Source organism: Humidesulfovibrio idahonensis, assembly GCF_054657715.1.
In genome coordinates this window covers 842,845-956,973 of sequence record NZ_BAAHYE010000002.1, presented here as the reverse complement: position 1 = coordinate 956,973, position 114,129 = coordinate 842,845, and the positions used below count along the sequence as shown (strand labels likewise).

Annotated in this window: 101 protein-coding genes, 4 tRNA genes and 1 other RNA gene (2 of these 106 cut by a window edge); 62 read left to right on the top strand and 44 right to left on the bottom strand. The window is 63.6% G+C overall.

Annotated elements, in window-relative coordinates; translation table 11 throughout:
* Positions 1-293 carry the end of an efflux transporter outer membrane subunit gene (locus tag ACYQ4W_RS04740; RefSeq protein ID WP_459853439.1) on the top strand. It extends 1,186 nt beyond the left edge of the window, so 293 of the gene's 1,479 nt are visible here — the last part of the coding sequence; its start codon lies off the left edge, out of view; the stop codon is at positions 291-293.
* Positions 294-411: 118 nt separating this feature from the next.
* On the opposite strand, the gene ACYQ4W_RS04735 is transcribed toward ACYQ4W_RS04740, so the two are convergent.
* The 3 genes from ACYQ4W_RS04735 to ACYQ4W_RS04725 form a co-directional block, all read right to left on the bottom strand.
* Entirely contained in the window at positions 412-2,670 is a 2,259-nt protein-coding gene (locus ACYQ4W_RS04735; protein ID WP_459853437.1) for a DNA translocase FtsK, read from the bottom strand.
* Between the two features lie 120 nt (positions 2,671-2,790).
* A complete protein-coding gene (gene efp, locus ACYQ4W_RS04730) occupies positions 2,791-3,348 on the bottom strand; it encodes an elongation factor P (protein WP_459853435.1) in 558 nt (185 codons plus the stop codon).
* 45 nt (positions 3,349-3,393) lie between these two features.
* Positions 3,394-3,867 (bottom strand): type II 3-dehydroquinate dehydratase, encoded by a 474-nt coding sequence (locus ACYQ4W_RS04725; protein WP_459853433.1) that lies wholly within the window; start codon positions 3,865-3,867, stop codon positions 3,394-3,396.
* 112 nt (positions 3,868-3,979) lie between these two features.
* Here ACYQ4W_RS04725 and yihA point away from each other — a divergent pair, with 112 nt between their 5' ends.
* Complete coding sequence (yihA, locus tag ACYQ4W_RS04720; RefSeq protein ID WP_459853431.1) at positions 3,980-4,591, top strand: ribosome biogenesis GTP-binding protein YihA/YsxC; 612 nt, start codon at positions 3,980-3,982, stop codon at positions 4,589-4,591.
* Here the strand turns inward: yihA and ACYQ4W_RS04715 are convergent.
* The 3 genes from ACYQ4W_RS04715 to ACYQ4W_RS04705 are packed head-to-tail and all read right to left on the bottom strand — an operon-like array spanning position 4,575 to position 7,101.
* On the bottom strand, positions 4,575-5,726 hold the full coding sequence (locus ACYQ4W_RS04715; RefSeq protein WP_459853429.1) for an LptF/LptG family permease: 1,152 nt from the start codon (positions 5,724-5,726) through the stop codon (positions 4,575-4,577). The genes yihA and ACYQ4W_RS04715 overlap by 17 nt on opposite strands.
* Positions 5,723-6,904: an LPS export ABC transporter permease LptF gene (lptF, locus tag ACYQ4W_RS04710; RefSeq protein WP_459853427.1), complete on the bottom strand. Its 1,182-nt coding sequence runs from the start codon at positions 6,902-6,904 to the stop codon at positions 5,723-5,725. Before lptF ends, ACYQ4W_RS04715 begins: the two co-directional genes overlap by 4 nt.
* Positions 6,905-6,906: 2 nt before the next feature.
* Positions 6,907-7,101: a hypothetical protein gene (locus ACYQ4W_RS04705; protein ID WP_459853425.1), complete on the bottom strand. Its 195-nt coding sequence runs from the start codon at positions 7,099-7,101 to the stop codon at positions 6,907-6,909.
* A gap of 187 nt (positions 7,102-7,288) precedes the next feature.
* Between ACYQ4W_RS04705 and ACYQ4W_RS04700 the strand changes: the two genes are divergently transcribed.
* From ACYQ4W_RS04700 to ACYQ4W_RS04640, 13 genes are all read left to right on the top strand, one after another.
* Positions 7,289-7,365: transfer RNA gene (locus ACYQ4W_RS04700), tRNA-Met, on the top strand.
* Positions 7,366-7,605: 240 nt separating this feature from the next.
* Complete coding sequence (locus tag ACYQ4W_RS04695) at positions 7,606-8,865, top strand: branched-chain amino acid ABC transporter substrate-binding protein (protein WP_459853423.1); 1,260 nt, start codon at positions 7,606-7,608, stop codon at positions 8,863-8,865.
* On the top strand, positions 8,862-10,595 hold the full coding sequence (locus ACYQ4W_RS04690; protein ID WP_459853421.1) for a GGDEF domain-containing protein: 1,734 nt from the start codon (positions 8,862-8,864) through the stop codon (positions 10,593-10,595). The genes ACYQ4W_RS04695 and ACYQ4W_RS04690 overlap by 4 nt, the downstream gene beginning before the upstream one ends.
* 118 nt (positions 10,596-10,713) lie before the next feature.
* Positions 10,714-11,067: a transfer-messenger RNA gene (ssrA, locus tag ACYQ4W_RS04685) on the top strand.
* A 173-nt stretch (positions 11,068-11,240) separates the two neighbouring features.
* Positions 11,241-12,461 carry a tyrosine-type recombinase/integrase gene (locus ACYQ4W_RS04680; RefSeq protein WP_459853419.1) on the top strand — a complete coding sequence of 407 codons (1,221 nt, stop codon included), beginning with the start codon at positions 11,241-11,243 and terminating at the stop codon, positions 12,459-12,461.
* 107 nt (positions 12,462-12,568) lie between these two features.
* A complete protein-coding gene (locus ACYQ4W_RS04675) occupies positions 12,569-13,267 on the top strand; it encodes a hypothetical protein (protein WP_459853417.1) in 699 nt (232 codons plus the stop codon).
* A gap of 299 nt (positions 13,268-13,566) precedes the next feature.
* On the top strand, positions 13,567-15,435 hold the full coding sequence (locus ACYQ4W_RS04670) for a YfjI family protein (protein ID WP_459853415.1): 1,869 nt from the start codon (positions 13,567-13,569) through the stop codon (positions 15,433-15,435).
* 642 nt (positions 15,436-16,077) lie between these two features.
* Entirely contained in the window at positions 16,078-19,554 is a 3,477-nt protein-coding gene (locus tag ACYQ4W_RS04665; RefSeq protein WP_459853413.1) for a class I SAM-dependent DNA methyltransferase, read from the top strand.
* Positions 19,555-19,578: 24 nt separating this feature from the next.
* The gene (locus tag ACYQ4W_RS04660) at positions 19,579-20,988 is read left to right on the top strand and encodes an ROK family protein (RefSeq protein WP_459853411.1); all 1,410 of its coding nucleotides are present in this window, start codon (positions 19,579-19,581) and stop codon (positions 20,986-20,988) included.
* 307 nt (positions 20,989-21,295) lie between these two features.
* A complete protein-coding gene (locus ACYQ4W_RS04655) occupies positions 21,296-21,760 on the top strand; it encodes a response regulator (protein ID WP_459853409.1) in 465 nt (154 codons plus the stop codon).
* Positions 21,761-22,071: 311 nt separating this feature from the next.
* A complete protein-coding gene (locus ACYQ4W_RS04650) occupies positions 22,072-22,374 on the top strand; it encodes a BON domain-containing protein (protein WP_459853407.1) in 303 nt (100 codons plus the stop codon).
* A gap of 73 nt (positions 22,375-22,447) precedes the next feature.
* Entirely contained in the window at positions 22,448-22,906 is a 459-nt protein-coding gene (locus ACYQ4W_RS04645) for a YaiI/YqxD family protein (RefSeq protein ID WP_459853405.1), read from the top strand.
* A gap of 155 nt (positions 22,907-23,061) precedes the next feature.
* A complete protein-coding gene (locus ACYQ4W_RS04640; RefSeq protein WP_459853402.1) occupies positions 23,062-24,045 on the top strand; it encodes an alpha/beta hydrolase in 984 nt (327 codons plus the stop codon).
* Between the two features lie 85 nt (positions 24,046-24,130).
* On the opposite strand, the gene ACYQ4W_RS04635 is transcribed toward ACYQ4W_RS04640, so the two are convergent.
* Together ACYQ4W_RS04635 and motA are read right to left on the bottom strand one after the other, a co-directional pair.
* Positions 24,131-24,904, bottom strand: a complete 774-nt coding sequence (locus ACYQ4W_RS04635; RefSeq protein WP_459853400.1) for an OmpA/MotB family protein — start codon at positions 24,902-24,904, stop codon at positions 24,131-24,133.
* Complete coding sequence (gene motA, locus ACYQ4W_RS04630; protein ID WP_459853397.1) at positions 24,891-25,748, bottom strand: flagellar motor stator protein MotA; 858 nt, start codon at positions 25,746-25,748, stop codon at positions 24,891-24,893. Before motA ends, ACYQ4W_RS04635 begins: the two co-directional genes overlap by 14 nt.
* 277 nt (positions 25,749-26,025) lie before the next feature.
* On the opposite strand from motA, the gene ACYQ4W_RS04625 reads away from it, so the two are divergent.
* The 3 genes from ACYQ4W_RS04625 to ACYQ4W_RS04615 all read left to right on the top strand — a co-directional run bounded on the left by ACYQ4W_RS04625 (position 26,026) and on the right by ACYQ4W_RS04615 (position 28,832).
* Positions 26,026-27,438: a DUF4139 domain-containing protein gene (locus ACYQ4W_RS04625; RefSeq protein WP_459853395.1), complete on the top strand. Its 1,413-nt coding sequence runs from the start codon at positions 26,026-26,028 to the stop codon at positions 27,436-27,438.
* A 62-nt stretch (positions 27,439-27,500) separates the two neighbouring features.
* Positions 27,501-28,379, top strand: coding sequence for a DMT family transporter (locus tag ACYQ4W_RS04620; RefSeq protein ID WP_459853393.1), 879 nt, complete (start codon positions 27,501-27,503; stop codon positions 28,377-28,379).
* Between the two features lie 93 nt (positions 28,380-28,472).
* Entirely contained in the window at positions 28,473-28,832 is a 360-nt protein-coding gene (locus ACYQ4W_RS04615; RefSeq protein WP_459853391.1) for a PilZ domain-containing protein, read from the top strand.
* 21 nt (positions 28,833-28,853) lie between these two features.
* On the opposite strand, the gene ACYQ4W_RS04610 is transcribed toward ACYQ4W_RS04615, so the two are convergent.
* The 4 genes from ACYQ4W_RS04610 to ACYQ4W_RS04595 form a co-directional block, all read right to left on the bottom strand.
* Positions 28,854-29,618: a DsbA family protein gene (locus ACYQ4W_RS04610; RefSeq protein WP_459853388.1), complete on the bottom strand. Its 765-nt coding sequence runs from the start codon at positions 29,616-29,618 to the stop codon at positions 28,854-28,856.
* Between the two features lie 81 nt (positions 29,619-29,699).
* Positions 29,700-33,296 carry a PEP/pyruvate-binding domain-containing protein gene (locus ACYQ4W_RS04605; RefSeq protein ID WP_459853386.1) on the bottom strand — a complete coding sequence of 1,199 codons (3,597 nt, stop codon included), beginning with the start codon at positions 33,294-33,296 and terminating at the stop codon, positions 29,700-29,702.
* Between the two features lie 357 nt (positions 33,297-33,653).
* Positions 33,654-37,358, bottom strand: coding sequence for a pyruvate carboxylase (locus ACYQ4W_RS04600; protein WP_459853383.1), 3,705 nt, complete (start codon positions 37,356-37,358; stop codon positions 33,654-33,656).
* Positions 37,359-37,416: 58 nt separating this feature from the next.
* Positions 37,417-38,298, bottom strand: coding sequence for a biotin--[acetyl-CoA-carboxylase] ligase (locus ACYQ4W_RS04595; RefSeq protein WP_459853380.1), 882 nt, complete (start codon positions 38,296-38,298; stop codon positions 37,417-37,419).
* Between the two features lie 100 nt (positions 38,299-38,398).
* Here ACYQ4W_RS04595 and ACYQ4W_RS04590 point away from each other — a divergent pair, with 100 nt between their 5' ends.
* The 5 genes from ACYQ4W_RS04590 (at position 38,399) to ACYQ4W_RS04570 (ending at position 43,327) form a co-directional block, all read left to right on the top strand.
* The gene (locus ACYQ4W_RS04590; RefSeq protein WP_459853377.1) at positions 38,399-39,511 is read left to right on the top strand and encodes a tRNA nucleotidyltransferase; all 1,113 of its coding nucleotides are present in this window, start codon (positions 38,399-38,401) and stop codon (positions 39,509-39,511) included.
* A 125-nt stretch (positions 39,512-39,636) separates the two neighbouring features.
* Positions 39,637-40,668, top strand: a complete 1,032-nt coding sequence (locus ACYQ4W_RS04585) for an energy-coupling factor ABC transporter permease (protein WP_459853375.1) — start codon at positions 39,637-39,639, stop codon at positions 40,666-40,668.
* A gap of 71 nt (positions 40,669-40,739) precedes the next feature.
* Complete coding sequence (cbiQ, locus tag ACYQ4W_RS04580; RefSeq protein WP_459853372.1) at positions 40,740-41,549, top strand: cobalt ECF transporter T component CbiQ; 810 nt, start codon at positions 40,740-40,742, stop codon at positions 41,547-41,549.
* Entirely contained in the window at positions 41,550-42,302 is a 753-nt protein-coding gene (locus tag ACYQ4W_RS04575) for an energy-coupling factor ABC transporter ATP-binding protein (RefSeq protein WP_459853370.1), read from the top strand.
* A 107-nt stretch (positions 42,303-42,409) separates the two neighbouring features.
* Positions 42,410-43,327, top strand: a complete 918-nt coding sequence (locus ACYQ4W_RS04570) for an exopolyphosphatase (protein WP_459853368.1) — start codon at positions 42,410-42,412, stop codon at positions 43,325-43,327.
* A gap of 11 nt (positions 43,328-43,338) precedes the next feature.
* Here ACYQ4W_RS04570 and ACYQ4W_RS04565 read toward each other — a convergent pair whose 3' ends face one another.
* The gene (locus ACYQ4W_RS04565; protein WP_459853366.1) at positions 43,339-44,103 is read right to left on the bottom strand and encodes a hypothetical protein; all 765 of its coding nucleotides are present in this window, start codon (positions 44,101-44,103) and stop codon (positions 43,339-43,341) included.
* Between the two features lie 301 nt (positions 44,104-44,404).
* Between ACYQ4W_RS04565 and ACYQ4W_RS04560 the strand changes: the two genes are divergently transcribed.
* Both ACYQ4W_RS04560 and ACYQ4W_RS04555 read left to right on the top strand, forming a co-directional pair.
* On the top strand, positions 44,405-45,496 hold the full coding sequence (locus ACYQ4W_RS04560) for a glycosyltransferase (RefSeq protein ID WP_459853364.1): 1,092 nt from the start codon (positions 44,405-44,407) through the stop codon (positions 45,494-45,496).
* A 107-nt stretch (positions 45,497-45,603) separates the two neighbouring features.
* Positions 45,604-45,680, top strand: a tRNA-Pro gene (locus ACYQ4W_RS04555).
* 180 nt (positions 45,681-45,860) lie between these two features.
* Here the strand turns inward: ACYQ4W_RS04555 and ACYQ4W_RS04550 are convergent.
* Positions 45,861-46,370 carry a tetratricopeptide repeat protein gene (locus tag ACYQ4W_RS04550; RefSeq protein ID WP_459853362.1) on the bottom strand — a complete coding sequence of 170 codons (510 nt, stop codon included), beginning with the start codon at positions 46,368-46,370 and terminating at the stop codon, positions 45,861-45,863.
* Between the two features lie 370 nt (positions 46,371-46,740).
* Here ACYQ4W_RS04550 and ACYQ4W_RS04545 point away from each other — a divergent pair, with 370 nt between their 5' ends.
* A complete protein-coding gene (locus ACYQ4W_RS04545; protein WP_459853359.1) occupies positions 46,741-47,181 on the top strand; it encodes a hypothetical protein in 441 nt (146 codons plus the stop codon).
* Between the two features lie 79 nt (positions 47,182-47,260).
* Here the strand turns inward: ACYQ4W_RS04545 and ACYQ4W_RS04540 are convergent, their stop codons facing one another.
* Together ACYQ4W_RS04540 and ACYQ4W_RS04535 are read right to left on the bottom strand one after the other, a co-directional pair.
* Positions 47,261-47,635: a hypothetical protein gene (locus ACYQ4W_RS04540; RefSeq protein WP_459853357.1), complete on the bottom strand. Its 375-nt coding sequence runs from the start codon at positions 47,633-47,635 to the stop codon at positions 47,261-47,263.
* Between the two features lie 2 nt (positions 47,636-47,637).
* Positions 47,638-48,825, bottom strand: coding sequence for an MFS transporter (locus ACYQ4W_RS04535; protein WP_459853355.1), 1,188 nt, complete (start codon positions 48,823-48,825; stop codon positions 47,638-47,640).
* Between the two features lie 290 nt (positions 48,826-49,115).
* On the opposite strand from ACYQ4W_RS04535, the gene ACYQ4W_RS04530 reads away from it, so the two are divergent.
* Positions 49,116-49,988 (top strand): DUF3553 domain-containing protein, encoded by an 873-nt coding sequence (locus ACYQ4W_RS04530; RefSeq protein WP_459853352.1) that lies wholly within the window; start codon positions 49,116-49,118, stop codon positions 49,986-49,988.
* Between the two features lie 139 nt (positions 49,989-50,127).
* On the opposite strand, the gene ACYQ4W_RS04525 is transcribed toward ACYQ4W_RS04530, so the two are convergent.
* A complete protein-coding gene (locus ACYQ4W_RS04525) occupies positions 50,128-50,580 on the bottom strand; it encodes a nucleoside deaminase (RefSeq protein WP_459853350.1) in 453 nt (150 codons plus the stop codon).
* Positions 50,581-50,751: 171 nt separating this feature from the next.
* Between ACYQ4W_RS04525 and ACYQ4W_RS04520 the strand changes: the two genes are divergently transcribed.
* The 5 genes from ACYQ4W_RS04520 (at position 50,752) to ACYQ4W_RS04500 (ending at position 55,778) form a co-directional block, all read left to right on the top strand.
* Positions 50,752-51,924, top strand: a complete 1,173-nt coding sequence (locus ACYQ4W_RS04520; RefSeq protein WP_459853347.1) for an aminotransferase class I/II-fold pyridoxal phosphate-dependent enzyme — start codon at positions 50,752-50,754, stop codon at positions 51,922-51,924.
* Between the two features lie 9 nt (positions 51,925-51,933).
* A complete protein-coding gene (locus tag ACYQ4W_RS04515; RefSeq protein WP_459853345.1) occupies positions 51,934-53,229 on the top strand; it encodes a homoserine dehydrogenase in 1,296 nt (431 codons plus the stop codon).
* Between the two features lie 13 nt (positions 53,230-53,242).
* A complete protein-coding gene (locus ACYQ4W_RS04510) occupies positions 53,243-54,430 on the top strand; it encodes a cofactor-independent phosphoglycerate mutase (protein WP_459853342.1) in 1,188 nt (395 codons plus the stop codon).
* Positions 54,431-54,449: 19 nt separating this feature from the next.
* A complete protein-coding gene (locus tag ACYQ4W_RS04505; protein ID WP_459853340.1) occupies positions 54,450-54,902 on the top strand; it encodes an acyl-CoA thioesterase in 453 nt (150 codons plus the stop codon).
* Positions 54,903-54,983: 81 nt separating this feature from the next.
* Positions 54,984-55,778, top strand: a complete 795-nt coding sequence (locus tag ACYQ4W_RS04500; RefSeq protein WP_459853338.1) for an amidohydrolase family protein — start codon at positions 54,984-54,986, stop codon at positions 55,776-55,778.
* 171 nt (positions 55,779-55,949) lie between these two features.
* Here the strand turns inward: ACYQ4W_RS04500 and ACYQ4W_RS04495 are convergent, their stop codons facing one another.
* The 6 genes from ACYQ4W_RS04495 to surE form a co-directional block, all read right to left on the bottom strand.
* Complete coding sequence (locus ACYQ4W_RS04495) at positions 55,950-57,149, bottom strand: phosphoglycerate kinase (RefSeq protein WP_459853335.1); 1,200 nt, start codon at positions 57,147-57,149, stop codon at positions 55,950-55,952.
* Positions 57,150-57,158: 9 nt separating this feature from the next.
* Positions 57,159-58,172, bottom strand: coding sequence for a type I glyceraldehyde-3-phosphate dehydrogenase (gene gap, locus ACYQ4W_RS04490; protein WP_459853332.1), 1,014 nt, complete (start codon positions 58,170-58,172; stop codon positions 57,159-57,161).
* 10 nt (positions 58,173-58,182) lie between these two features.
* Positions 58,183-58,755, bottom strand: coding sequence for a GAF domain-containing protein (locus ACYQ4W_RS04485; RefSeq protein ID WP_459853329.1), 573 nt, complete (start codon positions 58,753-58,755; stop codon positions 58,183-58,185).
* Between the two features lie 170 nt (positions 58,756-58,925).
* Entirely contained in the window at positions 58,926-59,909 is a 984-nt protein-coding gene (gene gap / locus ACYQ4W_RS04480; protein WP_459853326.1) for a type I glyceraldehyde-3-phosphate dehydrogenase, read from the bottom strand.
* A gap of 33 nt (positions 59,910-59,942) precedes the next feature.
* On the bottom strand, positions 59,943-60,866 hold the full coding sequence (gene fba, locus ACYQ4W_RS04475; RefSeq protein ID WP_459853324.1) for a class II fructose-1,6-bisphosphate aldolase: 924 nt from the start codon (positions 60,864-60,866) through the stop codon (positions 59,943-59,945).
* A 93-nt stretch (positions 60,867-60,959) separates the two neighbouring features.
* Positions 60,960-61,712 carry a 5'/3'-nucleotidase SurE gene (surE, locus tag ACYQ4W_RS04470; RefSeq protein ID WP_459853322.1) on the bottom strand — a complete coding sequence of 251 codons (753 nt, stop codon included), beginning with the start codon at positions 61,710-61,712 and terminating at the stop codon, positions 60,960-60,962.
* A gap of 158 nt (positions 61,713-61,870) precedes the next feature.
* Here surE and ACYQ4W_RS04465 point away from each other — a divergent pair, with 158 nt between their 5' ends.
* The 8 genes from ACYQ4W_RS04465 (at position 61,871) to ACYQ4W_RS04430 (ending at position 67,923) form a co-directional block, all read left to right on the top strand.
* Positions 61,871-62,920, top strand: a complete 1,050-nt coding sequence (locus ACYQ4W_RS04465) for a 3'-5' exoribonuclease YhaM family protein (protein ID WP_459853320.1) — start codon at positions 61,871-61,873, stop codon at positions 62,918-62,920.
* A gap of 33 nt (positions 62,921-62,953) precedes the next feature.
* Complete coding sequence (gene tmk, locus ACYQ4W_RS04460; RefSeq protein WP_459853317.1) at positions 62,954-63,589, top strand: dTMP kinase; 636 nt, start codon at positions 62,954-62,956, stop codon at positions 63,587-63,589.
* On the top strand, positions 63,582-64,379 hold the full coding sequence (locus ACYQ4W_RS04455) for an amino acid ABC transporter permease (RefSeq protein WP_459853315.1): 798 nt from the start codon (positions 63,582-63,584) through the stop codon (positions 64,377-64,379). The genes tmk and ACYQ4W_RS04455 overlap by 8 nt, the downstream gene beginning before the upstream one ends.
* A gap of 38 nt (positions 64,380-64,417) precedes the next feature.
* Complete coding sequence (locus ACYQ4W_RS04450) at positions 64,418-65,254, top strand: transporter substrate-binding domain-containing protein (RefSeq protein ID WP_459853313.1); 837 nt, start codon at positions 64,418-64,420, stop codon at positions 65,252-65,254.
* A gap of 28 nt (positions 65,255-65,282) precedes the next feature.
* Positions 65,283-66,209 carry an amino acid ABC transporter permease gene (locus ACYQ4W_RS04445; protein ID WP_459853310.1) on the top strand — a complete coding sequence of 309 codons (927 nt, stop codon included), beginning with the start codon at positions 65,283-65,285 and terminating at the stop codon, positions 66,207-66,209.
* A 115-nt stretch (positions 66,210-66,324) separates the two neighbouring features.
* A complete protein-coding gene (locus ACYQ4W_RS04440) occupies positions 66,325-66,576 on the top strand; it encodes a glutaredoxin family protein (RefSeq protein ID WP_459853308.1) in 252 nt (83 codons plus the stop codon).
* Positions 66,573-66,905 (top strand): ferredoxin-thioredoxin reductase catalytic domain-containing protein, encoded by a 333-nt coding sequence (locus ACYQ4W_RS04435; RefSeq protein WP_459853306.1) that lies wholly within the window; start codon positions 66,573-66,575, stop codon positions 66,903-66,905. Before ACYQ4W_RS04440 ends, ACYQ4W_RS04435 begins: the two co-directional genes overlap by 4 nt.
* A 10-nt stretch (positions 66,906-66,915) precedes the next feature.
* Positions 66,916-67,923 carry a hypothetical protein gene (locus ACYQ4W_RS04430; protein ID WP_459853303.1) on the top strand — a complete coding sequence of 336 codons (1,008 nt, stop codon included), beginning with the start codon at positions 66,916-66,918 and terminating at the stop codon, positions 67,921-67,923.
* Positions 67,924-67,995: 72 nt separating this feature from the next.
* Here the strand turns inward: ACYQ4W_RS04430 and ACYQ4W_RS04425 are convergent, their stop codons facing one another.
* Entirely contained in the window at positions 67,996-68,262 is a 267-nt protein-coding gene (locus ACYQ4W_RS04425; protein ID WP_459853300.1) for an RNA-binding regulator, read from the bottom strand.
* Positions 68,263-68,709: 447 nt separating this feature from the next.
* Complete coding sequence (trmFO, locus tag ACYQ4W_RS04420; protein WP_459853298.1) at positions 68,710-70,146, bottom strand: methylenetetrahydrofolate--tRNA-(uracil(54)-C(5))-methyltransferase (FADH(2)-oxidizing) TrmFO; 1,437 nt, start codon at positions 70,144-70,146, stop codon at positions 68,710-68,712.
* 69 nt (positions 70,147-70,215) lie between these two features.
* On the opposite strand from trmFO, the gene ACYQ4W_RS04415 reads away from it, so the two are divergent.
* The 6 genes from ACYQ4W_RS04415 (at position 70,216) to ACYQ4W_RS04390 (ending at position 74,887) form a co-directional block, all read left to right on the top strand.
* Positions 70,216-71,250 (top strand): ABC transporter ATP-binding protein, encoded by a 1,035-nt coding sequence (locus ACYQ4W_RS04415; RefSeq protein WP_459853296.1) that lies wholly within the window; start codon positions 70,216-70,218, stop codon positions 71,248-71,250.
* Complete coding sequence (locus ACYQ4W_RS04410; RefSeq protein WP_459853293.1) at positions 71,247-72,248, top strand: ABC transporter ATP-binding protein; 1,002 nt, start codon at positions 71,247-71,249, stop codon at positions 72,246-72,248. Before ACYQ4W_RS04415 ends, ACYQ4W_RS04410 begins: the two co-directional genes overlap by 4 nt.
* Positions 72,249-72,253: 5 nt before the next feature.
* Positions 72,254-72,808: an HD domain-containing protein gene (locus ACYQ4W_RS04405; protein ID WP_459853290.1), complete on the top strand. Its 555-nt coding sequence runs from the start codon at positions 72,254-72,256 to the stop codon at positions 72,806-72,808.
* Between the two features lie 90 nt (positions 72,809-72,898).
* Positions 72,899-73,417, top strand: coding sequence for an SH3 domain-containing protein (locus tag ACYQ4W_RS04400; protein ID WP_459853288.1), 519 nt, complete (start codon positions 72,899-72,901; stop codon positions 73,415-73,417).
* Positions 73,418-73,426: 9 nt separating this feature from the next.
* Positions 73,427-74,293: a M48 family metalloprotease gene (locus ACYQ4W_RS04395; protein WP_459853284.1), complete on the top strand. Its 867-nt coding sequence runs from the start codon at positions 73,427-73,429 to the stop codon at positions 74,291-74,293.
* Between the two features lie 165 nt (positions 74,294-74,458).
* Positions 74,459-74,887: a hypothetical protein gene (locus tag ACYQ4W_RS04390; protein ID WP_459853281.1), complete on the top strand. Its 429-nt coding sequence runs from the start codon at positions 74,459-74,461 to the stop codon at positions 74,885-74,887.
* A 167-nt stretch (positions 74,888-75,054) separates the two neighbouring features.
* Here the strand turns inward: ACYQ4W_RS04390 and ACYQ4W_RS04385 are convergent, their stop codons facing one another.
* Genes ACYQ4W_RS04385 through ftsH form a run of 9 tightly spaced genes read right to left on the bottom strand, consistent with a single transcriptional unit; the run spans position 75,055 to position 85,963 of the window.
* Positions 75,055-76,164 carry an SH3 domain-containing protein gene (locus tag ACYQ4W_RS04385; protein WP_459853278.1) on the bottom strand — a complete coding sequence of 370 codons (1,110 nt, stop codon included), beginning with the start codon at positions 76,162-76,164 and terminating at the stop codon, positions 75,055-75,057.
* A 2-nt stretch (positions 76,165-76,166) separates the two neighbouring features.
* Positions 76,167-76,694 (bottom strand): OmpH/Skp family outer membrane protein, encoded by a 528-nt coding sequence (locus tag ACYQ4W_RS04380; protein ID WP_459853276.1) that lies wholly within the window; start codon positions 76,692-76,694, stop codon positions 76,167-76,169.
* A gap of 43 nt (positions 76,695-76,737) precedes the next feature.
* Positions 76,738-79,125, bottom strand: a complete 2,388-nt coding sequence (gene priA, locus ACYQ4W_RS04375) for a replication restart helicase PriA (RefSeq protein ID WP_459853273.1) — start codon at positions 79,123-79,125, stop codon at positions 76,738-76,740.
* A 16-nt stretch (positions 79,126-79,141) separates the two neighbouring features.
* Positions 79,142-80,017, bottom strand: coding sequence for a UTP--glucose-1-phosphate uridylyltransferase GalU (gene galU, locus ACYQ4W_RS04370; protein WP_459853270.1), 876 nt, complete (start codon positions 80,015-80,017; stop codon positions 79,142-79,144).
* Positions 80,018-80,037: 20 nt separating this feature from the next.
* Positions 80,038-81,393 (bottom strand): phosphoglucosamine mutase, encoded by a 1,356-nt coding sequence (gene glmM / locus ACYQ4W_RS04365; RefSeq protein ID WP_459853267.1) that lies wholly within the window; start codon positions 81,391-81,393, stop codon positions 80,038-80,040.
* 33 nt (positions 81,394-81,426) lie between these two features.
* Entirely contained in the window at positions 81,427-82,335 is a 909-nt protein-coding gene (locus tag ACYQ4W_RS04360) for a CdaR family protein (RefSeq protein WP_459853264.1), read from the bottom strand.
* A 2-nt stretch (positions 82,336-82,337) separates the two neighbouring features.
* Positions 82,338-83,087, bottom strand: a complete 750-nt coding sequence (cdaA, locus tag ACYQ4W_RS04355) for a diadenylate cyclase CdaA (protein WP_459853260.1) — start codon at positions 83,085-83,087, stop codon at positions 82,338-82,340.
* Positions 83,088-83,096: 9 nt separating this feature from the next.
* Complete coding sequence (gene folP / locus ACYQ4W_RS04350) at positions 83,097-83,969, bottom strand: dihydropteroate synthase (protein WP_459853258.1); 873 nt, start codon at positions 83,967-83,969, stop codon at positions 83,097-83,099.
* The gene (gene ftsH, locus ACYQ4W_RS04345) at positions 83,966-85,963 is read right to left on the bottom strand and encodes an ATP-dependent zinc metalloprotease FtsH (protein ID WP_459853255.1); all 1,998 of its coding nucleotides are present in this window, start codon (positions 85,961-85,963) and stop codon (positions 83,966-83,968) included. Before ftsH ends, folP begins: the two co-directional genes overlap by 4 nt.
* A gap of 341 nt (positions 85,964-86,304) precedes the next feature.
* Here ftsH and cooS point away from each other — a divergent pair, with 341 nt between their 5' ends.
* The 11 genes from cooS (at position 86,305) to ACYQ4W_RS04290 (ending at position 95,178) form a co-directional block, all read left to right on the top strand.
* Positions 86,305-88,200: an anaerobic carbon-monoxide dehydrogenase catalytic subunit gene (gene cooS / locus ACYQ4W_RS04340; RefSeq protein WP_459853252.1), complete on the top strand. Its 1,896-nt coding sequence runs from the start codon at positions 86,305-86,307 to the stop codon at positions 88,198-88,200.
* A gap of 86 nt (positions 88,201-88,286) precedes the next feature.
* Positions 88,287-89,078 carry an ATP-binding protein gene (locus ACYQ4W_RS04335; RefSeq protein ID WP_459853250.1) on the top strand — a complete coding sequence of 264 codons (792 nt, stop codon included), beginning with the start codon at positions 88,287-88,289 and terminating at the stop codon, positions 89,076-89,078.
* Between the two features lie 52 nt (positions 89,079-89,130).
* A complete protein-coding gene (locus tag ACYQ4W_RS04330; RefSeq protein WP_459853248.1) occupies positions 89,131-89,769 on the top strand; it encodes a Crp/Fnr family transcriptional regulator in 639 nt (212 codons plus the stop codon).
* Between the two features lie 81 nt (positions 89,770-89,850).
* Positions 89,851-89,944, top strand: a tRNA-Sec gene (locus ACYQ4W_RS04325).
* A 141-nt stretch (positions 89,945-90,085) separates the two neighbouring features.
* Positions 90,086-90,161: transfer RNA gene (locus ACYQ4W_RS04320), tRNA-Val, on the top strand.
* Between the two features lie 72 nt (positions 90,162-90,233).
* Positions 90,234-90,692, top strand: a complete 459-nt coding sequence (locus tag ACYQ4W_RS04315; RefSeq protein WP_459853246.1) for a tRNA (cytidine(34)-2'-O)-methyltransferase — start codon at positions 90,234-90,236, stop codon at positions 90,690-90,692.
* A 127-nt stretch (positions 90,693-90,819) separates the two neighbouring features.
* A complete protein-coding gene (gene rfbB / locus ACYQ4W_RS04310) occupies positions 90,820-91,839 on the top strand; it encodes a dTDP-glucose 4,6-dehydratase (RefSeq protein ID WP_459853244.1) in 1,020 nt (339 codons plus the stop codon).
* On the top strand, positions 91,836-92,735 hold the full coding sequence (gene rfbD / locus ACYQ4W_RS04305; RefSeq protein ID WP_459853241.1) for a dTDP-4-dehydrorhamnose reductase: 900 nt from the start codon (positions 91,836-91,838) through the stop codon (positions 92,733-92,735). Before rfbB ends, rfbD begins: the two co-directional genes overlap by 4 nt.
* A 41-nt stretch (positions 92,736-92,776) precedes the next feature.
* On the top strand, positions 92,777-93,838 hold the full coding sequence (locus tag ACYQ4W_RS04300; protein ID WP_459853238.1) for a glycosyltransferase family protein: 1,062 nt from the start codon (positions 92,777-92,779) through the stop codon (positions 93,836-93,838).
* 21 nt (positions 93,839-93,859) lie between these two features.
* Positions 93,860-94,693 (top strand): TatD family hydrolase, encoded by an 834-nt coding sequence (locus ACYQ4W_RS04295; protein ID WP_459853235.1) that lies wholly within the window; start codon positions 93,860-93,862, stop codon positions 94,691-94,693.
* The gene (locus tag ACYQ4W_RS04290; RefSeq protein ID WP_459853232.1) at positions 94,693-95,178 is read left to right on the top strand and encodes a PaaI family thioesterase; all 486 of its coding nucleotides are present in this window, start codon (positions 94,693-94,695) and stop codon (positions 95,176-95,178) included. Before ACYQ4W_RS04295 ends, ACYQ4W_RS04290 begins: the two co-directional genes overlap by 1 nt.
* A gap of 6 nt (positions 95,179-95,184) precedes the next feature.
* Here the strand turns inward: ACYQ4W_RS04290 and ACYQ4W_RS04285 are convergent, their stop codons facing one another.
* Both ACYQ4W_RS04285 and ACYQ4W_RS04280 read right to left on the bottom strand, forming a co-directional pair.
* The gene (locus ACYQ4W_RS04285; protein ID WP_459853230.1) at positions 95,185-97,764 is read right to left on the bottom strand and encodes a cyclic nucleotide-binding domain-containing protein; all 2,580 of its coding nucleotides are present in this window, start codon (positions 97,762-97,764) and stop codon (positions 95,185-95,187) included.
* Between the two features lie 130 nt (positions 97,765-97,894).
* Complete coding sequence (locus tag ACYQ4W_RS04280; RefSeq protein WP_459853226.1) at positions 97,895-99,583, bottom strand: CgeB family protein; 1,689 nt, start codon at positions 99,581-99,583, stop codon at positions 97,895-97,897.
* Between the two features lie 215 nt (positions 99,584-99,798).
* Here ACYQ4W_RS04280 and ACYQ4W_RS04275 point away from each other — a divergent pair, with 215 nt between their 5' ends.
* Entirely contained in the window at positions 99,799-100,647 is an 849-nt protein-coding gene (locus tag ACYQ4W_RS04275) for a glycosyltransferase family 2 protein (protein ID WP_459853224.1), read from the top strand.
* Between the two features lie 25 nt (positions 100,648-100,672).
* Here ACYQ4W_RS04275 and ACYQ4W_RS04270 read toward each other — a convergent pair whose 3' ends face one another.
* The 8 genes from ACYQ4W_RS04270 to ACYQ4W_RS04235 form a co-directional block, all read right to left on the bottom strand.
* Positions 100,673-101,251 carry a flavin reductase family protein gene (locus ACYQ4W_RS04270; protein ID WP_459853221.1) on the bottom strand — a complete coding sequence of 193 codons (579 nt, stop codon included), beginning with the start codon at positions 101,249-101,251 and terminating at the stop codon, positions 100,673-100,675.
* 62 nt (positions 101,252-101,313) lie between these two features.
* Positions 101,314-101,751 carry a MarR family winged helix-turn-helix transcriptional regulator gene (locus tag ACYQ4W_RS04265; RefSeq protein WP_459853219.1) on the bottom strand — a complete coding sequence of 146 codons (438 nt, stop codon included), beginning with the start codon at positions 101,749-101,751 and terminating at the stop codon, positions 101,314-101,316.
* Positions 101,752-101,906: 155 nt separating this feature from the next.
* Positions 101,907-103,613 (bottom strand): glutamine--tRNA ligase/YqeY domain fusion protein, encoded by a 1,707-nt coding sequence (locus ACYQ4W_RS04260; RefSeq protein ID WP_459853216.1) that lies wholly within the window; start codon positions 103,611-103,613, stop codon positions 101,907-101,909.
* Positions 103,614-104,000: 387 nt separating this feature from the next.
* Positions 104,001-104,438, bottom strand: coding sequence for a hypothetical protein (locus ACYQ4W_RS04255; RefSeq protein ID WP_459853214.1), 438 nt, complete (start codon positions 104,436-104,438; stop codon positions 104,001-104,003).
* A gap of 73 nt (positions 104,439-104,511) precedes the next feature.
* The gene (locus tag ACYQ4W_RS04250) at positions 104,512-105,003 is read right to left on the bottom strand and encodes a hypothetical protein (RefSeq protein ID WP_459853211.1); all 492 of its coding nucleotides are present in this window, start codon (positions 105,001-105,003) and stop codon (positions 104,512-104,514) included.
* A gap of 14 nt (positions 105,004-105,017) precedes the next feature.
* Positions 105,018-105,326, bottom strand: coding sequence for a hypothetical protein (locus ACYQ4W_RS04245; protein ID WP_459853209.1), 309 nt, complete (start codon positions 105,324-105,326; stop codon positions 105,018-105,020).
* Between the two features lie 17 nt (positions 105,327-105,343).
* Positions 105,344-105,910 (bottom strand): RNA polymerase sigma factor, encoded by a 567-nt coding sequence (locus tag ACYQ4W_RS04240; protein ID WP_459853206.1) that lies wholly within the window; start codon positions 105,908-105,910, stop codon positions 105,344-105,346.
* A 147-nt stretch (positions 105,911-106,057) separates the two neighbouring features.
* Positions 106,058-107,038 carry an EF-hand domain-containing protein gene (locus tag ACYQ4W_RS04235; protein ID WP_459854461.1) on the bottom strand — a complete coding sequence of 327 codons (981 nt, stop codon included), beginning with the start codon at positions 107,036-107,038 and terminating at the stop codon, positions 106,058-106,060.
* Between the two features lie 392 nt (positions 107,039-107,430).
* Here ACYQ4W_RS04235 and ACYQ4W_RS04230 point away from each other — a divergent pair, with 392 nt between their 5' ends.
* From ACYQ4W_RS04230 to amrB, 4 genes are all read left to right on the top strand, one after another.
* Positions 107,431-108,834, top strand: coding sequence for an NAD(P)/FAD-dependent oxidoreductase (locus ACYQ4W_RS04230; protein WP_459853204.1), 1,404 nt, complete (start codon positions 107,431-107,433; stop codon positions 108,832-108,834).
* 600 nt (positions 108,835-109,434) lie between these two features.
* On the top strand, positions 109,435-110,454 hold the full coding sequence (locus ACYQ4W_RS04225; RefSeq protein WP_459853202.1) for a sigma-54 interaction domain-containing protein: 1,020 nt from the start codon (positions 109,435-109,437) through the stop codon (positions 110,452-110,454).
* Between the two features lie 176 nt (positions 110,455-110,630).
* On the top strand, positions 110,631-113,999 hold the full coding sequence (locus tag ACYQ4W_RS04220; RefSeq protein ID WP_459853200.1) for a tetratricopeptide repeat protein: 3,369 nt from the start codon (positions 110,631-110,633) through the stop codon (positions 113,997-113,999).
* Between the two features lie 20 nt (positions 114,000-114,019).
* A protein-coding gene (gene amrB / locus ACYQ4W_RS04215; protein ID WP_459853197.1) for an AmmeMemoRadiSam system protein B crosses the window boundary here: on the top strand, positions 114,020-114,129 show its beginning. It continues 724 nt past the right edge of the window; the window shows 110 of its 834 coding nt (coding positions 1-110); the start codon lies at positions 114,020-114,022; the stop codon falls past the right edge of the window.

Genomic DNA, 114,129 nt, shown 5'->3' with positions numbered 1-114,129 from the left:
CGTCACTGACGACCCAGGTTGAGGCGCAGACCTCCATGGCCAAGGCCACGGCCAAAAGCTACGAGCTCTCGACCCTGCGGTACGAGAACGGCGTGGACAGCTACCTGAGCAAACTCGACTCGCAACGCTCCAATGTCTCCGCCCAGCAGAACCTCATCACCGCGCGGCTTTCGCGCCAGACGAGCTTGCTGACCCTCTACAAGGCCCTGGGCGGCGGCTGGTCCGGCGATGAAGCCCCGGAAGCGGCGAAGGTCAACAAGCCCGACGTGGACGCCACAGCCAAAGCCAAGTAGACCGCCCCGCACACCGGCACAGAAAAAAGCCCCCGCGTTTTCGCGGGGGCTTTTTGTTTGCGTGGAAATCAAGAGAGCGGAATCAAGAGAACGAAACGCGCACGGGGCGCAGTGCCGTCTAATCGCGGCCCTTCATGACCACGCGGGGCTTGCTGCCGTCTGCGGCGCCGAGAAGGCCGTCGGCCTCCATCTGCTCAATGTAGCGGGCCGCGCGGTTGAACCCGATGCGGAAGCGGCGCTGAATGAGCGAGATGGACGCCCTGCCCTGGCCGGTGACGAACTCCACGGCCTCGGAGTACATGGGGTCGTCGGCCACGCCGTTGCCGCCGCCCTCGCCGCCGGGAGCGCCGCCCGGGGCCTCGCCCTCCTTGCGCCACTCGGAGAAGTCCAAGTCGAACTGCTGGGGCTGGCGCGCCTTCCAATAGGCCACCACGGCCTCGATCTCCACCTCGTCCACATAGGCCCCGTGCAGGCGCCGCAGCTTGGATCCGCCGGACTTGTAAAGCATGTCGCCCTTGCCGAGCAGACGCTCCGCCCCGACGGTGTCGAGAATGGTGCGCGAGTCGTGGCGGCTGGTGACCTGGAACGAAATGCGCGTGGGGAAGTTGGCCTTGATGAGGCCCGTCACCACGTCGACGCTGGGCCGCTGGGTGGCCAAGATCATGTGGATGCCGGCCGCGCGGGCAAGCTGCGCCAAGCGGACGATGCAGGTCTCCACGTCCTTGGCCGCGGTCATCATCAGGTCGGCCAGTTCGTCGATGACGATGACGAGATACGGCATGGGCGAAAGATCGGCCAGGTCGTCGGGGCGCTTGTCGCCCATTTCCTTGAGCTTCTGGTTGAAGCCCTCGATGTTGCGCACGCCAAGGCGGGCCAGGGTCTCGTAGCGCGAATCCATTTCGCACATGGCCCACTCCAGCGCGCTCTTGGCCAGGTTCATGTCCGTCACCACCGGGTGCACCAGGTGCGGCAGGTCGGAATAGATGGCCAGCTCAATGCGCTTGGGGTCGATGAGCAGCAGCTTGACCTTGTCCGGCGAGGCCTTGAAGAGAATGGACACGAGAAAGCCGTTGAGGCACACGCTTTTGCCCGCGCCCGTAGCGCCCGCCACCAATATGTGCGGCATGGCGGCCAGATCGGCCACCTGCGGCGCGCCCTGGATATCCTTGCCCAGGGCCAGGGTCAGCGAGGACTTGGCCATGCTGAACACCGGATGCTCGATGATTTCGCGCAGGCTCACGGTCTGCCGCTTCTCGTTGGGAATCTCCACGCCGATGGAGTCCTTGCCGGGGATGGGCGCCTCGATGCGGACCGCAAGGGCCTTGAGGGAAAGGGCGATGTCGTCGTTGCGCGCGGCGATGGTGCTGATCTTGACGCCCGGCGCGGGCTTGAACTCGAACATGGTGACCACGGGGCCGGGCAGCACCTGCTGGATCTCGCCCTGGATGTTGAAGTCCGCGAGACAGGCGGTGAGCTGACGGGCCTTAGCCTGCAGCGTCTTGGGATCGCTGACGGCCTGCTGGGGCGGGGCCTCGTGCAGCAGTTCCGGGCTCGGCAGATCGGCGCTGGACGAAGACACGGCCGAGGCCGCCTTCTTGACCGGCGCAGGGGCTTCAAACGGCTTGAGCACCATGTCCGCTCCGGCGGGAGCGGCAACCGGAACAACGGCGCGTGACGGCTTGCCCTGAGCGCCGCCCTCGTGCTCATCGGAATCGTCCTGCGCGGCGCGTTTGCTCATGCGCTCGCCCAGGCGCTCCAAAAGACGCATGGCCGGTTTGCCGGCCGCGTTGGCCTGGGCGGGCTTGCCCGCCTCGACCGTGCGGTGGCGCAGGTTGCGCTCGCGGTACTTGCACCATTGATCGTAGGCAAAGGACTTGAGGCGCTTGAACACAGCTCCCCAGCTCACCTGCAGGCCTATCTGCATGGACACGGCGGTCCAGAACAGCCAGAAAAGTGCGGAGCCCCAAGGGTTCAGCAAGGTGCAGGTGGTGGTGACGGCCAGCTTGCCTATGGCGCCGCCGCCGGCCAGGGTCGGGGCCAGGCCATGCGCGGGCACGGCCCAGGGCTTGGCGGCCCAGGCCATGACGCACAGGACAAGCACGGCCACGCCGAACCAGCGGAACCAGCCCTGGCGGAAACGTTCGATGAACTGCGCCAGGCCGATCTGGGCCAGGAAAATGGGCCAGGCCAATGCGCCGATGCCGAAAATCTCCACCAGGAAGCCGGCCGTGTACGAGCCAACGGCCCCGGCGAGATTGCTCGTCTTGCGGGCCGCGCTGACCGCCTGGTTGAACGTGGGGTCCAGCGGATCAAAGGAAAAAACGCACAGGAAGAGGAAGACCGCCACAAACAGGTAGGCAAGTCCTCGAATCTCCATGCGGAATTTTACTGTGTCCGTGGATCTACCCTCCGCTTTCGCCTTGGCTTTGGCAATGTGCCCGCCCCGTTTCTTCGGGGCGGGCTTATGGGCATCGGACATATCCTGGCGGGAACCGGATTACTCGCGGCTCAGATACTCGCCGGTGCGGGTGTCGACCTTGATGCGCTCGCCCTGGGCGATGAACAGCGGCACGTTGACCATGATGCCGGTCTCGAGCTTGGCCGGTTTGCTGGCGCCGGTGACACGGTCGCCCTGGACGCCGGGCTCGGTCTCCACAACGGCCAAGACCACGGAGGCGGTGAGGTCCATGTCGAAGAGCTCGCCGTTGTACAGCAGCACCTTCACGGTCTCGCCTTCCTTCACGTAGCCGCCCTTGTCGCCCACCTGGGCGGCCGGGATGTTCTTCTGCTCGTAGCTCTCGAGGTCCATGAAAACGAAATCGGAGCCCTCGCGGTAGAGGAACTGCATTTCCTGCATGGCGATGTCGGGCTTGCCGACCTTCTCGCCGGAGCGGAAGGTCTCGTCCACAACGCGGCCGGTGAGGATGTGCTTCAGCTTGGTGCGCACGAAGGCGCCGCCCTTGCCGGGCTTCACATGCTGGAATTCGACGATTTCATAAGGCTTGCCGTCCATCTCGATCTTGAGACCGCGACGGAAATCAGACGTGGAATACATTCAACCTCCGGGTCATTTATGGCAGCAACATGCTGTCGCGCCTGACTAATTTTTATCCTGCCCCTCGGCCGAGCGGCGCTCCAGCGCCAGGACCGCCAACGCATACCCGAGAATGCCGAAACCGGCAACACATCCGATGCAGCTTTTCCCCATCAGACTTTTCTGACGCAGGGGTTCGTCGGTGCGGGCGAAGATGTTCGAAATGTGCACCTCGACGCAGGGCACGCCGATCCAGGCCAGGCAATCGGCCAGGGCAAGGCTCGTGTGGGTGAGGGCGCCGGCGTTGAAGGCCACGCCGTCGAGCCCCTCGCGCCGGGCCATCTCCAGCCGGTCGATGAGATTGCCCTCGAAATTGGACTGGTGGAACACAAGCTCCACTTCAGCGGCCTTGTCGCCCAGAAAGCCTTTGAGCATCCCCGGCAGGGCGTCCAGGCCTTGCGAGCCGTAGATTTCCGGCTGTCGGGTGCCGATGTGCCCCAGGTTCGGGCCATTCAAGATAAGGTATTTGCGGGTGCTCATGGCTGCCCTCTGGCGGGTTTGAGGTCGCGGACCGTGCTTGACGCGGAGGCCAAAAGCCAACATCTAAGACGCAAGCGCACACGCCGTGCGCGAGAAGCCTCTCTGGAGCAGTATGAATCGAACCTTCGACTTAGTCAAAACAGCGTACGAGATATCACAGCTCACCCCGTCTGACGAGCCGCAAGTTGCGCTGGCCGGACGCTCCAACGTGGGCAAAAGCTCGCTCATCAACTGCCTGGCGGGCCGCAAGGGCCTGGCCAAGGTCAGCTCCACGCCGGGCAAGACCCAAAGCGTGAACTTCTTCCGCATCGCCCCGGGCGACTACACCCTGGTGGACCTGCCGGGCTACGGCTATGCGCGCCGCTCCCAGGCCGAGCGGGCCAAATGGGGCAAGCTCATCGAAACGTTTCTGACCGACAACCCCGGGCTCAAGGGCGTGGCCGTGCTGCTTGATGTCCGCGTCACGCCGCAGCAGAGCGACCTTGAGCTTGTGGGCTGGCTGCGCCATGCGGGCATTCCCATTCTGCCCGTGCTCACCAAGTGCGACAAGGTGAACCAGCGCGAGGCCGCGGCGCGGCAGCGCGAATGGCGCGATCTTTTGGGCGGCGCCGCCACGCCCATCTGCTTCTCCAGCGTGACCAAGCAGGGACACGACGCCCTTTGGGCCGCGCTGGACGCCCGGGCCAGTGTCGCCGCCGCGCAGCCCGCTAGCCCTCAGGACTGAAGCGGCGGGCCACGCCGTCGCGCCAGCGGTGCACGCGAGCCGTGAAGCGCGGCGCGCAAAGCCAAGCCAGCCGCAGCATGGCCAGCGAGCCAAAGGCTCCGTTGGCCAGCCAGGCCCCGGCGATGGGCGGCAGCAAGCCCTTCTGTCCGGTGGTGATGCCAAGGACGTAAAGCCCGTAGTAGCTGAAGATGACGACCAGGCTCAAGACGAGATTGATGTAGAGGTTCTCGAAAAACGAGCACAGCGCCAGGGCCAGCAAGGCCATGGTGATGATGGAGAAGGCATACGACCACTTGCCGTGCCAAGCCGTGCGCAGGCGCTCCACGTTCGAGCCGGACTCCTTGAGTTCCTCAATGACCTGGCCCAGGTGCCACAGGGGCAGGTCGGAGCGGTCCGCCACGTCGGAGTTCAGGAAGCTGCGCATGTTCTGCCGCAGGGGGATGAAGTTCGTTAAAAGCCGCGTGGCCGTGAAGTCCGCGGTCTCTATCTCCCACACGTCGAGAAGCCCCCAGCCGTGCTCGTCCACAAGGCCTTTCTTGGCTGTCATGATGCGCGTCAGGCGCATGGTGTCGCGGTCAAACTCATACACCGTCACGTCGTTGACGCGGCTCGACGTGGGCTGGGCCTCGCCCGCGTGGACGATGTACGGCCCCTCGCGGAACCACAGATTCTTCACCGTGCGCTTGTCGAGCTGGCGCTTGCGCACTTCCTCGCGCCAAATGCGCGTGGCTTCCTGTTCGCCATAAGAGGCGACAAACTGCGAGAAGAGCAGCTGCCCAAAGCTCCAGATGATCGCATAGACGATGAAGAAGCGGATGAACCAGGCAATGGAGACGCCTCCGGCGCGCAGGGCCATCATCTCGCGGTTGCGCACCAAAAGCCCAATCTGCAGCACCACCGCCAGCAAGAACACGGCGGGCAGAATCTGCGAGAAGATGAGCGGCATCTTGACCATGAAATAGGTGATGATCTGGCGCCAGGAGAGCCCGGCGTCCAGAAAGTGCTCCAGACGGTCGGCCAGGTCGGCCAAGAGATAAATGAAGGTGCCCGCACCAAGGCAGGTCACCATGAGGAACAGGTTCTGGCGGACGAGGTAGCCGCTGAGCGCCCCGAGCCGGGGCATGGACCAGCTCATGCCGCCCCCTTCTGCTGCAGGCGCTGCAAGGCCCAAAGGACCCCGGACGGAACGCGCTCGCGCACGGCCTGGCGCAGGAACAAAATGCCCACGCCGCTGAAGAGGATATTGGGCACCCAGACACCGATGGCCGCAATCTCCGGCTGCGACTCGCCGAGACTTTCCGCAAAACTGAGCAGGGAATAATAGACGAGAAAGACGCCAAGGGCCATGACCAGGCCGTGCTGCTGCTTCAGCGCGCGGAAAACGCAGGCGATGGGCACGGAGAACAGCCCCAGCACAAGACACGCCAACGGCAAGGCCAGGCGCTTCTGAATCTCCGCCTTCACCGCGCGCAGCTTGTTCGAGTCAATGCGGTTATCCGCCAAGAGCTGCTTCTGGATGGCCTCGTCGCCGTCCACCTCGCGCAGCCGCTTGAAGGACATCTCCTTCAAGGACATGCGTCCATAGCCCATGCTCGTCAGCATGTTTCCAAGGGGCAAGCGCACGGCGTAGTTGCCGAAATGCAGCACCTCGAGGTTCTCATCCACGCGGCGGAAGATCCTGCCGTTGCGGAACACGACCTTGATCTGCTCCTTCTCCGGATCCGTGGTCACTGTGCCTTCCGGCGCGACCACGGTTGTGGTGAAGTTCTTGCTGGTCTTGTCCTGCACAAAGACAAAGCGGATGTCGCCGGAATCCAGATCGACCTGCTGGGCATAGATGGTGAGCCCGGGGAATTCCTGATTGAACACGCCGGCCTGCAAAGACAGCTTGGTCTTGGTCCGGGCGAATTCCACCAGGGAAATTTTGAATTGCTCCATGCCCCAGGAAACGCCCACAAGGGAAATATAGAGACTGAAAAGCGTGCACATGGTGCAAAAGATGATCGGCGCGGGCAAAAGCTGGTACAGGCTCACCCCGCTGGCCTTGAGCGCCGTCAGCTCCCTGTCCGCGGCCATGCGCAGAAAGGTGAGGAACACGCTGAGCATGCAGGCGATGGGCGTCAAAAGCAGCATGAAGAACGGGCTCAAATAGACGAACAGGCGCAGCACATCAAAGACGCCAAGGTTCTGGGAGAGCAGCATCTCGCGCAATTGCAGCATGCGCCCAACCAGGATGAGACCCAGCAGGCAGGAGCCGATGAGAAGGAACAACCCAATGTGTTCCTTGAGAATTTGACGGTGAACGATCTTCAAGGCTACTTCTCGCCTTTGTCGCCGACGGTGTAGAAGCGTTTCAGGAACTCAACTTCCAAGGGGCTCAAATTGAAGCGCTCGGCCGCGGCGTCAATATGGCGAAGCGGGTCGTCCGCGCAGGGCTGGCAGGCGCACTGCTCGCCGATCCAGTCCATGGCTCTGCGCGTCAATTCACTCTGGGGGACAACTGTGCTCATGTTCCGCTCCTTTTCAAGGTCCTCGCGTTTGCTTAGCAAATTCTACACCACAGAGCATATCCTGGCAACGCGGAGCCGCTCCCCTTTCCCGCGTATATTTTCCGCAAGAAAATGACCGCATGCCCCTTCCAGGGCTTGCCAAGCTTCTGGAGAATAGCTATAAGGCGCTTCCCGTTGAGGGAATCAAGGCGAGGTAGCTCAGTCGGTCAGAGCATGCGGCTCATATCCGCAGTGTCGGGGGTTCAATTCCCTCCCTCGCTACCAAAAAATTAAACCCCTGTTTAGGCAGGGGTTTTTTTGTGTCTTCGAACCGCCAACGCATGCGGGTGTAGAAATTGTGTGGTATTAAAGCGAGAATTTGATTACGCATGGATACCCACTCTGCAGCGAGTGGAATGCTCTGCTCCAGGACAACACTGAAGCCAACGGCCGGGCCGCTTCCCCTCCCCCCAGAGGTAAGGAGCAGGCATGGCAGAACGATAGCCACCATGCGCTCAGGAAATTATGCTCGCGATCCGCAGCCACGCCAGGCTTTTTCTCTTCATAACCATTGCTTTGCTTGCGGCCTGCTCCAGCGATGCCGACCGCAAGCCCTGTGTCGACCCGATCACCTGCGTGGAGATCGCCCCCGGGGCGCCGCTCAAAATAGGCGTCATCCAATCGTTGAGCGGCAAAGTGGCCCCCCTGGGCCAGGAGCAGATGCGCGGGTTTGAGCTCGCCCTGGCGCGCAGGCACGGCAAATTGCTGGGACGCGAGGTCTCGCTGCAAGTGGAAGACACCGGCTGCCAGCCCGAGGGCGGCGCCAACGCGGCACTCAAAATTGTGGCCGACCCGTCAGTCGTGGCCATCTTCGGCACCACCTGCTCCGGCGACGCGGCCACGGCCTCGGAAGTCATGTCCAAGGCCGGGCTTTCCATGATCTCCGGCAACAATTCCGCTTCGTTTCTCACCAGCATGGGGGGCCACAAGGCGCCCAAATGGCAGCCCGGCTTTTTCCGCACCGCCCCCAACGAGGAATCCTCCGGTCCGGCCGCGGCCACTTTCGCGTACGAGAAGTTGGGCATCCGCAAAGCCGCCACAATCAACGACGGCGATCTGTACACCCGTGGACTGACCGACGGGTTTGCCGCAAAATTCAAGGAGCTCGGCGGAGAAATCGTTCTTGCCGCCACGGTGAACAAGGCGGACACGAACATGGGCCCGGTGCTCACCGCCGTAACCAACGCCAAGGCCGAGCTGATCTTCTTTCCGCTGTTCCAGCCGGAAGGCAACTACCTGCTGCTGCAGGCCAGAAAAGATCCGGCCCTCAAGCGCACCGTGCTCATGAGCGACGGTTCGCTCATCGAACAGAGCTTCATCGATTCGGTCAAAAGCGCGGCCGTGGGCATGTATTTCGTCGGCCCCACCCCGCCCCGCAAGTCGCTGGAAATGGACGCCTTGCTGCGGGACTATCAGGAACGCTACAAGGCCGCTCCCTCAACCTTCTATTATGTCAGCGCATACGACGCCGCGGAGATCCTCTTCAGGGCCATAGAGAACGCCGCAAAGAAGGATGCGGCAGGAACTGTGCGCATCGGCCGCCAGGCCTTGCGCGACGCGCTCTACTCCACGCGCGACCACAAGGGCGTCGGCGCCAAGATGACCTGCGACGAATTCGGCGACTGCGCGCCGCCGCGTTTCAACGTGCTGCGCCTCAAGAATCCCGCGGATGGCGTTGAGGGGCTGAAGGCGAACGTCCTGTTTACCTACGAACCAACGCCATGAAGCTTCTGCGCCGCCTCGTGCTCACTTGGCAGAACCTGGGCATCACCGCCAAGTTTGCCCTCGTCTTCTTCCTCCTGCTGGGGATGATTCTGGTGGAGGCGGTCGTGAGCCTTGTGGCGCTGTACGACGTGCGCAAGGCCGAGACGGTCATTCTTTCCAGCGTGGAGATACGCCAGCGCGTTTTTGAAATGGACGGCGACCTGGAAAAGGCCCGGCGCCTGCACCGGGACTTCTTCCTGCAATATCCGAACATCGGCTTTCTGTCCGCGCAGGAACTCTACTTCAAGCCCTCCACGGAGATCATCGCCCACGTGGTGGCCACCAGCGAGGAGCTCAAGCGGCTCATCGAAGGTTCGCAAGTGAGCGACGCCCTGCGGGAACGCAACAACGACCTGACCCTGTACCTTTCCACCGCGCGCAGATTCGCAGACATCTTCCGCGAGCTTGTGGATCTCGTCACCGTTCTTGCCGCGCCCGGCACCGGGCTCGAAAGCCAGCTTTCAGACATCGAGGCCCAGCTAGAGAGCGCCGCAAACGGCTCGGCCGCGACCCTGATGCCTTTCCGGCAGCTCGTGGCCTATCAGCGCAAGTACATGGTCACGCGCCAGCGCCCGGACATGCAGTCCGCCTTGAACGCCTGCTTTGAGCTGCGCGAAGCGCTGCACGCCAGAACCGGCGGAACCGGGCAGGACTGGAAGGACGCAGAGCGCCTGCTCCGGGAATATGTCGAGATTGCGCACAAGATACCGGACGTCGACGTTGCGATCCGCAGCAAGCTCAACGACTTCACCCTGCAAGCCAAGGCTGTCGATCCCATTTCCGCCAACCTCAAGACCCTGGCCACGGCAGAGGTCGACCGCGCACGGCACCGAATTTCCACCGCCAGCCGCCTGTCCATGCTCATCATCGTCGGCACCGCCGTCACCGGCATCGTCTTCGTGCTGCTCATCGCCGCGATCATTCATGCCAGCATCACCCGCAAAATCGTCGCCCTGACGCGCAGCGCCGAGGAAATGCGCGCCGGCAATCTCCGGGCCTGCGTCACAAGCGACTCCAACGACGAGGTGGGCGTGCTGGCCGCCAGCTTCAACGACATGTCCGGACGCATGCAGCAGCTTGTGGGCAACCTGGAGGAGATGGTCCAGCAGCGCACTCAGGAACTCACCGAAGCACGGGACCGGCTTGAGGATCTTGTCAAGGAGCTGGACGACAAGAACCAGACGCTGGAGGTGCTCTCCGTCACGGATAAGCTCACCGGCTTGGCCAATCGCCGCAAGCTTGAGACAACCCTGCAATCCGAAATTCTGCGCGCGCGGCGCTACGGTAAGATATTCGCCGTCATCATTCTGGATGTGGACCACTTCAAAACCGTCAACGACACGTACGGGCATCAGGTTGGCGATTCCGTGCTCATCGAGCTTTCCACCCTGCTGACGAAAAACGCCCGCGAAACCGACATCGTGGGCCGCTGGGGAGGCGAGGAGTTCCTCATCATCTGCCCGGAGACCAATCTGACCGTCGTTTCAACGTTGGCGGAACGCTATCGCTCCGAGTTGGAGCGCAACGACTTCAGGCAGGTGGGCCAGGTGACCTCCAGCTTCGGCGTCACGGCCTGGCAGGAGGGGGACGATGTCCTGAGCCTCATCCAACGGGCGGATGAAGCGCTGTACCGCGCCAAGGAATCTGGCCGCAACCGCGTGGGGGGCAAATCCTCCTTTGCGCTGCACTAGGCCATATTCCTTGACAGAAAACCTCTGCCCAGGCATTCTGAACAGCTTGGGCCTGTCCGGCCCTTGCCACGGGGTTTTTCAGACTTATACTCTGTGGAGTCTCAAGCGATCTTTGAAAGGGGGCGCACCGGTTTCGACGGGGACTGTCGATGCCGTGGCAGCAGGTCGAGGCGCCGCTGGCCTCGTAAAAAGCGGCAAGCACTCAAGTGCCAACGACTACGATTACGCTCTGGCTGCTTAATAACCAGTCACGATTCCTCTAACTGACGTCCGATACGTTTTAGGGATCGACAAAACCCATCGGGACGGCGTGCAAATGGCGTCCGCCGTATGCACGCGGCACAAGGCGGACATGTCGCATTATGCCTGAGCAAGGGCGAATGATGCGACGAGAATTGTACTTGCTCTAAACCTGTAGACGCCGCGCGCAAAGCGTTCTCGGACGAGGGTTCAATTCCCTCCGCCTCCACCAAAAGATCATCCAGACAAGAATTTTAAAGTCCACAAGACCCCGCGAAAGCGGGGTTTTTTGTTTCCATATGGCCTAATACCGTCCGATAAGGAATATTGACATCCGGGGGCAACTGGGGGCAACAATGGGGGCAACAGTGAAAGTTATCCCCAAACAAGCTTGGAGTTGCCCCCATGCCGCTAACTAACACCGAGATAAAAAACGCTAAACCCGCCTCAAAACCCATACGGTTATTCGACGGCGGCGGGTTGTATCTTGAAGTTGCCCCCGCAGGTGGCAAATGGTGGCGGCTCAAGTATCGTTTTGGGGGCAAGGAACGTCGGCTGTCCCTTGGCGTTTACCCTGAGACTTCGCTTGCACAAGCGCGGGACCGGCGAGACGAAGCACGGCGGCTATTGGCGGAAGGCACAGACCCGTCAAATGTGCGCAAGGCCTCCAAAGCCGAACAGCAAGCCGAGACTGAAACCTTTGAGCTTGTGGCCCGCCAATGGCATGAGAAATTCACCCCCTCTTGGACGCCCGGCCACGCTGCCCGCATTCTGACAAGCCTTTCGCAAGATGCCTTCCCCTGGCTCGGGCATCGTCCAATCCGTGAAATCCTTCCTCTCGAAGTTCTGTCCGTGGCCCGCCGCGTTGAAGCGCGCGGGGCGATTGAGACGGCCCACCGCCTTGTGGGCAACATCGGCATGGTGTTTCGCTATGCAGTGGCGTCTGGCTTGGCCGATTCGGACCCCACACGCGACCTTCGCGGGGCGCTCTCCCCCACCAACGAAAAGCATCATGCCAGCGTCACCGACCCTAAGGACGTCGCGGCCCTCTTGCGAACCATAGAAGATTACTCGGGCTCTCTCGTTACCCGCTGCGCCCTGCGGCTGGCTCCCCTGGTGTTTGTCCGCCCTGGTGAGCTGCGCCACGCCGAATGGTCCGAGATCAATGCGGAGGCCGCAGAATGGCGCATCCCGGCGGCGAAGATGAAGATGCGCACTCAGCACGTTGTCCCGCTCTCCCGGCAAGCCTTGGCTGTGCTGGAAGAACTGCGCCCCCTCACTGGCTCGGGCCGCTACGTGTTCCCGTCAGAGCGCACTTCAGAACGCCCCATGAGCGAGAATACCGTTACCGCTGCCCTGCGCCGCCTTGGCTACACCAAGGAAGAAATGACGGGCCACGGCTTCCGCTCTATGGCCTCAACACTCCTGAATGAGCTTGGCTGGAATCGGGATGCCATAGAGCGCCAACTTGCCCACGCGGAAAGAAACAACGTGCGAGCGGCATATAACTTTGCGGAGTTCCTGCCGGAGCGGCGGAAGATGATGCAGGCTTGGGCGGACCACCTGGACGCATTAAGGGACGGGGGCAAGGTCTTGCCGATGTTCAAGGCGAGGGACGGGGAGTAGATTTTCTTCTTAAGACTTGGACTATGATTTGAGCATCTCTGAAGAGCCACGCCCCTGGCTGCGTAGCCTTCGGTATTCAGCCAAGGGAAGGAAATGGGGGGGGCCCGATGATCTTCTATCACAGCGACGACCTACAGGAGCAGCTCGACATTTTAGAGAGCTATTTAAACTGCCAGAATCCTGTGGGTAGAGAGTTAGCGCAAGAGTTTCTCGAATCATACGTGACACGTATTAAAGCTGCTTTATCTCCGGAATTTTCACCACTCAGCCTTTCAGACACAAGCGACTGTCACCACGAACGGGACGCTTGTCGCCACTGGAATGAAGGCCTTGCATTAATTGATGCGCTTAGTGAAGTATTCTCACTAATAGAAATCATACATGAAGTGACCGGCCATAACGCCGTTGAGGCTTTACGCCCTGTCTTTAAGGACTTGCTATCGGAACAAGCCCAAGCAGCATTAACACACTTTGAATCAATAGAAATCGCCAGACAAACGGGCAGACGCAAGGGAGGGTTGAAGAGGACCGCGTTATGCTTAGATAGTGTTATATTTAAGATGTTAAGAAATAATCCAGAAGCCCAGGCAAAAGATTTATGGACTATTTTCTCAGTGCAGCCATGCCAATTTATACAATTAGACAAAAGCATAATTGAGGTTTCCGTTATGGCTGGCGTTGCAGACGATCTGCTAACCATTCGAGAGGCCAAAACGGGAAGCGAAATATATTCAGCCTCATTCAAAACGCTTGCAAACCATTTAACAAAGGCAAGAAAAGAGCTGAAAAAAAATCCCCAGAAGTGAGTTCCTGGGATCCTCTCCCTGAATCGCTCCAATAGCTTCCGAGGAAATTCAACCTCGGAGGATATTGAATCATGCAAACCTCACGCATTGACCCAAACGGCCTTTATCGCATCAAATCCATCGTCCGCACCAAGACAGGCGGTCCGCCGCTCATAGACGTTAGCCCCGCAACGTGGTGGGCCGGTGTGAAGTCCGGTCGCTTCCCTAAGCCCGTACGCCTGGGGGAACGGATGACATGCTGGCGAGGCAGGGATCTTTTGGCCTTAGTGGAACGCCTTTCCACTACGGCAGGTTAGATCATGACTCTCCAGCACGCCCCATGTTGTTGGGGAAGCGATAAACCAGACGGCCCATTTTTTATTGCTCAAGACATAGCAACACAAAGCCAAGTTTCCGCGATCACGGGCTATGAATGCTGGGAGCCGGGCAACTTTTGCTTGTTGGATGCGGCAAGCATGCTCCGAGCATTAAAGCCAACCCGGAGTCTTATCCTCGTTTCTGACTCTCTTTCGAGATCATCCGGTGAAGCCGCTCGGGCGGCGGATGCTGTGCAAGGCCATGTGTTCACTCCTCGCCGTGCGTCTGGTGAGGCTTGCGATCTTGCGGAACTCATCCAAGCGGAAGGGATGGAGGTTGTGCAGGGCCAATTGACTGAAGCGGCCACGCTAGGGGCAACGCGAGAGGCTCCAGTTCTGCCAGTTCGATTTGATATCCCAAATCTCCCGAATGTTGACCCCACCATGTTGCCACCGCTCTTGAGTAAATTTTGCGGAGCCGTGTCTGAAGGCCTGCAAGTGCCCCTTGAGCTGGTGCTCATCAATGCCTTGTCTTGTGTGGCGGTGGCGGGGCAGCGCAAGTTCAAGGTGGAAGTACGCCCGGATTACATGGAGCCTGTGAGCATTTATGCCCTCGCGGCCCTGCCCCCTGGAGAGCGTAAAAGCGGCACGGCGGAAATCTGCAAGCGCCCGCTCTCAGAATGGGAAGCAGAAGCGCAGGAGGAGGCGAGGGAGAGCATCCGCAACACCCTGAGCGAACGCAAGACGCTGGAAAAGGCCATTGAAGCCAAGCGGGCCAAAGCGGGCAACGCCAAGACGGCAGAGGACCGCCGCGCCCTCATAGATGAAATCAAGGCGCTTGAAGCGGAACTGCCCGAAGTGCCCGCCGCGCCCCGGCTGCTGATTGATGACGTGACGCCGGAGGCAATCCCCGCTTTCATGGAGAAGCAGCAAGAGCGGGCAGGCATCATTGAAGCTGAAGGCGGCTTGTTTGATATCCTTGCAGGTCGCTATTCAAAAGGAATTCCGAACCTTGACGCTGTGCTGAAATGTTGGTCCGGGGAAGCCGTTCACGTTGACCGCAAAAATGGGCCGCCTGTCGTGCTCCATAATCCAGCGTTGACCATTTGCCTCTCCCCTCAGCCTGAAATTGTCCGTGGCCTTGCGGATAAGCCTGGCTTTCGTGGTCGGGGCCTTTTGGGACGCTTCCTGTTTCTGTTGCCACAAAGCAGAGTCGGGCACAGAAAGGTTGAACCTGAAAGCATCCCCAAAGCCTTCCAAGAGCGTTATGCGGCAAAAATTCGCACGCTTCTAAGCTTGCCGTGGGCCTTGGATTCCAGCGGAAAACTCACGTCTTACCTGTTACAGCTATCGCCGGAAGCCTACCGCGAATGGGTGAACTTTCACTATGATGTTGAAGCGGCATTGGGCCGGGGTGGAGAGTTGGAACAGATTGCGGATTGGGGCGGCAAGCTTCATGGAGCCGCTGCCCGCCTCGCCGGTCTTCTGCATCTCGTAGAGCACGACGCCCCCCAGATGCAGCCGATCACCCTCAAAACCATGCAACAGGCTCTCGGGCTTGCGAGAGTGCTCATAGAACACGCCAAGGCGACTTTTGCCCTTATGGGCACCGACCCGGACACAGAATGCGCAAAGCATATCCTGGCGTGGTTAGTGGACCGTCGCATAGAAACCTTCCAGGCAAGGGATGCCTTTGAAAAGGTAAAGGGCCGCTACCCCAAAATGGAGTTGGTGAAGGCCGGGCTCTCCGTCTTGGAGGAACGGGCATATATATTTCTGGCTCCAACCCAGGAGCGCACGCCGGGGAAATCTGGTCGTGCCCCTTCCCCGCGCTATGACGTCAACCCGTTGGCTTATGGAGGCACCAGATAACCCGAGCTAGAGAACGACTGAGCCAAGTCGGGGGCAACCCCAATTCGCTATATTCGCAGTATTCGCAGAACGCCTAGGCTGTGCAAACTGGGCATTCTGCGAATACTGCGAATTATGCGAGACCGCTCCACTCCCCATCTCTCAACCAACGTTTGAGCCCAGCCTGAGATCCTGAGGCATGTCCCGAGTGAGCCTCAAAGACCGTAGCCCTCTGCAAATGTAGGCTTTATTGTCTTCTTCCTTGCTTTGAGGAGCTGCCTTCATACTTCCAAACGGTATTGCCGAAGTTTAATATGTTCCATAACTAGCAAACGTTGCATTGCTGGAACAAAATACCACAGAATCCCACAAAATGCTGTTTATCGCATAGTGCAAAGGAGGCCCTGGCTCCAGGCCACACGCGGCACGCTTCAGACAGGGCATGACCGGCAGGCAGGGGGGAGGTAAAAAGTTTGGATTTTTGCCCCCGAGACCGGGTGAGCTCTCATCTGCGCGCTATGTCAAAATGGAGGGAAAAAGTTCGGTCTTCAATGCCAGGAACATAAATCGGCACAAGAAACAGAAAGGCATGAGCCTTCAGCCCCCTAGCCAGGCAACGCGGCTTTCTGTACAGTCCCGTCAACAAAGGGAGTTGCCGCCGCCATGCCTGATTCCACCGCCGTTGCCGCCTTTATCGAACGCTGGTCCGCCTCTGGCGGCAACGAGTTGGCGAACTCCCAGCCCTTTTTGAAAGACCTTTGCACATTGTTGGGCCTGGAGCACCCCGAGCCCGCCCGTTCCACCAACGAAAGCAACGCCTATTGCTTTGAGCGCAAAGTCCATGTGCCCATTGGCGGCGGCAAGACCGAGCTGAAGCGCCTGGACCTCTACAAGCGCGGCTGCTTTGTGCTGGAGTCCAAGCAAGGCCAGGAAGTCGTCACAAAGACGCCGCTCTCGCTGCCCATGCAGGGCCTTACCAAGTCTTCCGCCGTCAAACGCGGCTCCCGCGCCTGGGAAGACACAATGGCCCGCGCCAAGCGGCAGGCCGAACAGTACGTGCGCGTGCTGCCCGTGGCAGAGGGCCGCCCGCCCTTCATCATCGTGGCGGACGTGGGCTTTTGTTTCGATATCTACGCCGAATTTTCCTGCACCGGCGGCATTTACATTCCCTTCCCCGACCAGCGCACCAGCCGAATCAAGCTGGAGGATCTGGCCAGGGAGGAAGTGCAGGACTTTTTCCGCGCCCTCTGGATCGACCCGTTTTCCCTCGACCCTTCGCGCCGCGCCGCCCGCGTCACCACGGAAATTGCCGACTACCTGGCCAAGCTTGCAAGCGCCCTGGAGGCTGCGGGCCATGCGCCGGAAAAGGTCGCGGCATTTCTCATACGCTGCCTGTTCACCATGTTTGCGGAAGACGTGGGCTTGCTCCCTGCCAACAGCTTTCAGGACATATTGAGCCGCGCCGCCGGGAAGCCGGAGCTGTTCCCTCCGCTGGTGCATGACCTCTGGACCGCCATGAACGCGGGCGAAGTGTCCGTGGCCCTTGGCGAGAAGCTGCGCCGGTTCAACGGCAACGTGTTCGCCCTGCCCGAGGCCTTGGCCCTGTCCGGGGAGCACATCGCCATTTTGCTTGCTGCGGCCAAGGCCGATTGGCGCGAAGTGGAGCCCGCCATTTTCGGCACCTTGCTTGAGCGCGCCCTCACCACACGCGACCGCCACAAGCTTGGCGCGCACTACACGCCCCGCGCCTATGTGGAGCGCCTCGTGCTGCCCACGGTCATTTACCCCTTGCGCGCGGACTGGCACGACGTCCAGGGCGCGGCAAAGCTTCTTGCGGACCAAGGCAAGCTGCCCGAGGCGCAGGCGGAGATTCTGGCCTTTCTGGACCGCTTGCGCAGCGTGCGCGTGCTGGACCCGGCCTGCGGCTCCGGCAACTTCCTGTATGTCACGCTTGAGCACATGAAGCGCCTGGAAAGCGAGGTTGAGGCGGAAGCCAAGTCCTACGGCGCGTATCAGGGCAAATTGCAGGATGTTGACCCGCACCAGTTCCTGGGGTTGGAGATCAACCCGCGCGCCGCGCACATTGCGGAAATGGTGCTCTGGATAGGCTATTGGCAGTGGTTCTACCGCACCCACGGCAAGATGGAAGAGCCGCAAGAGCCGATCATCCGCAGCTTTCACAACATCGAATGCCGCGACGCCGTGCTGGAGTATGACAAGTTCCGCACGGCCACGGACGGGCACGGCAAGGCCATAAGCCGTTGGGACGGGCACACCATGAAGGTGGACCCGGTGACGGGCCGCGACGTGCCGGACGAGAGCGCGCAGGTGGAAGAGCTGGTGTATGAGAAGCCTCGCCCGGCGAGCTGGCCCGAGGCGGATTTCATCGTGGGCAACCCGCCATTCATCGGCGGCGGCATGAAGCGCGCGGCCCTCGGCTCCGGCTATTTCGACGCCTTGGCCAAGTGCTACACCGACCTGCCCGAGGCCTGCGATTTCGTCATGTACTGGTGGCACAAGGCTGCAAGCATCGTGCGGGGGGGCAAATCCGCCCGGCGCTTCGGCTTCATTACGACCAACAGCCTTGGCCAGGTCTTCAACCGCCGCGTCACGGCCTTGCATCTTGCCGCAACCCCGCCCTTGTCTCTGGCCTTTGCCGTGCCGGATCACCCATGGGTGGACGCCGCAGGCGGGGCAGCCGTGCGAATCTCCATGACCGTGGGCGTGCCGGGCACCTTAGACGGCACCCTGGCTTCCGTCGTCTCCGAGACCCCGACCGACGGCCCGGAAATGCACGTGACCTTTGCCGAACAGGTTGGGCGCATCAATGCGGATTTGACCATAGGCGCGGACGTGGCCGGAGCGGTCCCGCTCACTGCCAATGAGGACTTGAGCTGCCCAGGGGTCAAGCTACATGGCGCAGGCTTCATCGTTACGCCGAAAGAAGCTGCCGCGTTAGGCCTAGGGCGCATACCTGGGCTTGAAGCGCATATCCGCCCGTACCGGCATGGCCGGGACCTCGCGGACAAGCCCCGTGGCGTGTTGGTCATTGATCTTTTGGGGCTTGCCGAAAACGACGTGCGGGAGCGTTACCCGGAAGTGTATCAATGGGTGCTGGAGCGGGTGAAGCCGGAGCGGGACGTTAACGCCAGCCGCTCAAAAGATTCGGCCCAATATGCGGCAAAATGGTGGCTGTTCGGCAAACCACGCGAAACGCTTCGCCCGGCCTTGGCTGGCCTGCCGCGCTACATTTCAACCTCCGAGACGGCCAAACATCGCTTCTTCGTATTCCTGGACGCGACCATACTGCCAGACAACATGCTGGTGAACATCGCTAGCGCCGATGCTTTCGACCTTGGGATTCTCTCCAGCCGCATCCATGTTTCTTGGGCCTTGACCGCGGGGGGGCGGCTTGGGGTTGGCAATGACCCACGATATAATAAGTCCCGCTGCTTCGAGACCTTCCCCTTCCCCGACCCCACGCCGGAGCTGAAGGAACGCATACGCGACCTTGGCGAGCGCCTGGACGCCCACCGCAAGGCCCGCCAAGCCCTGCACCCGGACGTGACCCTGACGGGCATGTACAACGTGCTGGAGGCCCTGCGCGCCGGGCGGGAGCTGACCGCCAAAGAACGCGACATCCACGAAAAGGGCCTGGTCGCCATTTTGCGCCAACTGCACGACGAACTGGACGCTGCTGTGGCGCAGGCCTACGGCTGGCCCGCCGATCTGCCCGAGGCGGACATTCTGGCCCGGCTGGTGGCGCTCAATCACGAGCGGGCGGAGGAAGAGAAATCGGGCATAGTGCGCTGGCTGCGGCCCGAGTACCAGTGCCGCGACAAGACGAAGCCGGTCAAGCAGGCCAAGCTTGGAATCGAGACGCCCGCCAAGCCGACCAAGAAGGGCAAGACGCCCAAGCGCGCGCCCAAGGTGACGCCGATCCTGTGGCCCACCAGCCTGCCGGAGCAGTTCCAGGCCGTGCGCTCGGTGCTGGCCTCCCTTGGCGGCACGGCAACGGCGGAACAGGTGGCCCGCTCCTATGCCCGCGCCCCGCGCGCCAAGGTGCAGGAAATTTTGGAAACGCTGGCAGCTCAGGGCTTTGTGTCATCCGACACCGATAAAACTTACCATATAAACTAGCGTGAAGGTAGGAGTATGCCTAAAATGAAGCGACTGTATGGTGCGATTGAAGCAGGCGGGACTAAATTTTTCTGTGCAGTATATTCATCCATAGACGAACAACAAGAGCCCAAACATTCAACAAGAATAGACACTAAAAATCCAGAGACAACTTTCCCAGAAGTTCTGCAATGGTTTAGAAAAATTGAAAATCAATTCAATTGCAAAATTGTATCATTTGGAATTGTTTCATTTGGACCGATATGTGTTGACAGAAGCTCGAAACAATATGGCACAATACTAAATTCCCCTAAAAGTGCCTGGACAAACTTTAACTACATTACGAACATACATGAACAATTTCCATCGGCCTCAGTAAATATTGATACGGATGTCAACGGCTCAGCTCTAGGTGAATCAAACTTTGGAGCAGGAAAGGGACTTTCGAATGTCGTGTATATTACGATCGGAACAGGGATTGGCGTAGGAATAGTGATAAATGGTAAACCAGTGCACGGTCTACTACATCCCGAGGGGGGCCACATACGTATCCCACATATAGACGGTGATGAACCAGGAGGGAACTGTCCGTATCATGGAGCGTGCTGGGAAGGGCTTTGTTCTGGTCCAGCAATTGAGAAACGAGAGAGTAAGCCTTCTTCCGATATCGTTGCCTCACGATCCTGGGAAAGAATTGCCAACTACACAGCATCTGCAATTGTTAATATTATATACACCATTTCGCCAAATATTATTATCATTGGTGGTGGCGTATCCCATTGTGGATCCCTTGGATCTGAATATTTTCTTGAATTGATAAGGAACTTTGCCATTGCCAAACTAAACAATTACCCATCAAACGGCATCTACTCAGCGTCAATGATGCAATCCTATATTGTTAAACCGTCTTTAGGAGACAATTCTGGAATCATTGGAGCCTCAATTCTCAGCAAAATTGCGACATCCGGTTTCAATGAATTAGATTACCTTTCGAATGAACAAGCAAGAAGTAGAATTGAAAAAGAGGACGATTTAATAAACCATAGGATGAGCTGGTGCGTTGGCGTCAACGCAGTGCTTGTAAATACATACATACTATCGTTTGTCGCAGATGAACATGTACAGGAAAAAGCTTCACATTACAGAGAAATCCTCCCATATGTTGGAATATCATTTACATTATGCTTTTGGCTATCTATTCTTGCTGCATATTTTGCGATATGGCAATGGGATAGCATGGCTCCGTCGAGAAATGGAACATACTCCAAACTATGCATCGCATTTGCTGGTAGCATCGCTTCCGTAATTTCTCCGCTTGTTTTTTTAAGTTTTTGGATATGCACTTTGCTTAAGAGAAACGATTTCAGAGATTCTCTTCTTATATGCTTGATCTCCTTGATACCAGTCATGATTACTTGGTATATTGTCATGAGCAATAAGGATAACAAAAGGTAGATATTGTTTGGACATTACACATCTAAAGACAGGAGACAATCATTTTAATGTTTGGGGGCAACGTTGGGGGCAACCACAAAAGTCACAATAATTAAACGCCGCGATTATAGTATATTGCAGCATATGTTTAATTGACTCCGCCACAAAAAGATCATCCAGACAAGAATTTTAAAGTCCACAAGACCCCGCGAAAGCGGGGTTTTTGTTTCAGGGTGGCCTCATCGGCGCATCAAGGAGCGCAACCCAAGACCGGAGACGTGCCGAAGGGCATTGCGGATTGAGTGCGAAAGTGGAAAGGACAAATGCCGTGAGAGACACTGAAACCCATCAAGATCGGGCAAAGACGAGGGATGGAAAACTGGGGAAAAATACGATACGTAGAGGCATGCAACACAAGATTACACTTCTCGTCGTTGATGACTCCAGGAGCATTTGCGCTGCCGTCAAGCGTGGTCTGGAACGAACCCAGAAATACATCGTCCATGTGGCCTCCAGCGGGCAGGAGGGCTTCTCCCTGGCGTGCGAACTATTGCCGGACGTCATTCTTCTGGACATGATGATGCCGTTGATAACTGGCGCGGAATGCTCCAAACGGCTGAGCCAAACGCCACAGACGGCGCATATTCCTGTGATCTACCTCACGGGGTTGATGAGCAAGGATGACGCGAAGGCTTTCGGAGGCGTCATCGACGGAGAACGATATCTTGCCAAACCTGTCTGCATCGAAGAGATTATGGCGGCGGTTGACGGGGTGTTGCGCAAAAGGAATTGACAGGACGAGCGTTCGAGCCACCTCCCCCGCTTCATCACGTGAGAAGGAGAAATCATGCTGAAGCTCTGGCAACAATGGAAAGCCATGACGATGGTGCAGCGGCTTGTTCTGGTCGGAATGCTCCTGGTCCTGGCAGCGGCTATCACCCTGCGCATCAGGGGATTTTGACAGAGTGGCACGCCGGCACTTTTGGCGGTAGAGGCAGCTTGCCGCCAAAGGCGACGGGGGCCTCACATGCGTCCGGGAATGGTCAGCGGCAAGCCCGTTGACGCCGCGAAACCAGGAACGGGTCCTTCAACAGGTTGTGGAACATGAATGCGCAAACGGCCATCATCCTCTTTGTTGCCCTTGTCGTCCTTGCTGTCATCGTTGCGCGCACCCGGCCCAAAGCAGCCAGCGGCGACATTGCGATAACCCTTGCAGTAAATGAAGCCCTTGCCAAAGAGTTTCCGTTCGCCAGCATCCAAATCGATGTCAAAACATTCGATGGAGCTGTCATTCTCGGCGGTGTCGCACGAGAATTCAGCCAGGCGAAACGGGCCGAGGAAATCGCGCGCGGCATTGCCGGAGTGAAATCCGTTGAAAGCCGCATCACCATACGCTCGGGCGGCTAAAGTCGAAGGCGGGCCCGCGCCACCGCCCCGGCAGCACAGCGCGCTTGATCACCGGCATAACCGAGGAGCCACAATGCATATCTGGGTCGATGCCGACGCCTGCCCGAACTTCATCAAAGAAATCCTGCTGCGCGCCGCCATGAAACGCAAGCTCGACACGACTTTTGTCGCCAACAAATACCTCAACTTGCCAGCCTCTCCACACATCGCCGCCATGCGCGTCGGACAGGGGTTCGATGTCGTGGACGACGCCATCGCGGAGTTGGTTCAGGCCGGCGATCTGGTCGTCACGGCGGACATCCCCCTCGCGGCCAAGGTCATCGAGCGCGGCGGCACGGGCCTCAATCCCCGCGGCGAGCTCTACACGGAGGAGAACATCGGCGCGCGGCTCACCACGCGCAACATGCTGGACGAGCTGCGCAGCACAGGTGTGGTGACCGGCGGCCCCGCTCCCCTGAGCCTGGCCGACCGCAACGCCTTCGCCAACCAGCTCGACCGCTTTCTCACCGCGCAGGCCAGGGGACCGAGTTGACGTCGGCCGCTATGCCATACCGGACGACACACCGATCGGCCAAGTCTTCGCTGCGGAACACATAATGTTTCCAACCTACTGGACAAGCGCAAGTCTTGAGGATATGGCCTGAAAACGGTGAAATGACATCCTATACCGTGCCAAAGGAGCCATGCATGTTTTTTCTCACCAACAGGGCCTTTGCTGAAGGAAACAAGTCCGCGGACATGCGCAAGGTCAGTTTCGATCTGGACAACAACGAAGCCGGCCAGTCCGTGTTCTTCTGCTGGCGCGACGACGCCAAGAAGGCCTACGTCGAACTTGGCAGCGACAATTTCATGAAGGCCATGCGCAAGTCCGTGGCACGGCAAGTTCTTTTCTACGTGCATGACTCCGCGCAACTGCCGGAGGAACAGATTTTCCCCACGGCCGAGAAGCTCCAAAAGCTCTTTGACGACCAGGACAGAGGCCTTGTGGATGTGGTGCCCGTCATTTGGCCCTGCGACAACGGCCACAGTCCCATGAAGGATTTCCACGAGGATCAGATCTCGGCCGAGGCCAGCGGCGTGGCCTTTGCCCGCGCCTTTGAAAAATTCCTGGTCTGGCGCGAATCGGTGAAGGCGAGCGACGCTCCCTGCCTGAAGCGCTTGAACGTTCTGGCCCATTCCATGGGCAACAGGGTGCTGCGGCAAACCCTCTCCTGCTGGGCCAGCTACCACCGCAAGGGCCAGGTGCCGCTCATGCTGCGCAACGTGTTCATGGTCGCCGCGGACGTGTTCAACGAATCGCTGGAGACTGACCGCGACGGTCGCTATGTGTGCCACTGCGCGCGCAACGTGCTGGTCTACTACGCCGCGGACGACCGCACCCTCGGCGCCGGCAGCGTCGGCCCCCTGGGGGCTGATTCCGCCTCGCGCCGTCTGGGCCACACCGGCCCGGAGCATGCCCACCTGACACCCAAGAACGTCTACACCATCGACTGCGACGACGTGAACAACAAGTACGACCGCCCCAACGGGCATACCTATTACCTCACCGACGAAAAGGGCGAACCGGGCAAGGTGTTTTTGCACATGTACGACGCCTTGAAAAAAGGCCGCGTGCAGGGGCACGACGAACACCGGAATCTGGTTGTGGACCTGAACTTCCGCAACTGCTAGCGGCTTCCACCCAGCAACAAAAAAAGGCACTCGAAAGGGTGCCTTTTTTGTTTCCCGCCGCTTGCGGGTCAAAGAAACGCCGTGGCTACCAGGTCTCGGTCTCCGGGCTGTGGTAGTAGAACTCCACGCGGCGGTTCACGGCGCGGTTCTCGTCGTTGATGACCGGCACCAGGGGGCGGCTGTCCGCGTAGCCCGCTGCGCGCAGGCGCGTGGCGGCGATGGCGCCGTTGCCCTTGGCCAACACATAGCGCAGCGCGGCCGCGGCGCGCGCGGCCGAAAGCTCCCACTTCGAGGGGTAGAGGCCGTTGCCGGTCTCCGTGTCGTCCGTATGGCCGCGTATGACCAAGCTGACCTTCTGGGTCAGCAGGATGTTGGTCACGCCGTCGAGGATTTTCGCGGCGCCGGGCTTGAGCACAGCGGAGTTGGGGGCAAACATCACGGAGTTGTTCACCTGCATGAGCACGCCCGCATTATCTGAGCTGAGGCCCGAGTTGGCTTGCAGCTCCTTCTCCTGCGCCAGCAGCTCCTTCACCATCATGGCCACTTCGTACTTCACGCGGTCGGGCTGGGAAAGATCCATGTCGGCCACGCCGACCTTGGCGTCCTTGGGGATGAAGGTGCTGACGGCCTGCTTCATGTCTCCCTTGGAATCATGCCGGGAGTCCTTGAAGACGATGGCGAGGGATTCCTTTTGCTGCGGCTTGAGCGCGGCAATGAGCCACATGAGCAGGAAAAACGCCATCATGGCGGTGACGAAGTCGGCATAGGCCACTTTCCAGCTGCCGCCGTGGTGCGCCCCGTGTCCTCCGTCCACCACCTTCTTGATGATGATGGTGCTGCCGCCCTTACTTTTGGCCACCCTTCAAGGCTCCTTCCAGCTCTTCAAAGCTGGGTCGGACCGGGCCCGAAACGGCGCGGCGCGCCGCCTCTACCGCGAGCATGGGAGGAAAGCCGCTGGCGAAGCCCACAAGCCCGGCCTTCACGACCTCAAGCATGGTGTGGGTCTCTTTCACCTGATACTCAAGATTCTGGGCCATGGGGCCGGCAAAGCCGTAACACATGAGAATGCCCAGGAAGGTGCCGACGAGGGCCGCGCCGATGCTGTGGCCCAGCACCTCGGGGGGCTCGTTGATCTTGCCCATGGTGAGCACGATGCCGAGAACGGCGGCCACGATGCCCAGGCCGGGCAGAGAGTCGGCCACTTTGTTGATGGCTGCAGGGGTGTTGGCCTCGTGCTTGTGCGAGGCGGCCATGTCGATGTCCATGACCGACTCGAACTGGTAGGGCTCGATATTGCCGGCAAGAAGCACCTTGAAGTTGTCGCAGATGAAATCGAGCACTTCATGGTTCTTCAAGATAGCGGGATATTTTGTAAAAACAGCGCTTCCATCAGGTTTATTCACATGCTGCTCAATGGAGACGATGCCATCGCGCCGGGCCATGTTCATAAGCGTGTAGAGAACGCTCAAAATGTCTAGATACGTCTGCTTGCTGGCCTCGGAGGCTGTGAAAACCTTGAGCGCCTTTTTCACGGTTCCAAAGATGACGCTTTTCGGCGAGGCGATAAAAAACGACCCGGCAGCCGCTCCACCAATGATGAGCAGTTCAACGGGCTGCACCAAAACGCCGATGGGGCCGCCTTCAATCAGGAAGCCGCCGATGACGCAGCCGAGAACCACAAAGACGCCGATGATCGCAAACATAAAATACTTATCTCCTGAGGGCTCCGGGAAATTGCGTATTCCCAACTCCGGCCCGTTTCGCCTACGGTGGCCCTTACTGCCGAAAATATTATTGAATCAAGATACGCCCCTTTGTAAAGTCTTCATTTGCAATTCTAAAAATATCTTGTAATCCTTTTTGTTAGATAAAGTCATGACAATCTCTAATACTCAGTTGAAAGGCTCGACATCGCTACCAAAGCTGGTAGTTCGCAAAGCGTGGACGACGACTGGCGCAAATTCGTAGCTGGAGGCCGACATGAAGATCCTCGCGTTCGTACTTTTGGCCATTTCCCTTCTGCCCACCAAAGTCTGGGCTGTGGAAAGAGATTCCATTCACATGGTTGTGCAGCAGAACGGCCAAGCCCTGGTGAACGAAGTGCGCGCCCTGACCCTGCCGAGCGGCGCGGGAACCGTTGCGCTGCCGAATCTTCCCAGCAGCCTGCTCGCCAACACCCTGCAGGTGCGTGCCGTCTCGCCCGGCGCCCTCGCCATTCAAGGCATCTCCCTGACCGACGGGATTCTGAACTCCGGCAGCCTGCTGAATGCCTACCTTGGCAAGCAGGTCACCATCATCGTTCCGGACGGCAAAACCCGAGACGGCAGAATGCAAAAAACGGCCACGGTGCTCAGCGCGCAGGAGCCCGCCCTGTTTCTCGTCGATGGGCAGGTTTATGCCGGCCCGGTCGATGCCGTCCTTTATCCTGCCGTCCCCGCGGCGCTGACCGCGCACCCTCAGGTGACGCTGGAGTTCCTGAACTCCGGCCCGGCCCGGCAAAAGGTCGATCTCTCGTACATGGCCCGCGAAGTGGGCTGGAGCATGGACTATGTGCTGAGCATCAACAAGAATGCAACAAGCGGCCTGCTCTCCGGCTGGGTCACCCTCACCAACAAATCCGGCAAGGACTACGACAATGCCGCTGTGGCCCTCTTGGCCGGCGATCCCAACAGCGGCGTCACCACGCAGAGAGACACCATGTTTTTGGCCAGCCCGGTCATGGCCAGGGCCGCCTTCAAGGCCGGCAATGAAATTGAAGAATCAACCATGGGCGATGCCTTGTTCGAGTACCACATCTACCACCTGAAGCGTCCCGTGAGCCTGGCCGACAACCAGTCGCGCCGGGTGGAGCTTTTCAAGTCCGCCACAGTGCCGCTGACCCGCAAACTGCTCGGCACGGCGCAGGCCCTGCCCTACAGCCAGCCCACCGAGCCCATCAAACAGACCCTGGAGGTCACGCTCTCTTTTCGGAACACGGAGGCCTCGGGTTTAGGCCTGGCCCTGCCCAAGGGCACTGTGCGCGCCGTGCAGGAGGACAACGGCGCCCGCTATGCCCTGGGCACCGAATCGTGGAGCCACATCCCCGTGGGCGCGCCTGTGAGCGTGCGCCTGGGCAAAGTGTTCGACGTCAACGTGGAACGCGTGATGACCGAGTATGAAAAGACAGGAAAGAACAGCTACCGCGTCACCTGGGAGCTGCACATCACCAATGCGAAGAAGGAGGCCCAGCGCGTCACGCTGCAGGAGCAGATTCCCGGCAAGTGGAAGGTGGAGAGCGCCTCGCAGAAGTGGACAAAGGTCTCAGCCGGGGCGCTGGAATTCGAGGTCAACGTGCCCCCGACCGGAGACGGAGAACCCTTTGTGCTCAAGTACACCTTCAGCACGGAGCGCTAGCTCCCTTGCATCTTCGATTCGCTTGGCGTAGCCCACTGGCCACGCTCTAAAGTGGAGGTTTTGTGGGTTCGCTTGCAGGGATATTGTGCGCCGTCGCTTCGGCCGTGTGCTTCGGAATGCTGGCCGTGCTGGGCAAGCTGGCCTATGCCAAGGGTTTCGCCACGGGCGAGATCCTGCAATACCGCTTCGGCTTCGGCGCGGTGCTGCTGCTGCTCTACTTCGCCATCATGGACAGGCAGGTGCTGCGCGCCAAGCCCAAGACCCTTCTCAAGGCCGGGTTCCTGGGCATCGTGCTCTACCCCGTGCAGAGCATGTCCTTCATGGCCTCGCTCAAGTACATCCCGGCGGCCACGACCTCACTCATCCTCTACTTCTACCCCGTGGCGGTGACGCTGCTCTCGGCCCTGTTCTTCAAAACCCGGCTGGACCGCATCGTGGCCCTGTCGCTGTCGCTTTTGGTGGCGGGCTGCGGGCTGGTCTTCTATGACGCCTTCCTGCGCAGCATAAGCCAAACCGGCTTGGCCTTGGCCACGGGCTCCATGCTCATCTTCTCGTTCTATCTCATCTGCCTGGAGGTGCTGCTGCGCGGAGAAAACCCGCGCACCATCTCCTTTTATTGCGTCCTTGCCGCAGCCCTCGTCTATACGGTCATGAGCCCGCCCACAGGTTTTCTACAGTTGGACACCTCGGCCAAGCTGCTCACCCTGGCCCTGGGGATCATTCCCACCGCGCTGGCCGTGACCCTGCTCTACCGCTCGGTCGAGCTCATCGGCAGCGCGCGCGCCTCCATCTGCTCCACCCTCGAGCCCATCACCACGGTGCTGGCCTCCGCCCTGCTCCTGGGCGAAGACGTCGTGGCCATTCAGGTGGGGGGCATGGCGCTTATTCTCGCAGGCATACTGCTGCCGAACATGCACGTGCTGCGCGCCCGCCGCACTTGACGATTTCCAGAAGAACAGCCATAGCGTATGTGACTAGCGAAGGCATGCAACGGTCGGCGCGGTTTTGTCGCCGGGCCAAACGCAAGGAGGGGAATGATGGACGCGAACCGCCGCCGCCGCAGCAGGGTCGACATGCACCTCGCCGCCAGCTTCACCCCCGGCGGCGCACCGGCGGTGCAGCTGCTCATCTGCAACATCAGCCTCAAGGGGCTTCTTGCCGTGCCCGAGGCCAACGTCAAAACCGGCGCAACAGGCGTTGTGCGCATCACGCTCTCGCAAGACGCGGTCATCGAGATCGAGTGCAAGGTCATCCGCAGCGACAGCACAGGCGTCGCCATAGACTTCCTGCCCATGGACGAGCAGAGCTTCTACCACCTGCGCAACCTGGTGCGCTACAACGCGCCCGATGCCGACCAGATCGACGCGGAGCTGAAGCACCCGGCCTTCGATTAGCGCCCCGCCGCGCCGCAGCGGCTACTTCTTCGGCGCCACCAGCCCCAGCAAGTCCTCAAACTCCCCAATGGGCAGCGCTCCGCGCACCAGCACCCCGTTCACCACAAAGGTCGGCGTGCCCTCGACACCGAAGCGCTTGGCCTCGGCCACGTCGGCCTCGATGCGCGCGCGCACGGCCGGGCTTTCCATGTCCTTCTTGAGCCGCGCCTGGTCGATCTTGGCGCCCGCGGCGGCGCTGGCCAAAAGCGCGGCCACGCCCTTGCCGGAGCCATCGGCCAGGGCCTGCTGATTGGCGAAGGCCAGCTCGCCGAACTTCCACGCCACAGCCTGGTCCTGCATGGCCAGGGCCTCGAACATCACCGCCGGTTCAAGGGAACCCGGGCGCGCCGGGAAATGCTTGTAAAACAGCCGGATCTGGCCGGGGTGGCGACGCAGAAGCTCCTGCATGGTGCCGGCCCCCTGGGCGCAATAGCCGCAGAGAAAGTCGGAATACTCGACAATGGTGACCGGGGCGTTCGCCGCGCCAAGAAACGGCCGGCCTGCCGCAAGCTCGGGCTTCAAGGGATTGGCCAAGCCTTGCACAAGGCTGTCCTTGCGCTCCTGAGCCTCGCGCTCCTGCACCGCGGCATCCAGCACATCGACGAGCTGCGACTTGTCGCGCTTCAGGGCGTCGAACACCAGTTGCGGATTGTCGCGCAGCACTTGCGCCACCTGGTCGCGGGTCACGGCTGGCGCGCAGGCGCTGAGAAGAAGAAGCGTCACAAGGCACAGGGCGATCTTGCGCATGGGGTCTCCTTGGTGAAAAAAAGCGGCGGCCCGAAATCCGAGCCGCCGCGTTGGGTCAAAACACAAGGGCGCGTCGCCCTCTTACCACTTCATGCTCCGCTTCACGGCCAAAGCCTCGGCCTGCTCCTCGTAGGTGGCGAAACCAGCGTGGTGCATGGCGTCTTCCACCGTGAAGGTCCAATCCCAGCTGGAGTAGATCACCGGCTTGTGGAAGATGGCGCGGAAACGCTCCATTTCCTGACGGTAGAAGGCTTCCTTGGGGTTCTCGATGTTCTCGCGCAGCTGCTCGCTGAAGCGGTCCAGCTCGCCCTCGTACCACTCCATCAAGTCCTCGGCCGTCTTGTAGCGCTTGAGGATATGGCCGTAGCCGTTCTCCTCCAGCAGGATCTCCAGACGGCTGAAGTGCTGCTCGCGCAGCCACTCGCCCAGCTGCGACACCGGGATGTTCAGCGCCTCGACCTCGGCCACCTGGATCTTGGTCTTGCGGTAGGTGTCGGGGACCACGGAGGCGGAGTCGATGCCGGCGATGGCCACAAGGCCGCGCAGAATCTCGCTGTTGGACACGCCCTGGCCGCAGAAGCCCACCTTCTTGCAGTACTTCTGCCCGGCGAAGATGCTGACCAGGATGGCCCAGATGACGGCGGGGTCTTCTTCGTCATAGATGTGCTGCAGGCGCGAGTTGTCGCGGTCCGTGGCCAGCACCATCTGGGTCATGTCGTTGGAGCCGATTGAGAAGCCGTCGACTTCCTTGATGAATTCCTTGCACAGAATGGCATTGCTCGGAATCTCGGACATGAGGATGACCTTCATGCCGTCCTTGCCGGACTCGATGTTGTGCACCTGCTTCAGGTAGCGCTTCATGCTGCGCGCTTCTTCCAGGGTGCGCACAAAGGGCAGCATGATATGCAGGTTCTTGCCGCCAAAGATGCCGCGGGCGAGCTTGAAGGCTTCCAGCTCCCAGTCGTGGATGTTGCGGGAAACGCCGCGGTAGCCCAGCATCGGGTTGTCTTCGTGGCTCTCGAACAGCAAACCGCCGAGCAGGTTGCGGTACTCGTTCGACTTGAAGTCCGTGGTGCGGTAGACGATGTTCTTGCCGTAGAAGGCCATGGCGAACAAGGCCAAGCCCTGGGCCAGGGTCTGGATGTAATGCTCCTTGCCGGTGCGGAAGCCGCGCGACTCGAGCAGCTTGCGGATGCGCTCGGGCAGGGTGCGCACCTCGTCCATCTCGCTCTTGAGGCCCATCTTGAGGGCCACTTCCTCGCGCAGGGCGGCGATGCGCGACAGCACGTCCACCACTTCGGGGTCGTCCTTCACGCGGGCGGCGATCTTGTCGATCTCGCGCTCGTGGTCCTGCTTCAGCTTCTGGGCCTCGGCGTAGTTCTCGCACGTGCCGTCGAGGACATCGGTGAAGCCCATGATGACCGCGATGTGCTTCTTGAGGGAGACCGAGGTCTTGAGGGACTCCAGGCGCTCCGTGGCGAAGCCGATGTGCTCGTCGAGCTTCTTGTCCAGTTCGCGCAGGCGGCGGTGGATGGCCAGCACCTCGTCCGTGCCCTTGGTGCCCTCGCGCTCGGACAGGGAGGCCAGCTCCTTGCCCAGACCGGTGATGATGCCCACGTATTCGCGCAGCTTGAGGCGCAGGTTGATAAGCCCGGTGGCCAGCTGCTCCTTCATGACCTTGGACAGGCGGCTGTCCAGCTCGCGCAGTTTGGCATCGACCAGCGCGCCCAGCACGCCGCGGTCAAAGGCCTCCAGGGCCAGCGGATGCACGCTGATGTTGCCGAGCATGAACTCGGCGCGCAAAAGGCCCACTTCAAAGTCGGGCACACGGCGCAGGCGGGAAAGGAACAGCGACTGCCCGATGTCGGCCAGGATGAGGCCGACCTTGAGCTTGGTGGCCGGAAGCGCCGCCACGTCGATCTCGCCGCCCACGTCCACCAGGGGCAGCTTGCCCCGGTACACGCGCCCGCGCGAGCCGTCCACGGTGATTTCCTGGCCGTCGAGGGAACGGATGATCTCCAGGTGCTGCAGGCCGATGACGGCCGGGATGCCCAGCTCGCGGGAGGTGATGGCCGCGTGGCTGGTGTCGCCGCCCACATCGGCCAGAATGGCGCTGGCGATGCGCATGCCCGGCACCATGTCCGGGTCGGTGCGCTCTGCCGCGAGAATGTCGCCCTTGTTGACCTTGTTCAGCTCAAGGGCGGAGCGCAGGTACTTGACCGTGCCCTGGCCGGCCCCGCGGGAGGCGCCATTGCCCTCCATGATGAGCTCTGCGTCGTTGAGGGCCTTGGGGTCGACCTCTTTGCGGCGCATGAAGATGGTGTTCGGGTGCTTGTCGAAGTCCTCGTTCCAGCGGGTCTCGGGCCGGGCCTGCACAAACCACAGACGGTCGGCGGAGTCGATGCAGAACTCCGTGTCCATGATCATGCCGCCGTAGGCCTTGGAGATGTTGCGCACGCCGCGCGCCACTTCCTCGGCCTGGGCCAGGGAGAGCGCCCAGCGGAAAACCTCGTTCTCGTCCACGGTGACGTCTTTGGTGCCGCCGAGCTCTTCGTCGTAAACGATCTTCTTATCTTTGTTGCCCATGAAGCGCACAACGACTTCGGAGCCGTCGTCGCGCTGGAACACATAGAACTTGTCCGGGGTGACCATGCCGCCCACGACGGCTTCGCCCAGGCCGTAGCTGGCGTCGATGGACACCAGGTCGTTGCGGTCGGTGCCGCGGCAGCCGGTGCTCGTGTCGGCGCTGAAGGCCGTGCCGGAGATGAGCGGGTTGATCATGCGCATGATGCACACCGAGAGCGAGGTGTTCTCGATGGCCCATTCCTTCTTGGCGTTCTCGGCGATGGCGTCGTCGCCGGTCTCCTCGGCCTTGCTCACGGCGTCGAGGATGGCCTCGCGGCGGTAGGTCATGCTGCGCAGGTTGTAGGCGCTGGCGCAGTCCCAGTGGTAGGCCTCCACGCAGCGGTCTTCGCCCACGATGTTCAGGTAGGTGTCCTGCAGGCCGGCAAAGGCCTTTTTGCGGCTGTCCTCGCCCGCGGCGGAGGAACGCACGGCCACGGGCTCGTTTTCAAGCCCGGCCTCGCCGCAGATGCCGAGATAGGCGCTGCGCACGGCGTCGGCCACTTCCTGGGGAGGAATGACGGACAAAATGGCCGCCTGCACCAGCACGGAGCGCTTGCGCAGCTGGTCGATGCCCTCGGGGCTGGTGGCGAAGCCCTCGACGACGTTGTTCACGAAAGTTCTGAGCTTGATATTGGTGCCGGAGTTCTTTGCGGACTCGGCGGTGATGCGCTTGGCGATGCGGCGGGTGAATTTGCGCAGGAACTCGGGGTCCCGGTTGATCTCGTCGTCGTTCCAGTCCGTGGAGGTGTATTCCTTGTCCACGATGGAGCGCACGAGAGCGGCGTTGACCTTGGTTTCGTCGAGCAGTTTATGGAAAGCGATGGAGGAGATGGCTCTGAATTGCGGGGCGCGGATGCCGGGCACCTGGCTGATGATGGCGGTATTGTAGTTCTTGCCGCCCACGAGCAGCTCGGCGTCGGGGCCGATGGCCACGATGTCCGCACCGTTCAGAACGATCTTCTTGGTCAGCTCGGCCACGTTGGCGGCCTTGGGTTTCGCCTCCGCGGCAGCGCCGGCCGCTTTGGAGGTCTGTTCCTTCTGGACTTTGGCCATGCTCTCCTCCTGGGCGCCGCTGCTTGCGGCCGGCCCTTTGCGTCGATTGAGGGACCTTCAGGATATGACACGAGCGCGCCCGGCTCACCCATGGCTTATCCATGCCTGCTGGAGCGGAACGCGCCGATTAACAGCCGTCTTTATGAAGATACCCCGTTTGCCGCCATTTCGTCAATTGCACATACAACAATACCGCAATAAAACAGCAAAGCGGCCAGGAGCGGGCCTTTTCATCACCACAGGCCATGCCGTGCGCTGAAGACGAATGCCCAACATTCTCCTGGCCGCCGATAAAACCAAGGCGGCGTGCAGTTATTTGTATCTACAACAATACAACCACCGCAGCATGAACCTAAGCTAAATCTTCTGTCCGCACACCGGGCAGAAGCGGAAGTCCTCGCTTGCCAGGGCGGCCTTGCAGGTGGGGCAACCCTTCTGCGCGGGGCCAAGCTCCACAAGCAATTCGCCTTCCTTCACGGGAACCATGATCTTGTCTTCCTGGTAGTTGGCGCTCTTCAGCACGCGCTTCACCACGCCCGCTTCCTGGGCGTAAACGCTCTTTTCCTGCTTCATGATGGAGATGTTGCAGATCTCCTCGCCCTTTTTCACCATGTCGCCCGCGCGCACGTGCATGACCCAGAGGTCGCCGTTGGAGGGCGATGCGATATGATACGGATTCTTCGCGTCGGCCATTTCCAGGGCGTCGCGGTCGGCACCGGCGGCATCGCGCACCTTGACCTTGTGGGTCATGGTCTCGGAGTCCACCGAGTAGCGCACGGAGATGCAGCCCTGGTCGTCCACGTCGCTGATGTCGGTGATGCGCATGACGTGCGGCTTGCCGCAGCGGCTTTCAAACAGCAGGGTCTCGCCCTTCTCCAAGCCCTCGAACCAGACGTCGAGCGGCAGGTTGTTGGCGTCGCCGTACGTTTCGCAGAACTCGATGGTCTTCAGCGCGTCGCCCGGGTGGTTCAGGTAGAGCACGAACTCCTCGTCCGTGGCCTTGCGGCCCAAACGGGCGTCGAGGATGGAGGCTTCGGCCTTGAGGTCCATGTCCGGCAAGGTCTCCAGGGGCGAAACCTCGGTGCGGCTCTGGATGGCGACCTTCCAGTCCGACCCGAAGGCGCTCTGGTAGACCCAGTCCGGCGGGAAGCCCAGCGGCAGGCGGCCGTATTTACCGAGCAGCAGGTTGCGGAAGGCGTCGTTGCTGTCGCGGTAGAGGTCGAGCCGGGCGTCGCGCTCAAGCTCGGTCAGCTCTCCCTCGGGCGCCAGGTTCACGATGTCGAGCACGTTCAGCATGCGGCGCACCTCGCGCTCGCCGCCGCGCTTGTACGCGCCGGTGACGGCCAGGAACGAGGTGTTCCAGGTGATCTGCGAGCCCGGCGTCACGTCGTGGTAGCGCACTATCTTGCGGGTGCCGGACAGGAACTTGAGCATGTAGGGCAGCAGGTGGATGTAGCCCTGCTTCATGGCCCCTTCCTGCGAGGACGAGGTGGCGCCGCCGGGCATGCCGTGGCGCACCACGTCGTGGTCGATGCCCTGGAAGTAGGGCGAGCAGTATTTGTCGTAGTAGGGCATGATCTGCTTCAGCGTGAAGTTGGTGCTGCGGATCATTTCCTTGTCGAGCAGGGTCTTGAGGCCCATTTCGTCTTCAATGTAGGCCGCTGTGGCCAGCACGTCGCCCTGGCCGTACCAGCGCACGCTGGAGCCGATGGCGACATCGACGATATGCGCGCCGGCCTTGGCCGCCTCGCCCATGGTGGGCACGAACAGGCCGTCGGTGTAGTGCCGGTGGCTGTGGATGACCAGATCCGGATACTTTTTGACCAGGGCGCTGATGAGCTCGCGCATGAACCGGGGCGGGCACACGCCGCCCATGTCCTTCAGCCCCAGGATGATGGAGCGGGAGGCGGCCTTCTTGCTCACGCCCATGACATCGGCGCACATGTCGATGATGCTCTCGGTGACGCCCAGGTAGTGCGGCACGTCGAAGCCCTTGGCCCAGGACATGGAGAGCGCGGGCTCGAAGATGTGCTTGTCCGAGTGCAGCACCACTTCGGCGAAGGGGCGCATGTTCTCGGTGTGGTTCAGGAAGTCGAAGCAGCGGATGACTTCGTAGTGCTCGCAGATCATCTCGCCCGTGAGGCGCATGAGGTTCTTGGGCTGCGGCTTGTATCCCAGCACGTTGGTGGAGCGGATGAGGATCTGCTTGAGCGTGTTGGGCGCAAACAGGTTCCATTCCTTCGCTTCGGTGAAGGGGTAGGTCATGTTGGCCAGCATGGCCACGTGGAAGTGCGCGCCGCCGCCGTTCTCCAGCGAGAAGAAGCCGCACTTGTCCAGCCAAGGGCCGACGATGCGGTCCTCGGCCAGGCGGAAACGGTTGCCGCTGTTGGACTGCGTGATGTCGCGCGTGGTGGTGTCGCTGAAGTGCACGATGCCGCTGGCGCGGTCCGTGCGCAGGGCGTCCAGGATGGCGTCGCGCTTCATGGAGCGGTTGAAGCGCGGTTCAAAGCCGGCGTCCGTGGCGTCCGGAGCCTTCACCAACTGGAAGCGGCCCAGGCGCTTGTCGGCCCGGCCACGGTACTCGCCCAGCGAGACGAAGGGATTGTAGCCACGCGCGCTGATCTCGGCCACAAGGCGCGCCAGCCGGACAGGTTCCGGCTCCTGGTCCGTGTAGGCCATGAGCTCGTCTTTGTGCAGGCGCACAAAGTTGGTGTCGTAGTCGCTGGCGACGAAGTCGGGGTGCTTCATCACCTCGCGGTGGAAGTTGATGGTCGTCTTGAGCCCGCTGATCTTATACTCGCGCAGGGCCCGGCGCATGAGCATGACCGTCTTGTCCCACGAGTTGCCGTAGGTGATAAGAAGCGCGGCCGCGGAGTCGTAGCGCGAGGGGAAGCGGTAGCCCGCGCAGATGCAGGAGTCGATGCGCACGCCCTGGCCGCCGGGAGAGACGTAGCTGGTGATGAGCCCGGCGTTGGGCGAGAAGTCGTCCTGCGGGTCCTCGCAGTTCACGCGCACCTGCATGGCATGCAGGTAGGGCTTGGTGTTCTGCTCGTTCAGGCGCAGCTTGGAGCCGAAGGAGATGGCGATCTGCTCCTCGACAAGGTCGATGCCGTAGCGGCATTCGGTGATGCCGTGCTCCACCTGCAAACGGGTGTTCACCTCGATGAGGTACGGACGGCCGTCCTTGTCCACCAAGAACTCGACAGTGGCCAGCGAGTGGTAGCCCACGGCCTTGATGAGCTTCTCGGCGTAGCCCTTGAGCTCTTTGCGCAGCTCCGGGGTGAACTTGGGCCAGGGCGAGGGAGTGATCTCCACAAGCTTCTGGTGGTTGCGCTGCACGGTGCAGTCGCGCTCGTCGAACACGAACACGTTGCCGTACATGTCGGCCACGGTCTGGAATTCGATGTGGCGCACGCTGGTGAGCAGCTTTTCCACGTACAGGCGCGGGTTGCCGAAGCTGGCCTTGGCCAGGGCCGAGGCCTTGGAGAAGGCGCTTTCGAGCTGGGCGTCCTCGTAGACTTCATAAATGCCGCGGCCACCGCCGCCGCCCTCGGCCTTGAGCATGATGGGGAAGCCGATCTCCTTGGCGATCTTGCGCGCCTCGGGGATGCTGACGGCCTCCGGGGAGCCGGGCACCACGGGCACGCCTATCTCCTCGGCCAGCTTGCGCACGGCCACCTTGTTGCCCAAAAGGCGCATGGGGCCCTGGTTGGGGCCGATGAAAATTATGCCGGCTTCTTCGCACTTGCGCGGGAAGGAGTCGTCCTCGGAGCCGAAGCCCCAGCCCGGATGGATGGCGACGATGCCGCGATCCTTGGCCATCTTGATGATGCGGTCCAGTTCGAGATAGGCGCGCGGGTCTTCACCCAGCAGAAGCAGCTCGTGGGCGCCGGTAGTGGCGGGCGAGGTCTTGTCCACGTCAGTGGCGGTCATTACCGCCACGGCCTGAAACATTTCAGTGATGGAGCGACAGATGCGCCTGGCCGGAATGCCACGGTTGGCAACCAGAATCGGCTTGCCCTTAACTTCCTGCAGAACCTGCTCGAACGACTTCGGTCTCATGGCCAAATCGGTCCCCCTTGTGCGGTTGCGATACTTTCGCCGTCCGGACCAGCCCCGCTCACACCGGGATCACGTCGCCCGCCAGGAGGACGACCTCCCGGCCGGCGTGGTCCAGAACTAGCCCCCCTTCTTCCGATATGCCTCTGACGATCGCCTCGTACTGGACGCCTGCGCCTTCCTGTACAAGGACACGCCTCCCCTTCCAGGCCAGCCTGGAACGGAAAATCGTCAAGAATTCATCGGGAGAAAAGGTCTCAAGGAGCGTGGCATAACTCCTTTCCAACCGGTTTACAAGGGCGCGCCACAGGCCGAGCGGGCCAAGTGCGCAGTTAGACGGGCGAAATTTGCCGGCGGCAACTTTGTGGTCAGGGCGCAATTCTTCCGGACCGGGCGCGGAGGCCAGGTTGAGGCCAATTCCCGCAAGAACGCAGCCGACGCGCTCCTCCACCAGAATCCCCGCCACTTTCCGGTCATTACACAGAAGATCGTTCGGCCACTTCACGTGCACGGCCTCGCCAAGCCCGCTGAGCGCCTCTGCAAAGAGGTAGCCCATGACCAAAGGCCGCAGATCGTTCCAGCGTCCGTCTTCCAGGGGGCACGCCAGCGTGGCCAGAACGTTGCCCGGATGCGAGGCCCAGGCCCGGCGCAGCTGCCCGCGCCCGGAGTGTTGCGCGGGGGTGAGCACGCTGCCCCAGGGGCCCAGCGCGCTGCGCTCCACCAGCCACCGCGCCACGTCCATGGTGGAGGCGCAAGGGCCGCACAGCACCAGCGCCGGCGCCGCAGCCTCAGGCCCGTTTCCGGTCGGGCGCCACACGGGGCCGAGTTCGGCCAACGTGCCGCCACATGCATCGTCCAGGCTCCAGGGGCCAAGGGCCTCCACATCCGCCGCCCACAAAGGATGCGCGCCACGCAATTCCTCGGGCGAAAGCGGCTCGGCCAAGTCCGGCAGTCCGGCGGCGGGTATCATTATATTATACGGCATGCTCATCCTCGATGCGAAAGCGGCTTTTCATCAGGCGCGGGTCCTGCTAAGCAGAGTCATGCGCATTCTACTCGTTGGCGGAGCCGTGCGAAACATCCTGCTGGGGCTGCCCGTGCGGGACAGGGATTACCTTGTGCTGGACGCCGCTGTCGAGGATTTCCTGCTCGCGCACCCCACGGCCAAGGCCGTGGGCAAGACCTTCCCCGTGTTCATACTGGACCACCAGGAATACAGCTTCCCCAGGGCCGCCACCCTTGAGGGCGACTTGACCCTCCGCGACTTCACCATCAACGCCCTGGCCCTGGACACGGACGGCAAACTCTTTTGCCACCCGCAGGCCCTGGATGATCTGCAAAGCAAGGTGTTGCGCCCGGCCTCGCCCGCGTCGCTGCCGGAGGACCCCTTGCGCGTGCTGCGCGCGGCCCGTTTTTTGGCCGAGCTGCCCGGCTTCGCCCCCCATGAAGACCTCTTCGCGGACATGCGCGCCGTGTGCGCTTCCGGCAAGCTCGTCACGCCCTATGCGGAGCGCGTGGGCCAGGAAGTGCAGAAGGCCATGAGCGCGCCCCGCCCCGGCGAATTTCTGCGCGTGCTGGACCAGGCCGGCTGCCTGCTGCCCTGGCTGGCGGAGCTGGACGGAGCCTCCGGCATTGCCGCTGGCCCGCCCAAATACCATGACGCGAGCGTGTTGGAGCACACGGCGCGGGTCATGGACCGCCTGGCGGGCGATCCCATGAGCGTATGGATGGGCCTGTGCCACGACCTGGGCAAGGTTCTGACACCGGCTGAAATTCTACCCCGGCACATCGGCCACGACCTGCGGGGCGAAGCCGCGGCCCAAGCGCTGGGCACCCGCCTGCGCCTGCCCATGCGCCTCATCCACGCCGGGGCCGACGCCGCACGCTGGCACATGGTGGCCGGCAATTACCCGGAACTCAAGGCCTCCACCCGTGTGGACCTGCTGACACGGCTCAAAAGCCGGGGCGTCCTGCGCGAGATGTTCCGCCTGGTCCAGGCGGACAAGAACCGCGATCACGGCGAACTTATGCGCGCGGACCTGGCCGCCATCCTTGCGGTGACGCTGCCGCCGGAGGCCCAAAATCTGGGCGAGAAGTCCGGCGAAGCATTGCGCGCCTTGAGAATCCAAGCACTCCACAAGGCAGGGCACGTGTGACGCATCCGCCCGCGTTGCCGTCTTGGTAACACGATTACCAGATTGATGTCATTTTTTTGTTGACGCGCATCAGAATCGTGTGCATAAAATCCAGCAACGCAACCGCACCCCCTGGAGGTCCCCCAATGCACATGGCAGATGCCCTTATCTCCCCCGCCGTCGGCGGTGTCATGTGGACCGCGACAGCGGCCCTGCTCGCCTATTCGTCCAACAAGCTCAAAAACTCACAGGACGACAGCCGCATACCGCTCATGGGCGTGCTCGGCGCCTTTATTTTCGCCGCGCAGATGATCAACTTCAGCATTCCCGGCACCGGCTCAAGCGGGCACCTGGGCGGCGGGCTCATCCTGTCCGCGCTGCTTGGGCCCCACGCCGCCTTCCTCACCCTGGCCTCGGTGCTGGCCGTGCAGGGCTTCTTCTTCGCCGATGGCGGCCTGCTGGCCATGGGCTGCAACATCATCAACATGGGCTTCTTCACCTGCTATGTGGCCTACCCGCTGATCTACAAGCCCCTGACCGGGGTGAACCCCAGCCGCGGCAAGCTCATGCTCGCCGCCATCATCGCGGCCACCATCGGCCTGCAGATGGGCGCCTTCGGCGTCGTGCTCGAAACAGTCTCCTCCGGCATCAGCGACCTGCCCTTCGGCTCCTTCGTGCTGCTCATGCAGCCCATCCACCTGGGCATCGGCCTGGTCGAAGGCATCGCCACGGCGCTGCTGCTGGCCTTTTTGCACAAGGCGCGGCCCGAGCTTTTCGGCGCCGCCAAACCGGAACAGCCCCGCCCGCTGCGCCCGCTGGTGGTGGGACTCGCCCTGGCGGCCCTTCTTGTGGGCGGCGGGCTGAGCTGGTTCGCCTCCCAGGATCCCGACGGTCTCGAATGGTCCACGGCCAAGGTCTCCGGCAAGGAGGAACTTGCCGCGCCCGAGACCGGAATCCACGGCACCCTGGACGCCTTGCAGAAAAGCGTCGCCTTTCTGCCCGACTATACTTTCAAGGCCGCTGAGGAACCCAAGGCCGACGAGGGCAAGAAGGCTCCGGAACCCTGGCCCAACGTGGAGGCGGGCAGAAGCCTGTCCGGCGTGCTTGGCGGATTCATGACCCTTTGCCTGGCCGGGCTCATCGGACTGGCCGTGCGCCGGTTCCACGCCAAGGCATAGGCAACGCGTTTGACGCAACAGACGAAGCGTGGGCAGGGGACAACCCTGCCCCTTTCGTTTACAAGGCCCGCATGAGCATAGAAAACGCCCTGCTGGAACTGCGCCGCCTGGACGACCTGGCCACGCAGGACACCCCGCTGCACCGCCTGGACGCCCGGGCCAAGGTGCTGGTGACGGCGCTCTATCTCGTCTCCATGCTCTCGCTGGGGCACTATGAAGTGTCCCGGCTGCTGCCCTTCGCCGCCTATCCCTTGCTGTTGGCCACACTGGGCAACGTACCGCTCGGCATGCTGCTGCGGCGCGCGGCGCTTGCCCTGCCCTTCGTCCTTGTGGTGGGCATCTTCAACCCCCTGCTGGACCGCGCGGTGCTGCTCCACTTCGGCCCCCTGGCCGTCACCGGCGGCATGCTCTCCTTCAGCTCCATCGTGCTGCGCTCGCTCATGGCCGTCACCACCGGCCTCGCCCTTTTGGCGGTCACGGGGTTCGACGACATCTGCCGCGCCCTGGGGCGCATGGGCATGCCCAGGGTGTTTCTCGTGCAGCTCCAGTTTCTGTACCGCTATATCTTCGTCCTGGCCGGAGAAGCCACCCGCATGATGCATGCGCGCTCCCTGCGTTGCGCCCGCGCCACCTCGCCCAGCCTGCGCGAATACCGCTCGCTGCTGGGCAGCCTGCTGCTGCGCACCCTGGACCGCGCGGGCCGGGTGCACCAGGCCATGCTTTGCCGCGGCTTCGACGGCGGCATGCCCGAGTTCCGCGCAGAGACGCGCTTCGGCGCCGGCGAATGGCGCTTCTGCCTCGTCTGGTGCCTGTTCTTCATCGCCATACGCATCTACGACCTGCCGCTTCTTCTGGGCAGTCTGGCCGGAGGGCTGTTTTAAGTGAGCCACCACATCATCGAGATCAAAGAGCTCTCCTATTCTTATCCGGACGGCACTCCGGCGCTCACCGGCATCAACGCCACCATCCATCATGGCGAGTCCGTCGGACTTGTGGGAGCGAACGGCGCGGGCAAATCCACCCTGCTCCAGCACCTTTGCGGCAGCCTGCTGCCCCAGACAGGGCGCGTCCGCGTGGGCGACGTGCCCGTGAGCCAGCGCACCCTGAGCGAGGTGCGCCGCACAGTGGGCATGGTCTTCCAGGACCCCGACGACCAGCTTTTCATGCCCACCGTTGCGGAGGATGTGGCCTTTGGCCCGCTCAACATCGGCCTTTCGCCGGAGGAAGCCGCTCTGCGCGTGGACGAAGCCCTGGACATGGTCGGCGCGCGGCACCTCAAGGCCCGGCCGCCTTACCGGCTCTCCGGTGGCGAAAAGCGCACCGTCGCCATCGCCACTGTGCTGGCCTGCTCGCCGGACATCCTGGTCATGGACGAGCCCTCGGCCAACCTGGACCCGCGCTCAAGGCGTCTGCTCATCGAACTGCTGCGCGGCTTTTCGCACACCAAGATCGTGGCCACCCACGACCTGGACATGGTGCTGAACCTTTGCGAGCGGACGATCGTGCTGCACGCGGGACGCATCATGGCCGACGGCCCCACCCGCGACATCTTTCAGAACACGAAGCTGCTGTGCGGCTGCGCCCTGGAGCCGCCCCTGAGCATGCAGGCCTGCCCCATTTGCGGCGGCGTCTGAAGTCTCTTTCGCTTTAATTCCCCGCGAATATTGACAGGTCCTTTGCCATCGGCATAATGAAATGTAATCGTACTATGCCGCGTTCACATACAGCCAAAGGATCGCCCATGCGTCTTGTGACACGTTCCGACTTTGATGGACTTGCCTGTTCGGTGCTGCTCAAAGAGCTTGGGATCATAGACGACTTTCTTTTCGCCCACCCGAAGGACCTGCAAGACGGGCTCATCACCGTGACGGAGAACGACGTGCTGGCCAACGTGCCCTACGTTCCCGGCTGCGGCATGTGGTTCGACCACCACACCAGCGAGCAGTCGCGCGTCAGCAAAGACCTTGTCTTCAAGGGATCGGCCAAGCCGCTGCGGAGCTGCGCGCGCGTCATTTGGGAATATTACGATTGCGAGACCAAGCTGTCCAAACACCTGCACCCCATGCTCGACGCCGTGGACAAGGTGGACAGCGGCAACCTGACCGCCCAAGAGATAGCCGACCCCAAGGGCTGGATCCTGCTTGGCTTCATCATGGACCCGCGCACGGGCCTGGGCCGGTTCAAGGAATTCCGCGTGAGCAACTACCAGCTCATGCTCGACATGATCGACTACTGCCGCACCATGAAGGCGGAGGAAATCCTGAAACTGCACGATGTCGACGAACGCGTGCAGGTGTTCATCGAGCAGTCCCGCCTGTTCGTGGACATGCTCCGCCGTACCTCGAAAGTGCATGAGAACATCATCGTCACCGACCTGCGCGGCGAGGACATCATCTACGCGGGCAACCGTTTCCTGGTGTACACGCTGTTTCTCAAGTGCAACATCAGCATGCAGATCATGTGGGGCGTGCGGAAGCAGAACGTGGTCATCACCGTTGGCCACAGCATTTTGAAGCGCAACTGCAAGACCAACGTGGGCAAGCTTATGCTGGAGTACGGCGGCGGCGGCCACGACAAGGTCGGCACCTGCCAGGTGCCGGTGGAGCGCGCGGAAGAAGTCATCACGGCCATCATGGCCAGCATCACCGCCGCAGGCTAAAAAGCGTTCGGCTAATAATCCCGCATCACCCGCCGCACTTCGTCCGTGTGGGCGGCATAGAACGCCTTGGCAAAGGCGCTCAGCTTCGACTCGCACTCCTGCAGGGCGGGCAGATGCGGCGCGCGCCACAATCCAAGCCCGGCAAAGTCCACCGGGCTGAACATGAGCCCCTTGTCCAGGCTCTCCGCCCCAAGCAGGTTCGTGATGGAGCCCTGCCCGGGCTGTTCCTGGGTGCCGATGTTGCGCGCGTACTGCAGCACGGCGGAGGGCTCCATCTCCGCGTTGAGCTTGGCCACGCGCTTGTTGAGCGCCGCGCACAGGCTTTCCGCGGTCTTGTAGTTCGGGCTCATGCGCTTGCGCCCCTTGTGGTCCGGATCGTCGACATATTCACCGGACATATAGACCTCGCAGGCGTGCGCCACCTCGGCATAGGCCAGCAGCACGGCCTTGACGAAGCGCGAGGACTGCAGCAGGGCAAAGGGCAGGCGGTCCGGCCGCCAGGCGCGCTCGCCGTGGCGCAGTTGAACCTCTGGAAACTGCGGCGGCAGGCCAAGGGCGGCGAACAGCGCCGCCTCGCCCTCCGGCCCGAGCAGCAGGGTGCGCAGAAACAGCACGCGCGAAAAAACCTTCAAGGCGGCGGGACGCAGGCTTTCGACCACGAGCATCATGTCTTCGGCCTGATTTTCCAATGCCTTGCGCGCGCCGAAGAAGGTGCCGGCCATTTCGCTGAGCACCTCGGTTTCCAGCGCATCCGCCAAGGTTTTATACTGGTTCACGCAGCGCCTCTCTTGAGTATCATCTCCTTGCATACGTACGCCATTGCATGCGGCCTTGCAATGCGCACACGCAGCCGGTTTGCCACGGGACACCGGCGGCGGAACAACGGCTTCACGCGCGGTCGGCCTGCGGCAGGACACCAGCGGCAGAACATCAACTCCGTCACACCGGCCCCGGAACACCGGCTGGCGCACGCCGCCCTTGCCCGCGGCGCGCCAAATGGATAGGAAGAAGGGCCTGGCGCTCCATCCGGGAGCGAGAGCCCGACTTCCCACAACCCTTTGCCCGCCAAGGATCTCCATGCAGCCCAAGAGCCTCTGCTTCTTCAACTCCAACCGCCCCTGGGGCGGCGGCGAGCACTGGCACCTGGAGAACGCGCTGCTAGCCCGCGACAAGGGCTATAGGGTCAGCGTGGTGGCAAACCAGGGCAGCGTGCTGGCGCAGCGCCTGGCGGGCGTTGCGGGCATACGTCTGTTCACGCCGTCCCTGGGCGGCATGTCCTTTCTCAATCCCTGCGCCATCGCCAAGCTGGCGCGCTTTTTCCGGCAGGAGCAGGTGGACGCCGTGCTGCTCTGCCTCCCGCGCGATGTCAAAGCCGGCGGCCTTGCGGCCAAGCTCGCAGGCGTGCCCGACATCATCTACCGCCGGGGCATCGCCGTGCCCGTGCGCGACCGCCTGAGCAACAGATTCTTCTACGGCCGGGTGCTCACCAAGCTCATCGTCAATTCGCTGGAGACCAAGCGCTGCGTGCTGGCCGAGAATTCCAGGCTCATTGCCGAGGAACGCATCCATCTGGTGTACAACGGCTTCGATGTGGCGGAGTTCGACGCGCGGCAAAGCCAGGCGCTTGTGCCCCGCCGCGCGGACGAAATCGTCATCGGCACGGCGGGACGGCTGACCAGGCAAAAGGGCCAGAGCCTGCTCCTCGACGCCGCCGCGCTGCTCAAAACCCAGCCGGCGCCCTTCCGGGTGCTCATCGCCGGTGCGGGCGAGCTGGAAGGCGAGCTCAAGGCGCAGGCCAGCCGCCTGGGCCTGGACGGTACGGTGGAGTTCCTGGGCTTTGTGGCCGACATGAAGGCGTTTCACCAAAGCATCGACATCTTCGCTCTGCCTTCGCTGTGGGAAGGCTTCGGGTTCGTCCTGGCCGAGGCCATGTGCATGGGCCTGCCCGTGGCCGCCTTCGACGTCAGCAGCATTCCCGAGGTGGTGGAGCATGGCCGCACGGGCCTGCTGTGCCGACCGGACGCCGCCGCCCTGGCCGCGAACCTGCTGCGGCTCATGCGCGACGCCAAGCTGCGGCAAACACTCGGCGTCCAGGGACGCCAGCGGCTGCTGGAGCGCTTCGAGAAGGGCAAGACCTTTGCCGAGCTGGAAGCGTGCCTGCGCGCCTAAGCAGGAAAAGCTCCTGCCACTGCAGGTAATTTTGAGTCTTTTGAATTTTTCTCACGCTTTTGGTTGACAAACTTGAGACAGGAGGGGTAAATGCCCTCCTCGCACGTCGGGATGTAGCGCAGTCTGGTAGCGCACCTGAATGGGGTTCAGGGGGCCGGAGGTTCAACTCCTCTCATCCCGACCACCGACGACTCAAGGGCTTACGGAGCATATCCGTAAGCCCTTTTTCGTTTCAACACGTCTCGTTGACACACAAGCGAAATTCGCCCGCACAAGATGAAACGGCCGCTCTCGGCAGTTTCCAACGCTTTTCCGAAGCCGCGGGTTCACCCCCTGCACGGGGTGGCTTTCCGCGCCCCGCCGCTTAAAGAATCGGCACCTTGACCTTGGGGTCGAGCTCCTTGGCCCTTCTGGCATCGGCCTTGGCCTGGCTGATGTTGCCCAAAGCCTGGTTGGCGAAGGCGCGCGTGGCATAGGCTCCGGCATACTCCGGCTCGATGCCGATGGCCCGGTTGCTCTCCTCAATGGCGCGCTGGTACTGGCCAAGGGCCCGATAGGCGAAACCCCGCAGATAGTAGCCGTCCGCATCGCCCGGCTTGAGCTTGATGGCCTGGTTGACGTCGTCGAGGGCCCGCTGGTGCTGGCCCAGATGCATGTAGGCTATGGCCCGCTGCTTGAAGGCGGTGGCCTTCTCGTTGCCGTTCAGCCTGCCGGTGTCCAGGCAGCGGGTGAACATGTCCACCTGGGCCTGCGGACTGCGGATCTCCATCGCATCCTGGCATTCCTGCGGCATCGCCTGGGCAGAGGCGGAAGTCGCGGCGGCAAGCACGAACAACAGGCTGCAAAACACTTGGACTGTGCTGCGTGTGCGCATATGGGATTCTCCTGCGGCGCAAGGCCTGTGAAGGTTGAACCAAGGAGGGCATCAGGGGATGCGTGGCTTGTCCACTTGCCCACCTGATACCAGAAGGCCGCGGGCGCAGACAAGGGGGCGGGGAGGCATTGCGCCGTTGCGCACCGCGGATGCCCATGCCCGCAAACGCACGCGCTGGCCCTCGCGCCCCATCCACGCCCTTCCGCGCTTACGGCGAAGTCACGCTATCAGCTATTTTAGCATATTCCAATGCGAGCAATTGATATTTCCACTAGACAAAGTCCGTCGGCATTGCGTATTCAGCGCATTCAAAATCAACACGGCAATCGCAAATTATATAAAACCTCGAACAAAATCAGGAGCTAAAATCATGCGCAAACTGCTCACGCCGATGATTCTCATGCTGTTGCTGCTGCAAGGCTGCGCCTCAATGAATGACGTGATCCAGGCCAAACAGGACGGCTCCGAGGGCACCACCCAGGTGTATGACGTGACGGCCGAACAGGCCTGGGACATCTCCAAAGCCGTGTTCCGCTGGGAGGGCTGCGACGCCATTGAGGAGCATAAAGCGGACAACTACATGCTGACCAGTTCCGGCATGAACATCGTTTCCGCGGGCACGGTCATGGGCGCCTGGGTCGCGCCGGTCGATTCCGGCCACACCAAGGTCACGGTGGTCACCAAACGCCGCCTGTCGGTCAACATCGCCACCACCCTGACCGAAGGCACGTACCACAAGCGTTTCGCCCAGGGCGTCGAAATCATCAAGCAGGGCCGGCAGCTGCCGCCCATCGCACCGGCCTGGAAGTAACCGGCCGGACACCGACCACTGGATTTGACGGGGGCGCTGGGAACAGTGCCCCCGTTTGATTTGCGGCAAGGTGGAGACGCTACTCGTCAGGATGCGGAGCGGAGTTGGACTGAGCTTGACGGTCCGCCCGGTCCGCCGCGCGCAGACACACAATGGACGCCGAGGCCGCAGCCAGGGCGATGAGCACGGCAAAGGCACCGCCGCTCCACACGCCTGCGAACCATCCGCGCAGCTCCACCATGAACACCGCGGACTTGCCGCCGATGTACTCCAGGTTCCGCAGATAGGATCGAGAGTCCTCGGGCCGGACGGAATAGACCTCGCCGCCTTCGGCGACATACCCTGCGCCGTCGACCGCGTCGCCTGGCGCGACAAGATAAACAGAGACCGCGCAGCCAAGGCCGAACAGCAACACGCCCACGGCGAACAGCCGCCACAGGGTTCCGCGCGCCATGTTCACAGCCTCAGCAGCTTCCGGCCGAACAGGCCGAGCACCAGGACGCAGGCAACGCCCCCGGCGGTCACCGTGGCCTTTGCGCCGAACATGTGGGCAAGGCTGCCGGAAAGCAGCGCGCCGAACGGTGCCATGCCCATAAACACCATGGAATACAGCGCCATGACGCGGCCGCGCAGTTCGTCCGGGCACAGGGTCTGCAACATGGTGTTGGCCGCGGCCATGCTCACGATCATGCTAAAGCCCACAGGCAGCAAAAGACCGGCCGAAAGCCAGAAGTTCGGCGACTGGGCGAACAGCACCAGGCTGGCGCCAAAGGCGAGCATGCCGAAATAGGCGAAACGGCCGATGCCCCGGCTCTCGCGCCGGGAGGCCAAAAGCAGCGCTCCGCACAGGCTGCCGCAACCCGTGGCCGCCATGAGCAGCCCCAGGCCGCGCGGGCCGCTGTGCAGAATCTCCTCGGCGAACACGGGCATGAGCACCACATAGGACATGCCGATGATGCTCGAAACGCCGAGCAGCAGCAGGATGGTGCGCACCTCCCTGGTGCGCCAGGCGTAGGCGAAGCCCTCGCGCAGGTGCTCACGCAGCGAGGCGTTGGAACGGGCCGCGGGCTTGGCGGGCACGCCCATGCGCAGCAGGCACACGATGACCGCCAGAAAGCTCAGCGCGTTCAGGCTGAAGCACCAGCCCTCGCCCACGGCCGCCAGCATCACGCCGGCCACGGAGGGGCCGAGGATGCGCGCGGAATTGAACATGGAGGAATTGAGCGCAATGGCGTTGTGCAGGTCCTCTTTGCCCACCAGCTCCACAATGAACGATTGCCGCGTGGGCATGTCCACGGCGTTCACCACGCCCAAAAAGGCCGCCAGCACCATGACCTGCCAGACCTGGATGTGCCCGGCCAGTGTGAGCCAGGCCAGGAGCGCGGCCTGCACAAGGGCGGCGGCCTGCGTGCCGATGAGCACGGAACGCCGGCTCAGCCTGTCGGCCATGACCCCGCCGAAGATGGCCAGCACGAACACGGGGAACTGCCCGGCAAAGCCCACCAGTCCAAGGCTCAGGCTTGAACCGGTCAGGCGGTACACCAGCCAGGACTGCGCGGTCTGCTGCATCCAGGTGCCCACGAGCGAAATAAACTGGCCGCCGAAGAACAGGCGGTAGTCGCGATGCCGAAAGGAACGGGCCAAGCCGCGCAATCTGCTTGGCGGCGCAGTTTCAGACCGGCTGGAAACACTGACGGGCATTGAACCTCCAGAACGGCGCCAAGCGGCGCTGGTCGGTGCATCTTGTCCGAGCGGTGCCGGGATGTCCACTCCCGTCTGGGCCGATTTCCTCCCCGCAATCGCCTCCTGGCCAAAATCTGCGGAAGGTATTGCTTGTGCTGTGTGCCACGCGTGGGCTACCCTGCCAGCAGACGCGGAAGACGCCTCGACTGACCAAATCCTCTCGACCACAAGAATCACATGGAGCAGAACAGATGAGTATCGCAGCAGAACCGGTGAGCATTACAGATGGAGCCTTTGTCACGTGCCCAGCAAAACCGGAGTGGGGACTGGGAAAGGTCCTGTACACGACGGACAACATAAATGCCCGTGTTTTCTTTGAATTCCACGGCGAGGCCACCATGCGCGTGGACAGGCTGGAAACCGGTGAGACGCCGGAAAGCCACTTCGTGCTCGACCAGGTGGACCGCACGCACAGCCTCAAGGGCTTCCGCCCCATGCAGGACATCGAGCAGTCGTTTCTGGCCAAGCGCAAAAACGGCTTTGACGACGCGGAATACATCTCGACCGAGCGCGACTACAAGCTCAAGGCCTGCGAATTCTTCCGCGAGCACCTGGACCGCCCCGCCTTCGAAGCCATGATCGGCGCGAAGCAGTACGACGAAGTGTGCAAGACCGCCCTCAAGGTCATCGGCAAGACCAACTTCATTTTCCCGCAGGAAGCCACGACGCTGCGCGAGGCCTTCAAGCGCGGCGATGCGCAGAAGGAGCTCTTTGCGCGCGCCCTTTTCAACCAGCTCTACGGCGAAGACCCGCAGAAGCAGCGCTTCGACAGCTTCATCCAGATGCTGACCGCCCTGGGCTGCTGCAAGTGGACCCTGGCGACCTACTTCCCCTTCCTGCAGGACCCGCAGCATCAGGTCTTCGTCAAGCCGACCATCACCCTCAAGTCGGCCGAGGCCTTCGCCTACGACCTGTCCTTCAACCCGCACCCCAACTGGCGCATTTACGAGCGCGTGCGCGCCTTCGTCGCCTTCGTGTCGGACCAGCTCAACACCCGCCAGGTGCTGGTTCCCCACGACCTCCTCGACGTCCAGACCTTCATCTGGAGCTCGCAGCAGCAGTAGCCCGCCGCCCCCGCGCCCGGGCCGTCCGGCGGCCTTGGCCGCCCACAGACATCACCCCACATGCGCGGCGGCGCACAACCCGCACGGGAGCGGCAATCCTCGGATTGCTTCCCCCGTGGGGGCTACGGCCGGCCAAAGCCTAGTCCACACCGATATCCTCATTCCAGACCTCGGGCCGCTGCTTGATGAACGCGCCCAGCAGCTCGCGGCAGGCAGCGCTCTTGAGGTCCACGACCTTGATGCCGTTGCGCCGCAGCCAGGCCAGGCCGCCGGAAAAGGTTTCGCTCTCGCCCGCCACAACGGTGCCGATGCCGAACTGCCGCACCAGGCCGGAGCAGTACCAACACGGCGCCAGGGTCGTCACCATGATGGTGTCGCGGTAGCTTTTGCGCCTGCCCGCGGCGCGGAAGGCCGCTGTTTCGGCGTGCATGGCCGGGTCGCCGTCCTGCACGCGGCGGTTGTGCCCGCGCCCAAGCAACAGCCCCGTGGCGTCGAACAAGGCCGCGCCGATGGGCACGCCGCCCTCGGCCAGTCCGGCCCGCGCTTCCGCAAGCGCCACCTCAAGCATCCGCGCATAGTCTTCTTTCGTCATGCCGCCCCCTTTGCCTTCAAGCTTTTGATCATGCATAACACCCGGAAATACGGCGGGCAACACGCCTCATTTTCGGCATCATTGCTTTTGACATGACCATGCCGCCGCATATATGGTTCCGGACTGCAAAATAATCATCTCCGGCCCACATGGGGGAGTAAGGAGCGCGCCATGGAGCAATTTCCCAGAGTACACAGACTGCCGCCGTATGTGTTCGCCCAGGTCAATGAACTGAAAATGAAAATGCGCCACCAGGGCGCAGACATCGTCGACCTCGGCATGGGCAACCCGGATCTGCCCACCCCGCCGCACATCGTCGAAAAGCTCATCGAGGCGTCGCAAAAGTCCGCAAACCACCGCTACAGCGCGTCCAAGGGCATCAAGGGCCTCCGGCTCGCCATCGCCAACTGGTACCTGCGCCGTTTCGGCGTGGAGCTGGACCACGACCAGGAAGTCGTCGTGACCCTGGGCGCCAAGGAAGGTCTGGCCCACTTGGCCCTGGTCATGCTCTCCCCCGGCGACGTGGTGTTCGCACCGGATCCCTCCTACCCCATCCACCCTTACGCAGCCATCATCGCGGGCGCAGACGTGCGCCGCATTCCCATGGGCAAGGGGCGCGACTTTCTGGAGGACCTGCAGATCGCGGTGAAGCAGACCTGGCCCAAGCCCAAGCTGCTCGTGGTCAACTACCCCCACAACCCGACGACCATCTGCGCGGACGTGGACTATTTCCAGAAGATCGTGGACTTCGCCAAAGAAAACGGCATGTACGTCATCAACGACTTCGCCTACGCGGACTTCACCTACGACGGCTACGTGGCGCCGAGCTTCATGCAGGCCAAGGGCGCCAAGGATGTCGCGGTCGAGTTCTTCTCGCTCACCAAAAGCTACTCCATGGCCGGCTGGCGCGTGGGCTTCTGCGTGGGCAACCGCGACATGGTGCAGGCCCTCACCCGCATCAAGAGCTACCTGGACTACGGCATCTTCCAGCCCATCCAGATCGCCGCGTGCACGGCGCTGAACGGCCCGCAGGAATGCGTGCGCGAGATCATGGACGTGCACCAGGACCGCCGCGACGCGCTCATCGACGGCCTGTCCCGCGCGGGCTGGGTTGTGGAGCCGCCCAAGGCCACCATGTTCGTCTGGGCTGAAATTCCTGACGAATTCAAGCACATGGGCAGCGTCGAGTTCTCCAAGCTGCTGCTGCGCGAGGCCGAGGTGGCTGTGTCGCCCGGTCTTGGCTTCGGCAACTATGGCGACGACCACGTGCGCTTCGCCCTGGTGGAAAACCGCCACCGCATCAATCAGGCCACGCGCAACCTCAAAAAGTTCTTCGGGAAATAGGAAACACACATGAATACGCTGCGCCTCGGACTCGCCGGTTTCGGCACGGTCGGCTCAGGGCTCGCCAAGATCCTGCACGAAAACCGCGAGATCATTCTCGCGCGCACGGGGCGAAACATCGCCATCACCACCGTGCTCGTGCGCGATCTGACCAAGAAGCGCGCCGTGACGACCGGTCCCGAGGTGCGGTTCACCACCAGCCCGGACGACCTGCTCGGCCAGGACGTCGACGTGGTGGTGGAGCTCATGGGCGGGGTGGATGCGGCCAAAAGCCTCATCACCCGCGCCCTTGAGGCGGGCAAGCATGTGGTGACGGCCAACAAGCACCTGCTGGCGCTGCACGGGCCGGAACTCTCCGCCCTGGCCGCGGCCAAGGGGCTGGGACTTTTTTACGAGGCCAGCGTGGCCGGCGGCATTCCCATCGTGCAGACCCTGCGCGAAGGGCTGGGGGCCAACCGCATCGAGCGGCTCACGGGCATCTTGAACGGCACGGCCAACTACATCCTCTCCGAGATGACGACGAATCATCTCGACTTCGACACGGCCCTGAGCCAGGCCCAGAACCTGGGCTACGCCGAGGCCGACCCGACCCTCGACATCGAAGGCTTCGACACTGCGCACAAACTGGTGGTGCTCATCCGCCTGGCCTACGGCCGCGACTTCCCGCTCTCGCGCCTGCCCATACGCGGCGTCACCCAGGTGACCGGGCTGGACATCGAGTTCGCCCGCGAGTTCGGCTACCGCATCAAGCTGCTGGCCCAGGCCCGCGAGGTGGACGGCAGGATAGAGGCCAGCGTGGAGCCGACGCTGGTCAAGCACACCTACCTTTTGGCGCGCGTGGGCGGCAACTACAACGCCGTGCGCGTCGAGGGCAACGCGGTCGGGCCCATCATGCTGCACGGCCAGGGCGCGGGCGACCTGCCCACAGGCAGCGCGGTCATGGCCGACATCATGGCGCTGTGCCGCGGGCTCAACGCCCCCTGCGCCAGCTTCGACAACACGGGCTTCGGCAACAAGCCCCTGCCCGAGGCGGACATCCTGCCTTCGAGCGAGGGCGTTTCCATGCACTATTTCCGCTTCTCCGTCACCGACAAGCCCGGCGTGCTGGCGGCAATCGCCCACACCATGGCCGAACACGACATCTCCATCGCCCAGGCGGTGCAGAAGGGCGACCACCAGGCGGCGGACGTGCCCATCGTGTTCCTGACGCACAAGGCGCGCCAAAGCGCCGTGGACGCGACCATCAAGGCCATTGACGGCATGAGCTTCACGCTCCGCCCCACTGTGCACTTCCCCATCCTGTAAGGCGGACCGCGCAATGAAGCTTGTTTTCCTCATCGCCGACGGCATGGGCGGCTGGGCCGACGAGGCCCCTGGCGGCAAGACCTGCCTGGAGGCCGCCGCCACCCCGAACATGGACGAAATGGCGGCCACGGGCACCATCGGCACCTGCCGCACCATTCCAGAAGGCATGGCGCCGGGCTCCGACGTGGCGAACATGTCGCTTTTGGGCTTTGACCCGGCAAAGCACCACACCGGGCGCGGGCCCATAGAGGCCGCGGCGCAGGGCCTCAAGCTCGATGCCGACGATCTTGTGTGGCGCATGAACCTGGTGAACCTGACGGAACTCTCCGCCCAGGGCACCATGCTCGACTATTCCTCCGGGCACATCACCACCGAGGTTTCCGCACCGCTGGTGGAGGACCTGCAGGCCAGGCTCGGCGACGAGACCTTTCATTTCTACCCCGGCGTGCAGTACCGGCACCTGCTGGTGCACAAGGGCGGCGCCACGGAAGACGAGGCCAAGCTGCGCATCAGCCCGCCGCACGACATCACCGGCAAGTCCCTCCACGCGGACATGCGCGAGTTTTCGCGCTGCGCCCGCATGTGGGACCTGCTCTTCCTGGCCGAGGAGCGCCTGCTCTTTACGGCCAAGGGCACCAAGGCCAAGTCCATCTGGCCCTGGGGTCAGGGCCGGCCGCTCATGCTGCCGGAATTCAAGAGCGCCTTCGGTCTCACCGGCGCGGTGATCTCCGCCGTGGACCTGGTGCGGGGCCTTGGCCGCGCGGCGGGCATGGAGGTCGTGCAGGTGCCCGGAGCCACGGGGCTCATCGACACCAACTACGAAGGCAAGGTCGACGCGGCGCTCAAGTTCCTGCAACACGGCGACTTCGCCTTCGTGCACCTGGAAGGTCCGGACGAGTGCGGGCATGCGGGCAATGCGGAGGAGAAGGTCGAGGCCATCCGCCGCTTTGATTCGCGCATCGTCGGCCCCATGCGCCAGGCCCTGGCCGGGCAGGACGTGGCCTTCCTCGTCACCTGCGACCACTTCACGCCCATTGCGGAAAAGACGCACACGCCGGACCCGGTGCCTTTCCTGCTGTGGCGGGCGGGCGGCGAGCCTTCGGGTGTCGCGGCCTTCAGCGAGGCCATCGCCCGCGGCGCGGGCCTTGGCATCGAGGCCGGGCACGAGCTGCTGCCCTGGGCCCTGCGCCAGCTGGCGTAGTCTAGCAAAGGAGCCGCGCATGGACTTCCCCAAGGTCTTCCCCGCCAGCGACACCTGGTACGCGCACCGCGTTTCCTATGGCGAGACCGACGCCATGGGCGTGCTGTATTACGGCGAATACCTGCATATTTTCGAGCGGGCGCGCGGCCAGTTCCTGCGCGAGCGCGGCATGGGCTACAACATCGTGGAAGAGCGCGGCATCATCCTGCCAGTGCGCGAGGCTTGGTGCCGCTACCGCGTTCCCGCCCGCTACGACGACCTCTTGTGGGTGCACTGCGGCGTGGCCGAGTGGCGCCGCGCCAGCATGCTCATCGTCTACGAGTTCTGGACCGAGGACAAATCCAAGCTGACCGCCCAGGGCTACACCGAACATCCCATGGTGAGCCGCGAGGGCAAGCCCGTCGCCGTGCCGGGCTGGTTCAAGGACGTATGCGAGAGCAAGCCCCAGCCCGCCGCAAGCGCCCAGCAGTAAGCACTCCCTCGCCTCGTTTCTCTTGCTCCGCCCCTTGCCTGGGTGTAGTGATCCCCCCCACGCAAACAGGAGCTTCATAGAGTGTTCACCGACACGCATACGCACGTTTTCCATCCAAAAATTGCTGAAAAAGCCATCAACCAACTGCACACGCACTACGGAATCCATCCGCAGGGCACCGGTGTGCTGGACGATCTGCTTGCCCGGGCCGACAACGCCGGCATTGGCCGCGTGGTGGTGCACACCGCCGCCACCGACCCCTCCCAGGTCGTCCCGGCCAACAACTGGGCCATGGACATGGAGCGGCAGTCCAAGCGCGTGACGGCCTTCGGCACCCTGCACCCGGACTATGCCGAGCCGGAAAAGGAGCTTGCGCGCCTGCGCGCCGCCGGCATCAAGGGCCTCAAGTTCCACCCGGACTTCCAGGGCTTTTTCCTCGACGACCCGAAGTTCTACCGCCTCATGGAGATCATCGGCGACGAGTTCACGCTCATGATCCACGTGGGCGACACCCTGCCGCCGGAAAAGAACCCCTCCTGCCCCATCAAGATGGCCAAGCTGCGCCGCGCCTTTCCCGGTCCGCGCATCATCGCCGCGCACTTGGGCGGCTTCAGCCATTGGCGCTGCGTGGTGGAGAATCTGGCTGGCATGGACGTGTTTTTCGACACCTCAAGCTCCCTGTCCTTCATCGACGACGACACCCTGCGCGAACTCATCGCCAAGCACCCGGCGGAGCAACTGCTCTTCGGCAGCGACTATCCGCTGTTCGACCCGGCGGACGAGATCGCCCTGGTGGAGCGCCGCATCGCGCCCCTTGGCGTGCGCGCCGAAACCATCCTCAATGCGGGCACGGCGCTGTTCCCCGAGCGCGTCTGAGAGAACGCGGCGTTTCTCATCCTGACGCCCTCCCCGCCCCTTTCGCGCGCATTTCGCAGCACGCACGAGAATAAATGAAAGCCCCCGATCCAGCGCAATGCCGGACCGGGGGTTTTGTTTTACTGCCGCCAGAGGTCGGCGGATGCAAGCGGAGGCGGGACGGGTCTGAGCCTACTTCTTCGCAGCGTCTTCCAGCGCCTTGAAGCCGGGCAGTTCCTTGCCTTCCAGGAACTCCAGGAACGAGCCGCCTCCGGTCGAGATGAAGCTGAACTTGTCGCCCAGGTGCGCGGCATGAACCACGGCGTCGGTATCGCCGCCGCCCACGATGCTGAGCGCGCCCGAGGCCACGATGGCCTTGGCCACGCCGATGGACCCGGCGGCAAAGGCCGGATTCTCGAACGCGCCCATGGGGCCGTTCCACACCACGGTGCCCGCGCCCTTCAGGATGTCGGCGAAGACGATGACGCTCTTGGGGCCGATGTCGAGGGCCATGAGCCCGGCAGGCACGGCGCCTGTATGCGAGGAAACGGCCGCGACGCTGTCCTTGAAGCTCTTGGCGAGCACGAAGTCCACCGGCAGGTGGATGTGCGTGCGGGCGTCGGCCGCAGCGTCCATAATGCTGCGCGCCTCGTCCAGCAGCTCGCGCTCAACGAGGGAGTCGCCCATGTCGATGCCCTGGGCCAGGCGGAAGGTGTTGGCCATGGCTCCGCCGATGATCAGGTGGTCCACCTTGCCCAGCAGATTCTTCAACACGCCGAGCTTGCTCGACACCTTGCTGCCGCCGGAAACGGCCACAAAGGGCCGCTTGGGGTTGGAGAACGCGCCGTGCAGGTACTGCCACTCTTTCTCCATGAGGAACCCCGCGCAGGCCTTGGGCGCTGCGAGCGGGGCCTCGGTGACGGAGGCGTTGGGCCGGTGCGAAACGCCGAAGGCGTCGCTGACGTAGATGTCCAGCCCGTCCATGAGTTCTTTGGCAAAGGCCATGCGCTCGGCCGGGTCTTTGGAGGTCTCGGCCTTGTGGAAGCGCAGGTTCTCCAGCATGAGCACGGAGCCGCCGGCCAGGGCCGCGATCTTGGCCTTGGCGTCCGCGCCGATGCAGTCCGAGGCCAGGGGCACGCTGACGCCAAGCAGCCCGGCCAGGTGCGCGGCCACGGGAGCCAGCGAGAACTCCGGCTTCACCTCGCCCTTGGGCTGGCCCAGGTGGCAGCAGATGACAGCAGCCCCGCCCGCGTCCAGAATGTGGCGCAGGGTGGGCAGGCTCTCGCGTATTCTCGTGTCATCGGTGACGCGTGTGCCGTCCAGGGGCACGTTGTAGTCAACGCGAATGAGCGCCTTCTTGCCGGAAACGTCGATATCCTTGAGATAAAGCATGATCTCGTCCTAAAGGCCCTTGTCGGCCATGAGCTTGATGAGGTCCGCCACGCGGCAGGAATAGCCCCATTCGTTGTCGTACCAGGTGACGATCTTGGCCAGCCCGGAGCCGGAAACCACAGTGTACTCCGCATCGATGATGCTGGAGCGCGGGTCGCCGCGGAAGTCGGTGGAGACCAGCGGACGCTCCGAGAAGCCCAGAATGCCCTTGAGCGGGCCTTCGCTGGCGGTCTTCAGGGTGGCGCGCAGGGTGGCGGTGTCCGTCGGCTTGGACAGGGTGCAGGCGAAATCCACGATGGAGACCGTGGGCGTGGGCACGCGCAGGGAATAGCCGTCCACCTTGCCTTTGAGTTCGGGAATGACGAGGGCCACGGCCTTGGCAGCGCCTGTGCTCGTGGGCACGATGTTCAGCGCAGCGGCCCGCGCGCGCCGCAGGTCGCGGTGCGGCAGGTCGAGGATGCGCTGGTCGTTGGTGTAGCTGTGAATGGTGCACATGAGCCCGTTGACCACGCCGAAAGCATCGTTGACGACCTTGACCGCCGGCGCCAGGCAGTTGGTGGTGCAGCTGGCGTTGGACACGATGTGGTGCTTGGCCGGGTCGTACAGGTGCTCGTTGACGCCGATGACGATGGTGATGTCTTCTTCCTTGGCCGGGGCGGAGATGATGACCTTTTTGGCTCCGGCTTCGATGTGGGCGCGGGCCTTGGGGCCGGTGGTGAACAGGCCGGTGGACTCGATGACGATGTCCACGCCGAGTTCGCCCCAGGGCAGGTTGCGCGGATCGCGCTCGGCATAGCAGGCCACGGACCAGTCGCCGTAGTTGATGCCGCCGTTTTCGCTGACGGACACGGCATGGGGCGAACGGCCGTAGGTGGAGTCGAACTCCAGCAGGTGGGCGCTGGTGTTCACGTCGTACAGATCGTTCAGGGCCACCACAGTGGCCACGTCTTTGTGGTTGTCGTAAAGGGCCTTCAAAACCTGTCTGCCGATGCGGCCAAAGCCGTTGATTCCGACGCGCAGCATGCCGCCCTCCTTAGTCTTCGAAGATGCGGCGTTCATAGGAGGCCAGCATCTCGTAATCGGTTTTCAAGGCCTGGTGAAGCCGGGCGTTCTCAATGGCCATGGCGCTGATGTCGGCCACGGCGTGCAGGAAGTCCGTCTCCAGTTCATCATAGCTGCGCTCGTTGTCTGAATAGATGCGCAGAATGCCGATGGCGCGGCCCTCGACCTCAAGGGGGGTCACCAGCACGGTGACGATGCCCTCTTTCTTGGCCGCCTCGCCATACTGAAAGCGCGGGTCGCTTTGGACATTGGCGATGTGGATGGTCTTGCCGGCGAGCACCTCTCGGTCAACTTCGCTGTGCGCAAGATCAACGGAGCCCTTGCGGAAGTATTCCTTGGAGAGGCCGTAGGCCGCGCTGGGCAAAAGCCGCGTGCCGGACCGGTCGAGCAGGCGCAGGGTGCAGCCTTTGGCCTCCAGGGCCAAAGCGGTCTGCTCCACCACGGCGGAGAGCACGTTAGCGGGTTCAAGGCTGGAGTTCACCACCTTGGCCACATCGGCCAGGGTGCGAAAATACCGTTCACTGCGTTCCGGCGATTTCGTCATGACATCCTCCTAAGGTTACAGCCACTATCTATCTGCGCTATCATAAAATGTCAGCAGAAATATTGCCGAGCGCATGAATATTCCCAACAACGTGACTGCGGCGTCACACCTGTGCGCGGCAATGAAAAAGGGGGCCGAAGCCCCCTTTCAAAACCCTTTGCCGAGGCAGGCTAACCGAAGTCGGCCACCTTGCGGATGAGGCGCACGAGCTGGTTGGTGAACCCGGCCTCGTTGTCGTACCAGACGATGAGCTTCACCTGGGTGCCGTCCATGACGGTGGTGAGCCCGGAGTCGAGCACGCCGCCAAAGGTGCTGCCAACGAAGTCCGACGACACGAGGGGTTCGTCGCAGTAGCCGAAGCTCGCGTTGGCCGCGGCCTTCATGACCGCGTTGACTTCTTCCTTGGTGGTGGGGCGATTGAGCTCGCAGGTGAGGTCCACAATGGACACGTCCGGGGTGGGCACGCGGATGGCGAAGCCGTCGAGCTTGCCCTTGAGTTCGGGAATGACCAGCGAAAGCGCGCGGGCCGCACCTGTGGTGGTGGGCACCATGTTCAGGGCGGCGGCGCGGGCCCGGCGGATGTCCTTGTGGGAGCCGTCGTGCAGGCGCTGGTCCATGGTGTACGAGTGGATGGTGGTCATGAGCCCGTGCTTGATGCCAAAGGCCTTGTGCAGGGCCTGGGCGGCCGGAGCGAGGCAGTTGGTGGTGCAGCTGGCGCTGGAGACGATGCGGTGCTCGGGCTTCAGGTCGGCGTCGTTCACGCCGACGACCACTGTGGCGTCCATCTCTTTGCCAGGGGCGGAGAGAATGACCTTGCGCGCGCCGCAGGCCAGGTGCGTGGAGCAGCCGGCGCGGTCGTTCAGCTTGCCGGTGGACTCGACGACCAGGTCGCAGCCCATGTCCTTCCAGCTCCATTCGCCGGTGGCGAAGCGGGTCACGTTGACCTGCTTGCCGTCGAGGAGGAAGCCGTTCTCATTGCCCTCCACGCGCGGGAAAGGCCCGTGCACGGAGTCGTATTTGAGCAGGTGCGCCAGATCTTTGTTGGTGGCGCGCGCGTTGATGGCCACAAGCTCCAGATCGGGCTGGTCGGCCAGAAGCCGGGTCAGGTAGCGGCCAATGCGGCCAAAGCCGTTGATGCCAATTCTCGTCGCCATGCGTCTCGCTCCTTCGCGGGGTATTCTTTCGTCCTAGGCCTTGCCGGAGCAGCCCAGAACGTTTTTGATCTTGCGTTGAACCATTTCCTTCACGGCCGTGCGGGCGGGCGTGAGGTACTGGCGGGGGTCGAAGTCACCGGGGTTCTCGGCCAGGTGCTTGCGGATGGTCGCGGTCATGGCCAGGCGGATGTCGGTGTCGATGTTGATCTTGCACACGGCCATGCTGGCGGCCTTGCGCAGCAGGTCCTCGGGCACGCCGCAGGCGCCGGGCACATGCCCGCCGTACTGGTTGGCCATGGCCACAAACTCCTGCGGCACGCTGGAGGCGCCGTGCAGCACGATGGGCACTCCGGGCAGCAGTTGGCTGACCTTCTCCAGACGGGCGAAGTCGAGCTTGGGCTCGCCCTTGAACTTGTATGCGCCGTGGCTGGTGCCGATGGCGATGGCCAGGGAGTCGCACCCGGTTTTGGCGACGAAGTCTGCGGCCTGCTCCGGGTCGGTGTAGATGTGCTCGTCGGAGCTCACGTCCTCTTCGACGCCGGCCAGGCGGCCCAGTTCGGCCTCGACCCAGACGCCGCGCTCGTGGGCGTATTCGACCACGCGTTTGGTCTCGGCGATGTTGCCCTCATACGGAAGGGCGGAGCCGTCGTACATGACCGAGGTGAAGCCGCCGTCGATGACGGTCTTGCACAGGTCGAAATTCGGGCCATGGTCCAGGTGCAGTACCACGGGCAGATCGGTTTCTTGGAGGGCGGCCTCCATGAGTTTGATGATGTAGCCCTGGCCGGCGTATTTGCGCGCTCCGGCGGAAACCTGGAGGATGAGCGGCGCGTTCTCCGCCTTGCCCGCCTCCATGATGCCCTGGATGATCTCCATGTTGTTCACGTTGAACGCGCCGATGGCGTAGCCGCCGGTGTAGGCCTTGGCAAACATTTCCTTGGGCGAGACTAAGGGCATGGATTCCTCCTTGCGGTCGTGAAGAGGCTTCTAAATGGCTTCTACGTACAGCTTAAGTCATGTCACGCTATGAATTTCATGTCAACACGAGGGTCAGGAAAGCATGGACTCCAACAGGTTCAGCGTTTCATGATCCGTGAAGTCGAACTTGAGCGGCGTCAGGGTCACCCAGCCTTCGGTCAACAGCCGCCGGTCGCGGTCCGGGCTGATGCGCTCGGCCTTCAGCTCGCCGCACATCCAATAATACGGGCGGCCGCGCGGGTCCAGGCGCTCCACATACCAGTCCTCATAGGCCACGCGGGTGTGCGGGCACAGCTTGAAGCCCAGGACGTCGCCCATGGGCCGGGCGGGAAAATTCAGGTTCAGCACGCACTTTTCCGGCAGCTTGCTAAGCTGCAAGCGCGGCAGCAGCGCAGCGGCGTAGGCCGCCTGGCCGGAAAGGTCCGTGGGGTTGAAGTCGTCCATGGACACGGCCATGGCGGGAAAGCCCATGAACGCGCCCTCCGTGGCGGCGGAGACCGTGCCGGAGTACAAAAGGTCCACACCCACGTTGGCGCCGGAGTTGATGCCGGACACGACCATATCCGGCCGCTCCTTCACCAGTGTGGAAAGCCCGAGCTTCACGCAGTCCGCCGGGGTGCCGGTGACGCCAAGGCCGAAAAAGCCCTCGTCGCGGAATTCCTTCACGCGCAGGGGGGCGGAAAGGGTGATGGCGTGTCCCACGGCCGACTGCTCCGTCACCGGCGCCACCACATGGACCTCGTGCCCGGCGTCGACCAGTGCGCGGTGCATGGCGCGCAGGCCAACGGCCTGAATGCCGTCGTCGTTGGTGAGCAGGATGCGCATGGAAGCCTCTTTGCTTGTCCGGTCCGCAAGGTCCGGGCCTTTGTTCAGTTTGACATTGCGCGCCGCTTGAGGGCAAATATGGCGGCACAAGGGACGCCCTGCCCGCCGCACGCCGCGGTACAGGCGCAGTACCCCAACCTGAGGGAGATGGCAAGGCCGTGATTGCGAAAGCCGTGTACATACGGGACATTAGCCCCGGACAGACGATACAGGACATTTTTCTTTTGGCGGAGGCCCGCACAGGCCAGTCGCGCAACGGCCCGTACTGGAGCCTGGTGCTGCAGGATTCCACGGGACAAATGGAAGCCAAGGTCTGGAGCCCGCTGTCGCAGCAGCACCCAGGCCTTTCCGCCGGGCAGGTCGTGCAGGTGCGCGCCCTGGCCGCCAATTACCGCGAGAAATGCCAGCTCACCGTCGAGCAGTTGACCGAAGTGGACGCCGCAGAGGTGGACCTCGCCGAACTTTTGCCGCCAAGCCCTGTTGAGCCGGACGGCCTGATGGCCGAGATTGAGGAGCTGTGCCGCCGCGAGCTGACGCACAAGCCCTGGCGCGCGCTGATGAAGAAGATCCTGGGCGACCCGGAGATACGCGCCAAACTTTTGCCCGCCACCGGGGCCAAGGCCGTGCACCACGCCTACGCCGGCGGCTTGCTGGAGCACACCCTGGCCGTGGCCCGCACCTGCCTGGCCCTGTGCGACCTCTACCCGCACCTGGACCGCCAAATCCTCCTTGTGGCCGCCCTGCTCCACGACCTGGGCAAGGCCTGGGAGCTTTCCAGCGGGCTTTCGTGCGAGTACACCGACGAAGGCCGCCTGCTGGGGCACATCCAGCTGGGTCTGCTGCGCGTGGAGCCATTCTTGGCCAAGGCCAAGGACCTGGACGAGACGCTCATTCTGCACCTCAAGCACCTCATCATCGCCCACCACGGCGAGTACGAGTTCGGCTCGCCCCGCAGGCCCAAGACCCCGGAGGCCTTCATCCTGCACTTTGCGGACAACATCGACGCCAAGCTGAACACCCTGGCCGGCGCCTACTCGGAGCTGGAAGGCACGGAGCAAAGCTGGACGCCGTTCCAGCGCTACCTGGACCGCTATCTGTACCGCGCGCCGCACACCCCGGTTCCGGCCGAGATTCCCAAGGCGGACGCGAAAAAGATCGACGCGTCCGTGGACGAGCGCTTCCTGCTCCTGCCGCTGGGCTCGGACTAGCCGCTTCGCACAGCAATAAGGAAACAGCACCGCATGTTCATCACCTTTGAAGGCATTGAAGGCACGGGCAAGTCCACGCAGATAGCCCTGCTCAAGGCGCGGCTTGAGGCTCTGGGACGCCGCGTGCATCTCACCTGCGAACCCGGCGGCAGCCGCATCGGCGCGGAGCTGCGGCGCGTGCTGCTCTCCCTTGAAAACCGCGACCTCTGCCCCCGGGCCGAGCTGTTTCTCTATTTGGCCGACCGCGCGCAGCACGTGGCGCAGGTCATCCGCCCGGCCCTGGCCAACGGCGAAATCGTCCTATGCGACCGCTTTGCCGACTCCACCGTGGCCTACCAGGCCTATGGACGCGGCCTGGACGCGGAACTGCTCCACGGGTTGAACACCCTGGCCGTGGACGGCCTTTGGCCAGACCTCACCATCCTGCTGGACATCGACCCCGCGGTTGGCCTCACGCGCGCCGTGAACCGCAACAAGGCCGAGGGCAAAACCGTGGCCGAGGGCCGCTTCGAGGCCGAGAGCCTGGCCTTCCACACCAGCGTGCGCGAGGGCTACAAGGCCCTGGCCCTGCGCTTTCCCGAACGCATCAAGCTCGTGGACGCCTCCGGCGGCGTGGACGAGATAGCCGCCGCAGTGCGCGCCCAGGTGGAGAGCCGTCTGCATGCCTGACCCCAAGCCCGCAGCATCCAGCCTCGGCGGCCCTGTCCTGCGCGACGGGCTTCTCTTTGCGCTGGCCGTTGCGGGCTTGTTGTGGCTGGTGGCGCGCGGCGCCGCAACACTGGGCTACAACTGGCAATGGTACCGTGTCCCGGCCTTCGTCATCACCCCGGATAACGCCGCGGGGCCCCTGCTCCAAGGCCTCTTGGTCACGCTCAAGCTCACGGCGCTGTCCGGTCTTGGCGCTTTGTGCTGCGGGCTTGCCGCCGCCCTGCTGCGCCTGTCCGGCTCGGTGGCCGGGCGGGCCCTGGCCCGCTGCTACATGGAGGCCGCGCGCAACACGCCGCTGCTCATCCAACTGCTCTTCCTCTATTTCGTGCTGGCCCCGGTCATCGGCATGGACGCGCTCACCACGGCCGTGCTCGGCCTTTCGCTGTTCGAGGGCGCATACGTGTCCGAAGTCCTGCGCGCGGGCATCGTCTCCCAGGACCCCGGCCAGTGGGACGCGGCGCGCAGCCTGGGCATGAGCACGTTCTCCGCCTACCGCCTGGTGATTTTGCCCCAGGCCGTGCGCCGCGTGCTGCCGCCTCTGGCCAGCCAGAGCGTCTCGCTGGTCAAGGATTCGTCCTTGGCCAGCGCCATCGCCATTGGCGAGCTGACCCTGCGCGGCAGCTCCATCGTGGCCGAGACCTTTCTGAGCTTTGAAATATGGTTTACGGTCGCGGCGCTCTACTGGCTTGTCACCACGGCCCTTTCCGCCCTGGCCGCGAACCTGGAGCAGCGTCTCAGCTATCCTGCCTGACACAGCCCACAACCGAGCCCGGAACAAGGAGGATGTCCATGTTCGCCAAAAGGATTCTCGCGGTCGCAGCCTGCGCGGTTTTATCCCTGGCCGCCCTTGGCTGCTCCAAGAGCGAGCAGCCGTCCAAGACCCAGCCCGCGCAAAGCGGCGGCACCCTCGACCAGGTGGTGCAGCGCGGCGTGCTGCGCGTGGGCTTTTCCACCTTTGTGCCCTGGGCCATGCAAGACAAGAAGGGCGAGTTCATCGGCTACGAGATCGACGTGGCCAACCGCCTGGCCAAGGATCTGGGCGTAAAGGCCCAGTTCGAGCCCACCCAGTGGTCCGGCATCATTCCGGCCCTGCTCTCCGGCAAGTTCGACATCATTATCGGCGGCATGAGCATACAGCCGCAGCGGGCCCTCAAGGTCAACTTCACCATTCCGTACGAATACTCCGGCATGTCCATCGTGGCGGACAAGGCCAAGGCCGGCAAGTTCAAGGCCCTGGCCGACTTCGACAAGCCCGACATCGTGCTGGCCGTGCGCCAGGGCACCACCGCCGTGGACGCGGCCAAGAAGTACATGCCCAAGGCCCAGCTCAAGCTGTTCGACCAGGAGGCGCAGACCATTCAGGAAGTGCTGAACGGCCGCGCCCACGCCGTTGTCGCCTCGGACCCCTTCCCGGCCTTCCAGGCGCTGAAGTACCCGGACAAGCTCGTGCTGCCCCTGGCCGAGCCCTTCACCAAGGAGCCCATCGCCTTTGCCGTGCGCAAGGGCGACCCGGATTTCCTCAACTTCCTCGACGGCTGGATACGCATGGTGAACGACGAGGGCTGGCTGGCGGAGCGCCACAACTACTGGTTCCGCACCGACAAGTGGAAGGACCAGGTGGAGTAGCCAGGGGCTCGTGTTGGGGAACCGGAACATGCGCGAGGAGCGCCGCCTCCCGAACGCGGCGGCCTCTGCGCTGCGCACCAGCGGACGCATCCTCGACGCCGCGGTCATCGTCTGTGTGGCGGCGGGCCTTTACTGGCTCGCCAGCCGCGCGGGCGCGCGCCTCAACTATCACTGGAACTGGGCGGTCATTCCGCAGTTTCTGGCCTATGCCGACGTCGACGGACACTGGCGCACGGGGCGCCTGCTCGCCGGGTTCTTCGCCACCATCCGCCTGAGCCTCTGGGCCGGGCTTTTCGCGCTCATCCTGGGCACCTTGGCCGGGCTCATGCGGGTGAGCGCGCGGCTGTTCTGGCGGCTCGCCGGCGGCGCATACGTGCTTGCCGTGCGGAACACCCCGCCGCTGGTGCTCATCTTCTTGTTCAGCTACTTTTTAAGCGGCCAGCTCATCACCGCCCTTGGTCTGAACGAGGCGGTAAACAGCCTGCCAAGCGCGCTCCTCGCCCCGGCGCAGGCGTTCTTCGGCCCCGTGGGGCAGATGCCGGCCTTCATCACCGCCATCCTCACCCTTGCGCTCATCGAGGGCGCCTATGTGGCCGAGATCGTGCGCGCGGGCGTGCAGTCCATCGAGCCCACCCAGTGGGACGCGGCCGCCGCGCTGGGCTTTCCGCGCTGGCGCACGCTTGCGCACGTGGTGCTGCCGCAGGCCTTTCGGCGCATGGTGCCCGCGCTCACCGGGCAGTTCGTATCCACACTCAAGGATTCGGCCATCGTGTCCGTCATCTCCATACCGGAGCTGACCTTCCAGGCGCAGGAGCTTGTGTCCGCCACGTACCGGTCCTTCGAGGTCTGGACGCTGGTGTTCGTGCTCTACCTGGCGCTGGGGCTGCCCTGCTCCCTCGCCGCGCGCGCGCTGGAGGTGCGCCTGGCGCGCTCCGACCGCTTGCCGCCGCACTGAGTGCGCCCTGCGCTGAGCTGAAGCAAGAACTTTGACAGGGAATTGGTTTTCGCGCATGTTTGCAACAACAATACAGGCCGCTCCTCTTGCGGCCACAACCCAAAGGAGCGCCGCCATGGCCCCGGAAATCAAAGTCTACGCGCTGTCCACCTGCATCCACTGCAAAAAGGCCAAGGAATACCTGGACAAATGCGGCGTCGAGTACGACTGCGTGCATGTGGACACCCTGACCGGTCAGGAGCGCAAGGACATGGTCGAGGAAGTGAAGAAGCTCAATCCTTCCGTGTCGTTCCCCACCATCGTCATCAATGGCAAGGTTGTTGTCGGCTTCAACCAGGACAAGATCGACGAGGCGTTGAAAGCATGAACGTGCGGCAGCTCTACGACATGTTGAAAAAGATCCAGGAGCCCAAGGGCTATTTCTTCAATCCCGACACGACCATGACCATGCCGCTGCTGGAGGGCCTCTTAACCAACAAGGAGCGGCTGGGCTACATGGCCTGCCCGTGCCGCTTGGCCAATGGCGCGTTCGACGACGACAAGGATATCGTGTGCCCGTGCGAGTATCGCGAGGCGGACGTGAAGGAGTTCGGCACGTGCTTCTGCGGATTGTACGGCAGCAAGGCCTGGGTTGAGGGGAAGGTGGAGAAGGTTGTTGTGCCGGAGCGACGGCCGGTGGAGAAGATTTTGTGGTAGAGGTTAGGGAATGGTGTCACCAGCAATAACGCCGACCTTGAATCAAAGATTTAAAGATTTCTTCAGCACTCTTTCTTTTGCTGAGTCGATAGATTTATTGCAACTTCCGCCAGAAGCCAACGCAAAAAAACGCGCCGATTACTTTATTTCAAACAGATCAGTGATTGTAGAGCTTAAAGCGCTAGAATCTGATCCAGAGCATAAGGTTAAAGAAGAATTAGCCAAGCATGAAAAGCGCGATGACTACCCTGTTTTTTTAGGAAAGATGGAACTTTTCAAAATACTAAGACACTTGCCAGACGGAAATAGAATTAATGAAAAACTCTTTTACAGAGTTTCACGTTCAATAGAACAATCAATCCGTGAAGCTGACAAGCAAATCGCTTCAACAAAACAAATTTTTAATTGCAATAGCTCTTGTGGCATTGTTATTATACTGAATGAAAACATCGATATTTTAACCCCACAACTCATCACAACAAGGGTAAGTCAACAATTAACTAAACGCGATAGCAATGGTGAACTGCACTATAAAAACATAGATGCGGCATGGATAGTTTTTGAAAATTTCGTTTCTACTCATACAAAGAATACATTTGCGCAGCCAACAATTTTTGTTTTGAGCCCATCTTCCGAAAACAACTCAGTTCTCAATACAACCGCTGAATTACTTGAACAGGAGTGGGCTAGATATAATAAAATTCCGTTAATTCAAAGTGAAGCCAAAACGGTACAAGAACATGATTTCAAAAGCAAAAAATCTGCGATTAAAAGTCAACCCCTTTCTAACCACGAAGTCTGGAGAGAGCAGTATCGCAATGCTCCATATTTAAGATCATTATCTGACAATGATGTTCTTGCATATGGGAAAAGAACTGCAACAACAATGGAGCCACATTTTTTAAAAGATGGTCACAAGCTTCCAACTTTCATCGTCGCGAAGCTTATGAAGGATTGGACCTGTTTTTTGGAAGAGGCATCATTCCGAGGTCTAAATTTAAAAGCGATACTTCGCTAACGCGCGCATCTAATCAAAAAAGGCCCCGGTCCGCTTTCGCAGACCGGGGCCTTTAATCATAAGCGCTTTTGTTTAGTAGCGGGGGGGACGGGACTCGCGCTCCTGAGCCTCGTTAACCTTCAGGGCGCGACCGCCCAGCTCCTTACCGTTCAGGGCCTGCACGGCCTCGAGGGCGGCGGCGTTGTCCATCTCGACGAAGCCGAAACCGCGGAAGCGGCCGGTCTCACGGTCGTTGATGAACTTCACGGAGATCACTTCGCCATACTGGGCGAACAGATTGCGGAGATCGTCCTCGGAGGTGCTGAAAGCGATGTTCCCGACATAAATAGACTTAGGCATGCGATGAAACTCCTAAAAGAAACAGAAAATAATTGTCGCCCATTTCGCCTGAGCAAAAAGCATCCAGTCAACTTGTCCAGATGCTGTAAAGTACGCGCGGCCAAAATGGATGTAAAGCACTAATATGCATTTTTTGAAAATAAAATTTAACGCAAGCTCGCGGCGTTCCTTATGATAAGAAAAGAAGCAAAATTGCGCCGCGCATTAGTAAAATGGTGCAGCGGTTTTGTTGCGTTCGCACTCCAATGCCGCCGCGTTTCAGCATTGTTTCACGGCCATGTTTCCCAGCGCAAACATTAGTGCCGCAACACAATCCATCGCTTGCAAAACAGAAGCGCCGGCGCAGACGAACCGCACCGGCGCATGTTGTTTGAGCGGGAATAGGCCTGGACGCGCGGCAACCATCTCAGCGGCGCGCGCAAGCGTTTTTGCCCCGCAGCAAAGGGGCTATTCGCCGCCCTGCTCCGCCACCTCGCCAAAAACAACCACATCCGCGGCGCTGCGTTCCGGGGCAATGCCCACGGCGGCGAGCCATTCGGCGAAGGAATCGCGCGCGCGCTGGCCGTACAGTTCCTTGCGGATCTTCTTGCCCGCGCGACGGTTCAGCTCGGGCATGAGCCCGAAATGCGCGTTGGACGGCTGGAAGCTCTTGGGCGGCGTGGCGCGCAAATGGCCCAGCAGCGCGCCCAGGGCGCTGGTGACCGGAGGCGGCGGCAACACGCGTCCGGCAAGCTTCTCGGCCAGCATGCGCCCGGCCCAAAGCCCGCACGCGGCGCTCTCCAAATAGCCCTCAACGCCGGTGATCTGCCCGGCAAGGAACACGCCAGGCCGGGCCCGCAGCTCCAGCTCCGGCGTCAGCACCGTGGGCGCGTCAACATAGGTGTTGCGATGAATGCTGCCCAGACGCAGGAACTCGGCATGCTCCAGGCCGGGGATCATGCGGAAGACGCGCTGCTGTTCCGGATATTTGAGCTTGGTCTGGAAGCCCACGAGGTTGAAGGCCGTCTTTTCCTGATTCTCCGCGCGCAGCTGGACCACAGCAAAGGCCTCCTCGCCGGTGCGCGGATTGGGCAGGCCAACGGGCTTGAGCGGCCCGAAGCACAGGGTGAGCCGCCCGCGCTCGGCCATCTCCTCCACGGGCAGGCAGCCCTCGAAGTGGATCTCCTTCTCGAACTCGCGCGGGGCGACCTTCTCCGCAGCCATGAGCGCGGCCAGGAAGGCGTCGTACTGCGCCTCGGTCATGGGGCAGTTGAGGTAGTCGTCTTCCTCCGGCCTGTAGCGGCTGCCCCAGAAGGCTATGTCCATGTCCACGCTCTCGCGGCTGATGATGGGCGCGATGGCGTCGTAGAAATACAGGCGCTTGCCGCCCTCCACGGCAGTAGCCTCGGCCAGGCTGGCGGCGAGGGCGTCGCTGGCCAGCGGCCCGGCGGCCACCACGACGGCGTCAAAGCCCGCCAACTCCGGCGCGTCCAGGCTTGCCATCTCCTGGCGCACAATCTCGATGCCCGGCTGGGCCTCAAGGCGCTTGGTGATGAAGCGGGCGAATTCCGCCCGGTCCACGGCCAGGGCCTTGCCGGCGGGGATGCGCGTGGCGTCCGCGGCCTTCATGACCAGGCTGCCCAGCTCGCGCATCTCCAGTTTCAGGATGCCGATGGCCGTGGTGAGTTCATCGGAGCGCAGGGAGTTGGAGCAGACCAGCTCGGCCAGGTGCTCCGTGGTGTGCGCGGGCGAGCTCTTGCCCGGGCGCATTTCGAACAGGCGCACCTGCGCCCCGGCCTTGGCCAGAGTCAGGGCGCATTCGCACCCGGCCAGCCCGCCGCCGATGATCGCCACGCGCTTGCCCGCGGCGCCCTTGCCCGTCTTCGCCTCGTTGTTATCCGCCATGATTTCCGCTATCCTCATAAATGTTCAGCGCAACAGTTGGTCAATGCACACTACAACCCGGCGCGGCCAATGAACCAGCACGAATCAAGCGAGCCAATCCCCGGCGGCGATCCCATTCTTGACATCCGCGGCCTGACCACGGCCTTTGCCCGCCAGTCCGGCGCGGCGCGCGGCGCAGCCGTGGCCAGGGCGGTTGATACCGTGAGCTTGCGTGTTCGGCAAGGCGAAACCCTGGCCGTGGTCGGCGAATCGGGCTGCGGCAAGACCGTGCTGGCCCTGTCCGTGCTGGGGCTCATTCCCGATCCGCCGGGCCGCGTCATCGAAGGCGAGGCCCTGTATCGCGGCCGCGACCTGCTCTCCATGAGCGAAGCCGAACTGCAGGACGTGCGCGGCAACCACATCGCCATGATCTTTCAGGAGCCCATGACCTCGCTCAACCCCGTGTTCCGCGTGGGCGAGCAGATCGCCGAGGGCTACCGTCTGCACAAGAAGGCCTCCCGCGTGGAGGCGGCCGAGCGCGCCGTGGAAATGCTGGGGCTGGTGGGCATTCCCAACCCGGCGGCGCGGGCCCAAAGCTACCCGCACGAACTTTCCGGCGGCATGCGCCAGCGGGTGATGATCGCCATGGCGCTGGCCTGCGACCCGGACCTCATCTTCGCCGACGAGCCGACCACCGCCCTGGACGTGACCATCCAGGCCCAGATTCTGGACCTGATGCGCACGCTGCAACGCAAGAAAGGCTCCGGCATCCTGCTCATCACCCACGACCTGGGCGTTGTGGCCGAAACAGCCCAGCATGTGGCCGTCATGTATGCTGGACAGGTGGTGGAGCAGGCGGACGTGGCCGAACTTTTCGACACGCCCGCCCACCCGTACACGCAGGGACTGCTGGCCTCGGTGCCGCGTCTGGGCGTCAAGCGCGTGCTGGCGCCCATTCCCGGCATGGTGCCCGGCATCTTCGACCTGCCCGAGGGCTGCCGCTTCCGGCCGCGCTGCGCCCAAGCCTTTGCCCGCTGCGAAGCCGCCCCGCCGCTGTTCCGGCTTTCTCCCACGCGCAGCGCCCGCTGCTGGCTCTGCGAGAATGCTGCGGAGGCCGAGGCATGAGCGCGCTGCTGCAACTCTTCGACGTGGCGCGGCACTACCAGGTGACCGGCGGCCTGCTCAGCCTCGCCAAGGGGGTTGCCAAGGCCGTGGACGGCGTGAGCCTCGCCATCAAGCCGGGCGAAAGCCTGGGCCTTGTGGGCGAAAGCGGCTGCGGCAAGTCCACCCTGGCGCGCTGCATCCTGGGGCTGGAGCCTCTGGCTGGCGGGCGCATCGAGTTCCAGGGCAAGGACATTGCCGAGTGGCCGCAAAAAGACCTGCGCAGGCAGATGCAGATGGTCTTTCAGGACCCGTACTCGTCGCTCAACCCGCGCATGCGCGTGCGCGACATCGTGGCCGAGCCGCTGGAGATCCATTCCGTGGGCGACGACGCGCAGCGCAAGGCGAAAACGCTGGAGCTGCTGCGTCTGGTGGGCTTGTCCGAGGAAATGGCCGGGCGTTATCCGCACCAGCTTTCCGGCGGGCAGCGCCAGCGCGTGGCCGTGGCGCGCGCCCTGGCCCTCAATCCCGCGCTGGTGGTGTGCGACGAGCCCGTGAGCGCGCTGGACGTCTCGGTGCAGGCCCAGGTGCTGCTGCTGCTCCAAGACCTGCGCGAACGCCTCGGCCTCACCTATCTGTTCATCTCGCACGACCTGGCCGTGGTGGGGCAGGTGTGCGACCGCATCGCGGTCATGTATCTGGGCAAGATCGTGGAGAGCGCCCCGGCCGGACTGCTGGTGAACGCCCCGCAGCACCCGTACACGCGCGCCCTGCTCTCCGCCGTGCCCGTGCCCGACCCGACCCGCCAACACCAGCGCCAGCACCTCAAGGGCGAACTGCCCAGCCCGCTGAATCCGCCCACGGGCTGCCCCTTCCACCCGCGCTGCCCGCAGGTCATGGACCGCTGCGCCAAGGAATTTCCGCCGCGCTTCGACATGGCGGCACAGGAGAGCCGGGACGGAAGCCCCCGGCCCGATTCGAACCGCTTCACCCATTGCTGGCTCCACGCGCCAAAGGAGTAACCCCGATGCTCAACAGAGACGATGCTTACGCCCTGCTCACCAAACACATCACCGAGCCCATGCTCGTCGCCCACAGCCTGGAGTCGGAGGCCGTGCTCTCGGCCCTGGCCGCGCGCCTGGGCCAGGACCAGACCCTGTGGGGCCTGACCGGCCTGCTGCACGACCTGGATTACGCCACCACCAAGGACAACCCCGCCCGCCACGGGCTCGACTCCTCTGAAATGCTCGAAGGCAAATTGCCGGTCGAGGCCCTGGACGCCATCCGCGCGCACAACTTCGAGCACACGGGCTTCGCCCCCAGCTCGCCCCTGGACTATGCCCTGCGCTGCGGCGAAACCGTCACCGGGCTCATCCACACCAACGCCCTGGTGCGCCCCGCGCGCATGGAGGGCATGGACGCCAAGAGCCTGAAGAAGAAGATGAAGGACAAGGCCTTCGCCGCCAGCGTCAACCGCGAGACCATTGGCGAATGTCAGAAGCTGGGACTGGAGCCGGCCGAATTCTTCACCATCGCCATTGCCGCGGTGGCGGGCATTGCGGACAAGGTGGGCCTGAACTAGCCGGACCGAACCCGAGCAATATTGCAATCGCACGGCTCTTGGCGCACAATGCCCAAGAGTCCGTAAAACCCTCCACACAAGGGGATTCGCATGAAACACAGCACGCAAATTTTCGCGGCAGTGGCCGGGACCCTGCTCCTCGCCACGCCCGCCCTGGCGCAAGACAAGCTCTACGTCGCCTCTGAAGGCGCCAAGCTCAAGGCCGACAAAAGCGCCTCCTCCGACACCATCGCCGAGCTGCCCGTGGGCACGCCGCTTTCCGTGCAGGGCCAGGAGGAAAGCTGGTACAAGGTGAGCGCCAACGGCCAGACCGGCTGGATTTATCGCGGCAAGGTGGCCGCCGCCCCGCCCGAGGCCTCCAAGCAGGGAGGCGACAACCTCTTCGGCGGCGGCGGCTCCAGCGCCATCATGGTCAGCGAGGCCGACAGCGCCCGCAGCATGCGCGGCCTGACCGAAAGCGAGCAGGAGGCCGCCAAGAGCGCCGGCCGCCCGCCGCGCACCATGGCCGAATACAAGCAGGCCCTGGACGGCGTGCTGGCGGAGAAAGTGGGCAAGAAAGAACTTGAGGGTTTCCTCAAGGCCGGCCGCATCGGCGAATACGCAAAATAGGGGGCGGACATGGAAAGAAGAAAATTCATCCTGGGCCTTGCCGCCGCGGCCATGCCCCTGGCTCTGCCCGGTTCGGTCATGGCCGGCTTCCTCGACGCCATCATGGACCCCAACTCCAAGGAGAGCAAAATACTCTCCGGCGCCAAAAACGTGCTCTCCAGCTCCCAGCAGCTCGACTACAAGAGCGAGCGCACCATCGGCGAGCGCCTGGCTGTCGAGGGCTTCCGGCGCTATGGCATGCCCCTGCAGAACAAAGGCATGCAGCACTACGTCAACCTCGTCGGCATGGCGGCCGCCACCAACTCGCCCCGCCCGAACATCCCCTACCGCTTCGTGGTGGTGGACAGCGATGTGCAGAACGCCTTCGCCTGCCCCGGCGGCATCATCTTCGTCACCAGCGCCCTGGTCAAAATCATGCAGACCGAGGCCCAGTTGGCGGGCATCCTCTCCCACGAGATAGGCCACGTGGCCCTGCGCCATGCCCTCAAGAGCATACAGCGCTCGCAGTTCTTCTCCGGCGTGGGGCAAATCACCGCCGCCACCATGAAGGGCGACAAGGGCGCGCAGTTCGAGAGCATGATCGGCGACATGCAGAACGTGCTCTTCGACAAGGGCCTGGACCAGAACATGGAGTACGAGGCCGACGCCAGCGCCATGGAGACCGCCTACCGCACGGGCTACACCCCGGCAGGCCTCACCGAAACCCTGCAGACCCTGCGCGGCATCGAGGCCACCTCGACCAAGAAGGGCTCGTGGTTCTCCACCCATCCGCCGCTGCCCTCGCGCATCGCCAAGAACCAGGCGTCCATGAAAAAGTACCCGGACGCCGGCAGCTTGGCCGTGCTGGCCGACCGTTTCAAGGCCCAGGCCAAATAATCCGGCGCGCATGCCAGGCACCAAGGCGGAGGCTCCCAGCGGGGCCTCCGCCTTTTCTTTGCGTACGTGTTTGCGTCGTTTCCCTAAAGAACCGCAGCCCCCTTGCCGATAAGAGAGGCGTCAACGCCAGACACCAGAACGCCCGAACGCCAAACGGAGTCCCCAATGTCCAAGAAGCTGCTGCACGTCACCGGATTCGGCAGAGTACACCAACTCATCTGCGAGAACCGGGCGAACGAAGCCAGAGAACTCCTGAAGGCCCTTCAGCACGAGTACATCGGGCTGGTTGAGGAGAACGAGGCCCTGAAGAACCAGATCATCGAGGTGGCCGAGGTTCTCGACATGGCCGAATGCATGGAATTCGACGGCCAGAAGTATTGGCTGACGGACGAACTGCGCCACAAGGGCCCGTATTGCCAGCTCTGCTACGACCGCGACGGCCTCTTGATGCGCTTGCAGAAGCAGCAGCGCCACTGGAAGTGCCAGTGCTGCGGCAACGTGTTCGTGGACGCCAAAATCATGAAGGACACCTCCATGCGGCGCAGCTTCCCCACCGCCGTGCCGCGGCCGCCCATTCCGCTCTTTGTGAAGTAGCGGGCGAAGCCAAGACAAAACAAAAGGGCCGCAGCGACAACGCTGGCGGCCCTTTCTTTTGCCTCATGCTCGCGGAAAATCTTCTGCGCGGCGCCAATGCACGGCGCGGATTACCGGCGTCCCCAATCCGCCCGGGTCCTGACGCGGATCGTCAACGCGGACTGGACCTACTTCGTCTTGCCCTTGCCCACCACCACGTCGCGCCACCAGAATTCCTTGATGCGGCCATCGTCGTGGAACTTGGCCACGGCATAGGCCAAGCCGCGGGGGTCCATGCCGCCCAGCAGTATCTCCAGTTGCAGGCTCTCGTTCTTCTTGCGTTCGGCCTTCCATATCTCGCGGGCGATCTTGCGCATGGCCTCCTGGGCCGGCGGCTGAGTCAAATCCAAACGCACGCGCAGGGTCGCCGCTGTCTTGCGGCGGTCGGTCTTGCGCTCCACGACGGAATAGCCCACGGCTTCCTCGTCGTCCTTGAGCTTGGGCGTCTTGGAGCCCGGCGCTGCGGGCGAAGCGGCCTGGGCCGAATGTTGCGGGGCGGCGTTTGGCGCAGTGGCCTCTGCCGGTGGGCCGGAATAGGCGGCTTCCGGTACAAGATATTTGTCGCGGCCATAGCCCCAGGCGTTTTTCTCGTCGCGCACCTTCTCGTCCGGGTCAAATACGGCGAACCAGCCGTTCTCCAAAAAATCGACGCGCACCCTCTGCCCTGGCTTGAGCACGCGGCGGAACTGCGAATCCTTGTCGCGCGCGGCGCGGACGGTAAGTTGGCGGTCGGCCACGCGCAGTTCGCCAAAGCCCTTGGCCGAAGCCTTGGCGTCGGCTTTCGCGCTGGGCTGGGTGGCTGAATGGGCGCCGGACTTGGCGCTCGGCTTCGTGGCGGATTTGGCGGGCTTGCCGTTCACAAGAACCTCGGGCGCGGCCTCGGGACTGGGCTTGCGCACCTCAATGGAATTGGCCTGCGCCAGCTCCAGCGAGCCGCGGCTCTGCAGCTCCGCAAGCTTCGCATAGCCCAGGGCGCGCAGTTCCGAGCGCGTCTGCTCCTTGGGATCGAACACGGCCGCCCAGCCGTCGCTCTGAAAATCCACGCGCACCTTTTGCCCGGCCTTGAGCGCGCGCACCTGCAGCGCCGTGTCCGAGGGGTTCTCGCGCACGGGCACCGTGCCGGAGATGATATACAGCCGCCCCCATTGGGGTTCGGCCGCAAGAACCACGGAGGCCGCCGCCAAAAGCGCTAGCAGAGCGCCCAGCAGCGCCAAGCCCAGACGTTTTTTCGCGCACATGATCATTTGCCCCGGCTGTCCAGCTCGCGGGCCACGCGTTCGGTCAGGTCCACGGAGGCCTTGTCCACGTAGCCCACGGCGGAAGGATCTGTGAAGATGATGGCGTAGCCGCCCTTTTTGCCGATGTCCTCCAGCACCGCGTCGGCGCGGCGCATGACGTACTGCAGGAGCTTGGCCTCCTCGGCCTTGATGTCGCGCGCGTTCTCCTGCACCAGCATCTCGTGCTGTCCGGCCTTGCGCCGGTAGGCGTCCTCACGCTTGGCGCGCTCCGCGACGGTGAGTCCCGAGGCCTCGGCCTCGCGCCGCAAAATGGCGACCTGCGAGGCGCTCTCCCTGGCGACGCGGTCCTTCTCGGCCACGTAGCGCGCCAAGTCGGCCTTGGCCATTTGGCCCAGGCGCGTCTCGTTCACCACGCGCTGCGGGTTCACGAAGCCGATTTTCTGCTGGGCCTGGGCCGCGCAGGGCCAAACAGCCAGCGAAAGCAGCGCGCAAACCGCCAGGCCGCAACGCAAAAGTGAGGGATTGCTCATGAGTTTTTGATACCTTGGCCTACGCAATTTGTCGAGCCCCGGCTCACAGCATGTTCACCGGATCAAGATCCAACTCGAGCCGGAAGGCCTCCGGCGTTGCGCCCTGGCGGGAAAGGGCCGCGAACAGGCTGCGGATGGGCTGCCAGTCCTGGCACTTGAGCAGGCAGTTGAAACGCTTGCGGGCCTTGAGCTGCGAAAGCGGCGCAGGCGCGGGACCAAGCACGTCCACGCCAAGGGGCCGGGCCGCCTCGCGCAGATTCTTGCCAAAGGCCGCAAGCATCTGACCTTGATGGTCCGTATCCGCCGGGCAAGACAGGCGCAGCAAAGCCAAACGCGTAAAGGGCGGATAGCGGAAGCGCTGGCGGCTGGCGATCTCCCGCTCGTAGAACCCGGCGTAGTCCGCCTTGAGCACGAAGTTCCAAAAAGGATGGGCCGGGTTGCGCGTCTGGATGAGCACGCAGCCGGGCTTTTCGCCCCGGCCCGCACGGCCGGAGACCTGCACCAGCAGCTGGAAGGTGCGCTCGGAGGCGCGGTAGTCGGGCAGATTGAGCCCCATGTCCGCGTTGGCCACCACAACCAGGGTGACGCCGGGGAAGTGGTGCCCCTTGGAGAGCATCTGCGTGCCCACGAGCACCTGGGCCTCGCCTGCGGCGAAACGGCGTAGAATCTCGTCCAGGCGCTCCTGCCGGCGTGCGCTGTCGCGGTCCATGCGCAGCACGGAGACGTCGTGCCCCAGCGTCTGCGCGAAATATTCCTCCAGGCGCTCGGTGCCGTCGCCCATGGGCACAAACTGCACTCCGCCGCACTTTGCGCAGGGGATGGGATACGGGTGGCTGAACCCGCAGTAGTGGCACACCAGCCGCTCGCGCAGCTTGTGGTAGGTCAGCCCCACTTGGCACTCCGGGCACTTTGGCACTTCCTCGCAGGCCATGCAGTACATCACCGGCGCATAGCCCCGGCGGTTCAGCATCACGATGACCTGCTCCCCGGCCTCAAGGGTGGCGCGGATGGCGGCCAGGGATTCCGGCGCAAAGGGCTCGTCCGCCTTGACCCCGGTGATGTCCACCAGGCTCACCGTGGGCATGGGCCGGCAGCCCACGCGCCGCGCCAGGCTCACCAGCGGCACCTGGCCGCACTGCGCGGCGTGGAAGGTCTTCACGTCCGGGGTGGCGCTGCCCAGCACCAGCAACCCGCCGGAGGAGCGGATGCGCGTGAAGGCCAGCTCCTTGGCGTGATACGGCAGGCGCTCCTCCTGCTTGTACGACTCGTCGTGCTCTTCATCGAGGACGATGAGCCCCAGGTTGCGCAGGGGCAAAAACAATGTGGAGCGCGTGCCCACCACGAGCACGGGGCCGCGCGCCCCGGCCACGCGGGAGAAGGTCTCCTCGCGCCGGGTGGGGCTTTGGTAGCCGTGGGAGAAATAGGCCTCGGCATCGGGGAAGGCTTTGCGCACCTGCCGCCACAGCTGGCTGGCCAGGGCGACCTCCGGCGCAAGCAGCAGCGCGGAACGGCCAAGGGCCAGGGCGCGCCTGGTCAGCTCCAGGTAGATGTGCGTCTTGCCGCTCCCGGTGACGCCGTGCACGAGGGAAAGCTTGGCCTCGGGCGACTCCAGCGCGGGCATCAGCGCATCAAGGGCGGCCCGCTGTTCGTCCGTGGCGGTGATGCGGTCGTCCGGCACGCACTCGGGCTCGGCGCTGAGCAGTGCCTCCGCGCCAGCGTCCACGTCGTCGGCCAGAATCTCCATCTCGTCCGGGTCGCCCAGGCGGATGAGCCCCACGCGGGTGAGGCGCTTCAAGGCCTGCTGACCCGCCTCGCCGAACACGGCCTTGATGGCGCCCATGCTCATGGGGCCGGACTCGAACAGGCGCTCCAGCAGGCGCAGCTGGTTCACGGCGTTGGGCCGCACGGCCCAGGGCGGGTCTGCGGTGATGCAGGCGTAAAGCTCCTCGGCCTGGCGGCGCTGGCTCAGGCGCACGCGCATGCGCCCCTGCGCCCAGACCTCGGCCAGGGCGGCCAGACGGTCCGGCGGCAGCGCGGCCAGAGCCTTGGGCACAAAGGTGCGGGCAAAGTCGGGGTGGTCCACGTCGAAGCGCACCTGCACCGAGCGCAAACCGCGCGGCAGGATGAGCTCCAGCACCCGGCCGGGATGCGCCATGTGGCGGCTGGCCAGGTCGCGCACCAAATCAAGGGTGGCGGGATCAAGAACAGGGGTCTGCTCCAGGGGCCAGAGCAGCTCTTTCAGCTCCACGCCCTCGGGCGCGGTTTGGCAGGGGCATTGGAGCACGCCTACGCGCAGCCCCCGGCCCAGGGGCGCCAGCACGCGCAAGCCCGGCTGCGGCTGCGGCAGCCAGTCCGGCCAAAGGTACGTCAGCGCGGCATAGGGCGGGCTCGCCAGCCACACTTGCCAGGGCGCGGCCATCGCGGAGGCCATGAAAAGGCCGGGCGGCCTATTTGCCCTTGCAGGGCACGAGTTCGTGGATGCGCCGCACCAAGTCGTCGTGCAGATCCTCGTCGTGCAGGGCGAAATAGATGTTGGCGGTCAGGTACTCCACCCAGTCGCCCGCGTCGAAACGCTGGCCGCGCATCTTGACGGCGAGCAGACGGTCCTTGCTCGCAAGGCCTTGCAGGGCGTCGGTGAGCTGCAGCTCGCCGCCCACGCCGGGCTCAAGCTTCTCCAAATATTCGAAGATCTCCGGCGTCAGCACATAGCGGCCCACAATGGCCATGCGCGAGGGGGCATGGCCCACAGCGGGCTTCTCCACCAGGTTGCGCACGCGGAACACGCCGGGGCGAAACTCCTCGCCGTCGATGATGCCGTAGCGGTCCACCTTGCCTTCCGGCACTTCGATGACGCCGACCACGGCCATGTTCTCGCTCTTGGCCACATCAAGCAGCTGCTGGATGCCGGGCTTCTGCCCGAACATCAGGTCGTCGCCCACCATGACGGCAAAGGGCTCGTTCTTGACCACCTCACGCGCGCAGAGCACGGCGTGGCCCAGGCCCAGCTGGATCTTCTGGCGCACGGCGATGATGTTCACCATGTTCGCGACGTCGCGGATCTCCTGTAGTTGCGCGGTCTTGCCCTTGCGTTCCAGCAGGTTCTCCAGGGTCAGATTGTGGTCGAAGTGGTCTTCGATGATGGTCTTGTTCTGGCTGGTGACCAGCACGACCGTGTCGATGCCGGAAGCCTGGGCTTCCTCCACCACATACTGCACCACGGGCTTTTTGAAGATGGGCAGCATCTCCTTGGGGATGTTCTTGGTGGCGGGAAGCGAACGGGTGCCCCAACCGGCGACGGGAATGACGACCTTGCGAACGTCCATGCATATCTCCTGAAGCGGTCTTAGGAGCGCAGGCTGCGCCCGAGAAGCTCCGCTATGTCTTGAGCGTACGTCTCCACCTTGGCCCTGTCCTCGCCCTCGACCATGACGCGGGCCTTGTGCTCCGTGCCGGAGTAGCGCAGCAGCACGCGGCCGCGGCCCTTCAGCTCGGCCTCGACCAGCGCCACGGCGCGGCCCACCTCGGGCAGGTCGTCGAAGGGCACCTTCTTCTCCACGCGCACGTTGACCATGACCTGAGGGAAAGGCTCGATGAGGTGCGCCAACAGAGAAAGGGGCAGGTTCTTTTGGCACATGATGCGCAGCAGCTGGAGCGCGGCCAAGGTGCCGTCGCCCGTGGTGGAGTAGTCCATGAAGATGAGGTGGCCGGACTGCTCGCCGCCGAGCACGGCGCCCTCGCGGCGCATGGCCTCCACGACGTAGCGGTCGCCCACGGGCGTGCGCAGAAGTTTGCCCCCCTGCGCCTTCATGAACATCTCCAGGGCCATGTTGCTCATGACCGTGGCCACCAGGTTGCCGCCGGCAAGCTTGCCCTGCTCCAGCATGTCCTGGGCGCACAGGGCCATTATCTGATCGCCGTCCAGCACCTTGCCCTGCTCGTCCACAACGATGAGCCGGTCGGCGTCGCCGTCGAGGGCCAGGCCGATGTCCGCGCCGACCTCGCGCACCTTTTGCGCCACCACGTCCGGGTACAGGGAGCCGCAGCCTTCGTTGATGTTCATGCCGTTGGGCGCGACGCCGATGGTGATGACCTCGGCCCCCAGCTCCTCGAACACCTGGGGCGCGCCGCCGTAAGCGGCGCCGTGGGCGCAGTCCAGCACGATCTTCATGCCGGAAAGCGTCATCTCGCGCGGGAAGGTATGCTGCAAATAAACAATGTAGCGGCCCCAGCTGTCCACGACGCGCTTGGCGCGGCCCACGCGCTCCGGCGCGGGGAAGTTCCAGTCCGGGTTCTCGGCCAGGGTCATGGCCGCGATCTCGTCCTCCAACTCGTCGGCGAGCTTGAAGCCCTCGTGGTCGAAGAACTTGATGCCGTTGTCGCTGAAGGGATTGTGCGAGGCGGAAATGACCACGCCAAGGTCGGCGCGCAGGTTGCGCGTCAGAAAGCTGATGGCCGGGGTGGGCATGGGGCCGACGAGGTACACGTCCATGCCGATGGCGCAAAAGCCGCTGGTGAGCGCGGTTTCGAACACGTAGCCCGAAAGCCGCGTGTCCTTGCCGATGATGACCTTGTGCCTGCGATTGCCGTTGCGGAACTTCTGGCCCACGGCCAGCCCCAGGCGCAGGGCTATCTCAGGGACCATGGGATATTCGTTGACGCGGCCGCGCAGGCCGTCTGTGCCGAAAAGCTTTTCACGCATGGATCGAGCATACTCCTTGGCGGGAAACCGCAGCTATTTGCGGATCGTCACTTCAATTGTCTCAGGCTGGCGCGATATCAGGCGGAAGCCTTCGGGCATCTCCAGCTCGTAACGCACCATATGGCGGCCGGCCTTAAGCCCGCCGGGCAGCTTGACCACGGCGGCCAAGCCTTCGATGTCTCGGCCGGCCTCGGCCTCGCGCAGAATCGGCACAGGCGCCTCCACCTGGATGCGCACATGCTTGATGCTGCTGTGGGCGGTCAGGCCGGAGCCCGCCTCCACGCGCACGGGCACGCGCACCCAGGAGGTCTTGACCTCCGGGCCGAAGCGCATGGTCACCTTCACCTGTCCGGGGTTGGCCTCCACGCCGTCGGCCAGCTTGATGGGCACGTCGTCGGACCAGACCGCGGGAGGATCGTCGAAATCTATCTGCACGCCCACGCGGGCCTGGGTCATCTGGCGCACCTGCCGCTCCGCCCCGCGCACCTCCACCAGCTCCGGCTGGGTCTTGATCTCCAGCAGGCGGTAGTCGGGCCGCAGCGCGCCGCGCCACTCGGCCACAACGGGCACGTTCTTCTTGGCCAGGCGGTCCACGGTGAGGATGAGCCGCGAGGGCTTTATCTCCACAACCTCATAGGCCATGGAGAGCGGAATGCGCTCGCGGTCGATGTCCACGAGGTTCTCGCCCACCTTGAGGCGGCTCACGTCCAGGGAATACGTCCACTTGCGGCGGTCGAGCGAACGCACCAGCCCCTTGGGCCCGCGCACGCGCACCTCGATCTTGCTCACCAACCCCTTGCGGATGGTGAGGTCCATGGGCGCGTTGGTCATTTCAACGTTCATGTCCACCCAGGCCTCGACCTTTTCCCGCCCGGTGAGCAGGTACCAGGTGAGGATGGCCAGGGCCAGGGCGATGGCGATGTCTTTCCAGTTCTTGAGCACGGCTAGCGCTCCAGGGCGTTCTTGATGACCCTGCGCAGGCGCAGTTCATTCAAGGATGTTGTGAGCCGCCCGCCCATGGCGATGGACACGGTGCCGCGCTCTTCGGAAACGACGATGGACAGGGAGTCGGATTCCTCGCTGATGCCAAGGGCCGCGCGGTGGCGGGTGCCGAAAAGGCTCTGGGCCTTGAGCTTGGAGGACAGGGGCAGAATGCACCCGGCCGCGGCAAGACGCCCCCGGCGCAGCACGACAGCGCCATCGTGCAACGGGGTGCCCACCTGAAAGATGGTGGAGAGCAGCGAGGCCGTGACCACGGCGTCGAGGGGCACGCCGCGCTCGATGACTTCGCCGAGGGGCTCATAGCGCTCGATGATGATGAGCGCGCCCACCTTGGCCTTGGCCATGGCCATGACCGCCTGGGCCAGTTCGTCGACGATGGCTTCGGAGAGCTGCGGCTTTTTCCAGAACCGGCCGGCGCCCATTTGGGCCAATGCCCGGCGCAGGTCGCCCTGGAACAGAATGATGATGATGAGCACGATGGAGCCAAGGAAATTCGTCAACAACCAGTTGAGCGAGTACAGGCCAAGCTCATTGGAGAGATAGTAGACAAGGAGCACCAGCACCAGGCCGTAGATGACCGCCACCGCGCGCGTGCCGCGCACTAGGTGGATGATGTAGGCATAGATGCCCGTCACCAGGAGGATGTCGAGGACCTCGCGCCAGGCCACATTGAAGCCGATGAGATATTCCATCGTCGAACCTTATGCCGTTATGGCCTGGGCGACCAGGGCCGCCTGCCTCGCAAGGGCCACCTCATGCACGCGGTGCACCAGCACGCCGCGCGCCGTCAAAAGGGCAGTGGCCACAGCCGTGGCGTGTTGCCGCTCCTGCGGGCCAAGGCCCAGCAGCATGCCCCATACGGTCTTGTTCGACAAGCCCATATACACGGGCCGTCCCAGTTTGCCGAAGCGCTCCACCCCGCGCAAAATGGACAGATTGTGCTCCAGCAGTTTGCCAAAACCAATGCCGGGGTCAAGCACGATGTTGGCCTCGGGGACGCCCGCCGCGGTCAAGACGGCCATGCGCTCCTCGAAAAAGGCCAGAATCTCGTCCACGACACTGCCGTAGCGCGGGTCGCGCTGCATGGTGCCCGGCCTGCCCAGGCTGTGCATCAGCACATAGCCGGGCTTGTGCTGCGCAACGACATCAAGCAGCTCCGGCTCGAAAAGACAGGCGGAAATATCGTTGACGATGGTCGCGCCGGCATCCAGGGCGGCGGCCGCGACCTTGGCCTTGTAGGTGTCCACGGCGAGCACCGGGAAGGGGCCGCTCAGGCCCTCCAGCGTGCGTGCAGGCAGGGCGGAAAGTTCGCGCAACACCGGCACCACGCGGGCCAGCTCCTCGGCCTCGCCCACTTCCGGCGCGCCAGGGCGGGTGCTTTCGCCGCCGATGTCCAGGATGTGCGCGCCCTCGTCCACAAGGCGCAGCGCCTGGGCAACGGCGGAGGCAGTGTCGCTGTGCCGGCCGCCGTCATAAAACGAGTCCGGCGTGACATTGACGATGCCAGCCAAAAGAAAGGGGGCAGGGCCAAGCACCCTGCCCCCCGATATGGTCCAGGTTTCCGCGCCGATCACTCTTCTTCCCGATAGGGCTTCTTGGGCGGCGTGGGAGGCACTTCCTCCAGCTTGAACTCGGGCTCGGCCGCCTTTGGGGCGTTCGGATCGACCGGCGCATCTCCGGCGACCGGGGGCGTGTCGCCGAACTTGCGGCTCATGTCCTCGTAGGCCTTGGCCGCGCGGCGCACGCTGCCTTCCTCGGTGGGCGGCGGCAAAACCTCGCCCTGCATCAGCAGATCGATCTCGTCGCCGCTCAGGCTTTCGCGCTCGAGCAGAGCCTCGGCGATCTTGTGCAGATGCGCCATGTTCTCGGTCAAGAGCTGCTTGGCGCGCTGGTAGCCTTCGTCCACAAAGCGGCGGATCTCCGCGTCGATGAGCCGGGCCGTGTCGTCAGAGTAGTCCTTGTGCTGCATGAAGTCGCGGCCGAGGAAGACCTGCTGGCCGTCGTCGCCGTAGCTCATGGGGCCGAACTTGTCGCTCATGCCCCACTGGCACACCATGTTGCGGGCCATCTTGGTGGCGCGCTGGATGTCGTTGCTGGCGCCGGTGGTGAGCTGGTTGAGCACCAGCTCCTCGGCCACGCGGCCGCCGAAGAACATGGCCATGGTGTTCTCAAGGTACGTGCGCGAGTAGTTGTGGCGGTCGTCCACGGGCAGCTGCTGGGTAAGCCCCAGGGCCATGCCGCGCGGGATGATGGTCACCTTGTGCACCGGGTCGGTGCCGGGAATGAGCTTGGCCACCAGGGCGTGCCCGGCCTCGTGGTAGGCCGTGGTCTTCTTCTCCTCGTCGGAGAGGATGATGCTGCGGCGTTCCTTGCCCATGAGGACCTTGTCCTTGGCTTCCTCGAAATCGCTCATGTTCACGCGGTCCTTGCCCACCTTGGCGGCATGGAGCGCGGCCTCGTTGACGAGATTCTCCAGGTCCGCGCCGGAGAAGCCCGGTGTGCCGCGGGCGAGGATGTCCAGATCGACTTCCTCGGCCAGGGGGCTCTTGCGCGTATGCACGGCCAGAATGCGCTTGCGGCCGCGCACGTCCGGCGTGGGCACCACCACCTGGCGGTCAAAGCGGCCGGGGCGCAGCAGCGCCGGGTCGAGAACGTCCGGGCGGTTGGTGGCGGCGATGAGAATGACGCCGTCGTTGGACTCGAAGCCGTCCATTTCGACGAGCAGCTGGTTGAGCGTCTGTTCGCGCTCGTCGTGGCCGCCGCCCATGCCGGTGCCGCGTTGTCTGCCCACGGCGTCGATTTCGTCGATGAAGATGAGGCAGGGCGCGTTCTTTTTGCCCTGCACGAAGAGATCGCGCACGCGGGCCGCGCCCACGCCGACGAACATCTCCACGAAGTCCGAACCGGAGATGGAGAAGAAGGGCACGCCGGCCTCGCCCGCGACGGCGCGCGCAAGGAGCGTCTTACCCGTGCCCGGAGGGCCCACGAGCAGCACGCCCTTGGGAATGCGTCCGCCCAGGCGGGTGAACTTCTTGGGCTCGCGCAGGAAGTCGACGATTTCGGAGAGCTCTTCCTTGGCCTCGTCCACGCCGGCCACATCCTCGAAGGTCACCTTCTGGGTGTCCTCGCTGATGAGCCGCGCCTTGGACCGGCCAAAGCTCATGGCGCCCTTGCCGCCGGCTCCGCCGCCCTGCATCTGGCGCATGAAGAAGATCCACACGCCGATGAGCAGCAACATGGGGAACCACGACACCAGAAGCGTCATGTACCAGGGGGAGTCCTCTGGCGGTTCGGCCGTCACCTGAATCTTGCCGCTCACCAGGGAGGGGACGAGGTTCGGGTCTTCGGGCGCGTAGGTGACGAACTTCTTGTCGCCGGTCATGACGCCGGTGATCTTCTGGCCCTGGATTTTGACGGAGACGACCTCGCCGTCCTTAATCCGGGTCACAAAATCGCTGTACGACAGCTTTTGCTGCGGCGCGGGCGACTGGCTGAAGAGGTTGAAGAGGACGACCATGACCAGGGATATGGTCGCCCATATGAGCAAATTCTTAGTGAAGCTATTCAAGAGGAGAACCTCCGGTGGCGGGCTTGCGCTGTGGATCGGAACCTGGCCGCAAACCGGTGCAGGATGCCTGCTCCCGAGAGAATGGCTCAGTCAATGAACTGCAAGATAAGCCATACGCGTGAAAAAGCAAGGGGCGAAGGTCACAGCTTTCCCGCCATTTTACTCATGACTATCGGATATTCTTTTCTGCGCCCCGCGCACTTTGTTTGCGCAGATCCGCATTTTTCTCCCTCCGGCGTCAGCCAGCCGACAGCTTCGCCCCTCAAATGACGTCATCCTCGTCTCATGGTCAACCACCGGCACAGCATGCCGGAACACAAAAACAACCGCGGGAGGACGCCATGCTCAAGGAACGCACGGAATTGAACATCGACGACTTGACCATCTGGGAAGACGCGAAGCAGATGATCGCCAAGGCCAAGGCCGAGGGCATCGCCACCGCCTGGGACAGGCTGCAGTCCCAAACGCCGCACTGCACCTTCTGCGAGTTGGGCACCACCTGCCGCAACTGCACCATGGGGCCCTGCCGCATCAGCAGCAAGCCGGGCGCCAAAATGCGCCTGGGCGTCTGCGGGGCGGACGAGCACGTCATCGTGGCCCGCAACTTCGGCCGCTTTGTGGCGGGCGGCGCGGCCGGGCACTCCGACCACGGCCGCGACCTCATCGAGGTGCTTGAGGCCATTGTGGAGCAGCACACCCACGACTACGTCATCCGCGACGAGGCCAAGCTGCTGCGCATTGCGGCCGAGCTTGGCGTGGCGACGGAAGGCCGCGAACTCCTGGACGTTGCCCGCGAGCTCATGGACATCTGCTATGCGGACTTCGGCAGCCGCAAGCAGGCCATCGCCTTTCTTTCCCGCGTGCCGCAAAAGCGCCGCGACATCTGGGACAAGCTCGGCATGACCCCGCGCGGCGTGGACCGCGAGATCGCCGAGATGATGCACCGCACGCACATGGGCTGCGACAACGACGCGCCCAACACCATGCTCCACGCCGCGCGCACCGCGCTGGCCGACGGCTGGGGCGGCTCCATGATCGGCACCGAGCTGTCCGACATCATCTTCGGCACGCCCATGCCCCGGCGCTCCACCACCAACCTCGCCACCATCAAGAAGGATCAGGTGAACGTGCTGGTGCACGGACACAACCCGGTGGTGTCGGAGATGATCCTGGCCGCCGCGCGCGACCCCAAGCTGCTGGCCCGCGCAGCGGAACTGGGCGCAAGCGGCATCAATGTCGTGGGCCTGTGCTGCACCGGCAACGAACTGCTCATGCGCCAGGGCATCCCCATGGCGGGCAACCACCTCATGACCGAGCTGGCCATCATCACCGGCGCGGTGGAGGCCATCGTGGTGGACTACCAGTGCATCATGCCCAGCCTTGTGCAGATATCGCACTGCTACCACACCAAGTTCTTCGACACGGCGGACAAGGCGCGCTTCTCCGGGGCCATCCACTACTCCATCCATCCGCACAACGCCCTGGAGCAGGCCACCAAGATCGTGGCCGAGGCCGTGGAGGGCTTTGCCCGCCGCGATCCCGCCCGCGTGCAGATTCCCGGCGAACCCGTGGACATCATGACCGGCTTCAGCAACGAGGCGGTCATAAGCGCCCTGGGCGGCACGCTCACGCCCCTAGTGGACGCCATCAAGGCCGGACAGATCCGTGGCGCGGTCGGCATCGTTGGCTGCAACAACCCGAAGTTCCAGCAGGACTCCATGAACGTGGGCCTGGCCAAGGAGCTCATCAAGCGCGACATCCTCGTGCTGGCCACGGGCTGCATCACCACCGCGGCGGGCAAGGCGGGCCTGCTGGTGCCGGAGGCCATCGAAATGGCCGGGCCGGGACTGCAAGCCGTGTGCGGCGCGCTCGGCATTCCGCCCGTGCTGCACTACGGCAGCTGCGTGGACAACTCGCGCATTCTGCAGCTCTGCGCCGCCCTGGCGGGCGAACTCGGTGTGGACATCAGCGACCTGCCCGTGGGCGCAAGCTCCCCGGAGTGGTACTCGGAAAAGGCCGCGGCCATCGGGCTCTATGCCGTGGCCAGCGGCATCTACACGCACCTGGGCCATCCGCCCCACATCCTGGGCTCCTCGGTCGTTACGGACCTTGCCGTCAACGGACTGGAGGACCTAGTGGGCGCAACCTTCGTCATCGAGCCCGACCCGGTGAAGGCCGCGGAGCTCTTTGACGCGCGCATCAGCATGAAGCGCCTGGCCCTGGGCCTCTCCGCATAGCCGGTCCCAGGCATGGCTCGGGCCGGCCGGAGCGGACGCCTCCGGCCGGCCCGCAACGTTCTTAACCGGACAACGAGGGCGGCAGCATGAAGATAGCATTCGCGGGCAAGGGCGGCGCGGGCAAGACCACCATCGCCGCATGGCTGGGGGATTATTTGGCGCGCCGGGGCGAACACGTCTGGCTGGTCGATGCGGACACGGCGCTCTCCCTGGGGCAGGCCTCCGGCCTTGATCCGGCCTGCAACCCCGTGCCCCTGGCCGAGCGCGAGGACATCATCCGCAAGCACATCGGCGAGGGCTACATGTCGCTCAATCCGGACGTTTCCGGCCTGCCGGAGGCCCTCAGCGTGCCCCTGCCCCTGGGTGGGCCCCCGCTCGCGGGCGTGGCCCCGGGCGACAAGCGGCTCCTGGTCATGGGCACGGTGGCCGGAGCTTCCAGCGGCTGCGCGTGCGCGGCCAACGCCCTGCTCAAGGCCGTGCTGGCCCATTTGATTCTGGACCGCAGCGAGTGGGTGCTGGTGGACATGGAGGCCGGGGTGGAGCACCTGGGCCGGGGCACCGTGGCCGATGTGGACGCCCTGGTGGTGGTGAGCGAGCCGAGCCTGCGGGCGCTTGGCACCGCGGCCGAGGTCTCCCGCCTGGCCAGGGGCCTGGGCCTGACACGCCAGGCGCTGGTGCTGAACCGCAGCGAACCCGGCGACACGCCTCCCGCCGGACTCGACCTGCCGACCGAGGTGCTCCGCGTGCCCGCGCTGGCCGGGTTGCGCGCGCGCCAGCTTGCAAGCGGCAGCGTGCTCGGCTTGCCGGAAGACGCGCTTGTGGGCGGGCTGTGCCAAAACCTTTTGCAAATGTTGCGGGAGCAGGTGCAAAGCGCTTGATTCGCGGACACATCCAAAGATATTGTGCCGTAAGGCCTGGGAGGTCCCCCCTATGATGCACACAGGCGTCGATATCCTGGCGGTTTTGAAACAGCCCGGTCTCGAAGAACTGGCCCAGTGCTTCCAGTCGCGGGCTTTTCCGAAAAAGGCGCAGATCTTTCCCCCCAACCACCACGAGGACCTGATCTTCATTGTGGCCAAGGGCCGGGCGCGCCTGTTCCTGGCCTACGAGGACAAGGAGTTCGCCCTGGCCATTTTGGAGCGCGGCGACGTGTACAGCACCCACACGCGGGCGCACGTCTCCGCCCTGGAGGACACCACGCTGCTCTGCGCGCCCACGCCCCTGGTGCGGCGGCACATGCTGCGCCTGCCGGAGTTCACCGGCACCATGGTGCGCGTGCTGGGCGAGGTGCTGCGGCACTCCATCAGCATCATCGACGACCTGGCCTTCCGCGATGTGCAGACGCGGCTTGTGCGCTTCCTGCGCTTCGTCGCCTCGCAAAGCGGCATAAGCCAGCCCGGCGGCGGCACCCTGGTGAAGGTGGGCCTGACCACGGAGCAGCTGGCCAGCCTGCTTGGCACCACGCGGCAAACCCTCTCCACCATGCTCAACGCGCTGGAGCGCAGCCGGCTCTTGGAACTGCGGGGAAAGGGCGACTTCTTCATCCCCGACCTTGAAGCCTTGAAATGAGGGGACTGGCGGCAAATAGCCCCGCCACGTCTTGCGGTGCGCCGCCAAAGCGGTTAGAGGATTGGTCCGCTGGCCATGTGTGGAAGCGTATCGTCACCGGTGTGGCGCATGGACTTCAAATCCATTGTGTGGTCGAAAGGTCACAGGTAGGTTCGACTCCTATACGCTTCCGCCATTTGCACAGCATTGGTCCGTTCACGCGCGCCGCGGTTTTGCCTGCCACGGGGCGGCCGGACCCGGAACGAAAAAAATCGCGGCCGTTTGCAAAAAATACTTGCCAACAGCCGGGAGCTTGCCTTAAAGAGTCCTTCCCTACGGGCGATTAACTCAGCGGTTAGAGTGCCACCTTCACACGGTGGAAGTCCCGAGTTCAAATCCCGGATCGCCCACCATAGAGAAATCGGCCCCGCATCGTCGGGGCCTTTTTCGTTTCAGCACCCAGCAGATTCAAATCAGGAGCGTCCATGCGCATCGTGCTCTACCAGCCGGAAATTCCGCCAAACACCGGCAACATAGCCCGGCTCTGCGCGGCCACGGGCACGCCCCTGCACCTCATCGAGCCCCTGGGCTTCAAGATCGACGACAAGCACCTGAAGCGCGCTGGCCTGGACTACTGGCCCAATGTGAACCTGACCGTGCACCCGCATTGGGCCGCCTTCGAGGCCGCCTTTCCGCGCACGCGCATGGTGCTCACCAGCGCGCGCGGCGGCGTGCCGCACCACACGTTCCGCTTCGCGCCGGACGACGCCATAGTGCTGGGACCGGAGACACGCGGCCTGCCGGAGTCGCTCTTCGAACTCTGCCCGGAGCGCGTGCGCATTCCCGTGCTGCCCGCGGTGCGCAGCCTGAACCTCTCCACCTCCGCGGGCATTCTGCTCTACGAGGCCCTGCGCCAGACCGGCGGTCTCGATCTGCTGCCGTAAAGCCGATCGCCCTGCTTCACCCCAATCTGCTTCAAGAGCCTGCCGCCCCGGCCGGCACAGCCCTCCCTTGCGCAACGTCCGGCCAGCGGGTAGTAAGCAGCGAACCTTTGCATATAAGGAGCGTTCCATGCGCCTTCTCGTCACCGGCGGCTGCGGATTCATCGGGGCCAATTTTCTCTACGCCATGCGCCAGCGCCACCCGGACTGGCGGCTGTTCAATCTGGACAAGCTGACCTACGCGGGCAACCTGGGCAGCCTGCGCGCCCTGGAGTCCGAGGCCGGCCCGGCCTACACCTTCATCCACGGCGACATCTGCGACCGCGAGCTCGTCTCCGGCCTGCTGGCCGAGCACAAGATCGACGCCGTGGTGAACTTCGCGGCCGAGAGCCACGTGGACCGCTCCATCGACGACCCCTCGCCCTTCGTAACCACCAACGTGCTGGGCGCGCAGAACATCCTCGACTGCGCCCGCCGCGCCAAGACCGGCCGCGTGGTCCACGTTTCCACGGACGAAGTGTACGGCACCCTCGGTCCCGCGGGACAGTTCCACGAGACCACCCCGCTGGCCCCGAACAGCCCCTACTCGGCCTCCAAGGCCGGGGCCGACCTCATGGCCCGGGCCTATCACGAAACCTACGGCCAGGACGTGGTGGTGACCCGCTGCTCCAACAACTACGGGCCGTTCCAGTTTCCGGAGAAGCTCATCCCCCTCATGTACACCAAGGCCATCAAGGGCGAGCACCTGCCCGTGTACGGCGACGGCCAGAACGTGCGCGACTGGATCTTCGTGGACGACCACTGCCGGGGCATCGAGCTGGCGCTGTTAAAGGGCCGCGCGGGCGCGGTGTACAACTTCGGCGGCGCGGCGGAGATGCCGAACATCGAAGTCGTGCGCACCATCCTGCGCCTCACCGCGCAGAACGACACGCTCATCCGCTTCGTCACCGACAGGCCCGGCCACGACCGGCGCTACGCCATGAACTTCGACCTTGCGGCCAGCGAGCTGGGCTTTGCGCCCAGCGTCACCTTCGCCGAGGGCATGGAGCGCACCATCGCCTGGTATCAGGCCAACTCCGTGTGGCTGGATGAAGTGCAGAGCGGCGCGTACCTCAAGTTCATGGACCGCTGGTACAAGGAGCGCGCATGACCGGACAGCCAAGCGCCCTGCCGAAAAAGGCCCTGGTGCTGGGCGGCAAGAACGGCCTGCTGGGCCGCGCCGTCACCGCCGCCCTCAACGCCGCCGGGGTCGAAGCCGTTGCCGTTTCCGGCGCGGAGGTGGATTACTTCGACGCCGACGCCCTGGACGACTTTCTCTACGAGCATGAGCAGGAGAACCCCGACGACCTGTGCATCGTCAACGCCTCGGCCTATACCCAGGTCGACCTGGCCGAGGACCAGCCGGAAGAGGCGTACCGCCTGAACGCGGCCCTGCCCGCGCTGCTTGGCGTGCTGGCCGAGGAGCGCGGCCTGCGCATGGTGCACTACTCCACCGATTTTGTTTTCGACGGCGCAAAGGGCGCGCCCTATCTGCCCACGGACGCGACGAATCCCCTTGGCATCTACGGCGCCTCCAAGCTCGCGGGCGAGGAAAGCCTGCTGTCGCTGGAGATTCCCGGCCTGCTCATCCTGCGTACGGCCTGGCTCTTCGGCCCCGGCAAGATGAACTTCGTGGAGCGCATTCTCCAGCTCGCGGCGGAGCGCCCGGAACTGGGCGTGGTGAACGACCAGTTCGGCTCACCCACGTGCACCACGGATCTGGCCGCGCTCACCGTGGCGCTGCTCAAAAACGGCGCCACGGGCCTGCTGCACGCCGCCAACTCCGGCCCGGCCTCCTGGTTCGAACTGGCCAGCGAAGCGGTGAAGCTGGCGGGACTGCCCTGCGTGGTGAAACCCATTCCCACCAGCGGCTACCCCACGCGCGCCAAGCGCCCGCCCTATTCCGTGCTGGATCTGGCCGAGACGGCCCGCCTGGCCGGATATACCCCGCGCCACTGGCGCGAAGCCCTGGCCGAGTATGTGTCCGGGCTGACGCCGACGGCGTGACCGGCTTGCCAAAGCCCAACGATTGTGGTTTGCAGCCAGCTATGAAGACATTCTTTTTTCTCCCCCCGGTGCGCCAGGCCGCAGGCGGCGTCACGGTCATCCGGCGCATGGCCTCCTTTCTTGCCGCCTCCGGCCGCGAGGTCTTTCTGGTCCCCCGCGAGTCCGCGACCGACGGCCCCGGCTGGAGCCCTTCGGAATCATTCGTGGAAGCGCCCGTGATGCCCTGGGACAAGCTGGCCCTGGCGCCCGGCGACCTGTGGGTCGTGCCCGAGGGCTGGGTCAATGCGCTCGCTCCGGGCCTGAACGCCGGCGCGCGCTGCCTCGTCTACGTGCAGAACTGGGCCTATCTGCTCTCCGCCCTGCCCGAGGGCGTCTCCTGGCGCAAGCTGCCCGTGGAGTTCCTGGCCGTGTCCGATCCTGTGGCGCGGTACACCACGGCCACCACCGGCCGCCCCGCCCCCGTGCTGCGGCCCGGCATCGACCTGGAGCTGTTCCGCGCGCCGGAGAAAAAGCCCGATATCCTGAGCGGCGGCAAAATCCGCATCGCCTGGATGCCGCGCAAGAACAAGGCCCTGGCCCACCAAATCAAGGACACCTTTCTGCACCTCGACCCGGCCCTGGCTGCGCGCTGCGAGTGGGTCGAAATCGCCGGGCTCACCGCCCAGGGCGTTGCCGAGGCGTTGGCCTCCGTGCACATATTTCTGGCCACGGGCTTCCCCGAAGGCTGCCCGCTGCCACCGCTGGAGGCCATGGCTTGCGGCTGCCTCACTGTCGGCTTCATGGGCTTTGGCGGCGCGGACTACATGCGCCAGGCCCTGCCGCCGGAAGGCGACGCCGCGTCCTTCACCCCCTGGTGGGGGCTTCGGCCCGTGGCCTGGGGCGGCAACGGCCTGTGGAGCGCGGACGCCGACATCCTGGGCTGCGCCCTGCACCTTAAAACCGCCGCGGCCTGGATGTTGGAAGGCGCGGCCTATCCGTCGCAACTGCTGGTGGGCACCATCGCCCAGGCGCGGGCCACGGCCAGGGCCTACAGCCTGGACGCCCAGCGCACCGCCGTGCTGGAGCACTGGACGCGCCTTGAGGCCCAGACCGGCGATATCTGAACACAATCCCCACAGGGCATCATGTCAAAAAAACACAAGCACAACCGGGCCGAGCCGGAAACTCTCGGCTTGTCCCCCGCAGGCGTGGACTCCCACGCGCACATCGATCTGGTCGACTTCGACCCGGACCGCGAAGAGATCTTGGACCGGGCGCTGGCCTGCGGCGTGGCCCGCACGGGCAACGTGTTCCTGGGACCGGAGGCGTACCACAAGAACCGCGGGCTCTTTGCACACCGGCCGGAGGTCTTCTTCCTGCTGGGCATCCACCCCGGCGAGGCCGACACCTGCACCACCGAGGCCATCGAGGCCATGCGCCAGGCCTTCCGGTCCGACCCGCGCCTCAAGGCCGTGGGCGAGATCGGCCTGGACTACTACTGGGACGACCACCCGCGCGATTTGCAGGCGCAGGTGTTCCGCACCCAGCTGGACCTCGCCCTGGAGCTTGGCCTGCCGCCGGTCATCCACTGCCGCGACGCCTTTGACGACTGCCTGCGCCAATTGCTGGAGGCCGGGTTCTCCGGCAAGAAGCTCTTGTGGCACTGCTTCGGCGGCGACGCGGACCAGGCCGGAGCGCTGCTCGGCCACGGCTGGACCCTGAGCATTCCCGGTCCCGTCTCCTATGCGGCCAACGCGGCCCTGCGCGAGGCCATCCCGGCCATTCCGCTGGAGCGCATGCTCATAGAGACGGACAGCCCCTACCTTTCGGCCGAGCCCTGGCGCGGCAAGCGCAACCATCCGGCCCTGGTGGGCTTCACCGCCGCCTGCGTGGCGGAGCTGAAAGGCCTGCCTGTGGAGCAGGTCTGGACCGTCACCGGCCAGAACGCGCGCACCTTCTTCAATCTGGAGGAAATCTGATGACCACCGCCCCCACTGCCGAGCAGCCCAACCAGCCGCCCCATCCGGGCAAGGCCGAATTGGCGGACCGCTTCGCGCGGCTCAAGCGCTTCTTCAACAGCCGCGACAGGCTGTGCATCCACCTGGGCATCCAGATAACGGAAATAGGCCACGGCTGGGCCACCTCGGCCATGACCATAGCCGAGCAGCACCTGAACGGCGCGGACGTGGTGCAGGGCGGGGCCATCTTCACCCTGGCGGACCTGGCCTTCGGCGCCGCCGCCAACTCCCACGGCTCCCTGGCCCTTGGGGTCAACGCCACCATCGCCTACACCAAGGCGGCCAAGAGCGGCGTGCTCACCGCCCATGCGCGCGAGACAGCCAAGTCCGGTCCTCTGGCAACCTATATTGTGGAGATCAAAGATGATTCCGGCGAGACCATCGCCACCTTCCAGGGCACGGCCTACCGCAAGCGCGAGCGTCTGGACCTCTCCGCCTGGGGCTAGCGCCCGCTAGTTCTGCTGAGTGGCGCGGGCTTGGGCGTTGGCCTCGGCCACGCGCTCGGCCAGCAGGGCGACGATGTAGCGGTTCACCGCCGCCGCCAGCTGCGGGGCCTTGGCTTGAATGAGCTGGAAGCGCTCCAGCGAAAGCTTGTAGACCACGCACTTCTCCGTGGCGATGACCGAGGCCGAGCGGGGCGCGCTGGTGTACAGGCCCATCTCGCCGAACACGGTTCCCGGTCCCATCTTGCGCAGACGCAGCAGTTTGCCGCCAGGCAGGGCAAGCTCCACCTGCACCTTTCCCGATTGCAGAAAGTACATGGAGTCCGAGGCTTCGCCCTGCCGGATGACATGCTTCTTCTTGGGCGCTTCCACGCGCTCCAGGCACTTGAGCAGCGCGGGCACAAGCCGCGGCTCGGGGAAGGTGGCCGCAAGCAGCTCCTCCAGCGTGTCCTGGCGCGCTTCCTTCACCGCTCCGGCTCCGGCCTCGGCCAGTAAAGCGTCCTCGCACCATTCCAGGGCATAGTCCAGGTTGAGGGCGATGCGGCACACGCCCGCGTCGTCGCCCATTCGGTAGCCCAGGCCCTCCAGATGCTCCTCCATCTCCAGTGGAACGCTGGTCAGAAACAGCAGCAGCCCGTTCTCCCGCGCCAGCGATTCCAGGCGGCGGAACCCGATGGCGGCGGAAGCCCCCATGCCGCGCACCGCGCCGAAATCAAGCAGCACGAACTTCAGCGCCCCGCCTGCGCCAAGACGCGCCTCAACGGTGCGGACAAGATCATACAGCGTGCCGAGGAACAAAAAGCCGTGCAGACGCAGCACGAGAATCGCCCCGCCCTGCTCGCGCAGGATGCGCCGTTCCGAGGGCGAGCGCTCCACGTTGCTGTGGAACACATCGCCGGACTGGAGAAAACGCACGCCCCCGCCTGCCACGGCGCGGGAAAGGCTCAAGACCAGGCCCAGGCCCAGACTGGCGAAAACACCCAGCACCGGCCCGCACACGGCCACAAACAGGCAGGAGGCCCAGGCGCTGCGCAGGTCGTCCTTGCGGGAGAGCGGGTTGCGCGCGTCGCGCAGCATCCAGCTCACGGGCATGATGAGCCCGGTGGCCAGCAGCAGGCCCATGGGCACGAACCTCGGAACGAAAGGCAAGAGCGGCTGTCCGGCCAGCAGAAGCCCCAGGCACGCCAGCCCCACCACAAAGCCCGCCACAGGACCGCGCGCGCCCAGGGCGCGCATGCCCAGGCTGCTTGAAAGCGAGAGGGACGACGGCAGCGCGCCGAGCAGGCCGGAAAGCATGGAGGACGCGCCCACCAGACGCATCTGCTCTCCGCCATCGGCCGAGCGGCCCAGCACCGACTCCAGAATGGGCGTGCGCATGAGCGACGGCAGAATGGCCACCACGGCCACCACGGCAAAGAACTCCGCCCGGGCGGCCAGCGCCGGCCATTGGATGCGCGTCAGCAGCGCCGGGTCGAGCAGGGCAAGGTAGCAGCCGGTGTCGAGCATCTGCGGCAAACGGGCCTGGGCAGCGGTCAGGGCGGTCTGCGCGTCCGCATACGGCGCGGGCAGCGCCACAAGGTTCAGCGCCAGGGCATTCCACCCGGCAATGGCGAGCAGCGTGAGCAGCAGCGGCCACAACAGCCCGCGCACGTTCATGTGCACAAGAAAATACAAGACCGCAAAACCCACGGCCGGAGCCCAGTCCACCCAGGCGGCGGCCAGGGCCGGGCCAAGGTCGGAGAACGGCTGGGCGAAAACGGCCGCAAGCGCGGGAGAGGTGGCCAGCAGGGCTCCGAACCAGGCCTTGATGAGCAGCAGTCCCAATCCGGCGAGCATGCCGCCCAGCACCTCGGAAGGCATGAAGCGCACCCGCTCCGCGAGCCCCAGGCGAGAAAGAAGCACGCCCAGCACGCCCGAGAGCAGACCGGCAAGGGGCAGCGCGGCGAGCAGCGTGGCCGAAAGCTCCGGTCCGGGCACGTGCCCGGCCAGGTCCCCGGCCAAGGCGCCCAGCAAGAGACAAACGCAGAGCACGGCAGAGGGCTCCGGCGCGCCAACGGCGACGGCCAGGCGACCGTTCAAGGCCAGCAGCACGGAGCCGAACACGGCGGGAACAAGCAGCAGCACCAGCGCGTGCGGGACAGCGCCAGCAGCGGACGGGGCGGCAAAAACCAGCATGGCCAACGCCAGACAGACAAAGGCGACATGCGCGCCGGTCACCAGTCCGGCAAGAACGTTCAGGGGCAGATTGCCCGAAAAGAAGTGGCGAAAATGCTCGCCCAAGGATTTCGGCCTGGGCGCGGCATCAAGGGCCAAGGATTCGCTGGCGGCCGGAGCTCCCGCGCGGCTGGGCGCGCCAGACTTCAGGCCGGGCTGCGGACCGGACTCAACCAAGTCGTCGAGCCGCACGTCGCTTACGTCGGGCTGGCGCTGCGGCGGGCGCACCACTTGGCCCAGCTGGCCGCACTTGGGGCATTTGGCCTGCCGGCCGAGAAGCTCCACAGGAAGGGATTGGCTGTGTCCACAGGACGCGCAGAGAAACGCGGCCCCGTCCGGGGTCTGGGCCTGTGTTTTGTGCTGCTCGTCGGACACTGCGCCCTCCGGGGTTAAGGGGCGGGAGAAGCCGCCTCGCCTTCTATGGCAGATTCATGCGCAATTCTCAAGGCTGCGCATCACGGCCGCGCAAGTCGTCCAGGTCAAGCGTCCAGGTCAAGCGTCCGGGTCAGGCGAATGTTCCGCGCATGATGCGCGCAAGCTCCGTCAAACGATGCTCGTAGGTGTGCTCGGCCAAGATGCGCCGACGCGCGGCCCGGCTCACGCGCTCCCGCTCCTGGTCATCGACCAGCAGCCGCGCCACGAGCGGAGCGATCTCTTCCGGCCCGTCATACACCACAACCTCGCGCCCAGGCTCGAAAAGCCGCTCCAGCTGCCCGCGCCTGTCCGTGAGCACAAAGCCGCCGCAGGCGGGCACGTCGAACACCCGCTGATTCACGGCGCCCTTCATCTGGCGGCTGGTGCAGTTCAGGCTGACGCGGCTCATGGGATAAAAGCGCGGCAGGTCGCGGTAATAGTCCAAGCGGGACGAAAAACGCACCCCGGGAGCAGTGCCGAAGGCGCGCCGCCAGCCGTCCTCGTCTCCAGCCACCAGCGGCTCAAAGGGCGACAAGGCGCTGACGCAGGCCCAGCGATACTGCCGCGTGGCCTCCCAGGTCAGCAGGGACTCGCAGGCCAGCCGCGTTGCGACATCCGGCAGAGCGCGCAGGGTCGCCGCCAATTTCGGGTGCGCGGCGTCGAGATACGCCGCAACGCTGCGCTCGTCCGAAGCGCCGAAGCCCGCTGCGATGGCGCCATAGTTGCGCGAGAGTTGCGGCACGCCGACGCAGGCGACCAGGCTCTCCGCCACCGCGCCGGTCATGGAGTCGCCCACGAACGACACATCGGCCCGCCACGAGACCGGCCCGGCAGGCAGTCCGGGGCGGAAACGCCGGGCGTCAGTGGCCAGCGGCAGGTAGTGCACGTGCTCGAATCCGAGGGCGCGCAGGCTCGAAACATTGTCCGCGTCCCAGGTGAACAGGGCTGTACCGGGCCGGGTCAGGCCAGGGTAGCGCGAAAGGATGAGGTGCGGATTGTCCACGAACCAGGAGGCAAGGGGCAGGTTGAGCCGCTCCAGCAATTCCGCCAGCCGCCCTTCGCAGTCCAGGCCGAAGTGATTCACCGTGAGCGCGAAGTCCGGCCGGAAGTCCAACACCCGGCGCAGCAGCTCCTCCACAAAGGCCGCGCTGCCGCGATCCTCCATGGGCACAGATAGCGCGGACCAGGGGATCTCCAGCCGGGTCAGGGCGTCCTTGATCTCTGTGCACAAAAAGTACGGCCTGTCGAGAAACAGCACGCGGGGCTTGGAGGTGGTGAACTTGCGGTATGCGGCCTGGTCCCAAAAATTGGCGCTGGCGCTTGTAGCCAGGGCATCCGCAAGGGTTGCGTAAAGTTCCGGGTCCACGCGGCGCACAGCCGGGGCAAACAGCGGGGCAAAGGGCAGGCCGCCCTGCTCCGCCTGCCAGCGCGTCAGCCGGTCCAAGGCGGTGTGCGCATCGGCATCGTTCAGCCATAGAACGTTCGGCGCATGGGCGAAGCGCTCCCGCAGGCCCGTCACGTCCCAAACTGCGGACTCGCGGTCCACCACGGCCACGGCCCGCCCCTGCCCGGCAAGAAGCTCCAGGCAGCGGCCAAGATTCGGCCCCAGAAGCACGGGCAAGGCGCGATCGGCGACGCCCGCGGCCAGCGCTTCCTCGCGCGCGCGCCCGCCACGGCCCCAAAGGCTCCAGGTCTTGCCGCCCACGCGCAGGCGCAAGTCGTCCACAAAGCCTTGGGCCAGAACGGCTTCCGCTTCGGTGACGCGCAACGGCCTCGGCATGCGCGATTCTTGATTCTTGGCTTGCTCCACTAACGACTCCTGTGCGCGCAGATGCTTGCAAGGATCGTGACACGAATTTCATTTGCCGGGTGAACAATATTTCCGGCGCTAGTCTAAAGAAGTGGCGCGCCACGGCCGATAACACTCGCGATAGGGGCGTATTATCGGCACACGGACCGTGCCTGCCCGCGAACATCCCAGGGAAGGGGAAATATATGAACGCCAACACCCATGTCAGGGTGCTCATTCATTGCCGTGGAGCTGGCGCGGATCTTTTCAGGACCTTGGTGTCCCTCTCCTGCCAAAGCATCGGCCCGCAGCACCTGCATGTCGTCCTCGCCAGCACGGCCCCGGCCGAGCATGAAACCGCGGAAGCCCGCCTGCTGCACAGCGCGCTTGGCTTCAGCGGCCTGGAGGTGCTCGACGCAACAGGCATGGTCCCGGCCAAGGCCCTGAACATCGCCGCACTTGAAGGGCAGGAGGATTGGCTCCTGCTGACGCCGGTGGGCACGCGCCTGAGCCCGCGCTTCATTTCCAGATGCCAAGAAGCCGCAAAGGACGAAAAGGTCCAGGCGGTCTATCCCTCGCACACGGCGGGCAACCCGTCCAATGCGCCGCTCACGCGGGTGCGGCCCTTCAGCCCGGAGCAGCTCACACGCTGCAACCCGGTCGGCCCGGCCGCGCTGCTGCGCCGCAAGGCCTGGGAGCTCATGGGCGGCCTGCGGCCCCGCGTGCAGCTCGCCCTGTGGGACTTCTGGCTCAGGATGGCCATGGAGGGCGGCGGCATAGTGCGCGTGCCCGAACTGCTGGCCCACTGCCGCCCGCTGCACCGGCTGACGCCCTGGCAGGACGGACACGCCAAGGCCCTGCTCGTTGTGGCCACGCCCGGAGCCTTTGAGCCGGACGTGTGCCGCTGGGCCCTGGCGTTTTTGCGCGGCGACGCCTGGGCCAAGCCCTACGAGGCGGGGCAGATTCCTGGCCCGCGCGACGTGCGCGCCATGTTCGCGGGCATGCCGCCGACGCTTGCCCCCAGGCACACGACATGGAGCACCTGCACGGCCTGACCGCACACGCGCTTAGCCCTACGGCCTAGGCGCGCAAACGGCGCTTGATGCCCTTGCCCACGCTCCAGCACGAGGCCAGGGGAGACCCGAGCGACCAATAGCTGACACTGGCCATGTCAAAAAGAATAGGCTTCACCTCGGCCAGATCGATCTTGCCGTCCTCGCGCAGCACGTCCTCGTCCACATGCGTGGCCACAACCTCGCCGATGAACACATCGTGGGTCTTGAAATCCAGCACGCGGTCCAGGCGGCACTCCATGCACACCGGGCACTTCTTGATGAGCGGCGCATGCTTGAGTTCGCCCGTGAACAGCTCGAACACCTGCGACTTGTCCGTATTCTTGCCGCTTACCAGGCCCACGTAATCCGTCTCCGCAACCATGTCCTCGCCGGGAATGCACACGCTGAACTCGCCGTGCTCGACAATGCCGGCGTTGCTGTAGTGCAGCTTGTTGATGCCGAAGGACAGATACTGCGGCGTGCCGTGGTTCATGATGCCCACGTGCGCGATGGCCGAAAAGTTCGGCTTGCCGTCCACAACCACGCCCACAATGGTGGTCAGCGACGGATACAGCGCGTTCACGGGACCGATGTTCTTTTTCATGCCGGGCTCCTTAGCTTGTGTGTACAACCAATGGTTACGACCAAAAGAAAACAGGGGGCATCTTAAATATTCTCGGCCTGTTCCAGCTTGACGCACGCCGCGTCGATTTCCGACGCCAAGCGGTCCGCCTCCGGCCCCAGCACGGCCAGATAGGCGTTGTGCAGGCGCTTCCAGGCCTGCTCGACCCCCTTGAGCAAGGCCAGCCCGGCAGGCGTTGCGGCCAGGCGCGCGGCGCGGCCTTCCGATGTGCGGGTCAAAAGCCCCTTGGCCACCAGCTGGTCCACAAAACGCGTCACAGTGGAGGGCGCCAAGGCCAGCCGCCCGGCAAGCGCCCCAGGACCTATGCCCGGCTCCTCCGCCGCGAGCATGAGCACGAAGGCGTGCGAAGGCGAAAGCCCAGTGGACCGGAAGGCGGCATCGGCCACGCGGCTGATGCTCCGGCTCAGCGCGCCCGCCGTGAAGTACAGGCAGTTGTGCACAAGTTCGCTTGATTTGGCCACGCGTCCTCCTTTCCGTTTAGCGCAATCAGAATCACTTGCGTGTACAACTAAACTATCATTTTCCAGGCGTCAAGCCTGCGGGCGCAAAAAAGGCCGCTCCCGGCAATGCGGAAGCGGCCCGATCAAACATATTGCAGCAAATGGATGGATTGGGGTTAGCGTCCCCCGCCCTGCTTCTTCTCTATCTTGCCCCAGGTGTCCTTGAGGGTGGCGGCGCGGTTGAACACCAGCGCGCCGGGTTTGCAGTCCTTTTCGTCGGCGCAGAAGTAGCCCAGGCGCTCGAACTGGCAGCGCCAGCCCGGGGCGGTTTCGGCCAGGGCGGGCTCCAGCTTGGCGTGCAGCACCTCAAGAGACTTGGGGTTGATGCAGGCGGTGAAGTCCTCCTCCGCGCCGGGGTTCGGCACGGTGAAGAGCAGATCGTACAGGCGCACCTCGGCCTCCACGGCGTGCTTGGCGCTCACCCAGTGCAGGGTGCCCTTGACCTTGCGGCCGTCCGGGCTGCTGCCGCCGCGGCTTTCGGGATCATACGTGCAGCGCAGCTCCGTGATGTTGCCGTCCGCGTCCTTCACCACCTCGCGGCAGGTGATGTAATAGGCGTAGCGCAGGCGCACCTCGTTGCCGGGATACAGGCGGTGGAAGCCCTTGGGCGGCTCTTCGCGGAAGTCGTCCTGCTCGATGTACAGAACCTTGGAGAAAGGCACCGTGCGCGAGCCCATGTCCTTTTCCGGGTGCCAGGGGAAGGTGAACTCGTCCACCTGATCCTCCGGGTAGTTCTCGATGACCACCTTGAGGGGGCGCAGAACAGCCATGGCCCGGGGCGCGCGGTTGTTCAGGTCCTCGCGCAGGCAATGCTCCAGCAGGCCGTATTCGACCATGTTGTCGTTGCGGGCCACGCCGATGCGCTCGCAGAAGTCGCGCAGGGACTCGGGCGTGAAGCCGCGGCGGCGCACGCCGGAAAGGGTCGGCATGCGCGGGTCGTCCCAGCCCGTGGTGATGCCCTCCTTCACCAGATGGATGAGCTTGCGCTTGGAAAGCACCGTGTGCGTCAGATTCAGGCGGGCGAACTCGATCTGCTGCGGATGGAACACGCCAAGCTCGTCCAGAACCCAGTCGTAAAGCGCGCGGTTGTTCTCGAACTCCAAGGTGCAGATGGAGTGCGTCACGCCCTCGATGGAGTCGGACAGGCAGTGGGCGAAGTCGTACATGGGGTAGATGCACCAGGCGTCGCCGGTGCGGTGGTGCGGCACGTGCTTGATGCGGTAGATGGTCGGGTCGCGCAGCACCACATTGGCCGCGGCCATGTCGATCTTGGCGCGCAGCACATGGGCTCCGTCCGGGAACTCGCCCGCGCGCATGCGGCGGAACAAATCCAGGTTCTCCTCGACCGTGCGGTCGCGGTAGGGGCTGTTCTTGCCGGGCTCCTTCAGGGTGCCGCGGTGGGCGCGGATCTCCTCGGCCGTGAGGCTGTCCACGTAGGCCTTGCCCTTTTTGATGAGGGCCTCGGCGTAGTCGTACAGCTTCTGGAAATAGTCGGAGGCGTAGTACATCCGGTCTTCCCAGTCGAAGCCCAGCCATTTCACGTCGCGCTGGATGCTCTCGACGTACTCCACTTCCTCCTTGGCCGGATTGGTGTCGTCGAAGCGCAGGTTGGTGACGCCGCCGAACTCCTGGGAAAGCCCGAAGTTGAGGCAGATGCTCTTGGCGTGTCCCAGATGCAGGTAGCCGTTGGGCTCTGGCGGAAAGCGGGTCATGACGCGCCCGGCGTTCTTGCCGCTGGCGATGTCCTCGGCCACGCGGGCGCGGATGAAGTTGACGGGGGCGGACGGGCTGGCGTCGCCAGGAGTGTTGTCGGGCGTGGTCATGCGCGGCATCCTTCAAGTTAAGGCACAAGAGGCCAAGTTGAGGCTCGGTCGGCCAAGTTCGGCGCGAGCGGCCATGTTGGTGAAATTTCGCAGGCTTGGCTTGATGCGGATGGCGCCAGGGCAAACGTCCGCAAGCCATGCAGCATAGAGAAAAGCGCGCGCGCGGTCAAACGCCGGGCGGCCTTGGCGTCGTGCCGTATTGAAGCCCATACGCATTGCAGCCGCAGGACAGGCACCTGGCCAGACAAGCAGGCTTGGCAAGCTGGCTTGGCAAGCGGGATAAACAAGGTGGGCAGCTCGGCGCGAAAGCCGGAGCGGCTGGCGTGTCGCCTCAACCGGGACGGTTCAAAGAGGCCGCCTCAGAGAAACCGCCCCAAAGAGGCCGCCTCACCCGGGCGTCAACAGCCGGGCTTTGGCCAGCGCGGGGGCGCAATCGGCCAGGATGCGCGCCAGGCAGCCGTTGGAGACGGCGTTGGGCGCAGCCGTGGTCGAGAGGTCGTGCCGCGAGGCGAGGCAGGTGGTTGCGGGGCGCAGCGTCCATATCTGCGTGGGATAATAATAGCTGACGCCCTGCGAGAAGCGTTTTTTCGGGTTGTTCACCCAGTTGGGATGGCCCAGCTTCTCCTCGCGGAAGATGGGCAGCCGGCCGGGGCTGCTGCCCGAATTGATGGGCAGCCAGCACACGCGCTCCGGGGTCGCCTCCAGGCACACGCAATAGTGCGAGCGCGTGGAGGGGCTGCCGGTGGAGCAGCTCGCCACATCAAAGAGGTTCGCGTCCAGCATGACCACGCGCGCGGGATAGATCTCGGCGGCGTGCCTCAACATGCGGCCTCCGCGCTCGCGGGGGCCGTCCGTGTGTTCGGAGCGGATACCATCATGGGGGGCGATATCCTTGTCCTTATGGGTGAGGACTTGCGCCCGGCGGCGGGCCAGGCGGCATGCCCATGGGTTCCCCGGGAGGAGGCCCGGGAGGGAATCCCGGCGGCGGCGGCGGCATGCGGTCGCCAGGCCTGGGTCCCTGGCGGCGCAGCTGCTCCATGCGGGTGCGGAACTCCGCAAACTTCACGCGCTGCTGCGCGTCCAGCTCGGAGCTGATCTTGTCGTCGGCCTCCTGCATCACCTTGTCCATTTGGCTGTGGGAGGCTTCGCGAACTTTTTCGCCCTTGGCCACGGCCTCGCGCAGAATGGGCAGAATGTTCTTCTTCTGCTGCTCGGTCAGCCCCACTTCGCGGTCGATGTTCTCCATGAAGAACTCTTCCAGGCGCTGGCGTGTATGGCTCAAAAGCTCCGGCAGGTGCCGGGCCATGTAAAGGCGCATGCCGAACGCCCCGGCCGCGGCGCCGGTGATGAAGATTACGGCCACAAGGAGCCAGGCCTTCCATGATTTCATGCTGCCGTCCTTGTCTAGGGCATCAGCCCGGCCAAGGTTATCCCGGCTGTGCTGTGCATGGAAAGGGACAACACGGCCTGATTGAAGACCTTGTCCATGAACTGGGCATAGCCGCAGACCGCAGTGGCGGCAAGGGCGCCCACCGGGGCAAAGCGCCGCGCCACAAGGCTGAACACGTCCAGAAAGCTCGCGCCGCGCTCGGCCTTTTGCCGCACCTCCCGCATCACGCTGGCCGTAAAGTTGGCCGGAACCGGCGCGCTTTGCCGTGCGCGAAAGTTCCGAAGGAGCGCCTGCTCGAGATTGTCGAGTCTGCGATCATCCATGATTGCGCCTCCTCTTTTCATTCGTCGAGCATACGGCCCAACACGTCGCGCAGCTTGCGCCGCGCCCGGTGCGAACGCACCTTCACCTTGGAAATGCTCCAGCCCATGAACTCCGCCACGTCGCTCAAGGCCTGTCCGTCCATATGCGTCATGGTGAGCACGAGCTTATCATCCGGCGCAAGCTGCGACATGGCCCAGTCCAGAATGACTCCGGCCTCGCTGCGCTCCGCGTGGACCTCAAGCCCGGCGTCGGAAGAATCGGGGATGCTTTCTATCCACTCCCGCGCACCAGTGCCGAGGGCGCTGAACACCGTCTCGCGGCTCTTGGCGCGACCGCGCCAGAAATCGGCGCACCGCCGGAGGGCGATGCGGGTGAGCCAGTGCACGAAAGGGCTTTCGCCCTTAAAGGTGCCCAGCCGCTCAAACGCGCGCACAAAGGTCTCGTGGGCGACCTCTGCGGCTCTGTCTTGCGGCACGTGCCGGGAGGTGATGCTCATTATCTGCGCGGAGTGTGCATCCACCAACTGCGCAAAGGCATTCACGTCACCATCCAGAACACGGCGCACAATTTCGGCGTCGTTCATTCCTGCTTCTCTGCGGCGCCACCCTGACGCCATTCGTGCAACGCCCGAACCTCCCCGATTCTAGCCACTGCAAGGTGCCTCTGTCAAAAGAGGGGGTCGGTGTGACCAGCACCGGCCCCCGGGAGGGTCCACAGCCGAGCTGGGCGCCTAGGCGCTCAGAGACACCGACTGTGTCGTCGCACCGCTGTCAAAGAGCCCAGCGATGAGATTGTCCACGCTCTGATAAGCGCTGCTGGCCTTCTGCCGCAGCAGATACTCGGTCAGGACGCTTGAAGTCAGGCTGCTTGCCGTGTCCGACGAGGTGCTTGTGCTGGTGCCTGTGGTCGAGCTGAACATGCTCTGCATGAGCGCGTCCATGCTCAACGACTCACTCGTCGAAGCACTTGTCGAACTTGTCGAGCCCGTCGAACTCGTCGAGCTGGTCGAGCTGGACGAACCGGTCGAGCTGGACGATCCCGCCCCGTCCGGCGGGGGCGGAGGCGGCATGACGCCGCCGTTCTGGGCCATCATGTTCTCTCGTTCCGCCTTGAGTCCGGCGGTCAACTCGCTGTCGCTCAAAACCCCGTCGCCGTCGGTGTCGAGCTCGGCGATCTGCGCGGAGGTGGCGCCCAGTTCCGAAGCGGAAAGGGTGCCGTCGCCGTTCGTGTCCTTCAGGTTCATGATGGTTTCGGCCATCGCCGCGTCCATCTTCTGCAACAAGCTGTTGGCATTGCTGAGCAGTGCCGCGGCGTTGCTCGCGGTGGACGTGCTGCTCGAGCTCGCAGCGCTGACCGAGGTGCTCTCGGATTCGCCGTCGCTGAACAGGCTGGAGATCATGTCGTCAACGCTCGGCGCGCCGGATGTTCCGGACGACGAGTCGGACGAAGACGACGAAGAGGTGCTGCTGAGGCTCGTCTGCAACATGCCCAGCTGGCTGCTCTGCGACATCTCGGTCTGCATCTGGGACTGCATCTTCTCCCGCTTGGCCACAAGGGCCGCCGTGAGTTCGCTTGAACTCAGGCTGCCGTCGCCATCGGTGTCGAAGTCCGTGATGTCGGACGCGCTGACGCCCAATTCCGAGGCGGAAACCAACCCGTTCGAGTCGGTGTCCTTTTGCGAGATGATGCTGGAGGCCAGCTTGCTGTCCATCTCGTCCATGTTAAAGATCGAACTTGAACTGCTCGTGGAAGAGCTGATCTGCATATGAAACTCCTTGACCGCCCTCCGCACGCCAATGACAGAGGGCAAAAACACCAGAACGCATTGCCAAAAACGGTGCGCGTTGTGGTACGGCTCCAGGCCGCAAGAAGAATCAGTTCATGGCATCCCCCTCGTCTCCCCTCCCCAAGGGATACGAAGGAAATCTTCATTGCCTATATGACGCCGGGAACTTTGGGGGAGTTACACTCCTTTCGCATATTTTTTCCGGATATTTTTGGCCTGGCCGCGCCACTTGCCGGAGGGCTGTTTCCGGTGCTACACGGCTATTGTCCGGGGGCACGCGCTTGCGCCTGGGCAATACACAACGACGAGGATGCAGCATGACACCTGGCAAGACAGCACGCACGGATTTCGACGTCATTATCGTCGGCGGTGGCCCCGCCGGACTTTTCGCCGCCGCCTGGCTTGGCGAAAACACGGAGCTTTCCGTGCTGGTGCTGGAAAAGGGCAAGCAGGCCCAGCGGCGCGACTGCCCCGTGGGCCGGCTGGGCTGCATCCACTGCAAGCCCTGCAATATTCTTTCGGGCATTGGCGGGGCCGGCCTTTTTTCCGACGGCAAGCTGAACTTCATCCACAAGCTCGGCAAGACCGACCTGACGCAGTTCATGGCCGAGAGCGAAGCCATGGCCCTCATCGACGAAACCGAGGCCATGTTCAACCGCTTCGGCATGGACGGCCCGGTGTACCCAACCAACATGGACCAGGCCAAAAAGGTGCGCGCCCAGGCCCGCAAGACCGGCATCGACCTGCTCATCATCCGCCAAAAGCACCTGGGCAGCGACAATCTGCCCCGGCTCATCGGCGACATGACCGAGTATGTGAAGTCGCGCGGGGTCACCTTCCACACGTCCGAGGAAGTCAAAGGCGTCATTGCCGAAAACGGCGCCATTAAAGGCGTGGTGAGCACCAAGGGCGAATACACCGCCCGCGCCGTCATCCTGGCTCCGGGCCGCGTGGGCGCGGAGTGGGTGGGCGGCGTGGCGCGTGAGATGGGCCTCGGCCTCTCGCAACGCGGCATCGAGGTGGGCGTGCGCGTGGAGGTCCCGCGCGAGGTCATGCAGGAGCTCTGCGAGGTCATCTACGACCCCACCTTCTTCATCCGCACCAGCAAGTACGACGACCAGACCCGCACCTTCTGCACCAACGACGGCGGCTTTGTGGCGTTGGAGAACTACCAGGACTTCGTATGCGTCAACGGCCACGCGTACATGGACAAGAAAAGCGGCAACACCAACTTCGCCTTCCTCTCCAAGGTGGTGCTGAACGATCCCGTCACCGACAACCAGGCCTACGGCGAGCATATCGGCCGCCTGGCCTCGCTCATCGGCGACGGCAAGCCCATTTTGCAGCGCTTTGGCGACTTGAAGCGCGGACGCCGCAGCACCTGGTCGCGCATCAAGAACAGCTCCATCGAGCCCACGCTGAAAAACGTGGTCTGCGGCGACATCGCCATGGCCCTGCCCGAGCGCATCCTCACGAATATAGTCGAGGGGCTGGAGAAGCTGGGCCAGGTCGTGCCCGGCGTGGCCAACGACGAGACCCTGCTCTACGCGCCGGAGATCAAGTTCTTCGCCACCCAGGTGGAAACCACCTCCAACCTGGAGACCTCCATCACCGGGCTCTTTGTCGCGGGAGACGGCCCCGGCGTGGCTGGCAACATCGTCTCCGCCGCGGCCACAGGGCTCATTCCGAGCAAGGAGATCGCCCGGCGGCTGCTGAAGTAGACTGGGGGCACAACAATGTCTTTACTTTCTGAGCTGAAGCGACAGATCTACGCACTTCCGAACGAGCTGATCGGGTATGACTTAGGTTACAAAGAAGCGACAGCAACGAATCCAGTGCTTCGTTATTTTTGGAAATTCCTGTGGCACTTCTCTTCCTGGGGACTCACCATTGGCTTGGCTGTAATTACCGATTTACTTTTGTCATTTCTCACTGACCCACTCAAACAATGGATACTGACGTCTATCAAGTTCATACACTTCTAGCAAAATGCTCACAAACCAGACCACCCAGCTACGCTCAAGAATGAAATTTGAGTGGTCCATAAGCCAAGACGATCCCCTCGCACCGAAGGCATTTGCTAGCTGAGCGCTGTGAGTTTTCTTCCTCCAAGGGGCAACGTGCTCACTATCCTTTGGAATCCAGAGGAAAGGAAAAATGCCCAGGCTCTGCCTCTGGTGCAATTTGCCTGAAATCGCTGAGCCTAAAAAGAATCTAGAAAACGATTGACTTCGCGTCATTTCCTTGACAGTGATCGAAGCACGCCTTACGGGCGTCTTCTTTTGCGCCCGTCACCTGGGGACACGATCTGCGGAGGAGCAATGACGCTCAACATCGACGGCATCATCGGATCAAGCCCCGCCTTGCGCGAGGTCTACAAGATCCTGGAGAAGGTGGCCCCCACCGACAGCACAGTGCTTGTCACCGGCGAGTCCGGCACAGGCAAGGAGCTTCTGGTCCGCGCGCTGCACAAGAACAGCAAGCGCCACTCCCAGCCCTTCGTGCCCATCAACTGCGGCGCCATCCCCAGGGAGCTGCTGGAATCCGAGCTTTTCGGCCACGAGAAGGGCGCATTCACCCACGCCATCCGCTCCCGGCCAGGCCGGTTCGAGCTGGCGGACGGGGGCACCATCTTTCTTGACGAGATCGGGGAGATGGACCTAAGCCTGCAGGTGAAGATTTTGCGCGCCCTGCAGGAGAAGGAAATCGAGCGCGTGGGCGGCACCTCCACCAAAAAGGTGGACGTGCGCGTGGTTGCAGCCACCAACCGCGATCTGGAGATCGAGGTTGCCGCCGGGCGCTTTCGCGAAGACCTTTTCTACCGCCTGAACGTCATTCCCCTGCACCTGCCCCCCCTGCGCGAACGCGGCGAAGATGTCATGGCTCTGGCCGAGCATTTTCTGCGCGGCTTTTGCCAGACGCGGGAGCGCAAGCTCCTGACCCTGGGCGCCCAGGCCAAGGCCATGCTTGCGGGCTACTCGTGGCCGGGCAATGTGCGCGAGCTTGAAAATTTCATGGAGCGTCTGTCCATCCTCTGCGAGGGGCCCCAGGTCACCCCGGAGGACTTGCCGGAAAAAATCCAGCGCGCGGCAGGGCTGGAGCCCAAGGCCGCCCCGGCGGAGGAAAGCGCCGCCCCGCAAGGCTTCCGCTGGCCCGAGCTCAAGGACATGCGCGACAAGGCGCAGGGACTCAAGGAGTTCCTGGATGAGATTGAGGAGCGCCTTTTGCAAGAGGCATTGGCCGAGGCCGCCGGAGTCAAAAACCAGGCGGCGGAGCTCTTGGGAATCAAGCGCACGACGCTCATCGAAAAACTGAAGAAGCGCAACCTGTTGGATGCATAGGGTTGCAGGGGATCGGCTGGCCCGTGTCCTTAAGACGTTTTACCGCCACATTTGGCCTTCTCGCCGTTCTTTCCGCGGCAGACGGCGCGCTGCCTGAGCACGCCCGCGCGTTGCAGGCAGGGTTCCGCGCCGGAGGCGACGCGGATACGCTCACCGTTTCCGCGGACGGCGGCGCATTGCCGAAATACTCCGTGCGCCGCACCGGCGCGCAGGAACTCACGGTCACCTTCGACGCCGCTCCGGGCGAAAAGGCGTTGGCGGCGCCAGGCATTGGCGGCTCCAGGCTCATCTCCGGCGTGCGCCCGGTGCCGGGCGGCTTCAAGATCCAGCTCAAGACCAGCGCCTTCGGCTACGTGAACGCCCCGAACAAAACCAAGTCGCAGCTCAACATCCAAATTTTCGCCGATGCCATCGGCTCCTCCTGGGCCGACGCCCAAAAGGACGCCAAGAAGGACACGAAGAAGGACGCCAAGGCCGAGAAGAAGGCTGAGGCGGCCAAGAAGGCCGACCAGGGCAAGACGGAAAAGGCCACAGCCGAAAAGCTCAGCCCCCAGCAGAAAAAGGCCGAGGCCCAGGCCAAGCGCGAGCAGGAAGCCCAGGCCAAGCGCGACAAGCAGCAGGAAGCCCAGCGCGAAAAAGAAGCCAAGACCAAGGCCGCGGAAGAAGCCAAACACGCCGCGGCCGAAGCCAAGCGCACGCCGGCCCCGCAGCCTGCCCCGCCCGTTCAGACGGCTCCCGCAGCGCCGCAGACGGCGTCACGCCCGGCCCCGCCAGCAGACGGAGCCCAGGGCCAGCCATTTTATTCCGTACCGTATTCCATGCGCGCGCAGGTGAACAAAACCGTGCTCGGCGCGCCCAGCAGCGCCACGGCGCCCGCAATCGCCGGGCAGCCCGCCGCGCCGGCCCCAGAGAAGAGTGCGCCCGCCCGCCAGGTCGGCGGCAAGCTGCCTCCGGGCGTTGTCGAACGGCCGCTTTTGCAGGAGGCCACCACAGCGGCGCAACCGCCCAGCACCGCGGAGAGCGCCCCGGCGATCGCCCGCGCGGCCAACCGCCCCCCCGTCGACGTGACTCCGGCCAAGGGACAGCCCTTGGTCATGTTCCGCGCAGAGCGCCACGGCCCAGAGGACGCGCGCCCGGCTGAAGTCATTTCCGGTGCCGCAGCCGCGCCCAAGGTTGCGCCTTCCGCAAGCACGCCGGCGCAAGCCGCGCCAGCGTCCATGGCAGGGAGCAAGCCGTGGGAGCTGCGCCAGCCCGTGCAAAAAGCCTTTGCCCCCACAGGCGCCAGCGCCAACGCCACGCTGCCCCAGGTGGCCGCGCCACAGGCCGAGGCGGCGCATCCGGCCAATGCCTCGGAGCACGCTCCTGCTGCGGAAGCCCACGGAGCCAACGCCTCCGAACATGCTCCCGCGCCAGCGGCCGACGCCCACAGCGCCAATGCCTCGGGCCACGCGCCCGCGCAGGACGCCCATGCTCCGGCGGCGAAGGACGCCCCCAAGGACGCCCACGCGGCTCCGGCCAAGGAAGGCGGCGGTCATGGCGGCAAGGACAAGGAGCCCCAGGGCCCCCTGACCTTGGATCAGATCAAGGACGAAATTTTGAAGGCCCAGACGAGCATGATGGGCGGCAAGTGGGACGAGGCCGCCAAGACCCTGGAGGCCCTGATGCGCGAGCCGGCCCTCAAGGGCGATGCGCGCGAGGACGCCCTCTACTCCCTGGCCGACACGTACATGCAGGCCTACAAGGACAATCTGGCCGCCAACTACGACAAGATCGCCGGCGCGCAGCAGGCGGCCATGAACGCCAACCAGAAGTCCAACCGCGTGCCGCGCGCCCTCATCAATCTGGGCCTGCTGAACCTGCGGGTGGGCAACCTGCCCGAGGCCAAGGCCTATTTCAACATCGTCAAAAAGAAGTACGCCCACGACCAGAACGCGGCCGTCATTCCGTTCTCCCTCGGCGAGTACTACCGCAACAAGGGCGACCTCAAAAACGCCGCAGCCCAGTACCAAAGCCTGATCCAGAACTACCCCGACAGCCGCATGGCCAAGGATACCGCGTACATTCTGGCCCAGGTGCTGCGCAAGCTGGGCGAAAACGACAAGGCCTACCAGATCGCGGACTACCTCGACAAGCGCTGGCCCCTCTTCTACATGGAGAACCCCGACTTCCTCAAGCTCGAGGCTGAGATAGAGGAGAAGGTGGGCAAGCTGCAGCAGGCCAAGGACCACTACTGGACCTTCTACAACCTGAACCCCAACACCGAGTACGCGGACATCGCCCTGGTGCGCATCGGCGACATCTATTTGCGCCAGAACAAGCGCGCCGCGGCCAAGGAAATCTACCAGAAGGTCGTGCAGGACTTCCCGGACCGCGAGGGCGGTCTGGTCGCGCGCATGCGCCTGGCCGAGGAAGGCATCTACGACGACCCGACCATGAGCGAGATGGACCCGGTGTTCGCCAAGCCGGAGGCCCTCAAGCCCAACGAGACATACGAACTCATCATCAAGAAGTATCCGCAGAGCCCCCTGGCCCCCCTGGCGCAGATCAAGCTCGGCATGTGGCAGTTCCATACCAAGGCCTACCTGGACGCCATGAACACCGCGGCCTCGTTTTTGGAAAAGTACCCCAAGAGCAATCTGGTGGGCAAAGCCAAGGAGCTCGGCTTCCAGGCGTTCCTGCAGGCCCTGCCCGGGCTGGTGCAGGACGGCAACTACGCGCGCGTGCTCCAGATGTATGACACCTCGCCCTTTGTGAAGGACAACCAGAACAAGATCGGCGACGAGGCCCAGATGGCCATCGCCGTGAGCGCCTGGAAGCGCGGCCAGCCCGACCGCGCGCTGAAGCTCGCCGGACGTTTTTTGGGCAAAAAGCAGGTGCCCAAGTACTCGGAAATGGCGCTGGACCTCGCCATGAACATCTTCATGGAGCAGAAGCAGTGGAAGCGCATTTCCGACCTGGCCACACGCGCCAACGCGGCCTGGAAGCTTTCGCCCCGGCAGAAGACCCAGTTTGAGAACGCCAAGGCCATGGCCCTGGAGAACCAGGGCGAGACCGAAAAGACCCTGCCCCTGTGGACGCGCATCGCGGGCGACACCTCGTCCGAGCCCGCCACCCGGGCCCACGCCACGTACATGCTGGCCAAGGACGCCTCGCGCCGGCAGGACATGGTCCGGCTCTTCGCCCTCTCGCAAGAGGCCCTGGCGCAGCTTTTGGCCACCAACGGCGACAAGGAGAAGATCAAGGACTGCCTGCTCATGGCCATAACCGCCACGGAGCGCTCCGGCCGGTTCAGCGAAACCCTCAAGTGGGGCAACGAGTTCGACCGCATCATCCCGGTGAACGACCCGGACTGGGCGCCGGTGCGCCTGCGCCTGGCGGACATCTACCGCCGGGGCAACCAGACTGCGGAGTGGAAGAACCTGCTCGGCGACGTGGTGAAGAAGAAGCCCGGCACCGTGTACGCGCGCATGGCGCAGCAGTCGCTGGAAAGCAGCGCGCTGGACCAGCGTCTCCAAGACTATCTCATCAAACCGCCGCCGCGCTAGCCGCCGCCAAGGAGTCCGCCATGCCCATGCCGTTCATGGAAAGCCACGACCGCCAGCCCGCAGTGGCCGGACAGTTCTACACCAACGACGCCGAGGCCCTGCGCACCGAGGTGCAAGGCTACCTCGCCCA

Coding starts and splice junctions, on each gene's coding strand:
- ACYQ4W_RS04735 (WP_459853437.1), bottom strand. CDS start 2,670: ATGGAGATTCGAGGACTTGCCTACCTGTTTGTGGCGGTCTTCCTCTTC.
- efp (WP_459853435.1), bottom strand. CDS start 3,348: ATGTATTCCACGTCTGATTTCCGTCGCGGTCTCAAGATCGAGATGGAC.
- ACYQ4W_RS04725 (WP_459853433.1), bottom strand. CDS start 3,867: ATGAGCACCCGCAAATACCTTATCTTGAATGGCCCGAACCTGGGGCAC.
- yihA (WP_459853431.1), top strand. CDS start 3,980: ATGAATCGAACCTTCGACTTAGTCAAAACAGCGTACGAGATATCACAG.
- ACYQ4W_RS04715 (WP_459853429.1), bottom strand. CDS start 5,726: ATGAGCTGGTCCATGCCCCGGCTCGGGGCGCTCAGCGGCTACCTCGTC.
- ACYQ4W_RS04705 (WP_459853425.1), bottom strand. CDS start 7,101: ATGAGCACAGTTGTCCCCCAGAGTGAATTGACGCGCAGAGCCATGGAC.
- ACYQ4W_RS04695 (WP_459853423.1), top strand. CDS start 7,606: ATGCTCGCGATCCGCAGCCACGCCAGGCTTTTTCTCTTCATAACCATT.
- ACYQ4W_RS04690 (WP_459853421.1), top strand. CDS start 8,862: ATGAAGCTTCTGCGCCGCCTCGTGCTCACTTGGCAGAACCTGGGCATC.
- ACYQ4W_RS04680 (WP_459853419.1), top strand. CDS start 11,241: ATGCCGCTAACTAACACCGAGATAAAAAACGCTAAACCCGCCTCAAAA.
- ACYQ4W_RS04675 (WP_459853417.1), top strand. CDS start 12,569: ATGATCTTCTATCACAGCGACGACCTACAGGAGCAGCTCGACATTTTA.
- ACYQ4W_RS04670 (WP_459853415.1), top strand. CDS start 13,567: ATGACTCTCCAGCACGCCCCATGTTGTTGGGGAAGCGATAAACCAGAC.
- ACYQ4W_RS04665 (WP_459853413.1), top strand. CDS start 16,078: ATGCCTGATTCCACCGCCGTTGCCGCCTTTATCGAACGCTGGTCCGCC.
- ACYQ4W_RS04660 (WP_459853411.1), top strand. CDS start 19,579: ATGAAGCGACTGTATGGTGCGATTGAAGCAGGCGGGACTAAATTTTTC.
- ACYQ4W_RS04650 (WP_459853407.1), top strand. CDS start 22,072: ATGAATGCGCAAACGGCCATCATCCTCTTTGTTGCCCTTGTCGTCCTT.
- ACYQ4W_RS04645 (WP_459853405.1), top strand. CDS start 22,448: ATGCATATCTGGGTCGATGCCGACGCCTGCCCGAACTTCATCAAAGAA.
- ACYQ4W_RS04640 (WP_459853402.1), top strand. CDS start 23,062: ATGTTTTTTCTCACCAACAGGGCCTTTGCTGAAGGAAACAAGTCCGCG.
- motA (WP_459853397.1), bottom strand. CDS start 25,748: ATGTTTGCGATCATCGGCGTCTTTGTGGTTCTCGGCTGCGTCATCGGC.
- ACYQ4W_RS04625 (WP_459853395.1), top strand. CDS start 26,026: ATGAAGATCCTCGCGTTCGTACTTTTGGCCATTTCCCTTCTGCCCACC.
- ACYQ4W_RS04615 (WP_459853391.1), top strand. CDS start 28,473: ATGATGGACGCGAACCGCCGCCGCCGCAGCAGGGTCGACATGCACCTC.
- ACYQ4W_RS04610 (WP_459853388.1), bottom strand. CDS start 29,618: ATGCGCAAGATCGCCCTGTGCCTTGTGACGCTTCTTCTTCTCAGCGCC.
- ACYQ4W_RS04605 (WP_459853386.1), bottom strand. CDS start 33,296: ATGGCCAAAGTCCAGAAGGAACAGACCTCCAAAGCGGCCGGCGCTGCC.
- ACYQ4W_RS04600 (WP_459853383.1), bottom strand. CDS start 37,358: ATGAGACCGAAGTCGTTCGAGCAGGTTCTGCAGGAAGTTAAGGGCAAG.
- ACYQ4W_RS04590 (WP_459853377.1), top strand. CDS start 38,399: ATGCGCATTCTACTCGTTGGCGGAGCCGTGCGAAACATCCTGCTGGGG.
- ACYQ4W_RS04585 (WP_459853375.1), top strand. CDS start 39,637: ATGCACATGGCAGATGCCCTTATCTCCCCCGCCGTCGGCGGTGTCATG.
- cbiQ (WP_459853372.1), top strand. CDS start 40,740: ATGAGCATAGAAAACGCCCTGCTGGAACTGCGCCGCCTGGACGACCTG.
- ACYQ4W_RS04570 (WP_459853368.1), top strand. CDS start 42,410: ATGCGTCTTGTGACACGTTCCGACTTTGATGGACTTGCCTGTTCGGTG.
- ACYQ4W_RS04560 (WP_459853364.1), top strand. CDS start 44,405: ATGCAGCCCAAGAGCCTCTGCTTCTTCAACTCCAACCGCCCCTGGGGC.
- ACYQ4W_RS04550 (WP_459853362.1), bottom strand. CDS start 46,370: ATGCGCACACGCAGCACAGTCCAAGTGTTTTGCAGCCTGTTGTTCGTG.
- ACYQ4W_RS04545 (WP_459853359.1), top strand. CDS start 46,741: ATGCGCAAACTGCTCACGCCGATGATTCTCATGCTGTTGCTGCTGCAA.
- ACYQ4W_RS04540 (WP_459853357.1), bottom strand. CDS start 47,635: ATGGCGCGCGGAACCCTGTGGCGGCTGTTCGCCGTGGGCGTGTTGCTG.
- ACYQ4W_RS04530 (WP_459853352.1), top strand. CDS start 49,116: ATGAGTATCGCAGCAGAACCGGTGAGCATTACAGATGGAGCCTTTGTC.
- ACYQ4W_RS04525 (WP_459853350.1), bottom strand. CDS start 50,580: ATGACGAAAGAAGACTATGCGCGGATGCTTGAGGTGGCGCTTGCGGAA.
- ACYQ4W_RS04520 (WP_459853347.1), top strand. CDS start 50,752: ATGGAGCAATTTCCCAGAGTACACAGACTGCCGCCGTATGTGTTCGCC.
- ACYQ4W_RS04515 (WP_459853345.1), top strand. CDS start 51,934: ATGAATACGCTGCGCCTCGGACTCGCCGGTTTCGGCACGGTCGGCTCA.
- ACYQ4W_RS04510 (WP_459853342.1), top strand. CDS start 53,243: ATGAAGCTTGTTTTCCTCATCGCCGACGGCATGGGCGGCTGGGCCGAC.
- ACYQ4W_RS04505 (WP_459853340.1), top strand. CDS start 54,450: ATGGACTTCCCCAAGGTCTTCCCCGCCAGCGACACCTGGTACGCGCAC.
- ACYQ4W_RS04495 (WP_459853335.1), bottom strand. CDS start 57,149: ATGCTTTATCTCAAGGATATCGACGTTTCCGGCAAGAAGGCGCTCATT.
- gap (WP_459853332.1), bottom strand. CDS start 58,172: ATGCTGCGCGTCGGAATCAACGGCTTTGGCCGCATCGGCAGACAGGTT.
- ACYQ4W_RS04485 (WP_459853329.1), bottom strand. CDS start 58,755: ATGACGAAATCGCCGGAACGCAGTGAACGGTATTTTCGCACCCTGGCC.
- gap (WP_459853326.1), bottom strand. CDS start 59,909: ATGGCGACGAGAATTGGCATCAACGGCTTTGGCCGCATTGGCCGCTAC.
- fba (WP_459853324.1), bottom strand. CDS start 60,866: ATGCCCTTAGTCTCGCCCAAGGAAATGTTTGCCAAGGCCTACACCGGC.
- surE (WP_459853322.1), bottom strand. CDS start 61,712: ATGCGCATCCTGCTCACCAACGACGACGGCATTCAGGCCGTTGGCCTG.
- tmk (WP_459853317.1), top strand. CDS start 62,954: ATGTTCATCACCTTTGAAGGCATTGAAGGCACGGGCAAGTCCACGCAG.
- ACYQ4W_RS04455 (WP_459853315.1), top strand. CDS start 63,582: ATGCCTGACCCCAAGCCCGCAGCATCCAGCCTCGGCGGCCCTGTCCTG.
- ACYQ4W_RS04450 (WP_459853313.1), top strand. CDS start 64,418: ATGTTCGCCAAAAGGATTCTCGCGGTCGCAGCCTGCGCGGTTTTATCC.
- ACYQ4W_RS04445 (WP_459853310.1), top strand. CDS start 65,283: ATGCGCGAGGAGCGCCGCCTCCCGAACGCGGCGGCCTCTGCGCTGCGC.
- ACYQ4W_RS04440 (WP_459853308.1), top strand. CDS start 66,325: ATGGCCCCGGAAATCAAAGTCTACGCGCTGTCCACCTGCATCCACTGC.
- ACYQ4W_RS04435 (WP_459853306.1), top strand. CDS start 66,573: ATGAACGTGCGGCAGCTCTACGACATGTTGAAAAAGATCCAGGAGCCC.
- ACYQ4W_RS04430 (WP_459853303.1), top strand. CDS start 66,916: ATGGTGTCACCAGCAATAACGCCGACCTTGAATCAAAGATTTAAAGAT.
- ACYQ4W_RS04425 (WP_459853300.1), bottom strand. CDS start 68,262: ATGCCTAAGTCTATTTATGTCGGGAACATCGCTTTCAGCACCTCCGAG.
- trmFO (WP_459853298.1), bottom strand. CDS start 70,146: ATGGCGGATAACAACGAGGCGAAGACGGGCAAGGGCGCCGCGGGCAAG.
- ACYQ4W_RS04415 (WP_459853296.1), top strand. CDS start 70,216: ATGAACCAGCACGAATCAAGCGAGCCAATCCCCGGCGGCGATCCCATT.
- ACYQ4W_RS04410 (WP_459853293.1), top strand. CDS start 71,247: ATGAGCGCGCTGCTGCAACTCTTCGACGTGGCGCGGCACTACCAGGTG.
- ACYQ4W_RS04405 (WP_459853290.1), top strand. CDS start 72,254: ATGCTCAACAGAGACGATGCTTACGCCCTGCTCACCAAACACATCACC.
- ACYQ4W_RS04400 (WP_459853288.1), top strand. CDS start 72,899: ATGAAACACAGCACGCAAATTTTCGCGGCAGTGGCCGGGACCCTGCTC.
- ACYQ4W_RS04395 (WP_459853284.1), top strand. CDS start 73,427: ATGGAAAGAAGAAAATTCATCCTGGGCCTTGCCGCCGCGGCCATGCCC.
- ACYQ4W_RS04390 (WP_459853281.1), top strand. CDS start 74,459: ATGTCCAAGAAGCTGCTGCACGTCACCGGATTCGGCAGAGTACACCAA.
- ACYQ4W_RS04385 (WP_459853278.1), bottom strand. CDS start 76,164: ATGTGCGCGAAAAAACGTCTGGGCTTGGCGCTGCTGGGCGCTCTGCTA.
- ACYQ4W_RS04380 (WP_459853276.1), bottom strand. CDS start 76,694: ATGAGCAATCCCTCACTTTTGCGTTGCGGCCTGGCGGTTTGCGCGCTG.
- priA (WP_459853273.1), bottom strand. CDS start 79,125: ATGGCCTCCGCGATGGCCGCGCCCTGGCAAGTGTGGCTGGCGAGCCCG.
- galU (WP_459853270.1), bottom strand. CDS start 80,017: ATGGACGTTCGCAAGGTCGTCATTCCCGTCGCCGGTTGGGGCACCCGT.
- glmM (WP_459853267.1), bottom strand. CDS start 81,393: ATGCGTGAAAAGCTTTTCGGCACAGACGGCCTGCGCGGCCGCGTCAAC.
- cdaA (WP_459853260.1), bottom strand. CDS start 83,087: ATGGAATATCTCATCGGCTTCAATGTGGCCTGGCGCGAGGTCCTCGAC.
- cooS (WP_459853252.1), top strand. CDS start 86,305: ATGCTCAAGGAACGCACGGAATTGAACATCGACGACTTGACCATCTGG.
- ACYQ4W_RS04335 (WP_459853250.1), top strand. CDS start 88,287: ATGAAGATAGCATTCGCGGGCAAGGGCGGCGCGGGCAAGACCACCATC.
- ACYQ4W_RS04330 (WP_459853248.1), top strand. CDS start 89,131: ATGATGCACACAGGCGTCGATATCCTGGCGGTTTTGAAACAGCCCGGT.
- ACYQ4W_RS04315 (WP_459853246.1), top strand. CDS start 90,234: ATGCGCATCGTGCTCTACCAGCCGGAAATTCCGCCAAACACCGGCAAC.
- rfbB (WP_459853244.1), top strand. CDS start 90,820: ATGCGCCTTCTCGTCACCGGCGGCTGCGGATTCATCGGGGCCAATTTT.
- rfbD (WP_459853241.1), top strand. CDS start 91,836: ATGACCGGACAGCCAAGCGCCCTGCCGAAAAAGGCCCTGGTGCTGGGC.
- ACYQ4W_RS04300 (WP_459853238.1), top strand. CDS start 92,777: ATGAAGACATTCTTTTTTCTCCCCCCGGTGCGCCAGGCCGCAGGCGGC.
- ACYQ4W_RS04295 (WP_459853235.1), top strand. CDS start 93,860: ATGTCAAAAAAACACAAGCACAACCGGGCCGAGCCGGAAACTCTCGGC.
- ACYQ4W_RS04290 (WP_459853232.1), top strand. CDS start 94,693: ATGACCACCGCCCCCACTGCCGAGCAGCCCAACCAGCCGCCCCATCCG.
- ACYQ4W_RS04280 (WP_459853226.1), bottom strand. CDS start 99,583: ATGCCGAGGCCGTTGCGCGTCACCGAAGCGGAAGCCGTTCTGGCCCAA.
- ACYQ4W_RS04275 (WP_459853224.1), top strand. CDS start 99,799: ATGAACGCCAACACCCATGTCAGGGTGCTCATTCATTGCCGTGGAGCT.
- ACYQ4W_RS04270 (WP_459853221.1), bottom strand. CDS start 101,251: ATGAAAAAGAACATCGGTCCCGTGAACGCGCTGTATCCGTCGCTGACC.
- ACYQ4W_RS04260 (WP_459853216.1), bottom strand. CDS start 103,613: ATGACCACGCCCGACAACACTCCTGGCGACGCCAGCCCGTCCGCCCCC.
- ACYQ4W_RS04255 (WP_459853214.1), bottom strand. CDS start 104,438: ATGTTGAGGCACGCCGCCGAGATCTATCCCGCGCGCGTGGTCATGCTG.
- ACYQ4W_RS04250 (WP_459853211.1), bottom strand. CDS start 105,003: ATGAAATCATGGAAGGCCTGGCTCCTTGTGGCCGTAATCTTCATCACC.
- ACYQ4W_RS04245 (WP_459853209.1), bottom strand. CDS start 105,326: ATGGATGATCGCAGACTCGACAATCTCGAGCAGGCGCTCCTTCGGAAC.
- ACYQ4W_RS04240 (WP_459853206.1), bottom strand. CDS start 105,910: ATGAACGACGCCGAAATTGTGCGCCGTGTTCTGGATGGTGACGTGAAT.
- ACYQ4W_RS04235 (WP_459854461.1), bottom strand. CDS start 107,038: ATGGACAGCAAGCTGGCCTCCAGCATCATCTCGCAAAAGGACACCGAC.
- ACYQ4W_RS04230 (WP_459853204.1), top strand. CDS start 107,431: ATGACACCTGGCAAGACAGCACGCACGGATTTCGACGTCATTATCGTC.
- ACYQ4W_RS04225 (WP_459853202.1), top strand. CDS start 109,435: ATGACGCTCAACATCGACGGCATCATCGGATCAAGCCCCGCCTTGCGC.